Below are 115,343 nucleotides of genomic sequence, written 5' to 3'. Positions count from 1 at the left end.
ACTTGGCGGTTGGTCACCTTTAATTTTAATGGTTCTGGTGGTTTTAGTTTTACCTGAGTCTTACCGCTTCTTAATTGTTAAAGGTAAAAACCCAGAAAAAGTACGCAAAATTTTAAATCATATAGCACCAACTCAGGTTCAAGACGCAACTGCATTTCATGTACCTGAAGAGAAAACTGAAACAGCTCAAAAGAAAAATGTCTTTGGGATTATGTTTTCTAAACCTTATGCGAAAGGAACACTTTTACTTTGGTTGACCTATTTCATGGGCTTAGTAGTTGTTTACTTGCTTACAAGCTGGTTACCAACATTGATGCGTGAAACGGGTGCTTCAATGGAGCGTGCTGCATTTATCGGTGGATTGTTCCAGTTCGGCGGTGTGGTAAGTGCATTGTTCATCGGTTGGGCGATGGACAAATTCAACCCGAACCGAGTCATTGCCATTTTCTACTTTGCTGCGGGTCTATTTGCGATTGCTGTTGGTCAAAGCTTAGGAAACTCAACATTACTTGCTGTATTGGTGCTTTGTGCTGGTATCGCAATTAACGGTGCACAATCTTCAATGCCAGCTTTGAGTGCTCGTTTCTATCCAACACAATGCCGTGCTACGGGCGTGTCTTGGATGACAGGTATTGGTCGTTTCGGTGCGGTATTTGGTGCTTGGATTGGGGCTGTATTACTTGGTAATGATTGGTCATTTACTGCCATTCTTAGCTTATTACTAATTCCTGCGTCTGCTGCGGCTGTTGCTGTATTTGTTAAATCACTTGTTGCGCATACCGATGCAACTTAATAGAGGTCTATCACGATGAATGATGAACAACGCTATAAACAAGGCATTGAGGTGCGGACGGAAGTTTTGGGTGAAAAGCATGTTGGTCGGTCTTTGCAAAACTTAAATGACTTTAACCAAGATTTTCAAAACTTTATTAGCCGTTACGCATGGGGTGAGGTGTGGTCTCGTCCGGGCCTACCGCGTCATACACGTAGTTTAGTGACGATCGCAATTTTATTGTCGCTTGGCCGTGAAGATGAGCTACGCATGCATTTACGCGCTTGTTTCAACAATGGTGTAACTAAAGAAGATTTAAAAGAGTTGATCTTACATAGTTCACTCTATGCAGGTTTACCTGCGGCAAACGCTGCAATGCATATGGCTGAAGAAGTCTTTAAAGAGTTGGGAATAGAAGTCAACTCAGTTGCAGCGAAAGAACAGGATTAAGGAGATAAAGATGTCACAACATAGCTGGGGTGCTTACGCCCAACGTAATACAGATGATCATCCACCAGCGTATACGCCAGGTTATAAAACAAGTGTATTGCGTTCGCCAAAAAATGCATTGATCTCTATTAACGAGACTCTAACCGAAGTTACTGCGCCGCATTTTTCTTCAAACTTGTTCGGTCCAAAAGATAACGACTTGATTTTGAACTATGCCAAAGATGGTTTACCAATTGGTGAACGTGTCATTGTCCATGGCTATGTTCGTGACCAATTTGGTCGTCCTGTAAAAAATGCACTTCTAGAAGTATGGCAAGCCAATGCTTCTGGTCGTTATCGCCATCCAAACGACAAGTTTATTGGTGCAATGGATCCTAATTTTGGTGGTTGTGGTCGTACCTTAACTGATGAAAACGGTTTTTATATTTTCCGTACCATTAAACCAGGTCCATATCCATGGCGTAACCGTATTAATGAATGGCGTCCTGCCCATATCCATTTTTCTTTAATTGCTGATGGTTGGGCTCAGCGTTTAATTTCGCAATTTTATTTTGAAGGCGATACGCTCATTGATACTTGTCCGATTTTAAAAACAATTCCTTCTGAAGATCAACGTCGTGCCTTGATTGCGCTAGAAGATAAAAACAACTTTATCGAAGCCGATAGCCGTTGTTACCGTTTTGACATCACTTTGCGTGGTCGTCGAGCGACCTACTTCGAAAATGAATTGACTTAATCAGGAGCACGAGCATGAATAACTGGAATTTTCAGGAATTAAAAGAAACTCCATCTCAAACAGGTGGTCCTTACGTTCATATTGGGTTATTGCCACAACAAGCAAATATTGAAGTCTTTGAAAACAACTTTAATAACCAGTTGGTGCAAGAACAGACTAAAGGTGAGCGCATTCGTCTTGAAGGTCAAGTATTTGACGGTTTAGGTCTACCGTTACGAGATGTACTCATTGAGATTTGGCAGGCTGATGCAAATGGTATTTATCCAAGTCATGCCGATACACGTGAGCAAAAAGCTGATCCAGCATTTCAAGGTTGGGGCCGTACAGGCGCTGACTTTGAAACAGGCATTTGGAGCTTCAATACGATTAAACCAGGTGCGACAGTTGGCCGTAAAGGTTCAACTCAGGCACCACATATTGCATTAGTCATTTTCGCTCGCGGTATTAACTTAGGTCTTCATACACGTGTTTATTTTGACGATGAAGCTGAGGCAAATGCTAATGATCCGATCTTAAATAGCATTGAGTGGGCACCGCGTCGCCAAACTCTTGTTGCTAAACGTTCTGAAGAGAATGGTGAAGTTGTTTACCGTTTTGATATTCGTATTCAAGGCGATGACGAAACTGTATTTTTTGATATTTAAGGAACACCTAAGGCTACACCTGATTATTCATGGATATGTGTAGCCTTTTTAAGGATGAATGATATGAAAATGAAAACATTATTAAGCTTAAGTTTGCTTACACTCCCATTTTTTGTAGCACAGGTGAATGCTGAACCTGTTGCTTTGGCTGCCCAGACACAACCTGCTATGACAACAGTTAAAACGATTGTTCCGATCACTGCAAAAACTAAAGAGCAAGCTTTAGCTCAAGCTCAAGTCATTGCAAATACAGCAGATGCTGATTTAGCTGAGTTTCGTATCGATTTACTCAGTTTTGCAAGTGATACAAAACAAGTGATTGCATTAGGACATGAATTGAAAAAGATTTTAGGTCATAAGCCAATGATCGCCACCATTCGTACTAAAAATGAAGGTGGTCAGCTTGAAATTAGCGATGCTGATTATGGGAAGACTTATCAAGCTTATTTAAAAAATCCGTTCATGGACTGGTTAGATGTTGAAATGTTCCGTGATCAAAAAGTAGTTTCAGAAATTGTTCAAAAAGCACATCAAAAGAAAGTGCTGATTGTTATGTCTAATCATGACTTCCAAAAAACACCAAGCCAAGATGAAATTGAAAAACGCTTGTTAAAACAAGATCAGATGGGTGCAGATATTCTCAAAATTGCGGTAATGCCGAAATCTAAACAAGACGTCTTCACTTTAATGAATGCCACTTTAAAAGTAAGTCAGCAAACCACTAAACCATTATTGACAATGTCGATGGGGCAATTAGGTACGATTTCTCGTATTGCAACTGCCAATATGGGCGGAAGTTATAGCTTTGGCATGATTGGTCAGGCTTCTGCGCCGGGTCAAATCGATGTGACTAAGCTCAAACAAATTTTACAAACTGTTCAACCAACAAACCCATAAATCATAAGGATATGATGAAATGAATACATTACGTTTAACTACTCTTGCATTAGGTTTAATGGTTTCAGGAATAACCGCAGCACAAACTTATGTTGTTGACCGTTATCAAGATGATAGCAACAAAGGTTCTTTACGCTGGGCAATTGAGCAAGCTAATGCTACTCCAAGTGAAGCAAGTGATATTTTGATTCAGGCTGTAGGCAAAGCACCTTATGCGATTAAATTAAATAGCGCACTTCCTGAAATTAAAGCACCAGTCAAAATTATTGGTACAGAGTGGGATAAAACTGGTGAATACATCGCAATTGATGGATCAAATTATATTAAAGGCGAAGGAGCAAAAGCTTGTCCGGGTGCAAACCCTGAGCAGTACGGCACCAATGTTCGTACTATGACTTTACCAGGTTTTGTGCTGCGTGACGTCAATAACGTGACTTTAAAAGGATTAGATATCCATCGCTTCTGTATTGGGGTGTTGGTTAACCGTTCAAGCAATAACCTTATTCAGCATAACCGTATTAGTAATAACTATGGTGGTGCTGGTGTCATGATTACGGGCGATGATGGTAAAGGTAATCCGACAGCAACCACTACAAATAACAACAAAGTTTTAGATAACATTTTCCAAGACAATGGTGATGGTTTAGAGCTAACACGTGGCGCTGCATTTAACCTGATTGCAAATAACCATTTTATTTCTACTAAAGTAAACCCTGAGCCATCACAAGGTATTGAAATCTTGTGGGGGAACGACAATGCTGTAGTTGGTAATAAGTTTGAAAATTATTCGGATGGCTTACAGATTAATTGGGGCAAGCGTAACTATATTGCCTACAACGAAATGACCAATAACTCGATTGGTCTAAATATGACTGGTGATGGCAACATTCTTGATAGCAATAAAGTTCATGGTAACCGTATTGGTGTTGCCATTCGCTCAGAAAAAGATGCAAATGCAAGAATTACATTGACTAAAAACTTAATTTGGGACAATTCTAAAGATATTAAACGCTGTGAAGCTGGTGGATCATGTGTGCCAAATCAGCGTTTAGGTGCAATAGTATTTGGTGTACCTGCACTTGAACATGAAGGTTTTGTTGGTTCACGTGGTGGCGGTGTAGTGATTGAGCCATCTAAACTACAAAAAACTTGTACTCAACCAAATGAACAAGGCTGTAACCCTCAACCTAATCAGGGTATTAAAGCACCTAAGTTAACAGCAAATAATGGTTCAGTTAATATCGAAGTTAATGGTTTACCAAACCAGCGCTATCAAGTTGAGTTTTTTGGCAACCAAAAAGCGACTTCAAAAGAAGCTGAGCAATATTTAGGAACAATAACAGTTGCTACAGATACACATGGCAACGCAAAAGCCAATTGGAAACCAAGTGTCAAAGTTGCATCAATTACAGCGAATGTAACAGATCACTTTGGCGCCACTTCTGAGCTTGGCTTTACGCAAATTAAATAACAACAAATAAAGCGCCTCAAACAGGGGGCGCATTTAGAAAAGATAAAAGGATTTAAAATGCCAAATTTAATGAAACTGAGTGTGTTAACGATTGCTGTGATGGGCAGTCAATTTGCTCTTGCAAATGAACCGTGGTCGCAAGACCGTCAATGGTTACTTGGTGATTGGAATGGCGAGCGCCAACAGCTAGAGCAACAAGGCTATAAATTCACAGCTTCTATCATGAGCCAAGCTGCTACAAACTTAGATGGTGGCTACAACGACAATAATACTTTTGAAAACGCTGCACAGCTTTCTTTAGGTGCAAACTTTGATTTAGAAAAAATCGCTGGATGGAAAGATACAACAGCGAGTCTTGTTGTGACTAAACGTGATGGTAATGCGCTTACTTTAGAGCGTATTAAAGACCCACGCTCTAGCCAACTAGGCAACGCGCAAGAAATTTATGGTCGTGGAAAAATCTGGCGCTTATCTCAAGCATGGATCAAAAAGGGTTTTGCTGATAATACCGTACAAGTCAAAGTTGGCCGTATGGGTATGTCAGAGGATTTTAATAGTTCTCAATGTGAGTTTCAGAACTTATTGCTTTGTGGTGGACAGTTAGGAAAATCAATTGGTTCAATTTGGTATAACTCACCAGTTGGTATTTGGGGTGCAAACGTTAAATATCAGTTTGCACCCGAGTGGACTTTTGGAATTGGTGCGTATGAGGTCAATCCAGACAATATTAAAACAGCATCAAATAGTGATGGTTTTAATCTGGATATGAATAATGTGAAAGGTGCAACCATACCAGTTGAGCTTGCATGGAAACCAAAACTTGCTCTATTTAATGGTTTACCGGGTGAATATAAAGTTGGTGCGCTGTACTCAACCGCAGAGGCGAATGATGTTAAAACTGCGGGTAAGGTTCATGACGGGAAACAAAGTTTCTGGATTAATGCTCAGCAACAACTTAGCCATGCTGGCCAAGATCCAAAACGTGGTTTATACGTAACTTTTAATGGCGTTGTAAATGATAAAGCAACGACTTTTGTTCAAAGTACTCAACAACTTGCACTTTGGTATAAAGGGCCATTTGACAGCCGTCCAAATGATTCGATTGGATTTGGTATTGCCAATTATGTAGTCAATGATCGTGCTAAAGATAAGCAAATCGCAACAAACGAAAGCCGTGGATATTATAGCTATGATCCGATCGCATTGAACTATATTCCAATTCAAGACGACGAATTAAATATTGAGCTGAACTATACCTATCAATGGTCTCCAGCTGTCATGTTACGTCCAAATATTCAATATATCCATCAACCTGCTGGTGTAAAAGAGGTTGACGATACTTGGGTGGCGGGCCTGAGTGTGAAAGTCAATTTTTAACAATGATGATGGCTGGTTAGACATGGTTTAACTGGCCCAAATGCTTGAACTATTTGTGTTCAGTATATGTGGAGTAGGATCTATGTCTGAGTCAGATTCTAAGTTTCATATCTTATTCAAAATATGGTGTTTTATATTAGGTCTAGTTTTATTAGCTACCGGTGTTTTTTACATTGTAGGTGGTGGAAAACTAGTATCACTCGGCGGTTCTTGGTATTTCCTTATCTCAGGACTGTTTATAACGGTTTCAGCAATTAGCATTTTCCGTAAAAAAGCACTCGGTGTTTGGATTTTTGCTGCTGTTTTTGTTGGTACGGTAATCTGGTCATTTGTTGATGCTGGCTGGGAGTTTTGGCCGTTATTCTCACGCTTAATGTTTCCTGCTGGTCTTTTTGCTGCGTTACTGTTTACCTTGCCTTCAATTCGACGTTATCAATTCCAAAATGGATCGGCAGCTCCAGCGTATGGTGTTGCTAGTCTAGTTGTTGTAGGTATGTTGATTGCACTCTATCAAATGTTCCAACCGCATCCAACAGTAGCAAGTTCAGGTGAAAAGCTACCCTTGGTACCAGTTGACCCAGCTAAAAAGCAGGTGAATTGGGAAAATTATGGAAATGATACGGGTGGTAGCCGTTTTGTTGCTCTCGATCAAATTAACCGAGATAACGTTCATAAACTAAAAGAAGCATGGCGTTTTAGAACGGGTGATTTTACAACGGGTAGTGGTAATGGTGCTGAAGACCAAATGACCCCACTACAAGTTGGAAATAAAGTCTTTTTATGTACGCCACATAACAACATTTTTGCAATCGATGCTGATTCGGGCAAGCAACTCTGGAAAGCTGAAGTAAACTCTAAAGCCGATGCATGGGAACGTTGCCGTGGTGTTGCATACTTTGATTCGACTAAACCACTTGTTCAACCAACTTTGGCTGGTGCGAATGCAGTAACTACGGTTGCGACCAATACAGCATGTCCACGCCGTATATATACCAATACTCCAGATGCTCGTTTAATTGCAGTGAATGCAGATACTGGTGAGCGCTGTGCAGACTTTGGTGTGAATGGAACAGTTAATCTACTCGAAGGCTTAGGCGATGGAACAAAAGCTCCACGTTTTGAAGTCACTTCTGCACCAACGATTGCAGGTACCACCATTGTGGTGGGTAGCCGTATTGCTGATAACGTAGCAGCGGATATGCCGGGTGGTGTTATTCGTGGTTATGATGTGATTACAGGTAAACTCCGCTGGGCATTTGACCCACGTAATCCTGATCCTAATCATGTTCTAAAACCGGGTGAAACGTATAAACGTAGCTCGGCAAACTCTTGGGCTGCTATGTCTTATGACCCGCAAATGAATACAGTCTTCTTACCTATGGGTAGTTCATCTGTTGATATTTGGGGTGGTAACCGTAATCCATTAGACCATAAATACAACACTTCAGTTTTAGCACTTGATGCGACAACAGGTAAAGAGAAGTGGGTATATCAAACTGTTCACAACGACTTATGGGACTTTGACTTACCAATGCAACCGAGTCTAGTCGACTTCCCATTAAAAGATGGTACGACGAAACCAGCTGTTGTGATTGGAACCAAATCTGGACAATTCTTTGTTCTTGACCGAGTTACAGGCAAACCACTGACTAAAGTGATTGAGCAGCCTGTTAAAGCTGCAAATATTCCGGGTGAACAATATAGTTTGACTCAACCTCGTTCTGTTGAAATGCCTCAAATTGGTAATCAGACTTTAACTGAGTCAGATATGTGGGGCGCAACGCCGTTTGACCAACTTATGTGTCGTATTAACTTTAAGTCAATGCGTTACGAAGGTCTATTCACTGCACCGGGTACTGATATTTCATTAAGTTTCCCAGGTTCTTTAGGTGGTATGAACTGGGGTAGTATTGCTTTCGATCCAACACATCGTTACATGTTTGTAAACGATATGCGTCTTGGTTTGTGGGTTCAATTGATTAAACAAACACCTGAAGACATCAAGATTCAGGCGAGTGGCGGTGAAAAAGTAAATACAGGTATGGGCGCGGTACCAATGAAAGGTACACCTTATAAAGTGAATAAAAACCGCTTTATGTCTGCTTTAAGTATTCCTTGTCAAAAACCACCATTTGGTACCATGACTGCAATTGACATGAAAACTCGTCAAGTTGCATGGCAAGTACCATTGGGTACAGTTGAAGACACGGGACCTATGGGTATTAAGATGGGCTTGAAAGCACCAATTGGAATGCCGACTATTGGTGGCCCAATGGCAACTCAGGGTGGTTTAGTATTCTTTGCTGCAACTCAAGATTACTATTTACGTGCTTTTGATTCTTCTACAGGTAAAGAACTTTGGAAGTCACGTATGCCTGTTGGTAGCCAAGGAACACCTATCAGCTATGTTTCGCCTAAAACAGGTAAACAGTATGTGGTTGTTTCTGCGGGAGGAGCACGTCAGTCTCCTGACCACGGTGATTATGTAATCGCATATAGCTTAGAGAAGTGATTGAAGAGGGCAAAAGGATAAATTTTCTTTTGCCCTTATTTTTTATATCTTTTTTATATTAAGGTATTTGTGGAAATTCTATATTTTTAGTTAGATAGCTTTACCAAATAGTAAAAAAGTGCTTGAAGTTATTACTAAACTTAGAAAATTCTTATAAACGATTCGACATGAAAACTAGTCATAGCCTAACTATTAAGCAATTTTTTATAATGTTTTAACTATAAATAAACTTTAAAAATTTATTAAGTTTTGTTTAACTTAAGATCGTGAATTTTAATTAAAAATAAACATTATTCAGTTTTTAATCATCAAAAACCAGTTTTTTTTGTTGGAAAAACGAGCGTAAATATATATTTATATTATATTTATATAATTTATTGCATTACGCTAGAATGGTCGGCGCAGGTTATTACTACCCAGTAATAATTTGTATTTCAGGAATTTAAGCTTTAATTGGCTTAAGGCTCATCGAAAGATGGGCCTTTTTTTATGTGCATTCTATCCTAATTTTATAAAAATCTGAAAATAGCCTAAGCATTACTAAATAAAGAGACGAAAAATGAGTCTTTAATGACAATTTAGATATGATTTGTTAGATTAAAGCCACTTGATAATAATAGGTGATGTAATGAGATTTTTAGTTCTTGCAACTTTATCTGGTTTAGCTTTAATGGGTTGTGCTTCTGTTCAGCAAGCACCTAATACACAAGAAACAATTCGTTATGCTTCTAGTCCATGTTTTGGTGCATGTCCAATATACTCTGTAGAAGTAACACCTACTGGTTTAATTCGATTTGAAGGTAAACAATATACAAAAACACTTGGTGTTAAAGAAATCCAAGGTAGCGTAAAAGATTATCAAAAACTTGCCAGTGAATTAAAAACTTATCGTCCTCAAACAGGAACGCAATCAAAAACTGCGGGTTGCCAGCAAACTGCAACTGACATGTCTAGCTATTACATTACTTGGATTAAACCTAATGGCACGGAAACAAAATTAAGCCATTACACAGGTTGTATTTCTCCAGCAAACAACAGACTAAATAAAGTTATGGAAAAGTTACCTGAACAATTAGGCATCAAAGATTTAATCTAACGATAAAAGCCCCATAATTTGGGGCTTTTTCTTGTTAAGAATATTTATTGACTTAAGAGTTTTATTTTAAGTATTTCTAAATAAATAAGCGTATAATACATATTATAAAAACATATATTGTTTGGGTGAGTACATGTCAAATATTGTTTATGCCTTCTTAGGTGGTTTGCTACTGGGCATTGCAACAGTCGGTTATTTATATGTAAACGGTCGCATCGCTGGAATTAGTGGTTTGCTTGCTCAAGTCATTAATCCGTCTAAAGATATTTTTAAAGGCTCCGCATTCTGGTTTATTGCTGGATTAATTATTACCCCCTTTATTTATGGCTATTTTTTTCAACCTGAAATTGAAATTAAAGCGAATATGTTTGCTCTTATTTTAGCAGGTTTATTGGTTGGTTTTGGTACTCGGCTTGGATCAGGTTGTACAAGTGGTCATGGTATTTGTGGGATGAGCAGATTGTCAAAACGCTCCATGATAGCAACAGCAGTTTTTATGTTCGCTGGCATGTTAACCGTTTATATTGTTCGTCATGTTTTGGGGTAATGTCATGAAAAACATTTTGGCTTTTATATTTGGTAGTTTGTTCTCTTTAGGTTTAATGATTTCGGGCATGTCTAATCCTGAAAAAGTATTAGGTTTTTTAGATATCTTTGGGCAGTGGGATATTAGCTTAATGTTTGTGATGTTAGGTGCGATTGCCGTGGCATTTATTCCATTTCAAAAGGCTATAAAAAGTCCTAAAACAATCTTTAATGAACAAATTCAATTACCAATGAATACACAGATTGACCAAAGGCTAATTGCTGGTGCTTTTATTTTCGGGATAGGCTGGGGAATAGCTGGAATATGTCCAGCGCCAGCTTTAACACTTATCGGATTAGGACATTTTGAAGCGCTTTATTTTATTGTCGCAATGTTATTAGGAATGTTTATTTACCGAGTTTTAAATAAAGGAAATTAAACTTATGCAACAACCTCTAGTAAAAGATTTTTTTGATGAAAACACCAATACTTTTAGCTATGTTGTTGCAGATTTAGCGACTCGTCAATGCGCGATTATTGATAGTGTGCTTGACTACGACGCAGCTTCAGCAACTACAAAAACAACCAATGCTGATTTAATTATCGATTATGTCTTGGCGCAAAACTTCAAAGTACAATGGATTTTAGAAACCCATGTACACGCCGACCATATGACCGCGGCTCAATATTTAAAGTCTCAATTGGGTGGTACAATTGCGATTAGTCAAAAAATCTTGGTAGTACAAAAAACATTTTCTGCTATTTATAATTTTGATTTTAAGAAATTCAATGAAAATCAGCCTTTTGATTATTTATTTGAAGATCATGAATATTTCAAAATAGGGGATATAGAAGCCTATAACATTCCTACACCTGGGCATACACCCGCTTGCTTAAGCTATGTGATTGGTGATGCTGTTTTTGTTGGCGATACTTTATTTATGCCTGATTATGGTTCTGCTAGATGCGACTTTCCTAAAGGAAGTGCCGCTGCACTTTATGATTCGGTACAAAAGCTTTATACACTTCCTGACGACATGCGCATGTTTTTATGCCATGACTATAAGCCCGAAGGCCGTGATGAATATGTCTGTCAAACAGATATTAGAACTCAAAAGCAAAGCAATATTCATTTAAACCAAAGAGTTTCCAAAGACTCATTTATAAGAATGCGACAAGAAAGAGATGCTACGTTGGCAATGCCAAAATTAATTCTGCCTTCAATTCAAATTAATATGAACGGTGGAAACTTTCCAGAACCAGAATCGAATGGCATCCGTTATTTGAAAATACCTTTCAACTACTTCTAAAAATAACCTAAGCAGTTATTCTGGATCTTTTTTATCTATCCGAATAGCCTAAGCTAATTATAAAATTGACACCTTGTGAAATAGCCTAAGCAAGATTTAAAGAACTTGTCTTAAATCCCGCGAAGTCTCTTGTAATAAAGGCAAAATGTGTTGGATTAAATATTCTTCAGTGGTTTTCATAGTTGGAGAAACAATATTTAAAGCTGCAACCACTTTAAAGTCTTGTCCATAAATGGGTACGGCGAGCGCATGAACACCTAATTCGTGTTCTTCACGTGAATAACACCAATCTTGCTCTCGAATTTCTTTTAGTAACTCTAAAAATTTATCATTTTCGACATGCGTATATTTGGTTAGACGCTGAAGAGGATATTTTTGAAGCCAGTCCAATTGTTCTTCTTGGCTTAAATGTGCCAGTAAAATTTTACCCGCCGATGTCGCATGAGCAGGTAAGCGGTTACCCAAATGTAAACCATATGGATTTACACGGTCGGTTTGTTGGTGGGCAGCACTACGGGCAATGGTAATGGCCTCATAACCATCAAGCACCATCACTGAATAAATGAGAGACGTTTGGTTAGTTAGAAGATTTAATAAAGGCTGAGACACTTTTGGAAGTTGAGCTGCACCTAAATAAGCTCCTGAAAATTTAAGAACTTTCGGAGTTAAATAGTAATAGTGGCCATCTGACTCAAGATAACCTAAATATTCTAATGTTAATAAGTGTCGTCTTGCTGCCGCTCGGGTGAGTCCGGTTTTTTCAGCCGCCATAGAAATGTTTAAACGATGTTGATTGCTGCTAAAGCTATCTAAAATCGCCATGCCTTTACCGATGCCAGCAATGTAATCTTCATGACGAATCGTTTTTTTGTTGTCCTGATTCTGGATTATTCGTTCATCTTTACTCATTACTGGTCCTTGTACGATAGAAGCTTGGTAGATCAATTTGCTTTACTGAAAAAGTTTAATAATTTCATTTCGCAAAAATTGATGTCTTAAATTATCCCTTAAATCTTCGTGCCAAAACATACCCATTTTAATATTGGTTATCTCAAAAGGCAGAGAATGTAAGCAAATTTCAGGACTATAAGATAAATGCTGCAAAATCATACGAGGCATGGTCAATATTGCGTTGGCTTGAGCTGCCAGAACTTGTAATGCCGTTGAGTAGTTTTGACAGCGCATAAATACATTTCTTGATATTTTTTGATGTTGGTTTAAATAAATATCTTCAAGTAAGGCACCTGTACGGCGTGATGAAACACCAATGTGTCGTCCATTAATATAACGAGATAAATCGACTTCTTTAAGTTGGCTGCAAATGACGAACTCATCTGTTACCAAATGATCAAAGGTAATTTTTGGAGATAAATATTGTTCTAGGTCAATCACGAAATCGAGCTGCTGCGTCGCCAAGTCCGCCATAATATGTTTTCGATCTAGCTTCATACTGACAAACTGCAAATCTAAATTAAGATTTTGAAAATGTTGAGCAAGCCTTGGAAGAATAATCGGTTCAATTTCATCATGCACGGCGATTTTTAAGCTTTTTAAACTTGTTGGGTCGAACGCATGTTTCTGTTGGCTAATGTTTTGAATGGTTAAAAGTGCTTGCTTCACAGTTGGGTAAATCTGCTCGGCAAAAGGAGTGGCAGACATTTTATTGCCTACTCGTATAAACACATCATCTTCAAGTTGCTGGCGTAATCGTTGCAAAGCATGACTTGCTGCCGACTGCGTAATATTGAGACTACTTGCCGCATTTGAAATACTTTTTTGCTCATAAATTGCGATAAATAGCGGATATAAATTGATATCAATTCGGTGAAAAAAACTTAGGTCTAGACCATGTAGGTTATGAATATTATTCATGAGGTGTTATTTAATAAAATCATTTCATTCATATTAAGTTTCAAGTTATGTTGATGTAAAGACCAGATAATGATGTAAAGGAAAAAGAATGTTTGAACTCTCAAAAAAAGCTCAGGATTTTACCGAGCGAACAAGAAAATTTATTTTAGAAGAAATAGAACCTGTCGAAGCAAAATTTTGGGAAGAAGTTCACGAGTTAAATCCAGATGGAAACTGGAAAAAGTGGCAGTGGCCCGAGCTTTTAGAAACTCTGAAATCTAAAGCTAAACAAGCTGGTCTTTGGAATATGTTTTTACCAGATGAAAAGCTGGGTGCAGGGTTAACTGTTCAAGAATATGCGCATATTGCTGAATTAACTGGCCGCAGCTTATTGGCACCTACCGTTTTTAACTGTAATGCACCAGATACAGGAAATATGGAATTGTTATGGCGCTATGGCAGTGAGCAGCAAAAAAAGCAATGGTTAGAACCTTTATTGGACGGAAAAATCCGTTCAGTTTTTTGTATGACTGAACCAGATGTCGCGTCAAGCGATGCAACCAATATGCAAGCCACTGCACTCATCGACGGTAATGAAATTGTTTTAAATGGCAAGAAATGGTGGTCGTCTGGCTTAGGTGACCCAAATGCTAAAGTCATTATTTTTATGGCACATACCCCAGATGAAACCAAAGACCGACATCATCAACACTCTATGGTTTTAGTACCGATTGACAAGGCGGGCGTTGAAATTCAACGGATGTTACCTGTGTTTGGTGACTATGATGCCCCGCATGGACACGGTGAAGTCCATTTTAATAATGTTCGAGTGCCTCTTGAAAACTTTATTGGTGGAGCTGGCCAAGGTTTTGAGATTGCACAAGGTCGTTTAGGGCCAGGGCGTATTCACCATTGCATGCGTTGTATTGGAGCTGCTGAAAAAGCTTTAGAGCTTATGATTGATCGAGGCATGTCTAGAACGGCGTTTGGCAAAGAAATTTTAAAACTTGGTGGGAACCTCGAACGCGTAGCTGATGCAAGGATAGCCATAGATCAAGCCAGACTTTTAACCTTGTATGCTGCTTATAAAATGGATACTTTAGGAAATATGGCTGCTTTAACAGAAATATCTGCAATTAAAGTAGTCGCTCCAAGCGTATTAGAAAAAGTAGTCGATATGGCGATTCAGCTACATGGTGGTGCGGGCGTTTCAAGAGATACGCCATTAACGGGTTTCTTTGCCCAAGCACGCAGTTTACGTTTAGCTGATGGACCAGATGAAGTACATAAAGGCATGATTGCCAAATTAGAGTTGGCCAAACGTGGTTATTTCGGTCGTCATAAGAAAGTATAAGTTTAAAGGAAATGAAGATGTCGGTAATTGATATAGGCGGTGAAGTACGTGAAGGTGAAGAACTTGATATTGGGGCAGTTGAAAACTGGTTAAAAAACCAAGGTGTTGAGTTGGTTGGCCCAGCGGTCGTTACTCAATATACAGGTGGGGCGTCGAATTGGACTTATCGTTTAATGTATGAAAATACCGATTTAATTTTACGACGTCCGCCAAAAGGAACAAAAGCGAAGTCTGCCCACGATATGGCCCGTGAATATATGGTGCAGAAAAACCTTGCGCCTTATTATCCGGTGCTTCCTAAAATGGTGGCACTTTGTCAGGATGAATCGGTCATTGGCTGTGATTTTTATGTCATGGAACGCATTGAAGGCATTATTCCTCGTGCAAAATTGCCGCCTGAGCTTGGCTTTAATGAAGAAAATGTTCATGAGCTTTGCGTAAATGTTATTGATAAGCTCATTGAGCTGCATCAAGTTCCTTATGAGAACACGCCTTTAGCTGAACTTGGCAAAGGTGCGGGATATTGCCGTAGACAAGTTGAAGGTTGGGATAAGCGCTATGAAAAAGTCCGCACAATCAACGTACCATCATTTAAATATGTTCGAAAATGGCTAAACGATAATATTCCTCAAGACTCTACAACTTGCATTATTCACAATGATTGGCGTTTTGATAATGTGATTTTAGATCCACAGCATCCAACAGAAGTGATTGGTGTGTTGGATTGGGAAATGGCGACTTTGGGTGATCCATTAATGGACTTGGGCAGTGCTTTGGCCTATTGGGTTGAGCCAACGGATAATATGATTTTTAGATCAACACGCCGGCAGCCAACTCACTTAAAGGGAATGTTCTCTCGTAAGGAAGTCGTTGAGTATTATTTGCAAAAAACAGGATTGGAGCCTCAAAACTGGGCTTTTTATGAAGTGTTTGGTGTATTCCGTTTAGCAGTGATTGCCCAGCAAATCTATTACCGTTATTACCATAAACAAACTCGAAACCCTGCTTTTAAAGATTTCTGGATTGTCATTCATGCGCTACATATCAGAGCTTTAAAACTTATCGCACAGCAAAAATTGCAAGAATCTGAATTTGCTCAGCAATCTCTACAGAAAATACAGGGTATTTTAAGAAAATGACCACAATTTATCTGGTAAGACACGGACAGGCATCGTTTGGTAAAAGTAACTATGATGAGCTGTCTGAAAATGGTGAGGCTCAGGCGACTTTATTAGGTCGTTATTTTAAGCAAATATTGAAAGAACAACCTTATGTTGTTGCTGGAACTATGCAGCGTCATGAGCAGACTGCAAAGCTCGCACTTAATGAATGCTTTCCAGATGCGCTGATTCATCATAATAATTTATGGAATGAGTTTAACCATCAACAGGTTTTTGCCCGTTATGAGCCGCGTTTTGAACAGCCTGAACTGCTAAAAGCTGACGTAGCACAAGAACAAAACCCACGCGCGTATCTTGCCAAAATATTTGAAGGTGCCATTGGACGATGGACCGATGGCGATTTTCATCATGAATATGATGAGTCTTGGCCACATTTTAAAGAAAGAGTCGAAACGGCGTTGCAGCAACTTTGTGATGAGTTAGCAAAAACCAAACCTCGCTATGCAGTCGTTTTTACCTCTGGTGGAGTGATTTCTGTTGCCATTGGAAAACTGCTTGAACTCAGTCCCAATCGGACTTTTGCTTTGAATTGGGCAATTGCTAATACAAGCCTCACGACTTTGCGTTTGGTTGGAAATGAAGCTCAGGTGTTAAGTTTAAATGAACATCATTTTATAAAAGCTGAGCGTCCAGATTTACTGACATGGATTTAAAATAAGGATAAAAGCATGGCAAAGACGATTTTAATTACAGGTGCAAGTTCTGGATTGGGCGCGGGTATGTCGCATGAATTTGCAGCCAAAGGCTATAACTTAGCGATTTGTGCACGCCGTTTAGACAGATTGGAAACTTTAAAAACTGAACTTGAAAATGAGTACGGTATAAAAGTAATTGCAAAAAGTCTGGACGTCACCAATTACGATCAGGTTTTTGAAGTATTTCGCGCCTTTAAAAAAGAGTTTGGCTATTTAGACCGAATTATTGTAAATGCGGGAGTTGGAAATGGCCGTCGTATTGGTAAAGGTAATTTTGAAATTAATAAGGCAACCGCAGAAACAAACTTTATTTCTGCTTTAGCACAGTGTGAAGCAGCAGTTGAAATCTTTAGAGAGCAAAACGCCGGTCATTTGGTGGTAATGTCATCTATGAGTGCTATGCGCGGATTACCAAAACATTTATCGACTTATGCGGCGAGTAAAGCTGCAGTTGCTCACTTGGCCGAGGGTATTCGTGCTGAATTATTAGATACTCCAATTAAAGTCTCAACGATTTTCCCGGGTTACATCCGAACTGAAATCAATGAAGGGGCTAAACATTTACCATTTGAAGTCGACGCCAAAACTGGATGTAAAGCTTTAGTCAAAGCTATCGAAAAACAACCTATAAAAGCTTATGTGCCACAGTGGCCATGGTTACCCATGAGTATTGCTATGAGGGTTTTGCCTTTAAGATTAGTTAATAAATTAGGATAAAAAATACCCCCTAAATTTAGGGGGTATTTTTTAATTAAAACTTTTTGGTGTAATTAACAAAAAAACGGTCTTCGCCAAAGTCATTGCCGTGCTTAACATTGTAATCAATACGAATATATTGTAGGGCCACGCCTTTTAAGAAGGGTTGCTGAAACGCATAGTTTAAAATCACATTCGATTCTGTTTCATGATTTTTCTCACCATTCGCTGCTTTAAAATCATTTCCGTAAACATATTTCACCATCGCATTTAAGCCCGGCACGTAATCTTTAAAGTCGTAGCCATACATGACATGGTAAGACTTTTCATCTTTTTTAAAGAATCCCGTGGCATTCCAGTTAATGAAGTAGGTCTCTGGCAAAAAGCCGTCTGGTAAGGGGTATGCCGATTCACCCATAATTTGTTGGTAACCCAAGCCAAAGGTATGATTTTTTACTTTAACTGTTTCTAGTACCCCAATATTCTGCGCATCGATATCAAAAGTATTGCCGTCATTTTTGGCATTGAAGTACTTAAACTTAGAAGTAAGCGCAAAGTTAGGTTGTTTCCAATTATGCTCAAGTCCTACATAGTGCTTGTTGTAGAGGTCTTCTAAATTGCCAAAATAATATTCGCCCTTTAAAGACGGCGTAAATTGATAGCGCAGGTCAATGTAGTTAAGGCCATCAGATTCTTTGGTAATTCCATTTGCCGTGAACGAAAACTTTTTAAAGTCTTCTTCGTTTCGTGGCGAGACTTTTTCCACTCGGCCAATTTCGGCATAAAGCTGATCTGAAAGTTGTGACTTTAAGTTGGTTCCCCAATATGAAGTGAGTAACTGACGACTAGCGTCTACGGCAGTTACTGGTAAATCTAACCAAAGTTCACCCACACTTAATAAAGTTTTGTCATAACCTAATTTTAATGTCGCGCCGTATTTTAAATAGTCTGAAGCCTGAGATTGCGTTTCTTTATTAAAAGGCAAAACTGTGTCAGCGACGTGTTTGTCAGAACTTAAACGCACGGCGTATTGAACAGAAGCATCGGCCCCAATTGTGATTGGCTTGTCAGCTATGACTAACGGGGTGTCATGCATTTTTGATTTATAAAATAATGATGTTCCCTGAGACCAACTGCCAGTATCTTTGAGTGCATCATTATCAAAATCGCGGTTGATATAGGCATTTTTTAAAGTGAATTTCCATTCATCTTCAGTTTGTTGATTTGGATTTGCGGCCCATGAGTTACTGCACATCAGTAATAAAGTGGCAACGGCTAAAGTGTGTGGTTTAAAACGGTGAAATAATTCCATAATCCATTTCCCAGATGTATGCCAGTCCTCGGCACTACGTAATTTTGAATATTTCGGTACTCTCTAAGCATTTAATTAGAGAGTACATTTTTGCAATTGGTGAGACCTATTAATTTAATTTTTCAAGCTTCATACTTTCACTAAAGAATTTGCAGCCTTTAAAAAGCAGAATTAGAGCCAGTACACACGACAGACCACCCACAATAGATAAAGAAGAACCCACCATTAACGGACTACCAAAAACTTTATCTGTAATAATTGCCACCAATGTTGTACCAATACCGAGTCCAATTAAGTTGCTCACTAAAAGGAATAGCGCAGAAAGACGTGCTCTAAATTGGTTTGGGGCTAACATTTGCAGAGCAGTTGCCGAAATCACTAGAGGGAAAGATGCAAAGAACATTGCAGGAATCAGTAAGCTTACTGAAAGCCATAGCTGATCTGTTTGGGTAAAAAATGCAATTGGAATAATAAGGCCAACAATCCCAATCACACCAGTGAACATCGGTGCATCTTGGCGACCTTTTTTAATAAACCAATCATTTAACCAGCCTGCACAAAATACACCTAAGGTATTTGCGACTAACAGAATCGTACCGAGCATATAGCCTGTTTCAGTCGGCGCGAGTTGAAACTTTCGAATATAAAATGCTGGTGTCCAACTGGTAAGGCTGTAGAGTGCCATTGCATAAAAGGTAAAACCTAAATAATGACAAGCAAATGTTTTCGCATGTTTTTTAATAAACTGAAGACATTGTGAGAATTTGACTTGGTCAACTTGTCCATTTTGGTTGAGCTGTTGACCTTTACGTGCAGGGTCTTTAACGGTCAAAATAAAAAGCAAACCAATAATGATGCCAGGTAAACCGACTACAAAAAAGGCAATTTGCCATGCTTTAAGTGCGCCTAATAGTGGAACTTCAATGAGCGTTACGCCTTTAAGCAAATTAATGACATAACCGCCCACTAAAAAGGCGATACCACCACCTAAAAAAGCACCAATTGAATAAATTCCGACAGCACGACCTAGTTTGTCCTTACTAAACATGTCGCTGAACATTGAATAAGCGGCTGGAGATAACGCAGCTTCACCCACACCGACCGCCATACGGCTCAGGAACAGTTGAATAAAGTTTTTACTTAAACCACAAGTTGCCGTTGCTAGGCTCCAAACAATAATCCCGATTGAAATCAGTTTTGGTCGTGAAAAACGATCGGCAATATAGGCTAAGGGTAACCCCATAACCGCGTAAAACAGTGAGAAGGCAAGGCCATGTAACAGGCTAAATTGTGTATCTGAAAGTTGGAGATCTGCTTTGATGGGTTCAATCATCAGCGCCAGAATTTGGCGATCAATAAATGAAAATATATATGCCAACATACAAAGTGTGACGACATACCATGCATAAGCATTGCTTTTCTTTTGTGTCCTTTCAACAGCGATATTACTTTGGTTCATACACTTAATCCTTATGTATAAAACGCTTAAAGAAATTGATATCTAACTTTTATTATTCCTCTGAAGTTTTCGATATTTCCCCCTTTTAGATAAGAATAATAAATAGGCTAGAAATGAGTAATTTGGTCTCGTACAGACCGGAAGAGTGCGTCTAAACCCAATTAGGAGTTAATGGGCTTCAAAGATCATGGAATTATTATTTTCTTTTTATATGTAAAATTCCATTACTTATTGAGTATGTTAGAATACCTAAAAAGTATGTTAAGTAAACAGATAGTAATAATTTATTGAATTAAGAAACTGATTTTTATTTATTTTTTAATATTAAAACTTATTTTTAATAAAGAGCAGCGAGAAAAGAAGAACTATTTCATGCTGCTCTTGAGTGTATGGGACCCGTTAACAAGGCAAATAATTAACTTGATGGCATAAGATCAAATAATTTCTTTAACTGGTGATTTAAATTGTGAAGCTCATCTTCTGAAAAAGCATTTAGAATACCCGCTAAGGTGACCACACTAATTTGATTAATCTGTTCAACCAGCTCGACACCTTTGGGTGTTAATTTCACCATCGAGATGCGTTCATCGGTGGTAGAAGAGTAGACCTCGACAATTCCATCTTCTACTAAGCGATATACAGCTTTTGTGGCCGTAGTTAACTTTAAGGTAGAAAGATTAGCGATATCGGTAATACTGGCTTCTCCCAAAGCATTAGTACTTAAAATGATTTTACGGCGTGTATTATCAATACCTAGTTTTTTTATTGATTTTTCAATGAGTTGTGAATATTTTCCGTTAACTTGAGAAACCCAAAAAAAAGGGAAATTTTGAATACTCGACGGTTCTTTATTAGGAAGAAATTGTTCTAAATGATCAAGCATAGCTAAGCAATAACTTAGTGAAAAAAGGGTAATCCTATTATAAACAAAATTTTGGATATTTCCTTGAGAACAAATTATAAAAAATACTTGACAATTCCATTAAATTTTCCGATATTTTAATTAATGAATAAAAATACATGGAAAAGTGAATGAATATTATTAGCCAAAGCGTGCACAAAGGAAGTGGCAAGCTCAAGGTGATGGTCAAGGACACAATTGATATTCAAGGTCTAAAAACCATTGCTGGTAGTCGAGCTTTATTAAATGTTGAACCTGCTCAAGATGATGCTGAGGTGGTTAAAAACATTTTAAAAGCAGACTGTGAAATTATTGCCAAAACAAATTTGCACGAATTGGCTTTTGGTATTACAGGCATTAACCACGCTTTTGGTACTCCCATCAATCCAAAATATCCTGAACTTATTCCTGGTGGGTCTTCAAGTGGTTCGGCTGCGGCTATTGCAGCAAAACAAGCTGATTTTACTTTAGGTACCGACACGGGCGGCTCTATCCGTATGCCCGCTGCGTGCTGCGGAGTTTTTGGATTAAAGCCAACTTTTGGCCGTGTGAGCAGAAAAGGTGTATATCCGCCGTCGAGTTCTTTAGATTGCGTTGGTCCTTTTGCAAATTCAGTCGAGATGATTGAAAAGGCCATGCAAATTATTGATCCAACTTTTAAACCGACTCAATGTACTAGTGCACCAAAACTTGCGGTTTTAGATGTAAGCGCAGATGAGGTTGTTTGGAACTGTATTTATCAAGCACTTCAAAAAGCTAATTTACAGATCACTTTAGAAAAAGTTGAACATTTTGAAGCAGCTTATGACGCAGGCATGCAAATTATTAATTATGAAAACTGGCAAGCGTACGGTGAGTTAACTCAAACAGGCTTAATTGGTTCTGATGTAAATGGTCGTTTATTAAAAGCGGCACACACTACTTTAGAACAAGTAAAACAATCAGAAGTTGTGAGAGCGCAGCTGAACCAAGAACTCGATGCTTTATTAGAAAAATATGATGCATTGGTTCTACCGACACTTCCGCAAATTCCACCAAAAGTTTCTGAAGCTGAAAACACGGTCGCTTTTTTGAATCTTACAGCTTTAGTTCGACCATTTAATTTATCAGGACATCCCGCCATTTCAGTGCCACTTGAAACCAGTGAAGGTTTACCAGTGGGCTTACAGATCGTATCGAAGCATCAAAAAGATGAGCAATTATGCGCAATAGCTAAATTTTGTGTTGATGCAATGCAATAAATTACAAGGAGTTAGATGATGAATAAGTTATCTAAAATGGAGTTTGCTTCTCAAGACAAAGCAGTTGACTTAGACGCTTTGTGCCAAGAAATTCGTGAGCGCGCCTGTACAGGTGAATTTGATAATCAGGCTTATGTGAGCCAAGACGTTATCGAAAAGCTTAAGCAAATCGGTGTTTACCGTGCATTGGTTCCGAAACGTTTTGGCGGTGACGAATGTTCACCACGACAGTTTTGCGAGTTAATCGAAACGTTATCTAAAGCTGATGGTTCAGTCGGTTGGGTGGCAAGTTTCGGTATGAGTCCTGCGTATTTAGGAAGTTTGCCAGAAGAAACACTTAAAGAATTGTACCAAAACGGGCCAGATGTAGTGTTTGCCGGAGGTATTTTCCCGCCACAACCTGCTGAAATTACAGATGAAGGTGTCGTAGTCCGTGGACGTTGGAAATTCTCAAGTGGCTGTATGGGAGCAGACATTGTTGGCGTGGGAATTTCACCGCTTAAAAATAATGAAATGCAGGGCTTACCTCGCATGGCAGTGATGCCTGCCAAAAAAGCCAAAATTGAAATGACTTGGGACACCGTTGGCCTAAAAGGCACGGGAAGCCATGACTTAGTCGTCGAAGATGTATTGGTCGAAAAGAAATGGACCTTTGTCCGTGGTGAACCTTCAAAACTCAGCGAGCCATTTTTTAAATATCCGTCACTTTCTTTAGCGACTCAAGTATTAACCGTGGTGGGTATTGGGGTTGCAGCTGCCGCATTAGAAGAATTTGAAAAATTGGCGCCGGGTAAAGCATCTATTACGGGTGGGTCAGAAATTGCCAACCGCCCAGTGACTCAATATGAGTTTGCTCAAGCTGATGCAGAGTTTCAGGCTGCAAAGTCTTGGTTTTATCAAACCATGGACATTGTTTGGAATGAAATTATTGCTGGACGTGAAGCAACTGCTGAACAAATTAGCGATATGCGTTTGGCATGTACACATGCAGCTCGAGTTTGCGCCAAAGTCACCCGAAAAATGCAAATGCTCGCGGGCATGACAGCAATCTATACCAACAATCCATTTAGCCGTTTTGTGAATGACACCAACGTGGTGACTCAGCATGCCTTTATGGGCGATGCGACTTTACAAAATGCAGGCTCAATCAGTTTCGGGTTAAAGCCAACCCCAGGTTATTTATAAGTTTTAATTTTTTTAAAAGGATATTGAGATGGAAGCTAAAAAATCATTACGTGTTTTGTTCTGCATGGGTATTAACCAAAACTTTTTTGATGCAGAACCTGCTGAAGCAAAAGCAGTTTGGGCAGCGTTTGGTGAAATGTGGAATGGCATTCATGACTTACCGGGCGTACATGTTTTTGGAAATCTTGATGATGACCAAAGCATGGTTGGCCCAAGTGCGGGCTGGCCTTGGACAACTTACTTGCTTGCAGATGTTCCAGATATTGAAACAGTACATGCGGCTTGTAATTTGTTTAGAACGACAGTGGTGGGTGAAGGTCCATACAAGCTTTGGAAATATTGCAAAGTTGAAGCTCGTGTTGGACGCGAATTAATTATCCAACGTTAGGGCGATGGCAATGAATGACAAAGTGAATATTGCAGAAATCTTAGAGCGACTAGAACAGTTAGAAGCGCACAACGCCATTCGCAACTGCCTGAACCGTTATATGGAAATCTGCGACGAGCTCAATGCAAATACAGACCTTGAAGAGCTGATGAATCTTTTTGATCAAGACTGTATTTGGGAAGGTATTGGCGAGAAATATGCCAAATCCTTTGGCCGTTATGATTCTTGGCAGTCGATTTACGACATGTTTAAAAGCTATACCCAAAAAGAATCTCACTTTGTTATGAATGCACACTTTGTAAATTCAGAACAAATTTATGTAAATCAAAATGATGCAAATGCTTCATGGCTGATGTTGCAGACTTCAACATTTAAAGATGGCCGTAGTCATCTGAATACAGCAAAGCTCAACGTGAAGTTCCAAAAGCAAGTAGATGGAACATGGAAAATTAAACATTTCCAAACACAGAATATTTTCAGTCGTCCCGTATCGCATTGGCACAGTGAAGCCGAATTACCGGTACCTTCCCAGGAATGACCCAGGACATATTTAAAAGGACTATTGATATGAACAGTATTATCCCGACGCATAACATTGGCACTGATTACGATACTTTGGTTCAAAGTGACCGTGCCCATACTTCTCTTTATAAAGATGAACGTATTTTTGATGAAGAAATGGAAAAAATCTTTTATAGCACTTGGGTGTGGGTTGCACATGCCAGCGAAATTCCAGAAGGTGGAAGCTATAAAACCATTAACATTGGTAAACAGCCTGTGGTTGTTGTGCGTGACCGTAAAAAGAAAGTCCATGTACTTTTAAACCGTTGCCGTCACCGTGCAGCAACCGTATGCGAACATAAAAAAGGAAAAACCAACAGTTTTGTATGTCCGTACCACGGTTGGAGCTATGCACTAGATGGTAGCTTACGTGGTGTGCCATCTCCGGAAAGCTACGGTGATTGTTTAGATAAATCTGAGTTACCGCTAGTTAGTCTACGTGTAGAAGAATATAACGGCATGATCTTCGCTTCATTTAAAGAAGACATTCAACCGCTTGAAGAATTTCTTGGGCCAGCAAAAAAATGGATTGACCTGTTTATGAAACAAGGTGCGGGTTATCCAATTAAAGTTTTGGGTGAACACCGTTTCCGTTTCCCGGGGAACTGGAAAATCCAGCTTGAAAATACCACGGATGCATATCACTTCCCGTTGGTACACAAGTCATTCTTAAGTTCTGTTGATGAAAAAACTGAAGAACTCTTTAACTTCGAAAATCAACCGGGGTTTGTTGAAGACTTAGGAAACGGTCACAGTGTGATGGTGATGATTCCTGAACTGGTTGATTTAGACGAAGAGCTCATGGAGCGACCAATTCAAGAACGTTTTGAAGACTTGGCTCAAGCTTTGCGTGACGAAGGGCATGAAGAGTTAGAAGTACGCCGTATTGTCCGTGCCGTCGGTGGTTCTGGTTTTAACTTAAATTTATTCCCGAATATTGCATGTTCGATGGCGTTCTTCCGTGTTTTACAGCCAATTTCAGTGGCTGAAACAGAAATTCATCACTCGGTAATTACGATGGACGGTGGTCCACAAATTGCCAACCAATATCGCTTACGTTTGCATGAACATTTCCAAGGTCCATTTGGTTTTGGTACACCAGATGACTCGGAAGCTTGGGAACGCGTACAACACGGTGCCAATGCGGGTAATGATTTATGGATCATGCTCAACCGTGGTTTACCGGGCGAAGTCAAAACTGAAGATGGCTTAAAAAGTGATGTCAGTGCTGAAACAGGTATGCGTGCAGCATATCAGCAGTGGAAAAAGATGATGAAGGCTTAAGGAGAGAGCAATGAATATGAATCTGCAATTATTAAATGAAGTCACTGCTTTCATCTGGGCTGAAGCAGATATGTTAGACCACAGTGAATACCGTGAATGGCTCAATTTATGGAATGAAAAAGGTGTTTATATCATTCCAATTGACCAGAACCTCACTGACTACGAAAACAACTTAAATTATGCCTATGACGATAATCATATGCGTACTTTACGTGTACAGCGTCTTGAAAATGGTGAAGCGATTTCTACAGCGCCTAAAGCAAATACTGTGCGTAGCATTTCTCGTGTACGAGTTATTCAAGACCAAGATAATGAAATCGTTTTACGTTGTGCTCAAAACTTACGTGAATTCCGTAAAGAAAACCTCAAGCATTACACAGCTGATATTACCTACCATCTAACTCGTGATGCGGCTACAGGTTTTAAGATTAACCGTAAAATTATTAACTTGGTTAACTCAACCGATACCTTAGCTGGTATTAGCTACATTCTTTAGGAGCGGTAACATGAAACAAGTTGTTTTAGTGACAGGTGCTGCTTCTTGACTCGGTAATGTGATTGCTGAATATTTTGCGAGCCAAGGCCATCAAGTGATTTTGTCAGCAAGTACGCTTGAAAAAGCCGAAAATGCCAAGGTACAAAGTCAATATGCACAAAATATGTTTCCCTTGAAATTAGATATTTCAGTTGAGGCAGATTTTCATGCTGCTGTGCAATGGATTGAAGATAAATTTTCTAAACTTGATGTGTTAATTAACAATGCTACCGTCACCAAAGCAACGCCAGTATTAGAAATTACTGCAGCCGATTTTGATTGGATCACGCAAGTTAACCAACGTGGCACCTTTCAAGCTTGCCAAATTATTGGTCAATATATGGCTAAAAAAGGCTATGGACGCATCATTAATATGGCGTCTTTAGCGGGACAAAATGGCGGTACGGCAACGGGTGCACACTATGCGGCAACCAAAGGTGCGATTGTGACGTTAACCAAAATTTTTGCCAAAGAGTTTGCAGCAAAAGGCGTTACGGTTAATGCGGTTGCACCGGGACCGATGGAGTCTCCAATCGTTCATAGTGTGGTGTCTGACGAAAAAATGGAACAGTTCATCCAAAATATTCCGGTTAAAGCCTTAGGAAGTATGCATTTCATTGCTGAAACTTGTGGGTTGCTTGCGAGTCCAAATGCGGGGTTTGTGACTGGTGCAACATGGGATATTAACGGTGGTTTATTCATGCGTTAAGCCAATCGCTTAAGCATGAAAAGGGAGTTAAATCATGACTACACTTTATGATGTTGTCGTTAAAAATCGCCATGTGGAAGGTGGAAATATTGCAGTCATGGAATTTGAGTCTGCCACTTCTACAACATTGCCAAAAGTTGAAGCGGGTGCACATATTGATGTGCACTTACCAAATGGCATGGTGCGCCAGTATTCACTTTGCCAAAATCCAAATGACGAAGGTAAGTTCCGCCTTGGAATTTTACGTGACCCTGAATCACGTGGTGGCTCAGTCTCGGCTTTTGATGAAATTAAAGATGGCATGCAAATTCAGGTCAGTGAACCAAAAAATTTATTTCCACTTTTAAAAGCCAAACACAGTGTATTAATTGGCGGTGGAATTGGAATTACGCCGTTAATCACGATGGCCTATCAACTTGCACACGAAGGTGCATCATTTGAGCTTCACTACTGTGGTGCTAGCCCTGAACATTGTGCTTTTGTTGATGAAATTAAAAATGGTGAGTTAGCAAAATACACGACTTTCCATTTTAAATCCGAAGGTGCAAGCCACCGAGCATTTTTTGAATCTGCCATTAAAGATATTGACTCGGAAAGCCATATTTACACGTGTGGTCCAGTCGGTTTCATGGACTGGGTGATTAACCTTGCCACGACTCACAATTTTCCTGAGCAGCAAATCCACAAAGAATATTTCCAAGTTGAAACTGATACTTCTGGAGATTCATTTGAGGTGGTGGCTGAGCGTAGCGGAAAAATCATTATGGTTGAAGCTGGCGAAACCATTTTGCAGGCTTTAGCTAAAGAAGGGATCGAGATTGAAATGTCTTGCGAGCAAGGCGTATGCGGAACCTGTATGTGCGATGTAATTGAAGGCGAACCTGATCATCGAGATGTTTATTTTACTGACGAAGAAAAAGCCAGCAATGAACAAATATTGGTGTGCTGTTCGCGCTCTAAAACACCGAGACTAGTTTTAGATATCTAATGCTCTCGCGATTTATATGGATGTAAGAGAAGGTTTAGGAGAAAGATGATGAATGTATTACAACAAATAGATGAGTTTACGGTCGATCCACTACAGTTCCGACGAGCATTAGGAAATTTTGCAACAGGCGTTACCATTGTTACTGCACAAAATGCACACGGTGAAAAAGTAGGTGTAACCGCAAATAGTTTTAACTCGGTATCACTCGACCCACCACTTATTTTGTGGAGCATTGATAAAAAATCTTCAAGTTTTTCAGTATTTGAAGAAGCAACACATTTTGCAGTCAATATTTTATCAGGCACGCAAATTGAGCTGTCTAATAAGTTTTCAAGACGCAATATTGATAAATTTGCCGACACCAATTTTCAACTTGGCGCAGGACGCGTACCCATTTTAGAAAATTGTTCTGCGGTGTTTGAGTGCGAACGTTATCAAGTGATTGAAGGTGGTGACCACTGGATTATTGTTGGCAAAGTGGTTCGTTTCCATGACCAAGGCAGAAGCCCACTGGTTTACCATCAAGGTGCATATTCTTGTGTCATGCCGCATCCGAGCCTTCAAGTTAAGCAAACTGAACAGAACGGTGTAGACCAGACTCATTATGGGCACTTATATAATAATGTCTGCTACTTGATGAGTCGTGCTTTTAAAGCTTATCAAACCGACTATATTCCTAAGCAAATGGCTTCAGGGTTCCGTACCAGTGAATCACGGCTGCTGCTGGTTTTGGCAAGTGGTACTGCTTCAAGTAAGGAAGATTTACCGCGCGATATTGCTATGCCAATGCAAGAAGTAGAAAGATCGGCTGAAATTTTAAAATTTGAAGGGTTATTGGTTGATCACGATAATTTGTATGCATTGACCGAGAAAGGTAAACAAACAGCACAGTATTTGTTTGATATTGCCGACAGCCACCAAAATGAAGTGTTTAAAAAGTATTCTGAGGAACAAAAGGATATTTTTATTACCATGCTAAGAGATTTTGCAGGAGTAGCATAAGTCCCCTTAAGCTGATAAATTGAATTGATTTATCAGCTTCTTTACATCTAGCTGACTATCATCAAAACAATTCCAAGGATAAGGAATTTTTGGCACACAATTTGTTTATCAATAAAACAAGATTGTAAAAAGCCAAGACAGTGCACCACCACAAACGCAAAATTTTGAGCGGTGACACATGTATAGAGAGGTAAGGGATGAACCAATATGTAAGCGATGCATTACTCACATGGACGCACCATATTAAAAGTGTGTGCGGCAATTTTGAAACCGATTTTGACGGAACCCGTAATTTATTTATTGGTGAAGTTCAGTGCTTTTTATTGGGTGATACCGAAATTGCTTTTATTAAAAACAATGCCAATAAAATTGTCCGAAAAGCCGATGAAATCGATCGAGTGAATAATCGTTTTTGTTTTTTGATTTTGCAGTATTCGGGAAAAATGCTGCTCGAATATAAAAATGAGACTTTAAGCCTAAATGAAGGCGATATTGTGTTGGTCGACCCGGTCGAAACCATTTCGATGTATCCGCAAGGCTTGGTAAGCCAGATTTCAGTTCATCTGTCGCGTGAAAAATTACTGAAAGAAAATATTAGTACTGAATATTTTGGAAAACTGATTACTCAAAATATGAGTGGTTTTTTACTCAAGAATATTTTGAAAAACATGTCTGCTGAAAACATCAAACTTTGGTACGCAACCGAAGACGGTAATGCTTTTGAAGATGCATTGATTGCCTTAATCAAACCGACAATTAATTATAAAAATATTAATAGCTCCAATAATCTGATGGAAAAAGCTGAGCGTTATATTATAGAAAACTTAGCAAAACCTGACTTAACACCTAAATTAATTGCAGAACATATTGGGGTATCGCTGCGTCATCTCTACCGTTTGTTCCTTCAAGAAAATTTATCGATTAACAAATATATACAGCTCAAACGCCTAGAAAAAGTGAAAGCAGATTTGCTTGATAAAAAGAACAAACAAAGCTCGATTACTCAAATTGCCTTGAAGTGGGGTTTTTGGGATGGCGCTCATTTCTCAAAAATCTTTAAAAAGACTTATGGTATTTCTCCTAAAGAATTTAGAGAGGGTATGTCGGTTTAATTCTTTCATCTCTCAATGTCATTTTTAGACAAGTTCGACGTCATTCTTGAACAAATTATCCCTATGTAACTGTGTTGAAATTAAATTCATTAGAGCAGGTTAGATAAGCTTAATAACCATAAAACTATTAAGTTGGTCTAATGAATTTCACACACAGGAAAGTGCATTTTAACTGTCTGATTCAGATAGTTCAGGGATAGATGAAAAGGATGAAACCAATGCGTAAACAACGATTATTGAATGACATACAAAAAATACTGGCACTTAACTTATCAATCGCTGCAAGCTTTTGGGGACTCAATACTCAAGCGTTTGCTCATGGTGGCCATGCCGAAATGGTCTCACTTTATCAAAACATGAGTGAGCAAGGTGCTAAAGTTGTTAAAGATGATTTTACCAATACTTATATGATCACCAAAGGCTCTATGGTAGTTCGAGCTAAACCCAATTCAGATCAGGTTTTGGTGAATGGCAAACCTTTCAAACTCAGCGTGCCTTTATTAATTAAGGATGGTAAGCCTGTTATTGGAAAAGATTTTTTTAATGAAGTATTCCAGTCTGGGTTAGATCAAACTTTCAAAATTGAAAATACGTTTCACCCGCTCAATAGCTTAAATTCTGACGAAATCAAAAAGACCTTTGATGTGATTAACCGCTCGAAATACGCCTATAAAAATATGCGTTTTGCCGAGTTAAAGCTTAAAGAACCTGAAAAAGCCAAAGTCTGGGATTACTTTATTAATCACAAAGAATTTAAAGAAGATCGTATTGCCTCATTTATTTTATTAAAGGGGAGTCAAGCGATTGAAGGTGAAGTTAACCTTAACACTCAACAAGTCACCAAATGGAATGTACTTAAAGACACTCATGGAATGGTGCTGCTCGATAATTTTGAAGCTGTACAGCGTGTAATTGAAACGAGTAAAGAATATCAGGAAGCTTTACGGAAACGCGGCATTACCGATGTGAAGAAAGTGATTGCTACACCGCTGACGGTTGGATATTTTGGCGGTAAAGATGGACTTGATAAACAACTCAATATATTAAAAGTTGTCGCTTACCTCGATGTAGGAGATGGTAACTACTGGGCACATCCTATTGAGAACCTAGTTGCTGTAGTCGATTTAGATAAAGAAAAAATTATCAAGATTGAAGAAGGTGCGATCATTCCTGTGCCAATGGCAAATCGACCTTATATGTCGAATAAGCCCGTAGCAAGTAAGCTAAAACCACTCAATATTATTGAACCTGAGGGTAAGAACTTTAGCATTACTGGCCAAACCATACATTGGGGGAACTGGTGTTTGCATGTGGCGTTAGACTCGCGTGTTGGCTTGCAGCTTTCAACAGTGACCTATAAAGATAAAGGCGTTAAGCGTAAAGTCATGTATGAAGGGAACTTGGGTGGAATGGTGGTTCCATATGGCGATCCTGATATTGGTTGGTACTTCAAATCTTATTTGGACTCTGGCGAATACGGTATGGGTACACTCACATCATCTATTCTTCCGGGAACAGATGCACCTGACAATGCAGTTTTACTTGATGCGGTGATTGCAGACTATAAAGGCCAACCACAAGTAATTCCAAATGCCATTGCTGTATTTGAACGTTATGCAGGACCTGAATATAAACATCACGAAATTTTTGGCAATCAAGATGCCAGTGAAGCCCGCCGTGAACTTGTTGTGCGCTGGATTAGTACAGTGGGGAACTATGATTACATGTTTGACTGGGTATTTTCCCAAAATGGTGTAATTGGGATTAATGCGGGTGCAACAGGTATTGAAGCTGTTAAAGGCGTTAAATCACGCACCATGCATGACAGTACCGCAAAAGAAGACACCAAATATGGAACTTTAATTGACCATAATATTGTCGGTACAACGCACCAACATATTTATAACTTCCGCTTAGACATGGATGTAGATGGGGAAAACAACAGCTTTATGCATATGGACCCTGTGGTGAAAGCCAATGACAAAGGTGGTGTTCGTACAAGCACGATGCAAATCGATAGTAAAGTCATTACGAATGAGCAAAATGCGGCTGAAAAATTTGATCCGTCTACCATTCGCTTACTCACGAATTTCAATAAGGAAAATAAATTAGGCAATCCTGTTTCTTACCAACTCATTCCGTTTGCAGGTGGAACACACCCTGTTGCGAAGGGTGCCAATTTTGCTAAAGATGAGTGGTTATTTAAACGTTTGAACTTTATGGATAAGCAAATTTGGGTGACCCAGTACAATCCAGATGAACGCTATCCTGAAGGGAAATATTCAAACCGCTCAACTCATGATACAGGATTAGGACAGTTCATTGGCAACAATGAAAATATTGAAAATAAAGACCTTGTGGTGTGGATGACAACAGGTACAACCCATGTGGCACGTGCTGAAGAATGGCCAATTATGCCGACAGAATGGGTTTATACCCTAATCAAACCTTGGAACTTCTTTGACAACACCCCGACTTTAAACTTGGGTGAAGACGAGCAAAACACGCAGCACGACCATCACTAAAAACGCACATGAATGGTGTGGGTAACGAATCGGTTACCCACACTTGAGCACGGTTAGGCCGTTCGCAAAAAAGGAATTTCTAAATGAAAAATTTATTTTCTCAGGTTGTGAGAGGGACTCTCTTTGTCTCATTTTTTTCAAATGTGCATGCTGGTGAGCTTGAAATTAAACCGACTTTTGAAGCAACTTTTGGGGCTTTTAGTAGCGGTAAAAGCTATAACGGTGAAAACCTAGAGGATGAAAGAGTCAATTGGCAAGAAGGGCACCTTAAATATGGTGCTAAAGGACAATACACCTTTAAAAACAATCAGCTCTATGCAAGCTTGAGCGGTATTAGCTCGGCAACATTTGGTGATGGTGACGCAGGCCAAAATAGTAATGGCAAAGAACGTAAAACAGATGTGAATGAATGGATCATTGGTTTTAAAGACGGCATCAATAAAGATGAGTTAATGACCTATGATTTAAGTATCGGTCGACAAAATATTATGATTGGTGATGGGTTCTTCATTGCCGGTGATGCGTTAAACCTCGGTAAAGCGCCTGCGGACGGCATATTAGATCGGGGCGGGGCATATTATCTAGCAGCTCGTCGAAGCTTTGATTTTACAAGTTTGCTTCAATACAAACCGCAAGAAAATACAACGCTAAAGCTGGCTTATTTAAAGTCAGACAATAAAGCACAATTTTCACCTGAACTGTTTGTAACTGATTTGATGTATCAACTTAAAGATAAGGGCGTTGGGTTCACTTATTTAAACGTATTGGATCTTGAAGATGCTGAACACGTTTCAGGACGACAAGACCTTAAAAATTATGCTTTACGTTTGAATTATCAACCCTTACCAGAGCTGCAAGTTAAAACTGAGTTTGTGGTTCAAGATAAAAAAGATAGCCACGAAAATGCTGGCTACTTAGCGCTGAACTATAACTTTTTATCTTCAAAATATACGCCCTCATTAGGTTACCGCTTTAGTCATTTTTCAGACCAATACGACCCTATGTTTTATGGAAATACAGTCGGCTTTGGCACATGGTTTCAGGGCGAAGTTGCTGGAAACTATGCTGGTCCATTTAATAAAAATGCAGATATTCATCAAGTTTCTTACATGATGAATTTGAAAGAAAACTTTATGTTGGGTGCTTTGGCCTATAAGTTCAAAACAGTAAATAAATCTTTAACTAATGTAGATGGACATGAGTTAGATGTCTTTTCAGTCTGGTCGGTCAATAAAAAATTCAACGTTATTCCTTTAGTGGGACTCTATAAACCAAAAAACGATATCCATAGTGGCGGTACTCAAAACTACGATGACAAGACCAATGTCTATGCGCAGTTGATTCTGCAATACATCTATTAATAGATCCTTCTAAATAAATTGAGAGAAATAAAAATGAGTGAAGTTCAGATTTTAGAAAGCGTAAAACAATTTATGGCACGTCAACATGGACATTTTATTGATGGAAAGTTAGTTGCTGCCGAGCTTTTAGATAAAGTGGATATTGTGAATCCATCGACTGAACAAGTTGTTGCTCAAATTAGTATTGGTAGTCAACACGATGTTGAAAGCGCGGTGAAAAGTGCTGAACATGCTTTTCAAAATGCTTGGGCTGAAACAACGCCGTATGAACGTGGCGTTAAACTGAACAAGCTAGCCGATTTAATTGAGCAATATGGTGAAGAACTTGCACAGCTCGAGACGTTGTCTACAGGAAAACTTATCAATATTTCCCGTCATCTTGAAGTCGCACAATCCGTTATTTTCTTAAGGTATTTTGCGGGTTGGGCAACTAAAATTAATGGTCAAACCATGCAACCCTCTATTCCTTCTATGCAAGGTGAAAAATATACGGCATTTACTTTAAGACAACCGATTGGTGTGGTTGCAGGGATTGTGCCGTGGAATTTCTCACTGATGATTGGCGTTTGGAAAATCGGTTCAGCTTTAACAACTGGCTGTACCATTGTGCTTAAACCAAGTGAGTTTGCCAGCTTATCTTTATTACGTTTAGCTGAACTTGCCATTGAGGCCGGTATTCCAGCTGGTGTGATTAATGTGGTTACAGGTAAAGGCGATACAGGACAATATTTAATTGAGTCGCCACTCGTTAAGAAAGTCTCATTTACAGGTTCAGTACCAACAGGTATTGCCATTGGTAAACTCGCGATGAGCAGTGATTTAACCCGTGTAAGTCTAGAGTTAGGCGGTAAAAATGCCATAGCTGTTTTGGCCGATGCAAATATTGATGAGATTTTACCGACTTTGTTGCAAGCAACTTTTGTACATCAAGGTCAGGTTTGTGCATCGCCAGAGCGTTTTTTTGTACACCATACAAAACATGATGAACTTGTCGAGAAACTCTCGAAAGCACTCTCGCAGTTCAAAATTGGATCGGCTATGGATGAGAGAAGTATGTTTGGTCCACTCTCGAATCAGCCACATTTTAATAAAGTGAAACATTATTTAGATATGGCTAAAGCCAACAATCAGATTATTGCAGGGGGTGAGGCATTAGATCAGACAGGATATTTTGTACAGCCAACTTTAATTTCCTTTAAAAATACAGATGATCCTTTATTTTCAGAGGAAACTTTTGGTCCAGTGGTCGGGATAATGCCATTCGACACTGAAGAAGAACTCGTTCAACTGATGAATCAGTCGCGCTTTGGTTTAACCGCAAGTATTTGGACAAATGATTTGTCTAAAGCTTTCTGTTTAATTCCTAAGATTGAAGCGGGGACTCTATGGGTGAATATGCATACGTTCTTAGATCCATCAGTTCCATTTGGTGGGGTAAAAGCTTCAGGAATTGGCAGAGAGTTTTCTGATGCATTTATTGAAGATTACACCGAATTAAAATCGGTTATGATTCGGTATTAAGTTTAAAAGCTACAAGATATAAAAAATGGCCTTTATAGGCCATTTTTAACATTAAAACTAACCTAATAAAAAGTTCTTTAGGATCTTATTAAAAGCTTCTGGCTGCTCGACATTGGAAATATGAGAGGCATCTATTTCTGCAAGCTTTGATTGTGGAATGCGTTGCTGCATAAATTCACCATCTGTAACGGTCGTTACAAGGTCTTGAGTTCCAGCAATCACCAGTACAGGAATTTTGATTTCTTTTAACTGCTCACGGACATCCGCTTTAGCCAAAGCCTCGCAACAATTGGCATAACCCATTGCGCTGCCAGCACTTAAGTCGTTACACAGGTTGTTGACAATTGAAGGATGACTTTGGATAAAGGGATCTGTAAACCATCGCGAAGCTGCTGTGGCTGCGATTGGTTGTAAACCTTGCTCACGTACTAATCTCGCACGGTCAAACCATGCTTGTTCTTGCCCAATTTTAGCGGCAGTATTTGCCACAACCACATGACTAAAACGGTCAGGATAGTGAATCGCAAGCCATTGACCTGTTAAACCACCCATGGAAATACCACAAAAAGCAGCTTTGCTAATATTTAGATGATCCAGTAAACGGATAACATCTTCACCTAGTTGCTCTACAGTGTATGGGCCGTCAGGTGTAGATGATGAACCGTGACCACGAGTGTCATAGCAGATCACAAAAAATTGATCTTTTAACTCATTAAACTGTTTTTGCCACATGCCATAATTTGTGCCCAAAGAATTGGAAAACACCAGAGCAGGGGACGACGGTTCGCCAAAGGTTTGATAGTTGATTTGTGCATCGGCAGATTGAAAAGATGGCATTTGTTTCTCCTTAAAGTGCTTCAACACGTTCAATAATCAATGCGATGCCTTGGCCTACACCAATACACATTGAACACAAACCATAACGACCACCTTTTTGTTCAAGCTGGTTTAGGGCTGTGGTCACGAGGCGTGCACCTGATGCACCCAGTGGATGGCCCAATGCAATGGCACCACCATTTGGATTTACTTTGTTGCTATCGTCTGACAAGCCTAAATCACGAGTGACTGCTAAAGCTTGTGCAGCAAAAGCTTCGTTAAGCTCAATCACATCCATCTGATCTAAAGTCAGGTTGGATTGTTTAAGTAATTTTTTAATCGCTGGTGCCGGAGCAAAACCCATAATGCGTGGTTCTACACCGACTGCTGTTGAAGCAATGATCTTGGCACGCGGTTTTAAGTTATAGGCCTTAACTGCCTCATCAGAAGCAATCAGTAGTGCTGCTGCACCATCGTTAATGCCTGAAGCATTGCCTGCAGTCACAGAACCCTCTGCTTTAACAACCGGTTTAAGTTTGCTTAAAGCTTCAAGGGTCGTTGATGCACGTGGATGCTCATCGGTATCAATCACAACAGCATCCCCCTTACGCTGAGGGATTTCAACTGCCACGATTTCTTTAGAAAAAAAGCCTTTGGCTTGCGCGCTTGCGGTGCGTTGTTGGCTCACCAAGGCAAACTGGTCCTGATCTGCACGATTCACGTTGAACTGTTCAGCCACGTTTTCGGCAGTCTGTGGCATGGTGTCTACACCATACAATTCTTTAAGTTTAGGGTTAATGAAACGCCATCCCATAGTGGTGTCTTCAATCTTCTGGCTACGGCCAAAAGCACTGTCAGACTTACCCATCACATAAGGTGCACGGCTCATGCTTTCCACACCACCTGCAATCACCAAGTTCGCTTCACCTGCTTTAATGGCACGGGCAGCAATAGCAATCGCATCGAGCGATGAACCACACAAACGATTAATGGTGGTTGCTGGTACTTGATACGGCAAACCAGCAAGCAGTGCTGACATACGGCCAACATTACGGTTATCTTCACCGGCTTGGTTGGCACAGCCATAGATCACATCATCGATCTGTTCCCAATCTACATTTGGGTTACGCTGCATGAGGGCTTTAATCGGCACAGCGCCAAGGTCATCGGCACGGACAGGTGCAAGGGCACCGGCATAACGGCCGAATGGGGTACGGATGGCATCGATGATATAAGCGTTTTTCATTCTAACTTTTGTCCTTTACTTCAGGCCTTTTTAGCCATTCTCCGTAAGTATTTCGTGGTGGCGACATGGATGTCGCCTCGTTGCTCAGCACAACAGGGAGGTTGTGTCTGAGTAACAAAGATTTTTGGTTACTTTTTTAAAAAAGTGACACGAATTAGCTGTCGGCATCTGGTTTAAACAGATAAGACTCCGTTGAGATGCTTTATAAATTTTCATATCAACGAATAACATCACGGCTGCAATTTACTGTGATATCCATAGGTCTGTTGTATAAGCGATACCTTACTTTTGAAAGGTCAAAAGTAACAAAAACCTTTGTTGAACAGAGGAGGCTTCCTTGCCTCCCTGTCCAACGGGCGACATCCATGTCGCCTGTCACGATAGTGAATGCTGTGTAATAAGAGTTTGTTATATAAACCTTATCCTTGGGTCGCATCAATCAAAGTTGCACCCGTTAAAGCCTGTAACTCATCAAAGCTAAGACCTTCAACTTTCTCAATCACTTTTAAACCGTCTTTGGTCACATCAATCACACACAGGTCGGTGTAAATACGATCCACACATTTTTTACCTGTTACTGGATAAGTTAGCTCAGCCACAATCTTCGGCTCACCTTGCTTAGTCACATGGTCTGTGGTGATAAATACTTTCTTGGCACCTACCGCCAAATCCATCGCACCACCCACCGCAGGAATCGCATCTGGTGCCCCCGTGTGCCAGTTCGCCAAGTCACCATTCGCAGCAACCTGAAACGCGCCGAGTACAGCAATATCAAGGTGTCCACCACGCATCATCGCAAATGAGTCACCATGGTGGAAAAAGCTGCCGCCTTCAAGCATGGTCACAAACTCTTTACCCGCATTAATCAGTTCAGGGTCTTCTTCACCTGCCGCTGGAGGAGGACCAAAAGCCAATAAACCATTTTCAGAATGAAGAAAAATATCTTTGTCGTTAGGTAAGTAGCTTGCAATCTTAGTCGGTAAACCAATACCCAAGTTCACATAGGCACCATCTGGAATGTCTTGTGCCACACGTTGTGCAATCTGGTCACGGCTGAGTTTCTGGTAGCTCATGTTATTTCTCCTTATTGCTTATTGTGTGGGTTGTACTTGTACAACATGCTGTACAAAAATACCTGGGGTGATGATGTGCTCCGGATCTAATCCACCGAGTTCAACCACTTCAGAAACCTGAGCAATGGTGACATCAGCAGCCATAGCCATAATTGGGCCAAAGTTACGTGCAGATTTACGGTAAACCAGATTGCCCCAGCGGTCGCCCTTGTAAGCTTTAATCAAGGCAAAGTCAGCTTTGATTGGATATTCAAGTACGTAATCTTTCCCATCAATCTCGCGGGTTTCTTTCCCTTCAGCTAAAAGAGTTCCAAAGCCTGTTGGGGTAAACACAGCGCCTAAACCCATGCCGGCTGCCTGAATACGACACGCCAGATTACCTTGTGGTACTACTTCAAGCTCAACCTTTCCGGCACGGTACAATTCATCAAATACATAAGAGTCTGACTGACGAGGGAAAGAACAGATCACTTTTTTAACCGAACCAGCCTTAAGCAGTTTCGCCAGACCATAGTCGCCATTACCGGCATTATTGCTAACAATGGTTAAATCTTTAATACCCAGTTCAATAAGACCGTCAATGAGTTCAGCGGGTTGTCCTGCGGTACCAAAACCACCAATCAGAATGGTCGCGCCATCTTTAATCTGCGATAGTACCTCGCTTAGTGAGGACTTACTTTTGTCAATCATGTGAGAAACCTTAGAGCATGAGGTAACGTGATGTTATTACTACCGCTAAAAATTTATTTAAATTCTTAATGGTAGTAATAAATGGAATAAATTTTGTGAGTCAAAAGCGAACTTTTAACTCACATATACTTTCAATTAAGCACTAGCGCGACGACGTTCAACTTCAGTTGAAGGAGCGGCAGCGGCATCTTTAACAAGTTCGATGTTAAATGTGATGTGTTTGAAAGCGTGATCTAAACCACGGCGTTGAATTTCAGCAGGGTCAGTTACATCAACTGCTGTTGCCACTAAACCGTCACGAGTTGCGAAGGCAAAGTCGTCCCATAAGTACTCATCACCCTCAATGTTGAATTGAGTAGTCAGCTTGCGGAAACCTGGCGCAGAAACGAAATAGTGAACGTGAGATGGACGGTTACCATGACGGCCTAATTTGTTAAGAAGGGCTTGAGTTGTACCTTCTGGCGGGCAACCATAACCTACTGGCATTGTGGTTAATGCAACATATTTACCATCTGCATCAGTCAAAATACTACGACGTAAGTTGAAGTCAGATTGAGACTTATCAAAGAATGAATAGTTACCCAAACTGTTGGCATGCCATACTTCAACTTTGGCATTTTCAATGATATTGCCATCAGTATCGGTCACAGTACCTTCAATAATTAAGGTATCGATTTTGCCAGACTCAGTACCATCATCCATACGCGCAAAACCAACAGATTCAGGCGCGCCAGCGACATAAAGTGGACCTTCGATGGTACGTGGTGTGCCACCCGTAACGCCAGCTTTTGCATCAGCTTCATCAGCACGTAAATCAAGATAGTGCTCTAAACCTAAGCCAGCTGCTAAAAGTCCAAGTTCGTTTGCTTGGCCTGCATCGGTAAAATATTCCAAACCTTTCCAAACTTCAGAAGGCTGGATGTCTAAATCTTCGATGGCTTGAAATAAATCCCCGAGAAGGCGCACAACAATTTGTTGAACACGTGCATCGACTTCACCTTTAGCAGTGTCGACATTCATTTGTTTTACAAGCGCATCAATTTGTTGACGGTTCATACTAAAACTCCTTAAGTATGCAATACGGTTTTGGGTGGCAGCGCTGCGGGCATTTTGTTTTGCTAGCGAATAAGTGCCGCCACGTTCCTTGTTACCTTCTGAATAATCTGCTTGGTTTTTAAATGGACTTCAGAGATCACATTTAAAAAATTCTTTTGGTTTACGAATCATCATCACGAACAGAAGAAGGGTGGCGATTAAGTGCCATCACTTCAATGTCCATATATGGATAGAGAGGTAAGCCCTGTAAAATGTTGTGCAACTCTTCATTGCTCTCGACATCAAAAATACTGATGTTTGAGTACTGGCCTGTAACTCGCCAGATGTGACGCCATTTACCTTGGCGTTGTAAATCTTGCGAATAAGCCTTTTCAACGGCCTTAATTTCATTTGCTTTGTCGGCTGGCATATCAAGTGGGATATGCACATCCATACGTACATGAAATAACATGGGAAACTCCTTATCCTGTTGCCTTAACGACGTAATTTCTCAATCTTATCTTCATCAATTTCAATGCCTAAGCCCGGAGCTGTTGGCAAATGCAATTCAAAGTTTTCATAACGTAGTGGCTCTTTTAAAATTTCTTCGGTCAGTAATAACGGACCAAATAATTCAGTACCGAACGCTAACGTTTCAAAAGTTGCAAATGCATGAGCAGAAGCAATACTTCCTACAGGGCCTTCAAGCATGGTACCGCCATATAGGTCGATTCCAGCTAAACCAGCAATTTTGCCAACTTCACATGCTTCAATCAGGCCACCTGATTGTTCAATCTTCACGGCAAATACATCTGCACCATGATTTTTTGCAATACGGTATGCACTGTCAGGTCCAGTTAAAGCTTCATCCGCCATAATGGCTACATCAAAACGATGGGTGAGGCGAGCAAGTGCTTCGGTATTTTGAATTGCACATGGCTGTTCAATTAAATCGATTCCACCATCTTGGAGCTGTTGAATACCATGAATACATTCAAGTTCTGACCATGCACGGTTTACATCTACACGTACACTAACATCAGCACCTAATGCTTTTTTAATTGCAATCACATGGTCAACATCTTGCTGTAAAGGACGTGCACCAATTTTAAGCTTGAACGTGTTATGGCGCTTTAGCTCAATCATTTTGCGAGCTTCAGCAATATCTTTTTCCGTGTCACCAGACGCAAGCGTCCAAAGCACAGGTAAACTATTACGCAGACGTCCACCTAAAACTTCGCTTAATGGCACGCCTAAACGTTTGGCCTGAATATCAAGTAGGGCAGTCTGAATGGCACACTTGGCAAAGCGGTTACCATTAATATTTTTACGAATCAGTTTGAGGGTTTGTGCAACATTTAAATCTTTAACTGATGTCAGTAATGGTGCAAAGTAAGTATCAATATTGGCTTTGACACTCTCAGGACTTTCTTCACCATAGTTCAGCCCACCAATGGTGGTGGCTTCACCCCAACCGACAATACCATCCGTGGTCGTAATTTTAACGAGTACCAAAGTCTGGGTACGCATAGTAGTCACAGACAACTGGTGAGGACGGATAGTTGGAATATCCACAAGTATGGTTTCTATGGTTCTATACATGAAGTTTCAACTATTACGAACTTGTTTGTATACCATAGAAGAATGTAATAGCCTAAAATAGATATAGAACGGTATTTTAAGATACTAAAAAGGTATATTAATGGAATTAAGACATCTACGTTATTTTGTTACCGTGGTTGAAGAACAGAGTCTGACGAAAGCAGCAGAAAAGCTTTTTATTGCTCAGCCGCCTTTAACACGCCAAATCAAAAAACTAGAAGAAGAATTAGGGATCGATTTATTCGAAAAAGGCTCTCGTCCATTAAAAGTAACGGAAGCAGGGCTGTTTTTTTACCAGCATGCGGTGCAAATTTTGACGCACACCGCTCAAGCTGCTTCGATGGCTAAAAAAATGAAGCTAGTCGAGAACGTTGTTAAAGTAGGGTATGTGAGCTCGCTTCTTTATGGGCGATTACCGCAAGTCATTTATCTATTTAGACAAAAAAATCCTGACATTCATGTTGAGCTTATTGAGTGTGGTACACGAGATCAGGTTGAAGCATTAAAACTCGGTAAAATCGATTTAGGTTTTGGTCGCTTGCCAATTAGTGACCCAGCAATTAAGCGGCTTCTGCTCAGAAAAGAAAAGTTAAAACTCGCGATTCATAAAAAACACCCATTAAGTGAATTTCAAGATTCAGGAATTTATTTATCTCAAATTATTAATGAGACAATTTTCTCTTATCCAACTACACCTAAACCGAATTTCTCGACCACTATTCAAGCTTTATTTACCAAATTAGGTCTAGTTCCAGCCAAACTGACAGAAGTCCGAGAAATTCATATGGCACTTGGACTAGTGGCATCTGGCGAAGGTATTTGTATTATTCCGGAAAGTGCCTGTGATATTGGTATGAAGAATTTAACTTACTTAAATATCTTAGACTTAGAAGCCTATAGTCCAATCTCTCTATCCATGCGCAACATGGATCAAAGTTCCTATATTCCTAAAATTTTAGATTGCATTGAAGAGATTTATAGCGAAGAAGATGTGTCTAGAAACTTGAATTTATAAACCTTTAAGGTTCTTAAAGTGGATATTTCATGTTATTTTAAAACTTTAAACCTATAGGTAATATGTAAAAGGAATTATTGAATGAGAAAAATTTTAGGTTTAGTTTCACTTATTATGTCTACTAGCGTTGTACATGCAGAACAATTAAAAGAACAAGAAAAAACCTCTCCATATAGCGCAAATGTTACTTTTGCTAGTCAATATATTTCACGTGGTTTCCAACAAACATGGGGTAAACCAGCCTTACAAGGTGGATTGGATTATGCCAATCCTAATGGTTTTTTTGTAGGGACTTGGGCATCAAGTGTCAGCTCTAACTATCTGCGAGATGCCTCGGTTGAATGGGATTTTTATACAGGTTATTTAAAAACAATCGATAAATTTTCAATTGGGATGTCGGTTTTTTACTACTACTACCCAGGTGCGAAAAGTACACCAGAAACGGGGAGTAGCAGTTATAACTATGGTGAGATCGTACCTCAAATTGGCTATGGTCCTTTAAGCCTTAAATACTTTGTGACTTACACACCAGATTATGCTGGTTATAACTCTAAAACCATGGGGGGACCTGCTGGTAAAAAGTCGAGAGGATCAAGTTATTTAGATCTTAACTTTACCCAGCCAATTAATGACACTTGGACTTTTGGCGCTCACTATGGCTATGAAAGAATCAAAAACTTTTCAGAGTCGAATTTTCAGGATGTTAAAGCCGAACTTATTAAAGATTTAGGTGAGGGTTGGACTACAGGAATCGCTTATACCAAGGCATGGGATAAAAATGCTTATTATAAAAAGTATAGCAATGGTGAGGTAGGCGCACCTATTTCAAGTCCGATCGATTCGACTTTTACAGTGTCTGTAAAAAAGGTCTTTTAATTTAAATTTATTAATAATGGTCTCATTAACTACGTTTGAAAGTTAGGTGTAAATTTAAACTTCCAAACGCAGTTAAAATTAATTTTTATTAAATTAAGGTCGGTAAATTAAGGACGACTTGCGCATCTTCTATAACATCTAAGCGTAAAATTTTTGAAGCGCCAAGTTCATTTAGCAACTTTACATTAAGTGACCGAGTAGCTACCGTTGTCTTTATTAAGACATGTTAATTAATAGCCAATGTGGGTACTATAAGTTTAAAGTTAACTTTAAAGTCAAGATTTTAATTTTGATGATGAAAGTCTTTGACATTTAAATGAAATAAAAAAGGGGAAAGATGAGAAGAATTTAAGGCGGTACTTTCATATAAATTTGATTTTAAAAATACAATTAAGGTGATTGACCTTAAAGTTAACTTTAAGCTTAGTATAACTATCTAAACCCTTATAACGAATCAACAAGCAGTTTTTCACTAGGAGAACAAAGATGGGATATGTAACCACAAAAGACGGCATAGAAATTTTCTATAAAGATTGGGGTCCACGCGATGCCCAAGTATTATTTTTTCATCATGGTTGGCCTTTAAGTTCAGATGATTGGGATACTCAATTACTTTTTTTCCTTAAAGAAGGTTTTCGTGTAGTTGCTCATGACCGCCGTGGGCACGGGCGTTCAAGTCAGGTGTGGGATGGTCACGATATGGACCACTACGCAGATGACGTTGCAGAAGTGGTGAAGCATCTGAATATTAAAAATGCAATTCATATTGGCCACTCAACAGGTGGTGGTGAAGTAGCTCACTATATTGCTCGCCATGGTCAAGAAAACGTTAAAAAGGCTGTGCTTGTCAGCGCAGTACCGCCGCTTATGGTTAAAACTGAAAATAATCCAGAAGGTTTACCAAAAGAAGTTTTTGATGACCTTCAAAATCAGGTTCTCACAAACCGTGCACAATTTTTCCGAGACCTTCCATCTGGCCCGTTCTATGGTTTTAACCGACCAGATGCGAAACCATCAGAAGGTATTATTGCTAACTGGTGGCGTCAGGGTATGACAGGCAGTGCAAAAGCACATTACGATGGTATTGTGGCATTCTCACAAACTGACTTTACCGAAGATTTAAAGAAAATCACCATTCCTGTTTTGGTATTACATGGTGACGACGACCAGATCGTGCCTTATAAGACGTCTGGTGTGAAATCTGCTGAGTTACTTCAAAATAGCCAACTCAAAATCTACCCAGGTTTTTCTCACGGTATGTTAACTGTAAACCATGAGGTGATTAATGCTGACTTATTGGCATTTATTCGCGAATAATTAAAAGTTTCAAAACTTAAAAAAAAGGGGCACATTAAGTGCCTCTTTTTTTATATAAAAAGAATAAATTCAATTAATTAAATATAGAAGTGCGAAAAGGTGTTGACATTAAAGTTAGCTTTAACCTTAAAGTAAAGCCATACTGAATGAGGTCATTCCAATGAAAGTGTTCGAAAAATTAGTATTCCCAAATGGCACATATGTTCCGAACCGTATTGCTAAAGCGGCAATGGAAGAAAACATGGCTGATTTAAACCACGCACCATCAGAAGAATTAATGCGTTTATATCAAGCTTGGGCAAATGGTGGCGTAGGTCTAATTATTACTGGAAATGTGATGGTAGACCGCCGAGCGATGACTGGACCGGGCGGTGTAGTGCTTGAAGATGAAAAGCATCTAGATACTTTCAAAAAATGGGCACAAATTAGCCGTTCCAAAGGTGCTCAGGTTTGGCTTCAAATTAACCATCCGGGTCGACAAATGCAGTCAAATTTAGGGCAACAAACATGGGCGCCTTCTGCTGTTGCTTTAGATTTAGGAAAAATGTCAAATCGCTTTAATACGCCAATCGAAATGACTGAATCCATGATTGCAGAAGTGATTCAGCGTTTTGCAAACACGGCACGTTTAGGTGAAAAAGCAGGATTTACTGGTGTGGAAATTCATGCAGCGCATGGATATTTACTAAGCCAGTTTCTTTCTCCACTCAGCAATAAACGCCAAGATCGTTGGGGTGGTTCTTTAGAAAACCGCGCTCGTATTTTAATTGAGATTGTGGAAGCAGTTCGGAAAGTAGTTTCGCCACAGTTTACGGTTGCAGTGAAACTAAATTCAGCCGATTTCCAGCGTGGCGGTTTTAGCGCTGAAGATGCTCAGCAAGTGGTCAAAATGTTAAATGAGCATGCAGTCGATTTGGTTGAACTTTCAGGTGGTAGCTATGAAGCGCCAGCCATGCAAGGCCAAGCACGTGATGGTCGTACACTTGCCCGTGAAGCTTACTTTTTAGAATTTGCACAAGAAATTCGTAAAGTTGCCAAAATGCCTGTTATGGTGACAGGTGGTATACGCCGTAAACAAGTGGCAGAAAAAGTAATTGAAAGTGGTGTAGATATGGTCGGTATTGCCACAGCTTTAGCGATTGAACCCAATTTGCCAAATGCTTGGAAACAAGGCCAAAATATTTCACCTGAACTCAAGCCAATTACTTGGGAAAATAAAACATTGGCTTCACTTGCCAATATGGCTGTGGTCAAATTCCAATTACGTAATGTAAGCGCTGGTAAAAAAACAAAACCAAATGTTTCACCAGCTTGGGCTTTAATTTTGCAACAATCAGCGATGTCATGCCGTACTCGCCAGTATAAAAAAGGCATGCGTGACTATTTATTTGCTTCTTAAAAAGTGAGTTGTGTTATGACAAATCTTAACGATTCAAACTGGTTAATTTATGGAGCAAATGGCTACACGGGCGAATTAATCGCTCGTGAAGCTGTACGCCAAGGTCTAAAACCGACTTTGGCTGGCCGTAACAAAGCTAAGGTTGAAGCACTTGCTCAAGAGTTGGGACTTGACTATAAAGCTTTTGGACTTGATAACGTAAATGCGGTCAGTGAGCAACTCCAAGGTTTTAAACTGGTCATGCACTGTGCAGGGCCATTTTCTGCAACATCAAAACCCATGATGGAAGCTTGTATAAATGTCGGCGCTCACTATTTAGATATTACCGGTGAAATTGCTGTATTTGAATTAGCACAGTCACTTAACAGCCAAGCTGAAAAAGCCGATATTGTGCTTTGTCCGGGTGTTGGTTTCGATGTAATCCCGACAGACTGTGTTGCTGCCGCGCTCAAAGAAGCATTGCCAGATGCGACCCATTTAGCACTTGGTTTTGACTCTAGAACAGGGTTTTCACCGGGTACTGCTAAAACAAGTACAGAAGGCATGGCCGAAGGCGGAAAAATTCGTAAAAATGGAAAAATTACCACCGTTCCATTAGCACATTATGTTCGGACCATTGATTTTGGTGACGGTAAAAAAAGTGCCATGAGTGTTCCATGGGGAGACGTATCTACAGCGTTCTATACAACAGGTATTCCAAACATTGAAGTATTTGTACCCGCATTTCCCAAAATGATTTTTGGTGCGAAAATGATGAACTATGTACGTCCAATATTAAAAATCAATGCTGTGCAGAAGTTTATTAAGTCGCGTATTGAAAAAACAGTCGTGGGACCAAATGAAGAGCTTCGCGCGAAAGTACCTACCTATGTTTGGGGTGAAGCAAGAAATGCACGTGGGGAAATTAAAACTGCCCGTATCCAAACGGAAAACGCGTATAGCCTTACCGTAAATGGCTCAGTGACTGTGGTGAATTATTTACTCAAAAATACCGTTAATGGTGGTACATATACACCCGCAAAACTGATGGGTTATAAACTAGTGACCGAGTTGCCGGGTTCTGGTCCGTTAGTTATTAATTAAGCCTTCATTAAAACAGCACGTTTATAGATAGTCCCGAATAAGGAGTCGTTCTTGTTCGGGTTATTTTAAATATTTCAAGTAAATATAGCTTTCTATAGATAAAAAGAAAAACAGAAAACAAAACACTCCATAAGAAATAATTCAAATTGAATATACTAAAAAGCGATAAATATTTTTCATAACAAAGGAATGAGAATAATGAGAAAACTCATACTGTTTCTACATGCATCGCTTGACAGTTTTGTGGAAGGTCCAAATGGGGCAATGGACATAGGCTGGATTGCTTACGATGCCGATTTGGCAAATCATGCCAAAGAAATTTTGAGCACTGCCGATACGGTGATTTGGGGACGTGCGACTTACCAGATGATGCATAATTACTGGCCAACCATGCTTTCAAATCCAGAAGCTTCAGAGCATGAACGCAATCATGCTGAGTGGATTGAAAAGACCGAAAAAATCGTTTTTTCAACCACATTAGATACAGTTGAATGGAATAATTCCAGATTGGTAAAAGACCATGTCGAAGAAGAAATTAATAAGCTGAAACAAAAAGCGGGTAAGGATATGGTGATTCTGGGGAGTCCAAGGTTCGCGCACTATTTGATGCAACTTGGTTTAATTGATGAATATAAAATTACGGTTTCACCTGTACTAATTGGTAGTGGCTTGCCGCTATTCCAAGGTATTCAAGAAAAGACCAATCTTAAACTTATTGAAAATAAAAATTTTGCTTCTGGTGCGATAGCTCTTCATTATCAAAAGATTGGTTAGTTTTTTCTATAATATTTATATGAAAAAGACGAATTACAGGGCTGGTCTGTAATTCGTCTTTTTAGATTTATTGAATTGTACTTAAACGCTTAATCACTGCTTCAGCAATTTCTTTACTCGACTGTGGGTTTTGTCCAGTAATAATTCTGTCGTCTGAAACCACATACGAGGTAAAAGGAATAAATGCTTCTTTGTATTTTGCTCCACGTTCAATGAGACCATTTTGTAAAGAAAAAGGAACTTGAGACTTAATACCTGAAAGTGTTTCTTCTATATTTGCAAAACCCGTAACAGTTCTATCTGCAATTAAGGGTTTGCCATTTTCATCCTTTAAAGGTAATAAACCACCTACGCCGTGACAGACTGCTGAAACGACTCCACCTTGGCGATAGATCTGTTCGCTAATGTTTTGCAAAGCTTTATTATTTGGGAAATCCCACATGGTGCCGTGACCACCCGTATAGTAAATGGCTTTGTACTGGGTAGGATTAATCGCGCTTGGAGCTAATGTTGTCTTTAACCGATACATAAATGCTGGGTCGGCTAAATGCTGACGAGCAGATTTGTCTAGGTAAATAGACTTTAGGCTACGTTCATCTAGAGGCACTTCACCACCTAAAGGGCTTACAAAGTCCATTTCATAGCCAGCAGCCAAGGCCACATCATAAAAATGAGCGAGTTCGGTTAGCCAAAGTCCTGTTTTATCTGAACGAGAAGGATAAGCTGAGTGGTTGGTCATTACGACTAAAATTTTTCCATTTGCTTTGGCAAGGCTTTGAGCTTTATCTGACTCTGCGGCATGTACTACATGTGTAGTCAAAAAAATGGCAAAAATAATGGTTAACCAACGCTGAAAATTCCAAACTTTAAACATGACAGGTCCTCATTCATTACCTGTAGCCAATCGTATGTTTAAAGTACACTTTAAGGTCAATAGGTCTCGAAGAAATTACGGTGTTTTTGTTTTGTCGAAATAGAGATTCATGAGTCGTTCTGAATTTTGCTCGCAGGTAATTTCATCGGGTTTGTTGTTGATTGCATCAATCATAGTACGTAAGTTTTGCTTACTCACCTTTAGCTTTTGTTCTAAAAGTTCTATTTCCTGAATTTTTAATTCAATGGTTTGGATGAGTGAGTCATGGTTCCAAGTGGCAACTTTTGAAGGCAAAAAAGCTTTAATTTCTGCTAAAGAAAAACCAACTTGCTGGGCTTGCTGAATCAAAGAAAGCTGCTTCAAATCGTTATCGGTATATTCACGATAACCATTTGATTTTCTTTTTGCTTTAGGTAAGAGTTTGATCTGTTCGTAATAACGAATTGTAGGGGTGCTTAAGCCGCTTAATTTCGATAACTCGCTAATATTCATAGCTATAGACTCTATTGACATTTAAGTTAACTTTAGACTTATAGTCACTTAAAAGCAAGGTTCATAACTTTACCAAGCACACACTTTCATTAACAGCTTTCTATGCTTTGATAGATATAAGAATAGAATTATAAATATGGAAATGAGGTGAAAAAATGTCTAAACGCATATTACATGTCGTGACTAATATTTCACGCTATAAGGATGTTGATGAACCAACAGGGTTATGGTTAGGCGAACTTACCCATGCCTATGATGAGTTTGAAAAGCAAGGTTATATACAAGATATTGTTAGCCCAAATGGTGGTAAAACACCGATTGAACCTAAGTCACTTTTGCCTTTAGTTGCAGATAAATCTGTTAAAGATCGAGAAAAAGATCAATCTTTTATAATGCTACTGGCAAATACATTTAAGCCTTCAGATATCCATTGGCAAGACTATGACGTGATCTACTATACGGGTGGTCATGGTGTGATGTGGGATTTTTTAGATAACCCTGAACTGCAAGAAATCACCAAAAACATTTATGAAAAAGGCGGCATCGTTTCTAGTGTTTGTCATGGCTATTGTGGCTTGCTTAACGTCAGACTTTCAAATGGCAAACGACTCATAGAAGGCAAAAAGTTAACAGGCTTTGCTTGGAGTGAAGAGGTTCTGGCAGGGGTTGCGAAAAAAGTGCCGTACAATGCCGAAGAGTTAGCGAAAGAATATGGCGCTCGTTATGAAAAGGCTTTTATTCCATTCGCGCCTTATGTCGTTCAAGATGGCAACTTGATTACTGGTCAAAACCCGTTTTCAGCTAAGAAGACGGCTTTAGCAATTATAGAAACGCTTGAAAAGAGTGCTTCGTGAAAATTATTCAAAGTTATAAATAAGATAAGCCGAATACTGCAAATGGAGTGTTCGGCTTATTTATATCAAACTATGAACGCCACCAATAATTTTCAACATTCGGCTCGTTTAAGTTCAAAAGTTGTCCCATTTGCGGTGTGCTAATCGCTAACGCATTTTCTTTAGCTAAATCGACAATACGTTCAAACGGGTCATCCCAAGCATGAAGTGCCAAATCAAAAGTACCGTTATGCACAGGCAACAAATGACGTCCTTTTAAGTCAATATGTGCTTGTAAAGTTTGCTCTGGTTGCATGTGAACATCGGGCCATTCAGGGTCATAAGCACCAGTTTCTAACATGGTCAAATCAAATGGACCATAACGATGTCCAACCTCTTTAAACCCATCGAAATATCCCGTGTCACCACTAAAAAATACACGCAAGTCATTATCAATAATTACCCACGAAGCCCAAAGGGTCGCATTACTATCGCCCATACCACGGCCTGAAAAATGATGAGCAGGGGTGGCAACCAATTTTAGTCCATCCACATGGGTAGTATCCCACCAATCAAGTTGTTGAACTTTTTCTGCTGGAATTCCCCATTTAATGAGCGTGTCACCCACACCAAGTGGTGTTAAGAAATGCTCAACTTTATCGTTAAGTTGCATAACCGCATGGTAGTCGAGATGGTCGTAATGGTTATGCGACAAAATCACGCCTTTAATGGGTGGTAAGTCCGCAATGCTAATCGGTGGCTGGTGGAAACGTTTTGGACCAATCCACTGAAAAGGTGAAGCACGATCCGAGAAAACAGGGTCGGTTAACCAAAACTCATTTTGCAGTTTTAACAAAATGGTTGAGTGGCCTAAACGAAATAGAGAGCGGTCAGGCGCAGTTAAAAGCTGTTCTTTGGTTAAGCTTAAAACAGGAATTTCTTTGTTGGGTACTGTATCTTTTGGCTTGTTAAATAGAAACTTCCACATGAGTTGGAGCGTTTTGCCAAAAGAAGGCTTGTGTTGGTTTGGACGCGTATTTCTAAATTTGCCATTGTGCTGCTGAGATGGCATTAAGGGAGAAGGCAAGTCTGTTGTGTTTGAAATCGTCATCTTGTTTTTCCTTATTGGAACAAACCTATATATGCAAATAAGAACTTGGGCTAAGTACTTATTTTGATTTAATTAAATGAGTATTTACTCACTCATTAATTGGTTTAAAAATAAGGACGCCGTGCATCCTTACTCTTTTATCTATATTGAAACTGCATGCCAAAACGCTTCAAAACCAGATTTACGATAACGCTCGGCTTGAGAAGGGTCTTGGGCAATAAAATTAAGTGTAACTTCGGCAAGCGCACCTAAAATCGAAGCAATAAATAACGGTGGATAATCTCTTAATTTGCCATCGTTAATACGTTCTTGAATGTTTTGGGTGAGGTCACAAAAGGTTTGCATGCCAATTTGTTTGCTTTGTTCGGTAATTTGTTCCGAAGTTGAAAGCTGTGCCATGACTTTACGCTTAAGCGGAGCTTCTAAACTCCAGTCCAAATAGCTTTGCCAGATATGTGACATTTGTGTTTGCAGGTCAGCGTTAATCGGGTAACTAAGCATCATGACCTGACGTAGCTCAGCCTTGAGCGAAAGATATAACTGGTTAAGCAATTCTTCTTTATTACTAAAATAGGTAAATAAAGTACCTTCTGCCACGCCAGCGACTTTTGCAATTTTTGAGGTAGACGCGCGTTCGCCAAGCTCTGCTAATGTTTCAATAGCAGCGCTTAAAATTGCATTACGTTTATCTTCACTACGAGGACGAGCCATATACAAACATTTTAATTGAGTGATTACTCAATCATATATGAAAATAATGAGAAAGAGCAAGTTATCTTTTGTGTATAAGTAAAAAAATTATTCAAAATTTTTAAAAAAATGAAGATGAGAGTCGAAGATTACTGAATATATTAAAAAAAAATATGCTATTTTTCACAGCACTTTGATGAGACTAATTTTTCATGTATCGGTTTGGGCTCTTAATCGGCTTACTAGCAATATTGCTACAGAACCTCGTGTTCTGGCAAAGCCTATTGCCCAGCGAAATGCATCAGCAAATGGTATGTGAACAAATTAGTGAAATGATGAATCATTCAAGTATGCAACCTGAACAACATCTATCTCACCATATAAAAAATGATTCTCATGAAAAGCTCTTAAACAAAAACGTTCAGCACGACTCAAGCTTAAGCTGTCATTTTTGTTATCTCTATAGCCACATTGCAAATATTGATGGCTTCAAGTTCACCTTGTTTGCAATTGGTGTCGTTGTTCGCTTTATTATGCTGGCAACGTTAAGTTATATATTATTTTATTTAAGACGCTTATTTCTTTCACCGCAAGGGCGAGCCCCACCTAAACAACTTTGTTTTGCTTAATTCATTACTAGGTACGTGTCTGTTCCTATTTAATTACTAAACAGAGTTTGTCATGTCTAAATTTTTACTTCATCCACTTGCGTGGAGCATTTTATTTGCTCAATTTTCTATGTCAGCCATGGCACAAAGCAAACCTGAGAGCCAGATTACCGAACTAGAAAAAATTACGGTTAAAGCCGAAGAGAGCGGCGAAAACTCTAATTCTTCAACAGCATTAACCCAATTTGACCATAGTTTATTAGATGTTCCATTTACTAAGTCTCATGTATCTGCTCAAGATATTAAAAATAATAATATTCAACGTTTGAGTGATGCATTAGCTTTAGTTAATGGTGTGGTGTATCAAGACAGTTATGGTGGTGGTTTTTGGGATAACTATTCATTTCGTGGTTTTAGTACCGACCCCAACATGGGAACAAACTATTTACGTAATGGTTTGAGTTCTTTAAGCGGTATTCATACTGCAAGAGATATGGTGAATGTTCAGGCAATCGATTTTTTAAAAGGACCTATGGCAGCCATGTATGGGCAAGGAGCTATAGGTGGCATTATGAACATTACCACCAAACAACCAGAATGGACGCCAAAAAATGAAGTAAGTTTAAGTGGCAGTACATTAGAAGAATATCGAGCTTCACTAGATAGCACAGGTGCATTAAATGATGCTGTTGCCTATAGGCTTGGACTGGCTTATGAAAATAATCAGAGTTTCAGAGACCATGTCGACAGTCAGCATTATTTTATTGCCCCACAATTTGCATGGAAAATTTCAGATCAGACACAGCTTAATTTAGATACGGAATTTTCTGAACATCAAGGCGTGTTTGATCGCGGTGTTCCAATGGTAAACGGGGCATTTGTTGTCAACAAAAAGACCTTTTTAGGTGAGCCTTCAGATGGGGATATTAAGGTTAAAGACCAACTGTACCAGTTACGGTTAAATCATCAATTTAATGAAAACTGGAATAACACGACAGCTTTGAGCTACGGTCATGGCGAACGGGAAGGAACCTCTACTGAAATTTCGAGTATTTCAGCAGATGGTCAAACTGCAAACCGATTTAGACGTTACCGTCAATTTGAAACAGATACATTTCAGTTCCAGTCGATTTTACGCGGGAAACTAAATACAGGAACAATCAGGCACGAAGTAGTCGCAAACATTGAAGCTGGGCACTATACTATTGACCAAATTCAGCTTCGTAATGCAGTCGGTACATCTAGCCCGATTAATATTTATAATCCAGTTTACGGGCAAAATATTTTAGCTCTGACCAGAACAACCAAAAATACCAAAGAAATTCAAAATATGCTGGGACTGAACTTACAAGACCAGATATTTTTGAACGATCAATGGAATTTGTTGCTTGGAGGGCGTTTTAATCGCCTTGAGCAACAAATTGATGACTACAGAACAGGAATATCGGCTCAGCAAAAATTTACGCCATTGAGTCCACGTGTTGGATTGAACTATCAACCTACAACAAAGCTTTCTTTCTATAGTAATTGGGGGAAATCTTTTGAGTTAAATACAGGTCTTAATAAAGATAATCGACTGTATGACCCAGAGAAAACCAAGAGCTGGGAAATTGGGACAAAATACCAATTTTTACCGCAAAGCTGGTTTGGTCTAACTTATTTTGATTTAGATAAACAACACTTACTGACTGAAGGTATAACCGACAGTTATGTAGATAGTGGTCGAGTCCAAAGTCATGGCGTTGAAATTGAGTTAAAGCACAAGTTTAGCGATCATCTTAATGTGGGCGCGAATTATACTTTAACGAAAGCTTCTGTTTTAGAAAGTGAAGTCGATGCGAAAGGCGCTCGCCTTAAAAATATTCCTAAGCACACTGCAAACTTAAATGCAGATTATCAGTTTGAGTTATTTGGAAGGGCAGCTGGCTTAGTAGGCAACATCAATTACTTTGGTAAACGTAGTGCCAACTATATTGATAATGGAACAAGTTTGCCTGAGTTTACAGTGGTTAATGTTGGTGGGTATATGCAAGTGCGCCCAGATTTAAGGGTACAGTTGAATGTTGATAATATCTTTGATAAAGATTATTACGTTTCAAGTTATACAGATGAATGGGTACAACCCGGTGAACCTTTAAAGGCAACCTTATCTATGACTTGGAGTTTTTAAATAAAAAATCAGTAAATAGAAAGGTTTAACCAAAATGGGGCGTATTCACAGCCCCATTTTATTAAGTTTATAATTCAACTAACTAGAGTGCCTTTCTGAAAATTATATCGAATTTTTTCTAAATACAACTGGTGTTTGACCTGTCCATTTCTTAAAAGCTCGTGTGAAATTTGTAGGTTGTATATAGCCCAGATAAAGCGCAATTTCTTGTATATCCATATCACTATGAAGTAACAAATGCTCAGCTTCTTTTTGTTGAGCTTCTTCAAGCAGTTGAATATATGAAGAACCGACTTGGCTCAAATGGCGCCGTAATGTTCGACTAGACATGTTTAAGCGAGTTGCAATTTCATCAAATGAAGGATAACCAATCTGTGGTTTTAAGTTTAGTTCGGCCTTTACAGTCAGGCATATATCTTTAATTTGCTCTGAAAAACGAATTTGTTCAGCTTCACACTGTGTCAGAGCTTGTTTAAAAGCAATCGGATCTGCCATTTTAATGGGTAAATCTAGAAGCTTTTGGGTATATCGAATTTGATTAGTCGCTTGATTAAAGCGAATAGGTGGCAATACGTGTTGATAGGCTTTGTGATAGGTAGGTTCAGGCCAATCTACCCATAACTCGATTTCAGCAAAATCATGTTTTATTAGAAATTGGCCAGTTTGAATCACACCAATCATTAGACATTCATAAAAAAATCGTCTAAGCGTTTCAGCTTGTTCGGGTTGATTGCTGACAATTGGGTGAGTTTCATTTATTTCAATAATAGAAAACTCATTATTTTCAAGCAAAGTAATACGATAATCTTTTAATCGCATGTTAAAGAATTGCGTTGAAACCTCAATGGCTTGACGAAGGTTTGGACTACTCATAAGGGCATATCCCATCGGACCATGAGCAGTTAAACGCAGTTTTAGTCCATATTCATATCCTAAGCCAGAATCTTTCGACAATAACAAGCTTTCCCACGCCAGTTTAGACCACTGAACAGGAGTAATTCGGGCATCTAGCTGATCTAAAAGATTTAAGGGAATTTTACTTTTCTTCAAAATCTCAAGTGCAGAAAATCCTTTGTCGACCATGATTTCTAATAACAAATGCGCATAAGAAATAGGAATACTGGCTTTGGAAAGCCCATACGGATCTTTCATATTACTTTTTGTTTTGGCCGAAAATGATTATCAGTATGTCTGATCCACATCTCACGCTCAAGTTAAAAGTTCGGAATAATCAATTTATTGTATTTTGAGCATCAATTATGAGCTTACCTATTCCACAAGCTTCCTCTCGAGTTGTGATTACTGGCGCTTCATCGGGCATTGGTGAACAGCTAGCAAAACAGTTTGCTATGCGCGGTTATTCGTTAGTATTAGTGGCTCGCCGTGTAGAAAAATTAGAGGCACTCGCAGAAAAACTAAATGCCGAATATCAAATATCCGTAGATTTATATCCATGTGATTTGGGTGATCGGGCAGCTCGAGCTAAATTTCGTGATTATTTAGAAAATATTGAAGTAGCCATTCTTTGTAATAACGCTGGATTTGCAACTTTTGGTTGCTTACAAGACTTAAATGCAGATCGAGAGCGCGAAGAAGTTGAAGTTAATTCCGTGGCAATTCATGACCTGACTTTAACTGTGTTGCCACAAATGATTAAAAGAAAAGCTGGAGCGATACTCATTGTAGGGTCAACTTCTGGGCATCAGCCAACGCCAGCAAACGCAACTTATGCAGCAACCAAGGCATTTGCCAATTCTTTTGCCGAGTCATTACATAGTGAACTTAAAGGGACTGGTGTTAGCTGTACGCTACTGGCTCCGGGGCCAACCAAAACAGGTTTTAATGAAGTTGCTGGAATTACCAAAATTGATGGAGTCGGTGGCAATTTTGTTTGGGTAACCGCAGAACGCGTTGCCAAAGAAGCCATTCAGGGAATGGAGCGTAATTGTCGAATTGTGATTCCGGGTTTCGTGGCGCAGGCTCAAACCTTTGGAGGGCGTTACACACCACGCATTATTTTGCTGCCCATTCTTAAACAAGTATTTTCGAGATTAAGCTCATGAAACAGTTGATTAATGACTTACGTGTGCCTGTGGGTTTAGCCAATATTGGCAATAAGCTTTATCACAATGCCCACTATTTAACAGCTGTCGTTGAAGTGGATGAAAAAGCGATGGCACGTTGGTTACCATCTGGAATGACACTGGTTAAACCTGCCAGAGCTGATTTGTTCTGTGCTTATTTTCCCGAAAATGTCTATACGGGTGCTTACCATGAAGCGGGTCTATTTGTTCACATTAAAGTTGGTAATAAAACAGGAATCTTTTGTCCTTGGATGATCTTGGACGATGACCGCGCCATGATTATTGGCCGTGAATTACTTGGCTACCCTAAAAAGATGGGTGAAATTAGCTGGGAAAATGATGGCAAACGCATTTTAAGCAAAGCTTCACGCCGAGGTACAACACTCATTGAAATGGAAGCCAAGCTGGGTGAAGTCATTCATGATGCACCTCCAATTTTAGGATTGCCGCATCGGAATATTACGGGTGGATTAGGAATTGGTTTACCACGTGAAGTTCGATTTACCCCGAAAGAGCACCCAGTTGAAGTGCGTCAGGTTGAAATGAACTTACGTTTTACAGGCACTGCAAACGATCCTTTACATGATATGGGGTTAGGTGAAGTTATTGAGGCCAGATTACATCGCGTTGATTTGTCGGGAGGATTAATTCCACCGATTCAAATACCTCGTTTACGCACGCCCTTATTTTTATTACGCCAGTTTAATCCACGCGTTTTATAACTGGAGAATAAATATGAATGCATTCTTTCAGTCAAAGCCAGCTCAAGATTTTTCTAAAATTTCTGCATCAATTGACATTACAGTGCGCCAATTAGATTTGTCTTTTCCAGATGAAATACCAGAGTTTTGGTTTAAAAATAATCCTTTGCTGACCATGTTATTTACGGCCTTGTCGAGTGCTTTCCCAGATGGTGAACGGCAGTTTATTTATAGTGTGCGTAATTATCAGGACAAAATTAGCGATCCTATTTTGCTTAAACAAGTCCGATCTTTTATTGGTCAAGAAGCTCATCACGGCAAAGAGCACGATGCGCTTAATGCTGTCATGCTTAAAAAAGGTTATCCAGTTCAACGTATTTATAAGCGTTTTAAAAAGATGAACCGTATGTTGCAACTTAAGTTTTCTTTAGAGCATCAGTTGGCTTGCACGGTATGTATGGAGCATTTAACAGCCATTTTAGCGGACTATTTTATTAGTATCGCGCCCGAAGACTTAGAGTTGTTTGATGTTCATTTGCGAAAAATTTGGGCTTGGCATGCCATTGAAGAAACAGAGCATAAAGCTGTGGTGTTTGATGTCTATCAATCTTTAGTGAATAGACCTTATTTCTTACGGTTGGTGATGCTAGAAACCACGCTTTCTTTTCTCATTATTACTACCAGAGGAACAAAAGAGCTTTTAAAGGCTTCTGGCAAAAATAGAGATTTTAAAAATCTATATGTGGGTTTGAAATATTTGCTTGGCAGTCAAGGTGTGATCCGAAAAATTAGCCGTAGTTACTTAGATTTTTATTCTAAAGATTTTCACCCTTGGCAACACGATAACCGTGAACAAATGCAGAAATTAAAAGACATATATCTCAATGAATGATTTTTAAATTTAGGAAGAAAGAAAATGACAAAACCTAATACAAAGCCCACATTAGCAAGTTCTTTAACGTTAGCCTGTGGCATTAGCATTCCAAACCGAATTGCCAAATCTGCAATGAGTGAACAACTTGCTGATCGGCATGGTTCACCGACCGTTGACTTACAAAAGTTGTATGCAGCTTGGGCCAGAGGTGGAGCAGGGTTGTTAATCACGGGCAACGTGATGATTGACCACTGTGCTTTTGTTGAACCACGAAATGTGGTTTTAGAGTCAGCAGAATTTCTGCAAGCAAATAAGCTATGGGCTCAGGCTGCTCAGGCCAATGGCAGCAAAATTATTATGCAGATTAACCATCCCGGCCGTGTTGCAGTTTTACCACTTTTGAAAAAGCCAATAGCCCCTTCAGCAGTTGGGCTTGATTTACCTGCCATGAATATTATTCGTATTCCTCGTGCGATGACCGAAGCGGAAATATATGAACAGATTAATCGATTTGCTCACACCGCTCGACTTGCTATTGAAGCTGGTTTTAATGGGGTACAAGTGCATGCAGCACATGGCTATTTACTCTCACAATTTTTATCACCTTTGGCTAATGTTCGGACAGATAAGTGGGGCGGTAGCCCTGAAAACCGACGTCGTATGCTCATTGAAACAGTTCAGGCTGTGCGAGCTGCAATAGGAAAAAACAAAATATTAAGCGTAAAACTCAACTCTGCCGATTTCCAAAAGGGCGGCTTAAGTCAGGAAGAATCGATAGACATTGCTTTAGCGCTGGAAAAAGAAGGAATCGATTTACTCGAAATTTCGGGTGGAAATTATGAGTCTCCAGCTCAACTTGGATATACGCCAGAACGACAAGTAGAGCGTGATGCTTATTTTATAAATTATGCAGAAAGTTTAAGACAAAAAAGCAAACTACCAATCATGTTAACTGGGGGGATACGCAAAGCGAGTTTTATGAAACAGATTTTGTCTGATGGAGTAGTTGACCTTGTTGGAATGGCTCGTCCATTTGCAACACAACCGGATTTGGCAAAGCAACTTTTGGCAGGGAAGTCGATAATAGAACCCGCTCATGTACCTTCAATTGGCTATAAACCTGTAGATGCTTATTTACAACTGGCATGGCACGCTGCCCAATTCCGCCGTATTAGCCGTGGGCAACAACCTAAAGCAATTAAGGGATTACTTAAGACATTTGTTGCTTTTGGTCCACGTATGGGATGTAACATTCTGACTCAGAAATAATGAATAAGACCTTTTAATTCATTTTATTCATGGTCTATAGCCGACATATGAGCGGCTATATACTCATTCGAACCCTTGCGTAATCTAGATAATATTTGAGCTATGTACCTTATTCATCAAATTGCAAAACCACTTTACCTTTTGACCGGCCAGTATTTACATATTGAAGCGCTTCTTTGATTTGAACAAAGCCATAGGTTTGGTCAACCACAGGTTTAATTTTTCCTGTTTCTACCAGTTCGGTAATTTTTGAGAGCTGTTGACCATTTGGCTGCATAAATAGAAATGAATAGGTAATGCCGCGTTTTTTTGCTTTATGTCGAATTGACCAGCTTAACATCGGAATAACACATTTTAGGAACCAGTTCGGATTAATTACCTCTGCAAAAGCATGGTCAGGCGGCCCTGAAATACTAATAAGACGTCCACCACGTTTAAGAACGGTTAGTGATTTTTCTAAGGTTTTTCCGCCTTGTGTATCTAAAACTACGTCGTAGTCTTTAAGCTCTTGCTCAAAGTCCATTGTTTTATAGTCAATGATAATGTCAGCACCTAGCTCTTTTACCCAACCACTGTTTTTAGCACTGGTTGTGGTTGCAACCTTAGCGCCAAGAGACTTGGCAAGTTGAATTGCAATTGAACCCACACCGCCAGAACCTGCATGAATAAGTACTTTTTGACCAGCTTTAACTTTTGCAATTTCAACCAGTGCTTGCCATGAAGTTAAGGCAACTAAAGGTAGGGCAGCTGCCTGTTCCATCGAAATATTTTGCGGTTTAAGCGCAAGTGAAGACTGTTGAACGACCGTATATTCAGCAAATGCGCCGTTTAAATCGGTCTTGGCATAAACTTCATCACCCACTTTAAACTGGCTTACATTCGATCCAACTTCTACGACTGTACCTGCAAAATCGTTCCCTAATATGAAAGGAAACTTCACTGGAAGAATTGCTTTAAATTCACCCTCTAAAACTCTTAAGTCGAGAGGATTAATGCTTGCTGCATGAACTTTAACAAGCACTGTATCTTCGGTTACAGAAGGCTTGGGTTGTTCATCGAATTGTACATCATCAATATTGCCATAACGGCTAATGTAGGCTGCTTTCATTTGAAACCTCTATTTCTCAAAATTATTTTAAAGTTTTATAGGCTTGGGTTTGTTCTAAACCTTCAAGCTGCGGTGAATTAATTTGTCAAAGATCTTTGTAGGGAAAAATCGTCTTAACGCTTTTAAGCTTTTTGCAGTTTTTCCTGCTGTGTAGCGTGGCACAACATGTTGACTTTGAATGACCGCTAAAATTGTATTGGCAACCACACTCGGGTCATCTGACTTATTAATTGAATTAATCATTTGTTTATGTAGCTTTTCACGAGTTTGATCGTAAAAAGAAATTTTATTGTCTGCTTCGAGTAAGTTTAATCCCAAAGACGTATTGGTATAAGCAGGTTCAATCAAAGACACACGAATGCCTTGTGATCTTAACTCGTGGTCTAAAGATTCAGAATAACCTTCAAGTGCATGTTTAGACGCAGAGTAAAGCGCGCCAAAAGGCATAGGCACAAGTCCAAGAATTGAACTGATATTTAAAATAAGTCCTGAGTTTTTCTGGCGCATGTGCGGAATAACTGCGCGAGTCATTCGAACGGCACCGAAAAAGTTGGTATCAAAAATAGCCTGTGCTTGCTGCATTGAACTTTCTTCGGCGCCAGCAGGTGCTATTGCAAACCCAGCATTATTAATTAAGACATCAATTTTTCCTTCGCTTGAGATGACTTTCTCAACGGCTTGGGCAACTGAATTATCTTGATTTACGTCTAACTCAATAAGATGGAATTTGTATTTTGATGAATCTTTTGCTCGTCGGCTTGTGCCATAAACCGTAAATCCTGCTTCATGTAAAAGCTCTGCTGTTGCCAAACCAATATCCGATGATGCACCTGTAATGAGAACTACTTTGCCAGCCATATCATGTTCCTCACTTAAATTTTGTAGTCAATTCACGAATGAATTTCGACTTGATTTTTTAATCATAATCTAAAAATAAAATAGTTACTACTAAAAAGATAGTGACAATACATTTTTGTCTATGTATAGTTAGTACTAAATCGATATTAACTCTGTTTTTTATCTTTTCTCCATTTGAAAGATCACTCATAAAAAACAGATAAATCAGATCAATGAAGTAAATTTGAGGATCAGAGAAATGAATTTTTTATTAAATACAGTTGCAATGAGTTTGACGGCGATATCTATTTTTAGTGTTCCCTTAACTCAGGCAGAGGTTGTGCCATCAGTTTCTTTTAATGAACCATCAATTCAGGCATATAAAGTGTCATCAAGTGCTGTTAGTAATCCGCAAGCAGGGCAACACGCTAAGCAAGATACAAACTGGACAAATGTCCCAACTCAATTTATTAGTGCAGGGGGCGTTAACTTCGCTTACCGAGAATATGGTCAACAAAACGGTGGAACACCTGTCATTTTCTTAAATCATTTAGCTGCTGTACTAGATAACTGGGACCCACGAATTATTGATGGAATTGCAGCTAAACATCATGTTGTGGTGTTTGATAATCGTGGTGTTGGTGCTTCTACAGGTAAACCAGCTCAGTCAATTGAGCAAATGGCAGATGACGCGATTACTTTCATTCAAGCAAAAGGGTTTGAACAGGTTGATTTATTCGGCTTCTCGATGGGTGGCATGATTTCACAAGAGATTGTTTTGAAGCAGCCAAATTTAGTTCGAAAAATGATTTTATCGGGAACTGGCCCTGCGGGCGGTACTGGAATTAGTACAGTCGGGCGAGTTTCTAATTGGGATTTAGTTCGTGGAATGGTGACTGGTCAAGACCCAAAGGTTTATCTATTTTTCACTCGTACAGAAAATGGTAAAGCTTCTGCAAAAGCCTTTATTCAACGTATTAATGAACGTACTGAAAACCGAGATAAAGAAATTACCATTTCTGCCTATCGTGCCCAGCTCAAAGCATTAAAAAAATGGGGAAGTAAAAAACCAGCTGAGCTTTCTGTGATTCAACAACCTGTTCTTGTTGCCAATGGCGATCATGACCGAATGGTGCCAACAGTAAATACTTATGATTTAGCAAAGCGATTACCGAATAGCTCACTTGTTATCTATCCAGATGCAGGTCATGGGGGAATATTTCAGTTTCATGATGATTTCGTAAAACAGTCACTTACATTCTTAGCGAAATAAGAACTTAAATTTAGGACTATGAGACCATGACAACAATTACTCACCAAACGGCCGAGACCCAATTCATTGAAGTAGATGGGGCAAATTTTGCCTATCGTCGATGGGGTAACTCAAATGCAGGGCAACCACCGCTATTTTTTCTTCAGCATTTCCGAGGAGGTTTAGACAATTGGGATCCACTGATTACTGATGGTTTAGCGCAAGGACGTGAGGTCATTTTGTTTAACGGTCGCGGCATTGCTTCATCTACAGGCCAGCCCCGTACTCGCATTGAAGATATGGCAGACGACGCGGCAGCAGTCATTCGTGCATTAGGCTTAAAACAGGTTGACCTATTAGGCTTTTCACTTGGAGGGTTTCAGGCGCAAGATTTAGTACGTCGTCATCCTGAACTCGTCAGAAAACTGATGCTTTTAGGTACGGGACCAAGAGGTGGCAAACCACGTGGAGATGATCCAGAAGTCGCCGCTTTGGTATTAAAGCATGCAACAACTGCTGTGCCTTCTGAAGAAAACTTCCTCTTTTTATTTTTTGGCCGATCTGAAGTTGCTATTCAGGCGGGTCATGAATTTTGGCAACGTCGCCATGAGCGTAAAAACCAAGATCCAGCAAGTTCAGTTGAAGTCATGCAGGCACAGATAGAAGCCAATATGCATTTTTTACCTAAACTTGATGAACAAGACCCATTTGCACATTTACGTGAGATTAAACAACCTACTTTCATTTTAAATGGTGTCGATGATGTGATGATTCCAACCATCAATGCCTATCACATGGCACTTAACATTCCAAACGCTCAGCTATTTATTTATCCCGATGCAGGACATGGTGCCCAATTTCAGTACCCTGAACGCTTCGTAAAACATGCAATACAGTTTTTAGATGAATAATACCCATGAGTTCGGTCCATTCAATTTGATGAATCAAGAAGATAAAAATGATGAAATTTAAATTATTGCTGTGGATGCTGACCAAGCTCATGCAGCGTGCTGTAAAAAAGAACCCGAAATGTGCAGCTTATGTGAAAGATAAAAATGTCATCTTTCAGATTCAAACAGCAAGTGGTGAAGGTCGTTATTTCGAAGTGAAAAAAGGCAAGATTAACTCTTACTCAGGGCTAACCAAGTCACCAAGTTTTACCTTTACGTTTAAAACGGGTAGCAAAGGGTTTGCCGTATTGTCAGCGAAAGATAGTGTAAACACTTTTTTAACCGCACTTAAAACACAAGACCTTGTTATTACGGGAAATTATGTAGATGTGATGTGGTTTCAAAGTTTAGTGGACTTTATTCAACCTCATTCAAAACCTTCTTTAACCGTGTGAGATAAGGCCATGACTCATTTGCAATTAAAAACGAATCTTTTGAATCAGCCTTTAACTTTACCGAATGGTGTCATCATTCCAAACCGTTTAGCAAAGGCTGCAACCAGTGAAACCTTAGCTAGTTATTCAAATAATCCAAACGAAAAACATGTTCGGCTATATCAGCGTTGGGCCGCATCAGGGATTGGGATGATCATAACTGGCAACATTATGATTGACCGCAAAGCCTTAGGTGAGGCTGGCAATGTGGTGGTTGAGGATGAGCGTGATTTTGCAATTTTACAGAAATGGGCAAAAACCGTGACCGAACAAGGTTCTCAATTGTGGGCACAGTTGAATCATCCAGGGAAACAATCACCGAAAGGATTAAATGTACGTAATATTTCTGCGTCTGCAGTACCATTTGGTGCAGAAATGCAGTCTTTATTTGCAACACCTGATGAAGCAACCCACGAAGAGATTTTAGAAATTATTCAGCGTTTTGGTCGTAGTGCTGCGATATGTAAAAAGGCTGGATTTAGTGGAGTCGAGATTCATGCTGCACATGGTTATCTGATTAATCAGTTCTTGTCGCCTTTACATAATTTAAGAAATGATGAATGGGGCGGGACACCTGAAAAACGTCGTCGCTTTTTAATGGAAGTTTATGCAGAAATCCGTAAACAAGTCGGTAAAGAGTTTCCGATTGCCATTAAGCTTAACTCGGCAGACTTTCAAAAAGGTGGCTTTACTGAACAAGATTCTTTAGAAACAATTCAGGTTTTAGCAAATGCAGGCATTGACTTGATTGAAATATCAGGCGGTACCTATGAGTCTGGCGTAGCCAAAGCACCACAAAAAGCATCGACAATTGCACGCGAAGCTTTCTTTATTGATTTTGCGGAAAAAGTAAGAAAACTCGTAAAAACACCTTTAATGGTTACAGGAGGTTTTCGTACTGTAGAAGGTATGAATCAAGCTTTGCAGTCCCATGCATGTGATGTTATTGGAATTGCAAGAATTATGGCCATTGAACCTGATGTGCCTAAATCTTTACTGGCAGGCAAAAATGGTCTTCAGTCGGTGAAACCCATCAAAACTGGTATTAAGAAGGTTGATAGTCTAGGTATTATGGAAGTAGTTTGGTACACCCAACAACTAAAACGCATTGGAAAAGGTAAAGAACCGAAACCTAAAGAAAGTGGCTTATGGGCATTGATTAAATCAGTTTTACGCAGTGGTTGGGGAACGTATGCCACTCAACGCGCACGAGCAAAATAACCCATTTACTTTACTTCAGGCCAATAAAAGCACTCTAATTGAGTGCTTTTATACATTTAAATTATTTACTATTTTTGACTAATAGGGCGGGTGCCAATTTCGGCGCCAGTCATTTGGTCAATCACAATAGGCTTAATTTCTGTGCCTTGTTCTGCATCAATAAAAGTCACCATTTTTTCAGGTTGCTCAAAGGGCTTATATTTTCGACCCCATGCGCCAATCACAAATAAAGCAGGTAAAAAATCTTTACCCGCTTGAGTTAACATATATTCTTCACGAGGTGGATGTTCAGAATATTGTCTTTTTTCGAGTAAGCCTTCCTCTACTAAAACAGACAAACGTTTAGTTAACATGGTTGGTGCAATACCTAAACTTTTACGGAACTGATCAAAACGTGTAAAACCTGCATGAGCATCTCGTAATATCAACATGCTCCACGCATCACCTAAAACTGAAAGTGTTCTGGCTATGGGGCAGACTTCAAGATTGCTATTTTTACTCATATCAAATTAATAAACTTAATAGTAACTACTAAAAAAATACTAACATAATTCTGTCTAATAAGCTATTACGGGCTTGTATTAGTCTAAGAAAATGATTGTATTTATAAGATATTATTAAGTTGATATTTATAGTTTTAGTTAATTATGTAATCTAATGAAAAACAATAATTAATTAAATAATTTCTAGCCAATTTCACATTGACACCTTAATTGTTCAAGATTACCATTTGCGGGCTGGCCTACATTGCCAGTCGGTTTTGACGGACCGATGATTCGACCGCATCAGATTATTCCTTTCTGAGGGATAGTTTTATGTGTGCACCTCGTTCCCTCCCGTAGCGGTAGGACGGGAGTGGGACACCTTCGGGTGTGCTGGAAGTCGAACCCAGTCCGTCAACCTGCTTCCGTTCTGCCACCATAATTTATAATGCTTTGGCAGAACTCCCAAAAGAAGGAGTTGGCTATGCACATTCATAAATTATTGGCAGTCACTGTCAAAATCTATATCGACACCACTTAAATCACTTTAAAGCAGCTCGATCGCCGTAAGGTTTTCAGGCTTTAAATTATTACGTCTAAAAAACTTGCTTCAACAATAAAACCTGAGATGTGCCAAGCACAGTCTTTATGGCTTTGCTGTGCCTTTTTTTCTCCCAGAAAAGGCACAGGCTTTTTAATCTCTTTTAGAAACAACAAGAACTTAAAACGGTAAAACTATGTCAAATTTAGAAATATCTTCGAAAAAACTACATGTTGTTCAAACTGCTATACGACTATTTACAACTTATGGGTTTCATACAGCAGGCGTAGACCTCATTTCCAAAGAAGCCAAAATACCGAAAGGCTCCCTTTATAATTACTTTCGTTCGAAAGAGCACCTTGTTGAAATGTGCATTGTTTTTCAAAAGAGCAAACTTAAAGAAGAAGTGCTCGCCATTATTTACTCAAGCCGTTACCGCACTTCAAAAGATAAACTCAAAGAGATTGTCGTTTTACATGCCAACTTTAATAGCCTGTACTACCTTTTACTTAAAGCCTATTTTGAAATTAAAATCGCCTACCCACAGGCTTACCGTATGGCAATGGAGTATAGAAAATGGTTGCATCATGAGATTTTTGACCTTATTTTTAGTTTAGAAACTCATGATTTAAAACCAAATGCTGACTTGGTTTTAAACCTTATAGATGGTTTGATGTTCCAGATTTTAAGCTCAAACAGTTTGGATGAAAGGGATGTGGTGGTGGAGAGGTTTTTTGGGGGGGATTTTAAAGTTTTTTAATATAATTATTCAAATATGAATACATTCAAAACTTACTTAGAACAAATAGTTTTATAAGTAATCTTAGATAGTTAACTGCTTGCCTATAGGATTATATAAAGTGTAAAATTTTAATTGTTATTTATACTCTATATAAAATTAATGATAATCCCAAATCATATTTCCTTCTTAAAAAAAATTTCAACAACTCTCCAGACTTCAGATAATCATAATATTGAGGTTTGGGAGTTAGTGATAGATGACGAGAGTGACCTTTGCAGTTGGGCTAAACATTTTAGAGAATGCTATTGTTTAGATGATGAAATTGATATTTTACGCGAGGGAACAGGTTTAAGTAGAGCAGGTTATCTGGAACAATTAGTTTTTCCTGATAGAAGCATTGCTCCAGGTCCAAGTATACGTTCTGGAGATTTTGCAGAGTTATTAATTGCAGATTACTTAGAATATTTGATGCAATATTGGGTGCCAAAAGGAAAGTTCGCGGAAAAAGAAAGTCGGAACGAATCAGCTAAAGGTGTAGATATTTTAGGTATAAAGGTTAATGATATTAATAAGGAGTCTATAGATGATGTGCTTTTAACATTTGAAGTAAAAGCTCAATTAACAGGTAAAACTTATAATAATAGATTACAAACAGCAATTGACGACTCGTCCAAAGACTACTTTAGACAAGCAACTACTTTAAATGCGACTAAACGAAGATTGGTTCATTCACAGCAATTTGATAAAGTTATTTTAGTTCAAAGATTTCAGAATCCGGTTGACCGTCCTTATAAATATTTATCTGGAGCTGCTGCAGTATTATCGGATTCCGCATATGATGAATTAGCAATTACAAAGCAAACTGCTACTAGTAAACATCAAAATGTTAGCAATTTACAGTTAATTGTCATTCGTGGAACTAATTTAATGCAATTTGTTCACGCACTTTATGAAAGAGCTGCGCATGAAGCCTGAATTCAATAGTAAAAGATTATTTGGTATAACTCGCTCAAAGGGAAAAATGTATGAATTAGAAATACCAGAAAATTTACATATTTCTATTCCTGAAGATAGTGATCCAGAGAAACTTTTGGTATTTACTATTGGAGTTTTAGGAGATGCAGCAGCTTATCTATGTGATTATGAAGCAAAAAAACTACCTAAAGAAATGCTTGATAATTTATTATTTAGTGCTAGCTTTTTCGATGCATTTGTTGAATCCAGATTAAATTTAAATATTAGTTTTGAATTAATGCTTATTGCATCATCAACATATTATTTAGCAGGCAGGCCAGGTAGTAGTTTAGTTATTGCAAGAAGATTGTCGCAGTATTCATTAGAGGATCAAGAATCCTCATTACAAAAATTTTTAAGATGGTTGCTTTTATCAAACTGGGGAAATTACCATTCTTATAATAAGGAATTTTATGATTTTAGATTAAGTAATATCTCAGAACTATTAGCTTTTCATTTCTTTAATGGTGAAAATGTTTATGAGTTAAAGTCTGAATTAGAATTATTTCGACAGGAATTATATAAGAATGGCTCAGCAATAGAGCTTCTATACTCAGAATTAATTATTGCTATTATTAAGTTGAGATTAAAATTTTCTAGTTGGAATACATTACCAGTATATAGTAATCTTGAAAAAGATAAGTGGAAAAATATTATCCAAAAAAAGGATTTTCCAAAAGAACTTTGGCCTTCCCAGATTAAAATTGGTGAAATGGGTCTGTTTAACGGAATTTCTGGTGTCATCCAAATGCCAACTAGTGCTGGAAAGACAAAATCTGTTGAGATAATTCTTCGTAGTACCTTTCTAAGTAATAAAACAAAATTAGCAGTAGTGGTTGCCCCTTTTCGTGCATTATGCCATGAAATTGCCCAAACACTGAAAGAAGCATTTAAAGAAGACTCTATTCGTATTAATGAGTTATCAGATGTTCTGCAATTAGACTTTATGATTGAAATGGCAGAATTATTTGGTAATCCGGAATCATTCATAACTGGTTCAATATTAGTAGTAACACCTGAGAAATTTTTATATTTATTAAGACAGAAAAATAATTTAATCAATCATATTGGTGCAATTATTTATGACGAAGGCCATCAGTTTGATACTGGAAGTCGAGGTGTTACTTATGAATTATTATTAACTGAAATTAAAAAAATTTTACCGATTGAAGCTCAAACAATATTAATATCGGCCGTGATTAACAATGCCAAGGATATTGCAAGTTGGTTAATTGGAGAATATGGAGTGGTAGTCGATGGTCAAAATCTACTATCTACCTCTAGGTCTATAACATTTGCAAGCTGGATCGAAAATTTAGGCCAGCTAATGTTTTATGAGAACCAAGATTATAGTAAGTATGATTACTTTTTACCTAGAATACTAGTCCAGCAAAACTTACAATTATTGGGTAAAGAACGAAAGGAACGAATATTTCCATCTAAAAATGATGCCACTGAGATTGCAATTTATTTAGGATGTAGACTTGTATCCAACGGAGCAGTTGTAATATTTAATGGTAGAAAAGATTCAGCATATAGCTTAATAAAAAAAATGGTGGATGCGTATAATCGTGGATTTCTTCTGCCTTCTCCCTCCACCTATTCAGATATTGAAGAAATTAGAAAATTATATAATTTGATTAGTGCAAACTATGGGAAAAATTCAATTTTAAGCCAAGCTGCATTATTAGGTGCTTTTTTGCATCATGGAGCTACACCAACTGGACTAAGATTATCTATAGAATTTGCTATGCAACAAAATCTTATTAATTTTGTTTCCTGTACTTCGACCTTGGCACAAGGAGTTAATTTACCAATACGATATCTTATTATTCCGAGTATTTATCAAGGAGGAACAAAATTAAGAGTTAGGGATTTTCAGAACTTAATAGGTCGGGCTGGCCGTTCAGGAATGCATACAGAAGGTCTAATAATTTTTTCAGATCCTGAACTATACGATAAAAAGAATATTGAATATTTTAGATTTAATGAAGCAATAAACTTACTAAATCCAGATAATACTGAGAATATTACAAGTTCTTTATTAAGTATTTTTATGCCAATTTCAATAAAAATTACTAAATATCAAACTATAGATTTAGATTTTCCTATAAATTTACTTATATGTGATGGAAAAGAAATTAATAGTTGGGTAGATAAACAAACAGTAAATTTTCCTAATTTAGGTAAAGAATATTTTTTGAATGAAATAAAATGGAGAAAAAAACTCACTGCTGCCATAGAAAGTTATTTAATGGCTAATCGAGGAGAAGAGGATTTTGTAAGCTTCTTAGAATCTGTAGCTATTTTAGCAGAGACCACTTTGGCATACGATTTAGCAAGTGAAGTTTTAAAAGAAAAAATCGTTGCTTTTTTTAAAGCATTAGCAAAATATATTGAAGAAAAAGAACCTTTAAAAGAGACACAATATATTTTTTCCAAAACTTTACTAGGAATTGATAGCTCTAAAGAAATTTTTAATTGGGTTGAGTTTAATAGAGACTATTTATTAAATATTTATGATAATAATGAGTGGCTAGTAGCTATTTGGGATCTTTTAATTAAACAAATCGATGACTCCTCTCTTAACTCAATTATTCCAAATGATTTTTTAATAAATTTAGCAAAAAAATGGATTAATGGGGAATCATATGAAAAGTTAAATAGTTTTGCATATGAAAGTGGTGCAAAAAAGCCATTTGGTACTAAAATGAGAAAATTATCTGAAGATGATATTTATAATTTTTGTGAAAATACATTAGGATTTCACGCTTCTTTAATTGTTGCTGCAATTGGGTTATTCTTATTTGGTGATAATTTCGTTTCTGAAAATGAACATGCTTTAAGTTTATTGTTATTTCAAAAATCTTTAAAGTATGGCCTGTCTAATAATCAATATATTTCATGTTATGAATTTGGCTTTTCAGATAGATTTTTAGCCCAAAATATATGTGATGTATTAATGTTTGAGGGCTTTGTCGAAGACGAATTTTATAAAGCCACAAAAAGTCATTTACATGTTATACAAAGAGTATTAGCATCATACCCTTCTTACTATTCTACTATTTTGAGTGAGTAAAATTTTATTATTAATTTTTGATATATATTTAACTTGGAAATATTCTAATTTCTTAAAAAAGACAGCTATAGTTTATTTTTTAAATTTCTCCTCATATAGAGTTATCTTTCTTTAATTCTGTTTACAGTAGGAAGTTACGTTAGAGTGGTCGGAGTCTACATAAATTACACTTTTGGTCCTAGAGCAAGTTACAAAGGTATGTGCCTTCTTTATTACACATTGCTTAAAATGTATACAGAAACCTCTCTAAAACGAGTTGGAACGCTACAAACGCGGATGATACTTTAAATTTCACTCTTCCCAATAAGTGAGGTGAGCAATGAAATTGTTAGCTTTGATTAGCATGGGAGTTGCAGCAAGTTATTGGTATAAAACTATAAAAGATAGCAAGCCAACTCTTCTGAAACCAAATTTTGATGAAATCGTAAAAAACTTTGTATTAGCAGAATTTAAAGTCTAATGCATATTGTTAAATTTAGTTAAATAAAAAGCTCATCGGAAGATGAGCTTTTTATTACGTCACATCCTCAAATTTACTTTTTAGTCGTATCCACAGAAACTACAACAGATAGACCTGGGCGCAACAACTTAATATCTTTTTGGTTTTCAATTAGCTTGATTCGTAAAGGTAGACGCTGAACGATCTTGGTAAAGTTACCTGTCGCATTGGTCGCCGAGATTGGAGAGAAAAATGCGCCAGTAGATGGAGAGAAGCTGTCTACTATACCTTTTAACTCAATATTGTAAGCGTCAACATAGACAGTGACAGGCTGACCGATTTTAATTTGTTTTAGCTCAATTTCACGGAAGTTTGCTTCTACATAGACTTGATCTAAAGGCACAACGACCATGAGTGGATTACCAGCGCTTACAAAGTTACCTACGTTAGCTGACTTTTGCCCGATCATGCCATCAATAGGTGCTCGAACTTCTGTATAACTCAAATTCAGCTTTGCTTTATCAAGTGCCGCTTGAGCTTGTTTTAAAACAGCTTGTTTGGCTTGAACCTGAATTTTATATTGGTTGAGCTGATACTGTGCATCGGTAACTTTTTCTTTACTGCTGTCTAAGTCAGCATATTGCTCAGTCAATGTAGTTTTTGACTGTTGTGTAATTAATCTAGACTCAGCACCAAGTGCCTGTAGTTGCTCATAACGCGCTGTATTATCTTTGGTGAGTTTAATTCCAGCTTCTACTTTTCTAAGCTGAGCCTCTGTTTCTCTAATAACAGTCGGTTGTCTTTCTACTGCCAGCTTTGCTTCATTTAAATCAGCTTCAGCTTTAGCATAATTAGACTCTGCTTCAGCTAAAGCAGCTTCATAATCTCTTGCATCAATCCGTGCCAAAAGCTGGCCTTTTTTTACGGTCTGATGATCTTTAATATAAATTTCTTCGATATTTCCAGAGACTTTAGGGGCAATGGTTGAGTATTCTACATCTACACGTGCATCGTCTGTTTCAATAGTCGAAGATGGTAAAAATATAAGTTTTAAAACCCATAAAATAGAGGCTAAAACAATAATGAACGCAATAACCATAACCCAATGCTTTTTGAGATATTGCACCTTTGTTAATTTGGCTGACTCGGTCGCAGAGTGATCTTGGGCTTCTAGAGTACTCATAAAGATTTTCCTGAGTTATGACTATTCATTAACTTAATGAGAGCAATGCGTGGTGGATAAGTTCTAACGGGTAATATCAGCATCACAATGAATAAAATTGCAGTAAGGCCAGCTAAGATGAGATATTGATCGCTAATCACTAAAACAGATTGTTGCGCCTGAATCGCAGAATTTAGGGCAGATAAACCGCCTGAAACACGATCTACACCATTTGCGGTAAGCACAGGGGGAGTAAGTGGATTAATGACAGGGCCTTGAATATTTTGGAAAACATGTTGTGCAGTATTTTCAATTAGCCGTGTTGAGTGGTATTCACCGCGGACACGATTGACCCAATCCAATATACACACACCCAATACACCGCTAATCGCACGCGGGGTATTAATCATAGGCGAAGCATAAATTGCCATGGTTGGATGAACACTATTTGTACCCATCATTAAGAGTGAGAGCACTACACAGGTTTGGCCCAAACATGAGATGGCATGCCAAAAGTAAAATTGGTCTTGATTCCAAGTGGTATCGAGTTGACTTGCACCTAAACAACCGGCCATTACCAGAAGTAAACCAAAGCCATGTACATAACGGCTGTCGACCCAAGCTTGATTTAAAAGCTTAATAACAATTGGGATATAAATAAATTGTAAGGCCGCAATTTGTAAACCAATCCACATGGTTTGAGTTGGTTTATAACCATGTACAGCGCTTAAGTAATTGAGTGGTAAAGTGCTTGTTGACATGCCAATAACCACAAAACAAAACAGGGCAATAACGGCATAGGCAAAATTTCGTATTTCGAGCATTTGCGGTTTAATTAATGGCGTTGGATAGCGCCATTCATGTATTAAAAATAAAGGTAGGGTAATGGCACTGATTAAAGCCAAAACACAAATCAATTTAGAATGGAACCAGTCCAAGTGATTGCCATGTAAAAGCATGGTACTTAAGCTTGCTAAGCTAATAATCGCTAAAATGGCACCTGTCCAATCATAAGTTTTTATTTTTGAATAATTTAATGGATCTTGGGGAATACCAAAATACACCAGTGCAGCACTTAGCGCACAAAACGGAATGGTTTGGAAAAATATCATTTTCCAACCAATCACATCTAAATAAAACGCAGAGAGTGCAGCACTTAAGTTGGGAAAGAAAGTTGCTGTTAGCGCATAGCAAGCCAACCCCCATAAACGGATTTCTGGCCCTAGAAATCTAAGTGCACAGGCCATGAGTAAAGGAATGGTCAAACCATTGGCAAGCCCTTGCAAGCCACGCAATAAATAAAATATTTCAATGTTGGGACTAAAAGGAATTAAAACGCTAGAGACGAGACAAAGACCTATGGCAAAAAGAAGGACTCTACGCATGGAAAAAATAACGGCCCAACTGGTAGAGAGAATCATGCCAATAATCATGGCACTGGCATAAATACTGCTGACCCAATAACCAGAGTCGACACTAATACCCATTGCACCGCGAATATCGACCAAAGTAATACTGGTAATTCGGTTATTAAATTCGACAGTCATTGCTGCAAAAATTGCACCTGCCAAACCGATGAGTGGTCGTATATTCATCTTTTACCTTAAATTTTAAAAATGAACTCGTTGCATAGTGCAGTTATTGAACTCAACTGTACCGATCGGTACTGTACTATCTTATTAAAATTACGTCAATTCTCGATTTTGAACTTTTCGATGAGTTACACTAATCATGAAATTTCTAAATATATTTGTAGGTTCGTATGTCTGATTGCATTAAAGCCAATGAGAAAGATCAAAAAATTCTAGATGCAGCAACAAAGTTTTTTCTGATCCACGGTTTTAGTGGCACAACGACAGACATGATTCAAAAAGAAGCTGGTGTTTCAAAAGCCACCATGTATGCTTGTTTTAAAAATAAAGAAGCAATGTTCGCTGCGGTCATTGAACGCCAATGCACCAACATGCAAAAACAAATAATTTTAGTTGAGACGCAAGCTAAAAATTTACGTTCAGCTTTAACAGAGATGGGTAAAACTTATCTCTGCTTTATATTGTCACATTCAGGTTTGGCATTTTTTAGGGTTTGTATTGCTGAGGCAGTTAGATTCCCGGAATTATCTGAAAAATTCTTTCAAGTTGGCCCCCATCGCCTTGCAAATATTATTGCGGGTTATCTTGAAAAATCAGTCAAACAAGGAGAAATTGAGTTAAGTTCTTCCTCTGAAGCTGCGGCAAATATCTTTTTATCGCTTTTACGAAGTGATGCTCATTTAAAATGTCTGACCCATCCTGATTATTTAATATCTGAGAGTGAAATTAGTATTTGGGTTGAATATGTAGTCGATTTATTTTTAAAGAATATGAATTATCAAGAAAATAAAAGTTCTACATAAAAGTGATAAAACGAAGGCCGCGAGAAGCGGCCTTTTTAATTCTGTCTGAAAAAGATTTATGGTTAATGATGTCCCTGTGAAACACCACCATTACCATCTGGAAGGCTAATGCGAATGTTTTGCATCATGCCTTGATCTTCATGATCTAGAATATGGCAGTGCAATACAAAGTCACCAATGTAGCGTTGGTACTTGGTTCTAACAATGACTTTATAACTGGCTCCTTTTACATTTTTAACCCAAATGGTGTCTTTCCATGTACCTTTGAGACCACGATATTGTGGGTCGGGTGGAGCGGATTTGTCGTAGTCATCAACGGCGTTGATATCACTGACATCTTTATTATTAGGGGCTATGATCGCTACGATCTGAAACGGGTTTACATGAATGTGGAACGGGTGACTGGCCAATTTAGAGGTGAGTATCCATTCATCGGTTTTACCTAACTCAAGTGTGCGGTCAATTCGATCTGGTTTATATGGTTTTCCATCGACCTGAAATTGAGTTGGATTAGCCTTAGTATCAATATTAAATTCTAAAAATTGTTTATTTGGTGTTGCCGGTAAATCCTGATGAGGAACAAAATGACTGAGCTTTAAATTTTGTTGTAAATCTTGAAGCACAGCGGGACGCATTTCTGGTGCAATATTGCGTGTTGCATTATTGCTTAACACTGTCGTTAAAGACTGAGGTGCTGAAGTGGGTTTAGTAACTTGAATAATCCCAAGTAAGCGTCTCTCAGAAGATGTGCGGTCCACGTTAGCAGAAGCTGAAGCAGCTTCATCAATCAGACAATAGCGGCCTTCTTGCGGGAATTGCATTAAGGCATCGAAACGGTAACCCGGTTGAAAAACAGTGACTGTTTTATCCATGACTTGTTTGAGGGTTAAGCCATCGGCTGCAATAAGGTGTTGACTTACAATCGGGCCTGTACAGCTTTCTCTTAATAATTGCTTTTCACCCGTTGGTGTTAAATCGAGTTTAGAAGGGATGTTTTGCATTTGGCGAACGCTCAGGTTAATACTGTCGCGGACACCAGCATGAATCATTCGCCAACGTTCGACTTGTCCTTCTACAGCTTGAGTAATGAAAGGTTGAACTTCACCATTAATGCTTGTGTATCGTCCTGATTTCCCCCAACCGCCGACACCAAAGCCCTGATAATCCCTAATTTCACCAATTTGATTATTTGGGCAAATATAATTACCTTTTGAGTCAGTTTGAATTTTGCCGTTAGCATCATAGCAAGCATATTGAATTTGCTGAAAAACGAGCGTTCGTTCTTTAAAACCATAGGTGAGTAAATCTAAATCACCTGTTTTATTTGGTGTGGGCTGTCGATATCCACGAATAATTAGCGCACCCGCCATACCACTTGCGACTTGAATCGCGGTTGAACCATGTCGATGCGGATGATACCAAAACGTTCCGGCCGGATGATCAGGCGGTATGTTGTATTCATACTGGAAGTTAACACCCGGATTAATCGAAACTAAAACGTTATCACTATTTCCTGCTGGGTTAATCCATAACCCATGTGTATGCATATTGGTACCATCAAAACAATGTGGTTTATTCACATCAAAATGATCACCAGTACAACTAGGGTCTTTAGGAAGTTTTCTGTGAGTTATTGGATCTATATCAAGCTGATTATCTAAAGTTGCTCGTACAGTTTCACCAGGAAACACCTCAATGGTTGGAGCAATATAAGGCGTATTGGGCTGTGTATTTGTACCTTGATAGCTGCGTAACATGACTTTGTCATAACTGTTTGTTGCTGGGTTCCAGAGTCTATTTATTGTTTTTTTAACCTCCCAAGTAAACAGTGCTTCATTTGAAGACTGCATTTGCGGAACGGTTGTTGTGGCAGTAGTAGGGCTTGGTACCGCAAGTAAAGCTTGATGATTACGTGCAACAGACATTTCAGGAGGGTCTTCTAATATACGGTCAGAAGACTCCTCTGCTAAGGCATACCCACTCACTAACGTTAGAGGGGTATATAATATTAAATGAGCTATTTTCATAATAAATATAGGCCTGAAAAATCAGGCCTCTCCCTTAATTATTATTTTGAAGTTTCTAAGCGAACTTGAGAAATGCTCAGTCCTTGAGAACTTACCTTTTGCTTCACTGGGTTAAGGGTTAAATCGGTAGCAACAAACTGAACCTCTAAGTCTTCAGCAGGTACGCCTAATTGATTAACTTGATCGCTGACTTGATAGACCAATTGACCCATAGCACCATTGCTCGCATGCCCGCCGTGGCTATGATCTAACACACCGAAATAGTTAATTGTGGCAACATAAATTTTTTGGTCAGGTTTATTTTTAGGAGATAAATAAATCTTATAAGTTAGATTTGGATTACCCACCATTTGTACATTATCTAAGATTAAATAAGTTTGTCCTGATGAAAGTGTAGTTTGAGAAAGTTGACTAGCACTTTTTAAGAACGTTGTGGTTTGAGGCGCTAAAGCTACTTTTTGACTTACACCCATCAGTTGAATGGTTTTATTACTGCTGACTGGTTTATGCGCCTTTTTGAATAGATTTACTTTTCCTGCTTGACTACTCATAACTGGTGCTTGAACTTTACATGCATTTTCATTGGTATAACGCACCGGAATTTTACCAGGGGTAAATACATCAGCAATGGTCATGGTGACTTTATTGCCGTTTTCGTCTGCAAAGGTGTATCGAGTGTTATACCAGCTATCTGGCATACCTAAGTTTTTCTTTGCCCACTCAAGTGTAATGGGTTGTCCATTGGCTTTTTTATTTAGCCAACATTGCCACAAGCGGTCGATATTGGCATGGTGCATATAAAATACAGGGTCTAAACCTGCAATTGGTACAAATCCCATATCTGGCAGCACACAGTTTTTACCTACCGCGCAGTGCATTACACCATGAGGCTGAGACTGTAACTGGTTGGAAAATGATGTGAAGTCATTCCATTTAAATGCTTGGGCAGCGCTGGCATCGTCTGGATCTATAGCGCTGATATTCTCATTTAAACCAGGTGTACGGAACTGGTCATATAAGCTACCTGCTTGTTTACCTCGAACCAATTGAGGCAGCGCTAGTCCTTTCCCATTAGCCGCTTTTTCTTGGTAATAGTCCCAATAAGGAAGAGAGTAATCTTGTCCAACATACTTACGCACTGTTCGCTCATAAAAATAAAGCATCATACGGTGCCAAGGTAAGAAGTTTAGATTGCCATGTTGGCATGTACCCCAAACTTCATCGGTAAAGCCATCTTTTGGAACTGTAGAATTTTGAATATGTTTATAGTAACTATCACACAAGGCTTGACTATTATCTTGTAAGCAACCTGCCATACGGTTTTTAAGATATGTAGTTTTATCAGTGCCATGTGTACCCGTACCAAAATAGCCGTGAGTATTTGCCCAATAATTAAAACTTGTACGAAACTCCGGAGATAATGGATTTGCATTATTATTTGCTCGCATTTTTTCCAGACCTTTTTGCAGTGCGCTTACTTTGGCTGGGTCTTTTGCAAACTCCGTGGCACTCATTCGTAGTGAGTCGGCATGTGTTGCTAAGCTCATGCCACATAAAAGAGTACCTAATATATAATAATTTCTTTTCATGGTTTAAAATCCTTGTCGTGTTTAATATTCTTATAGTTAGTAAGTTATTTGTAGTATGAGAAATTTCCAAATAATTGGATAATTCTTGTACATTAATCTAGCACATAAAGTAATCATTATTAAAGATTTATCTTTAATATTAACTTTAGATTAATTTACTTTTTAAAGCTGTAATTTTTTAGAAAAACTTAATTTTATTATTTTAACTAAGATTTTGTTTATTATTAATTATTTATTTAATTGATAAAATTAAAAATGAGAAAATAACTATATTTTTGAGTATTGTGTTTCGTTTTTTTAATTTTTATGTTTTTAGATCTCATTATTTTAATCAATTAGATTTTAAAATAACTGGTATTAGTTAACTCATTATTAGAGAAGTGTGAAAGCCCATAAATATTTTTTCTGACTTGAAAAAAGTATGACAACCGGTTGATGGGTAAATTTATTTTTTAATTCTGGCATTTTTATTGCTTAATTATTCATATCTTCAATTAAACATTTAATTTGCACCTCATATAAATGATGATCCAAACCGTTTTGCACTCTTATGGTGTTTTTTTCACATGAAAATTGCACCAAATAAGCACATCTTTTTATTTTGCACTATATTTGTGCATGGAGAGGTGTAATGAGGTTTTGGGCTTCAATACTCACTTTACTCATTCTATGTGGATGTTCTTCATCTGAAGAAAGTAGAAAAACTAAAGAAAACTTAGCAGGTCATTCGATATGCGTTTTTGATAGTACAAATACAAAAGTGTGTGTAGCCAAGCCAGCGCAAAGAATTGTTTCTCTATTTGAGTCAGGTTTAGATGGCTTATATATGCTAGGGCAAGGTCATAAAGTGATTGGCATACCAGCCGAAGTATACATTCAACCTTTATTATTTAACGCCTATTCAAAAATAGATCAACGTATTGCCAATAAACAGCTTGTAACGCCTTCACAAGGTGCCAATGCAACCAATATTGAAAGTCTTGTGTTGTTGAAACCCGATTTAGTAATTTTGGGGAGCGGGCAGACCCAAACGATCGAATTATTACGACAGTTTGGTATCGCTGTATATGTAATGGAGTCTGGCACTTACCAGCAAGTGAAAGAAGAATTATCTGAAATTGCTGTTCTAAGTGGAGCCCAAAAGCGAGCTCAAGAAATTTTGAGTTTTTCTGATGAAATTATGTCAGAAGTTGCAGCCAAAACAGCACGTCAGCCAAATAAGCAATCGATTTACTATGCGTGGTCAGGTGGGCGAATTTTTTCCACTTCGGGACGGGAGTCAATTACCAATGACTTTATTGAGCTGGCAGGTGCTTACAACATTGTTCAGACCAATGCTAACCAACCCAACGTAAATCCCGAGACTCTCATTGAATGGAATCCTGACAATATTGTGCTTTGGAATACCAACCCAAAACTGATTTATGAACGCAAAGAATTACAAGGCTTAAGTGCCGTACAAAACCGTAAGGTATTTAATTTGAGCCCTGCATTTATTTATAACCCACATACCATCAAAATCATTATTACGGCGATTTATTTGAACCACAGCATTTACCCTGAACAGTCCGATTTACCAGTAAGTGCCTTACAAAAGCGTATTTTAACCAAGTTGTATGGTGAGCACCTTGCCAAAGCGTTGGTGTCATGAATATGGAAAAGCTCAAATATTATTGGTTTTACCCTTTACCTTTCTTCATGATTTTTATCTCGTTGCTCATTGGGCCTACGCAAACCTTGAGTGCATGGGACTATTTGCGGTGGGGTGTGCAAGCAGTCTTTGGTACGCCATATTTTGATGCTGAACAATTTAGGTTGATGCAAAACATACTAGTCAATGTCAGATTACCCAGAATTTTACTGACATTTATGGTGGGAGCTGCGTTAGCAACAGCGGGTAACGGTTTACAGGCATTGTTTCGTAACCCTTTGGTTGACTCGTATGTACTCGGTATTTCTTCTGGTGCAGCGTTTGGTGCAGCTTTGGCACTTTCTCTAAGTTGGCTTTCACCAAATTTATCCGCCTTTATTTTTGGCGTTTGTGCTGTTGCCTTAACGTATTTATTTGCACATCAAAAACATGAAAGCCAGACGTCTTTAGTGATGGTAATTTTATCCGGCATGATTGTGTCGGGGCTGTTTTTGGCGGGGCTTACAGTTATTCAATACTTAAGTGATCCATTTAAATTACAAGCCATTGTGCAATGGACGATGGGCAACTTACATCAGGCGTCTTGGCAAAAGGTTCAATACGCCGTGCTTCCTATTTGTATTGGCCTTGTCGGATTATTTGCAATGCGTTGGCGCTTAAACTTAATGGCACTCGGTGCTGAAGAAGCGCAGGCGGTGGGTGTTAATCCGCGTTGGGAGCAGCTTCTTTTAATTGTACTAGTGACTGTATGTACATCAACTTCTGTGGCTGCTGCTGGCATTATTAGTTTATATGGACTCTTTATGCCGCATATTGTGAGAATGTTGGTGGGGCCAGATCACCGCTACAGTATTCCAGCCAATATGGTGTTGGGCGGTAGTTTCCTACTCATGATTGATAACTTTTCACGTGTTTTACTAACCTTTGAAATACCGATTGGTATTTTTACCATGCTACTTGGCGCGCCATTCTTCTTATTATTAATGAAAACACAGAGGACTCATTGGGCATGATTCAAATTGATCAGTTAAATTATGCCTATGGGCATAAACAGGTTCTTAAAAACATTCATCTGGAGTTTCCTGAAAATCAGTTTTCCGTCATTTTAGGGCGCAATGGCTGTGGAAAATCGACACTTTTTAAATTGATGGCTGGCTTAGAACCTGTAAAAGATGGGTTGATCCGTTACTCTGGAAAACCATTATCGGACTTTAAAGGTAAAGATCGGGCTGCACTACTCGGCTTTTTACCGCAGTTTCATAAAACTGTATTTCCATTTCTGGTTAAAGATGTGGTGATTACGGGACGTGCCGCTTTCAGCAGATATAGACCTTCAAAATCAGACTGGGAGCGTGTGGATCAAGCTTTGCTTGATTTAGATATTGAGCATTTACGTGACCGTCCTTATACCGAACTATCGGGTGGTGAAAGGCAATTGGTTATGATTGCGCGCATTTTAGTACAAGCACCCAAAGTGATTTTGCTTGATGAGCCAACCAATCATCTCGATGTTTATTACCAGTCTTATTTAATGAAAAAATTGCGTCAGTTGTCGCGGCAAAATTTTACGGTGATTGCAATTATGCATGATCCTAATTTGGCTTTTTTATTTGCAGATCATTTGTTTTTTATGCGCCAACACGAAGTAGTTAAGCCTGAGTCTAAAACACGAATCACCGATCCGAAGTTTTTAAAAAGTGTCTATGATGTTGAGTTCCATGAAGCCATGATTCAAGACAAAACCATTGTTATCCCTGACCATTCTTGGCTATAAATATGACTTTTCACTATCATCTAGCAGACAAATCAGACTATGCATCTGCTGTAGAGTTTGCACTTTATACAAGACATTTATTATTCCCAGAAATCTATCATGGGCAAGTTCCCAAAGATTTAAAAAATTTTGGGCAATATTATGTTAATGATCCATTAGGTTGCTTTATTACGGTAAAAGATAAAAACCGTATTATTGGCACTATTGCATATCGGGCGTATGACCATCGTTTTGATTTAAATTTGCCATCTAATACAGTGGAAGTGGTTAAGTTGTTTGTATTACCTGAATACCGTCGTAAGGGCATCGCAACTCAGCTATGTGACATGTTGTTTAGCCATGCAAAAAACAATGAAATTACGACTTTGTATTTGCACACTCATCCATTTTTGCCAGCGGCTGAAAAGTTTTGGCGTCTACAAGGCTTTGATGTCATTAACCGTGAGTGGATTGAGACCTATGACACCATTCACATGAGTAAATCTTTATAGCACTTTATTATGCGTATGAAATCTTTTTTGAAAATGGGTAGGTGGATAACCCATAATTTTACTGAACATTGCAGTAAATGCTGCCGAGTGCTCATAGCCCAAACTAAAGGCAATTTCAGTAATCGAGATATCTGCTTTTAATGCATTTAAAGCATAGATGATGCAGACTCGATTACGCCAAGCCTGAAATGACATGCCCGTTTCTGACTTAAACCAGCGGTGAAATGTTCGCTCACTTTTATTATGGACATGTGCCCAATCTTTAGGGCTGCTATGAATATCGGGATGCTCCATAAACTCAGCACACTGATTAGATAGTAATGTGCTGTGAGGCAATGGAATAAACAGAGGCAGGGCTGGTGCAGCTTCTAACTCATATAACAATAAATCGATAACAGCGCCGTCACGGCCTGAACGTTGGTAGTCAACAGGCAGTTGATTTGCTTGAATCAGTAACTGATGCACTAACGGTGAAACTTGCACAACCTCGCAATAGTTTGCCTGTCTTGGGGCATTACTTACTTCTATATACAAACTATAAGTATTGATTTTAGATAGCCATACGCGATGTGGTTTGCTTGCGGGTATCCATACACCACTGTACGGTAACACGAGCCATTGTCCATCTTCAGTTTCAACTTTCATAAGCCCTTCGGGTGCATATAAGAACTGAGCACGGCGATGGCTATGCGTATCTAACAAAGTATCAGCAGGATAATCTGATCCTAATGCTAAAACCGCTTGCGGTAGATGGTCTACATCGTTAATTGGAATATTACGCATATATTTTTGTCTGAAATAAATAAAAAGATGACTTTTCTACGTTAGTTTGCCATAGGGCTATTTTATATCATGCCTCTATAAACGTGAGGAAGATAACGATGCTATATGAGCTATTTTTATTTGGACTACTTTCCGGTGTTACTACTTGGTTATTTGGTTTTGGAGGCGGTTTTGTTGCTGTACCTTTGCTTTATACAGTCATTATTCAAAAGTACAGTAACGAAAGTATGGTTGGGATACATGCCATGCAAATCGCCGTAGCTACATCAGCTTTTGTGATGCTGTGTTCGGCAAGTTTTGCAACTTTTCGACACTATCGGTCTGGATATATAGATTGGCAAAAAATCCGCTTTTTATGGAGTGGTATCGCATTGGGTGGAGTTGTTGGTGCGGTCATGGCCTCATTGTTTAATGGAAATTGGCTTCGCTGGATATTTATGGGTTATGTATTCATAACCATTCTTGATTGTTATTACCGACCAGGCTTTATGGTGGCATCAAGACAAACGCAAAACTATAGTGAAAACAGCGAACTCATTAAAGGCGGAATTATTGGTTGGGTTGCAGCACTTTTAGGTGTGGGTGGCAGTGTAATGACGGTTCCTTTGTTGCGGCGGCGGGGGAGTTCTATGGCAGAGGCTGCGGCTATTGCAAACATTCTCACGTTGCCTTTGTCTTTAACTGCAACGCTAACTTATTGTGTGTTGTCACTTTGGCAATCTATATGGGCACCTAGTGGATTTATCGGTCTAATCTGGTTTGAGGCTGCTTTATTCTTGGTTGCTGGAACATGGATTGGGCTATATTTTTCCGAAAAATTTATCTCAAAACTACCTGATTTATGGCGGGCAAAGTTGTATCCATTACTTTTGATAGGGGTTTTGTTTGTCATGCTAATCATAAATTAATTTTTAATTTCAAAATCTTAAATAATAATTTTTATTAAAAAACGAATATCAAGTTGCTCTAAAACTGCAAATTTTATGCCTTAAATGGTTTTGAAAAAAGTTTGAAAAATAGACTTGAAATATATAGTGGCTTTGTGCCACTATATATTCATCGAAGGTCATCAGACAAAAAGAGGATGATATGGCTATCCAGCTTTTAGATACGGCAAGAAATGAAATTCCAGTGAAATTCACGCAGTTTTCTGGTGGAGAGCGTCATGTTCAGATTGATGAGACAACGTTAGGTTCACTATCTGGCAACGTATTGGTCCGCGCGCAAATGACCTCAAGTCACGATGTGATGGACTATTTGTTACTTGAAAATATATTGCTGAATCAGGGGCTAACAGTTGACTTAGAAATTCCGTATTTTCCATATGCGCGTCAGGACCGTATTTGTGCAGTAGGCCAAGCATTTTCACTCGATGTGATGACGAAGCTACTTAATATCAACGCAGACAAAAAAGCGGGTAAACAAGGCAAGGTGACTGTTTGGGATTGCCATAGTGAAGTAACAACAGCATTACTCGCTGCCAATACTTCTTTTAACGAAGTTGTAAATGTGAGTTCAGTCGACATTATCGCAAAGAGTGAAGCGCTAAGCACATTATTAAAAGATGAAAAAACAGTACTGATTTGCCCAGACAAAGGCGCAAAAGCACGCACACAAATGGTTGCAGACGCTTTTAATGTTGAGCGAAAACAACCAATCACTGTTGTTCAGTGCGATAAAAAACGTGACCCAGTGACTGGCAAAATTTTAGGTACACATGTACATGCGACTGATTTATCAGGCCTAACAGCGGTCATTACCGATGACATTTGCGACGGCGGTGCAACCTTTATTGGTATTGCCAAAGAACTGCGTCGCCTCAATTGCCATAAGGTCGTTCTATATGTGACCCACGGTATTTTCAGTAAAGGAATAGAGGTTTTTGATGGGTTGCTTGACCAACTGTTTACCTCGGACAGCTTTCCACAACAACCATCAGACAAAATTTCAGTAATTGCTTTTGCAGCAAAATAAAGAGAATAAAGATGACTATTAAATTGAATCCATTAAACGCTATCGATTTTTATAAAGCGGATCACAGACGTCAGTATCCAGCAGGCACAGAGTACGTGTACGCAAACTTTACGCCGCGTTCATCTCGACTCGCAAAAATGCTACCTGACTTTGACGCTAAAGTTGTGTTCTTTGGTCTTCAGGGTTTTATCAAACACTTTTTAATAGATACATGGAATGAAGGCTTTTTCAAACAGCCTAAAGACAAAGTGGTGGCTGCTTATAAACGCCGTATGGATAGTTCACTAGGTGAAGGCGCAGTACCGGTTGATCACATTGAAGCGTTACACGACTTGGGATATTTACCATTACGCATTAAAGCCTTGCCAGAAGGCAGCCGCGTCAATATGCGTGTACCTGTGCTCACCGTGATTAACACTGACCCACGTTTCTTTTGGTTAACGAACTATATCGAAACCGTGTTAAGTGCTGAGCTTTGGAAAAGCTGTACTACGGCCACAATTGCCTATGAGTACAAACGCTTATTAACGCAATATGCTGTAAAAACTGGCGCGCCACTTGATTTTGTACCTGTGCAAGGACACGATTTTAGTAGTCGTGGTATGAGCGGAATTTATGATGCTGCACAATCAGGAGTAGGCCATTTAACTAGTTTTATTGGAACAGATTCGGTTGCTTCAATTGACTATGCGGAAGAATATTACAATGCAACAGGTGTGATTGGGGTATCTGTACCAGCGACCGAACACAGTGTAATGTGTATGGGCACAGAAGACAGTGAGCTAGACACATTTAAGCGTTTAATCTGTGAGCTTTATCCGTCTGGTGTTGTCAGTATTGTGTCTGATACATGGGATTTTTGGCGAGTCATTACAGAATTTACGGTGGCTTTAAAACCTGAAATTTTGGCAAGACAACTTAATGCTTTAGGCTTGGCTAAATTGGTTTTTCGTCCTGACTCTGGTGACCCTGTCAAAATTATTTGCGGCGACCCAGACGCCGAAGTCGGTAGCCCAGCCTACAAAGGTGCAGTTGAATGTTTATGGGAAGTGTTTGGCGGTACAACCACAGACCAAGGCTATAAAGTACTGAATGAACGTGTTGGTTTAATTTATGGCGACTCAATTACCCTAGACCGCGCACAGCGCATTTTAGAAGGGCTTGAAGTCAAAGGCTTTGCTTCAAACAACTTGGTTTTTGGTATAGGCAGCTTTACCTATAACTATTTAACACGGGATACCTTTGGATTTGCTGTGAAAGCGACTTGGGGACAAGTGAATGGCGTAGGTCGAGAGTTGTTTAAAGACCCAATTACTGACTCAGGTGTTAAAAAATCTGCTAAAGGTCTGTTACGCATTGAAGAAGGTGAAAATGGTTTTACTTTGTTTGATCAGCAAACAGCCAAACAAGAACAAGGCGGAGCACTTAAAACGGTCTTTGAAAATGGTAAACTTCAATATGAGTGTACTTTGGATCAAATACGTGAGCGTTTATCCATTGCATAACTGAGTTTAGATGAGCCGTTCCATGTGTATCGGCTCATCATTTTTATTGAGAGGCTGAACGTGACTATTCAAACTGAACAAGAATTCCTTGCCAGTTATGATCACCGAGATTATGACGCACCTTTACTTACGGTCGATATGGCTATTTTCTCGGTATTTAATGGTCAGTTACAGGTATTACTCATTAAGCGCCCCAACTTTCCAGCTAAAGACCAATGGGCTTTACCGGGTGGTTTTGCCGATTTAAAGCACGATCAAGATTTGATGGCCACCGCATATCGTAAGCTGGTTGAAAAAACAGGAATTGCTTCACCTTACTTGGAACAAGTTGCTTCTGTGGGTAATGCCAAACGTGACCCGCGTGGCTGGGCCGTAACCATTTTGTATTTTGCTTTAATTGATTTTAATGCTTACGAACACCAAGCTTTGGCTGAGTACAGCGAATGGGTGTCTGTAGCAAAAGCACAAGATTTAGCATTGGCTTTTGATCATAATGAATTGCTCAGATTAGCTTTAGAGCGTTTAACCAATAAAACTCGCTATACCGCATTGCCAGCTAGTCTCATGCCCGAGTTATTTACGCTGACCGAGCTACAGACTATTTATGAAATTATTCTTGGGCAATCCTTAGATAAAAAAGCGTTTAGACGCCGTGTGATAGAAGCAGGTGCAGTTGAAGAAACCAATCACAGTAAAATTGTGGGCAAACGACCAGCTCAGCTTTACCGTTATGCACTCGATTCTTTCGATTTTATATTTCCTCGCTCACTCGAATTACCTAGAAATAAAGAAGGTGAAGATAAGCAAAACAATGAGCTTTCTGACTAGCGCATCTTGATGCACTTTGATTTATAATGCCGCGCTTATGATTGATGTCATGTTTTGATCAGCACTTTGCCTATGTCACACGTTTCTCCCTGCTTCCAGCAAAACCAGTTTTTTGTGTTGGTGGAATATCTCACTTCACTGCATGAAATTTATCCTGTGAAACATGAGTTTGCAGGATATCCGGCTGCAATGACATTGGCAGATCGTGTACATTCAGATCATGATATCGCGCCACTTGAAGCCAGCAAAAGCTACCCTGACTCAATCGATAAAGTCTTGCACTTTTCAGGTAAGGCCCGAGACATACAAGACTTCGAGCAATTTTTAGAACAAGCTCAAACAGCCAATATTCAAAACTTGTTATTGCTTACAGGTGATAAACTCAAAGAACACCATAATGGTCGAGATGGGCAGCCTCGTAGTCGTTACTTAGAGTCGGTAAACGCCGTAATGGCTGCCAAGCAACATGGCGGGTTTCGTATTGGGGTTGCTTTTAACCCATTTAAATATGTCGAAGCTGAGCGTGATGCCCAGTATTTAAAACTACATAAGAAAATTAAAGCAGGTGCTGACTTTATCATTACTCAATTGGGCTATGACATTGAAGCCTTAAAACAAGCCAAATCATTTTTAACAAAACATCATTATTCACAGCAAATATTGGCTTGCGTCATGCCACTGACTTTAGGTCGTGCCAATTTTATGGTGAAGCATAAAGTCGCGGGTATTGTAATTACTCCCCACATGCTAAAAGTCTTGGCAGATGAAAAACAGGCAGGGCATACCGACCGAGTTTATTTACGCTGCGCTTTGCAAATTTTGATATGTAAACACTTAGGATTTGCAGGAATTCACTTATCTGCCTGCCATAAGCCAGAGGAGCAAATGTTGCTTGAAAGCTACGTTGAGCAATATCGCCATTTGGAGCTTAAAGCCTTAGAAGAGCTTTGGAATTCACTTTGGCAAGTCACCTCAGGCAAAGAGTTCTCACCTGAAGTTGCTCGTTTTTCACGTCAGCCAACGTCTAAACAATTAATTAAATATCGCCAATTACATGTTATGCATGAAGCAATGTTTGGATCAAAAATTGCTAAAGGTGTTGGACGGTTTATTTTTAAAGCATCTTTTTGGGAAAATGCTTTGATCGCTAAAGTACTACTTAAAACAGAAGTACTGAGTAAACATAGCTTAGTGGGCTGTGAAAGCTGTGGTCAGTGTCGCCTAAGCGATACTTTATATATTTGTCCTGAAACGTGTCCAAAAGGTTTAGCCAATGGACCTTGTGGTGGAACAACTTTAGACCGCTGCGAATTTGGTGACCGTGAATGTATTCATTCCGCTAAAGCAAGGCTTGCTAAAGCTGTTGAACAAACTGAAATATTAAAAGAAAAACTGATTCCAACTGTGCCTCTTGAAACTAGGGGAACCAGTTCTTGGAAAAATTGGTATTTAGGAGTGGAAGCTTAAGATCTGCATTCCATCTTAAGCACAACGATAGTTCAAATTAAAAAGCGGTGTATAAGCTAATAGAAGTCAAAAATTATAGTAAATATTTTAACTTAAACATCAATAGACTAGTTTAAATTATAGTTTTTAACATGTAACGCCAAATTTTTTCCAGTTTCACAAGATTGAAGATAAAGGTCAAATGAAGGTGTTATGCTAGAATCAATTAATGAATGAATTGCAAAAAGTTTTTTTAATTGTTCGATGTAATAGTTAATAAAATCAATTTCGTTATCAAAATTTAATAAGCTTTTCAAATTACATTGAAAATTCTGAAAATCACTTAAATCAGATGGAAGTTTAAAACAACAAATATCTATTGTCCACTCTTTAACTTCATATATTCTAGAGCGAATAATTGGTATGCCTTCTATATCAATTTTCTTAAAAAACTGCTCAATTGGTATAGTATATAAAGAAGTTTCACAGCCATTATATATTGAAAAAATTATTGTAGTATTAATTAGTACCTCTTTTGGTATGCCTTCTATTAATCTTCTTTCAACTTCTTTATGAATTATACTTAATTGGTAAAGATTTAGATCAGTTGGATTTAAACTCTTAAAGTAATTCATAATTCTATTTATTAAGACGGTATCACCAGTTCCTGCGATAGCGCCTCTACACCATAATTCTATTTTTGATTCATCATTATTTGATACGCGCATTGCCCCTGTTTCTAAGTCAAAGATCATTGTGAAGATACGGAATATTTAATTTTAGATCAAAATAATCAAGCACATATAGGTAAAACAAATAAAGAGGGCTTAACTAAACGAGTTTTTTATGCTGAAAATACTGAATTGAGAGTTTTTTATGGTGCTGATGCTATTGAAAAAATGGAGCAGTTAGGGTTGAAATAATTATGGCCGAAAATGAATTTAAATATAAGAAATTCCAGAAAGTTAGAACAGCAAATGATAAACCTACAACTTCTGTCGTCTTAAATAAATATATTGTGACCATTGGTTTTGAGGTTAACTATCCTGATGCTTTTGTTGAACGTGATAATGGTTGGGTTTCAAAAAGTAATGAGCGAACACAATTGTTAGATATTGATTATGGTCATGCTTTTTTTTACGTTACCAAAAATGATATTGTTGAAGTCTTTTTTAGTTTTGGGCCATCTGGTGCAGGAAAAAGTGGATGGTTTAATAAAGGAAATAGCCAAGCACCAAATAAATGGAATACAGGTGCCCCTATCAAAGATGGATATGCTAGTAGTCGGCCAGGAACACCTGATTATGGAATTGGGGAAACTGCAACGCTTTATAGAATAGTGGTTAACGAAGATTCAGCTAAAAAAATAATTGCTGAAGCTAATCAAGTACGTCAACAAATCATTTCTGGCGACCAAAAGTATACAGCTTGGATAAATGATACTTGTGCTGAAACAGCTAGGGATATTTTAAGTAAATATATTAGTAATTTACCGGATGGGACTGGAGCTATAAAGCAAGCTGGTATCCCTACTTTAAATGTTATAAATCCCTATATGTGGCATTATAATTTTAAGAAATCAAAATTTGCTAAACCTGAAATTATTTATCCTCTTGCAGGGAAGGCTTCAGGAAAAGGTGTTATTTCGGAAGGATTTCATTTAATCAAAGGTTGGAGTTTAAAACCTAAAGATAAAGATCCATTAGTTGATGAAGGATATATTATTAAAAAATGAAGAATTTAAGTATAGGATTAGTTCTTATGATTTCATTATTTGGTTGTGCCAATTCCACCGCTAAGCATCAAGACAAATTCTTAGCGCATATTCATGAAAATACACCAAATCCTTACAAGGAATGTATGGTCAAATATATTAAAGATCATTGGGATGAAGTTTGGAAAACTTACAATACTGAAAAAACTAGGGAGGCTCGTGGTGAAACAGATATAGTCAATTTCATGATTGAAAAGTATCTATCTGAATGTAAAAAATAATACATTTGAGCTAAATTTATTTTTATGTATTTAAGGCTTTCAAAGCCCTGAGTTTTCAGGGTTTTACTAATAGCCGCTTTTAAGAAAGAAATATTTTTAAGTAGGCAGTATGCTTTAAAATTATTTTAATATTTGCATATAAATGTTATAGAAAAGGATGGGATTAGTAATAAGAATAAGCTCAAAAGAAGCGCTTAACCGATCTTCTCAAAATTTGATGGATTTCATTAAATAGGTAAACGATGACCGCACTTTTAGAAAAAGATTTCAGCCCATCTGAGTTTGCATTATTTTCTGAAATATTATGGAAACTTGGCTCAGGGAAAGGGCAATACAATTTACGTGAAAATATCCTTGCAGATATTGCCATCTTATTACGGGCTGATTTCGCGGCATCTTATATTTGGGACTCAACCCATAACTTATCGAGAGAAGGCGTGATATGGAAAATCGACCCAAAAGCGATGGAGGACTATGAGAGCATTTGGCAATTTGATGATCCGATTACGGCACAGCTTCGCAAACGTCAAAAACCAACCTTTGTAAATGAGGTTATGCCTCTCGCAGACCTGAAAAAAACACCCTATTACAATGAGTTTTTGAGAGCCTATGGTTTATATCATGGCATCAATATTTATTTTGTCCGAAATGGTATGGATATTGGTGATTTACGTATTTGGCGTGAGAAAGATGCCGACATGTTTGGTGAGCGTGAAAAAAGAATATTAAATCTGCTTGAACCTTACTTTACTCAAGCCTTACCCACTGATTTATCAACCCAATACGGTTTGACTTCGCGTGAACAAGAAGTGGTTCGCTTGGTATCTAAAGGTTTAAGTGATAAAGAGGTGGCCAATTTACTGGATATTAGCTTTACTACATTAAGAACTCATTTGAACAATTCTATGAGAAAAATCGGCTGTAATAATCGCACTGAAATGGCCTTGCTCATTCGGCATTAAAGTTTAAGCAATCCTCAATTTTGAGGATGCGAATCAATGAGCAATTTGTACTAAGTTCCTAAAATTACAACTTAAAGGGATTAAAAGTTACTATGTTAAATACAAATGAAAAAAATAATGGGGTCGAATCACTCGATTTATCAAATGCTTCAGTAGATATCATTACTAAACTCATTCATGAAAGAAAAGTATCTTGTGAAGAGCTTGTGCATCATTACTTCGATAATATTGAAAAACAGCAATCTTTAAATGCATTTATTAGCACAGATAAAGCTTCAGCAATTCAACAAGCTCAATATTGGGATAAATACCTACTGAGTGGAAAACCGTGTCCAGCTTTGATGGGTATTTTAATTGCGGTTAAAGACAATATTCATGTTGCTGGTTTTCCAAATAGTGCAGGTACGCCAGCTTTAGCTCAATTTAGGCCGCAAACTTCTGCCCCAGTTATTCAAAAGCTTATTGATCAAGGTGCAATCATTGTTGGTAAAGCCAATATGCACGAATTAGCCTTTGGGGTCACAGGTTATAATACTGCCATGCATATAGAAGGCGTTGTGGGTACACGAAATGCCGTAAACCCGTTACATATTGCTGGTGGGTCTTCTTCGGGTAGTGCGGTGGCTGTTGCAGCGGGCATGGTTCCGATTGCTATGGGGACAGACACAGGTGCTTCTATTCGACTGCCAAGTGCTTTAAATGGTTGTGTCGGTTTTCGTCCAACGGTAGGACGATATTCACAAGAAGGTATTACCCCAATTTCACATACTCGCGATACCGCTGGCCCAATAGCTCATACTGTATCTGATGTTATTTTAATTGATGAGCTTATTACTCAAGAGCCAAGAAAAGAACCATTAGAGCCTCATCAAATTCGACTCGGTATCAATTCATATTTTTGGAATAATTTAGACGAAGATGTTTATGAGCAGGCGCATATTGCACTTGAGCTTTTAAAAAGTACAGGAGTTGAAATTATTCCTGTCGATATGCCGAATTTAGAACAGCTCAATCAAGCAGTTTCATTTCCCGTGGTTATCTATGAAGGTAAATATGACCTGATTCAATATTTGAAAGATCATCATGTAAATTTGACCATAGAGACTGTAGTCGATCAGATCTCAAGCCCAGATGTACAGGCAATTTTTAAACTGAATATTCTTCCTGAGTTAACTTTAGATCCGAATGGTCAACTTGTTCCCGTTTTACCCTTGTATGAAAAAGCGATTAGCGAAGCTCGACCTCAATTGCTTGAACTCTACCAAAACACATTTAAAGCGCATAACTTAGATGCTTTATTATTCCCAACATCACCAATTGTGGCACCACTAGCAAATGAAGAAGTCTATTCAATTGAAACTTTCCAGACCCTCATGCGAAATACAGACCCCGGCAGTAATATAGGAATACCAGGGTTGAGTTTACCTATTGGAATGGGTACGAAATCAAAACTGCCAGTGGGTTTAGAAATAGATGGCTTAGCTCATCAAGACAGTGAAATACTTGCTATTGGAATAACTTTAGAAAAAATTTTCAAAGGTTTAAATCAATAAAAAATCACTTAAACTACTATTTTTAAAGATTTGTTTTTGCTTTTAAATAGTGGCTTTGAGATTGTTTTCTGCTTTTATTTTATCTGGAAAAATATAAGTCACTTTACTCGGTAGAGTGACTTAATTATTAAAAATTACCGTTTATCATCTTTAATGATTTTGTTAGATTTCTTATTGTTGTTTTTAAAAAAAATAATATTTATAAATTATATATATTCTATATGTATAAGTATAAAAATTTTGATTGTTAACTCATTTTTAAACTACATGTTATTTTAATTAATAATACTTAAATATTACACAATAAAACTTTTTGTTAACATTTCTGCAATAAATTAACCGATTTGGAGTTTTGAATAAAATATAAATAATTTTAGTAATTTGTTAATTAACAAATGTTTGTGTTTGATTTTTAAATCGATTTATTAAGAGAAATCTATCGTAATTAGAATTAAATATTTTTTAAATATAGTTTATATAACATGATTTATTGACATAAATAGAAAAAATATATGGCAAAGAGGTCAATGATATTTAATTCACTTCAGAACCATAATTTGCACCAAATTTTACGCTGTCACGATTCATTGAATAAAACCAAGTGAAAAGTTACGTAAAAAAGAAACCAATAATTTTATTGGCTTAAATAAAAAATCGAATATTACAAATAAGCGGAATGAATATGGATAACGTAGCTCAGCTAGAAACTGATACTAATTTCCAAAGTCGAAAGAAAATAACATGGGGTGTTTTTAGTGTCCTGTTGTTATTTTTAGTTGCTGGTATCGTATATTATTTTTTTGTATACCGATTTTATCAATCTACTGATAATGCTTATGTGCAAGCCGATGTAACTTGGGTTATGCCAAAGATTTCAGGCGAAGTGATGGAGTTATTAATTAATGATAATCAGGTGGTAAAAAAAGGGGAAACTTTAGCGGTATTAGATCACCGCGATTATCAAGCTCGTTATGATCAAGCCCGTTCTGTGGTCAGCTTAAAAGAAGCCGCACTCGGTGTACAACAACAAAACGAAAAGTCTGCTAAGTCGTCAATTACGGAAGCAAATAGTGGTGTAGTGGCAGCACAAGCCGATTTAACTCGCTTAAGAAAAGAGTTTGAGCGTTATCAAGACTTATTAAAAGATGGCGTAATTACCCGTCAAAACTTTGAGGGTGTTCAGTCTCAATATTTAACCGCTCAAGCACAGCTCAGTAAAGCACAAGCCGCTGTTAATGCGGCAGAAGCTCAGTTGGGGAGTTTACAAGCGAGTCGAGCGCAGCTTTTAGCAGATATTCAAAGTGCCAATGCAAATTTGAATCTCTATCAGGTCGATCTGGCTTCCTCAAAAGTGGTGAGTCCTGTTTCGGGCAAGATCGGTAGCCTTGCAATTCAAAAAGGCTCACGTGTTTCTCCGCAAACTCGTTTAATGGCGATCATTCCTGAAAATAGTTTGTATGTACAAGCCAACTTCAAAGAAACCCAAATTGAAAAAATGCATGTTGGTCAGAAGGTAAAGTTAAAACTTGATGCTTATCCGAACCTCACCTATACCGGAAAAATTGAGAGTTTTTCACCAGCTTCAGGCGCAACTTTCTCACTGATGCCTCCAGACAATGCCACTGGCAACTTTAACAAAGTTGTACAGCGTATTCCTGTACGTATTGCCATAGATTCAAGCCCACATATTGATTTGATAAAACCTGGAATGTCGGTGAGTGCCACCGTTGACCTAAGAACTTAATAAAAAATTTTAGGTAATAAGAAAATGAATAAGCATGTTGAAGCCGAGTGGAGGTTTCCTGCAAAAACTGCATGGGCAATTTTTGCTGCCATGATTTTTGGCAACTTCATGGCGATTCTTGATATTCAGATTGTGGCGAGTTCTCTAAACGAAGTTCAAGCTGGCATGAGTGCAAGTCGTTATGAAGTCACTTGGGTACAAACGGTTTATTTAATAGCCGAAATTATTGCAATTCCAATGTCGAGTATTGTCTCGCGGGTGCTTTCGACACGGGTGTATTACACCATGTGTGCAATCGGCTTTACGGTGAGTTCATTACTTTGTGCTTTGTCGTGGAACTTGGAAAGTTTACTGGTGTTCCGTGGCATTCAAGGCTTTATGGGCGGCGGGATGATTCCGACTTCAATGACCGCGTTGTACTTACTGTTCCCCGAACCAAAACGGTCATTGCCTTTGGTTATGTTTGGCATGATCAGTACTTTAGGGCCTGCGATTGGCCCCACCATTGGAGGTTGGCTCACCAATAACTTCTCATGGCACTGGATGTTCCTGATCAATATTATTCCGGGCATTATCATTGCCACGGTCATTTACTCAGGCCCAAATATCGACCGAGCGAACTATTCACTCATCAAAAGCATGGACTGGTTTAGCCTCATTGGTATGGCGATGTTTTTGGGTGGGCTTGAATATTTCCTCGATGAAGGCGCGCGCCATGACTGGCTTGCAGACACAGGCGTTCGTATTGCTTTTATGGTCTGCCTAATAGGCGGCATGATTTTCTTCTCTCGAAGTTTTACTCAGCCTAAGCCTTTGCTCGATTTATCGGTATTTAAAAACAAAAACTTTACCTTAAGTGCCATTACAACGTTTGTGATTGGTATGGCCCTGTATGGCTTGGGTTACATGATTCCCGTGTTTCTTGGGCAAGTCCGTGAAATGAACAGTAGCCAAATTGGTCACGTCATGATGGTGACAGGCATTGTCATGTTCTGTTTTGCGCCGTTCCTTGCATGGCTTATTCCTAATTTTGATACCCGCAAAACCGTATTTGTCGGAATGGTTCTGGCGGGCTTTGGTGTATGGCTCAACTCGCATCTTAGCATTCACAGCGATTATGACTTTATGTTCTGGCCGCAAATTTACCGTGGTATTGGTCTTATGATTTGCCTGATTGTGGTGTCGCATTTGGCGATGAGCACTTTGCCACTCAGTAAAGTGGCCGATGCCAGCGGTATTTATAACCTGATGCGTAACATTGGCGGCGCGGTTGGACTGGCGCTGATTAACTCATCCTTAGACTGGTTGACCGCCATGCATGTCACCCAAATTAATCAGGCGATGACACCGCAGAACTGGATTTTTACAGAAAGACTCGACCAACTCACGGCGCAATATCAAGAAGTTGGCGCAAATGCTCAGCAAATCGCGCTCAGTGTGATTTACCGCGACATTCATTTTCAGGCACTGACATCTAGCTTCAATGATTTATTACGCATGCTCGCAATCATCATGTTTGTGACCGCCTTTTTAACCATCTTTATGGACAGGGGGAAGAAAATGAATATGTAAATTTTTAGCAGTAAAAGACAGCTTTTTAAAGAATGAAAACAATAGGGCATATCAAAACGTATCCCTTCTTAGAAAAAGAACATTTATACGAGTTTCTAACATCGCCGTACGAGCGAGCGGAACTCACAGATCTGGATGTGGGAGATTAAAGTATTATGATTAATACAACATATAAACTGATTTCAAAATTGAACCTGAAAAACACAACTTATGGGCAATATTTTGAAAGAGAGCAAATTGATACTGATCGACTAAAAGTGATGTATTCCATTTACGAACAGTATTATGAAAATACCAGATTTTCTATTTTTGTAGACGATTTTAAAAATAAAAGCGGTGCAATCTTAATTTTTGACTCTGAGACAGATGAGATTGTCGGTTTCTCGACTGTGGTGGTTCAGCACTTCTACTTAAACGGTAAAGACTACACCGTGTTGTTTAGCGGTGATACGGTTATTTTGAAGAAGTTCTGGGGCACGCGTAGCTTACAAAGTACCATGCTCAAGCTCATGATTAAGCTTCGCATCAAATATCCTTTTAACGAACTCTATTGGTTACTCATTTCTAAGGGCTATAAGACCTATCTATTACTTGCCAATAACTACTATGTGTATTACCCAAACATTAAAGATGAAAACCAACACCTTTCGGAAGTGGTTGAGCACTACTGTGAAAAATTCTTTGGTGAATATTACGACCGTGAAGCAGGCTTACTTAACTTCGGTGATGACTATCAGCCGTTAAAAGGCGAAGTTGCACCGATTACCGCCGAAATGCGAGAAAAGAATCCAAATATTCATTTCTTTGAACAAAAAAATCCAACTTGGAAAGCTGGAACAGAACTGCCGTGTATAGGTCGTCTGGGCTGGAAAGATATTGCTCGTTTCCCAGTTAAGCTCATGACGAAGCCGACCAGTAAAGGAAAGTTTGAAGCTTGTGTAACCCATAAAACAAAACGTAGAGAGGCTATCCAATGAAATCTAATGAATGGCTGACTCTAGGCTCGCATCTTATTTTAAAAAAATGGTGTGATGCATCTGACCGTAATTTCCAAAAACAGTTTAATGCATTAGAGACCACACAACGTCAAATTTTGCATTCGATATTACAGACTTCTACCTTTGCCAAAGATAAAAATGTTCAAAACTATGAGCAGTTTGTAAAAGCCTTTCCTGCGACTCGCTATAGCGCATGGCGAGAAGACATTCAGCGTTACCGTGAACAACAGCTTTCACTGTCTAGCAGTAAACTGGTTCGTTTCCAGCCAACCAGTGGTTCGAGTGAACAAATCAAGTTTATTCCATATACCAAGCTGTTTTTAGATGAGCTTGACCATGCGATTGCGCCGTGGATGGCAAGTTTATACCGTAAGTGTCCAGAGCTGAGTTCGGGTACACACTACTGGTCGGTGTCATGGTTACCTGAAAGTCAGCGTGAAGTTTTAAAAGATAAAAACTTAAATGATGACAGTGCGCTACTTGGCGTAGGTAAGCGCATTTTATCTAAGTTTACCCAAGCCGTTCCAAGTAACGTTGCCTTTGCAGCCAATGCGGACGATGCACTGTTTGCCACCATTTGTTATTTGGTCGCAAACCGTAACTTAGCCATGATTTCGGTATGGAGTCCGACTTTTGCGCTGCAATTACTTGAGCGTTTGGAATCATTGCAAAAAGATGTGGTTGAAGTGCTTAACAGCGGTAAATGGGGAAATCGTGAGGCTTCCTTAAAAGAAGTGACCGCACCGCATAGCCCTGAAAGCGCTCAAGCCCTAATTGCAAGTTCAAACGGCACACAGATCGACTTTAAAAAACTTTGGCCAAAGTTAAGTCTGGTTTCGAGTTGGGACACGGCAGGTTCAAAAGCTTGGGCCGAAAAATTAAAAGAGAAACTGCCCAGTGTTCAGTTTGAAGGCAAAGGGTTATGGGCAACCGAAGGTGTAGTGACTATTCCCTATAACAACCAATACCCATTGGCCTACCAAAGTCATTTCTATGAGTTTGAATATTTAGAAGGTGAGAAACAGGGTCAAATCGTTCCTTCATGGCAGCTTAAACAAGGTGATGTTGTGAGCCCACTCATTACTTCGGGTAATGGCTTACTGCGTTACTGTCTAGATGACTGCTTAAAAGTGACTGGCTTTATAGAGCAAATTCCATGTTTTGAGTTCCAAGGCCGACGTTTCGGTGTAGATTTGGTTGGTGAGAAACTTGCACCTGAAACTGCTCAACAGTTGTTGTCTCAGTTAAATGAAACGGAATCGAAAGCGATTTCTTTACTCGCGATTGATACTCAACAACAAGTTAAACCATTTTATTGCGTGCTTTTTGAAGGTGAAATTCATCACAGCATTAGCAATGAATATATCGACAGTATCTTACGCCAAAACTTCCATTATGAACTTGCACGAAACTTGGGGCAGCTCGACCAGCCTCAAATTCGTCAAGCCAATAACGGCTGGAATGCGTATAAGCAACTGGTCATGTTTGATGGCATTATCGAAGGCAATATCAAACCTGAGCCACTTAAAAAAGTCACCCTCAATAGTTTGGAACGACTATGAAAGGGATGAAGTCATTTAATACTCGATTTTTAACACTTCGACACGCCTTGTATTTAGGCGTGTTGGTTGTGTCGAATACACATGCCATGACTTTAGACGAGGCGTTGTCTGCCAGTTTAAGACATGAAAGTCAGCTTGAAGTCAGCCGTTTAAGCGTAAACCAGTCTACCGCTATGCTTGAACAGGCTAAACAGCGCGATGGACTCAAAGTCAATTTAGTCGGTCAACTCGACTATGAAAGAATAGATACGCCGCCAAAAGTCATGTTTCCAACCGAAGGAAACCGTAAAGGGCGAAGTTTGCAGTTACAAGCAGATTATCCGATTTATACCTCTGGGCGGCATCGTTTGGGGGTAGATATTGCCCAGAGTCAGCTTTCCGCCCAACACCAAGGCTTGTCAGATCAACGGTCGGAAACGATTTTAAATACAGTCATGGTCTATGCCGACGTATTAAAAAAGAAAGCCATTTTAGAACTTAGACAAAAGGCCATGGCAAACCTGCAGCGGTCTTTATATGAGTCAAAGCGCCGTTTTGATGTCGGTATGATTACCCGTGCAGACTTGGCTCAAGTTTTGGCACAAGTTGCACAAGGTCAAGCCGATATTACACAGGCGCAGTCTAACTTGACTGTAAGTGAAGCACAGTTTTACCAAGTGACAGGTACAACACCAGACAACCTTGTTGCCATTAAACAATTGCCTGCTATACCGAATGGGCTAGATGAGATTTTGGCGCAAACCAAGAACCATCCGGCTTTAATGCGCGCTAAATATGAAATGCAAGCCGCAGAGAAACAATACGCTTTAACTAAACGGGAACTCTGGCCAACGGTTATGCTGACCAGTCGTGCAGGAAAGCAGGATGAAGCAAGTTATATTGGTTCTGAAAGTAACAACTATATGGTCGGGTTACAGCTCAATGTACCGCTCTATGACGATGGTTTAAATCGCGCCAATGTCAAAAAAGCGCAGGCCGATATCGATTTGGCTCATCAGAAAATACGAAGTCTTGAACTGGACTTAAATAAGCGTACCCGTACCACCTATGCGCAGCTTCAAACCATCCGACAAAATAAAGATGCATTGGCAAATGCCATAGAGGCAGCGTCTATTGCCTTTGTCTATACACGTAAAGAGTTTGATGTAGGCACCAAAACGACCTTTGACTTGCTTAATACCGAGCAGAAGCTACTCGATGCACAAACCCAGAAAACCGTAAATGACCAAGACGAAGTGGTGTTTGTCTATCAACTACTCGACCAAATGGGACGTTTAAATAGTTTGGTTCCTATGCAGACAGCACAACAGGTGAATAATGAATAAAACAAATCCACCACTGCCAGAAAATAACCTCATTACCCGTGAAGCAACTTTGGCAGATGACGAGGCTTTAAGAGAGTTAATCGCCGTACCGATGACCACCAAAGGTATACAAATTAGCTTTCAGCGTGAACCGAGTTATTTTAGAGCGTCCGATATTGTCTATCGGCATAAACTGCATGTTGTGATTGAAGACCTAGAGAGTCAAAAGAAGCTCGCTTGTTATAGCAATGGCTATCGTCCTTGTTATGTCGATCGGAGCGTTCAAAACTTGCGATACGCTGGCGACTTACGGGTAGATCATAGCTATCGGGGTAAATCACTGGTGAAGGTATTAGCCAAGCATGTAAAACAGACCATGCATGCACCCAACTTTAGCCAAATGATTATTTTTGATGATAACCATGCCGCACGCGCCGCTATACAAACAGGTAAAACGGGAATGCCCGATTATTATGATGAAGGGCTTATAGAGACACTGAGCCTGACGAGTACTGGCGCAAAACGAAAAATCACGGCTTTTTTAAAGCAAGCTAATAAACAGAGTGACATTCAAGTGATTCGTAGTTGTGTTGCCGAAGCCGAACATGTACCAGCTATGAATCAGTTTATTGCCGACATGGCAGAACACTACAACTTTATACCTGCCTATGACTTTGAAGAACTTGCTCAAGGTCATCAGTATTTTTCAGGCATAAAACTCTCAGACTTTTCACTTTACTTTAAGGGCAAAAAACTGGTGGGTATGTTTGGTTTGTGGGATCAGCATAGTATTAAGCAAACCAAGATTTTAAATTATAGTTCGGCTATAGGTGTGCTTAGACCCGTTTATAACTTGCTAACTCCAATTACCAAAGGTATGCGTTTGCCTAAACTGGGTGACTCTATCCAGTACCATGTATTGCATACGCTTATGTGTCATCCCGAAGATTTAGCTTTGCATCATAAAATGCTCGAAGATGCTTATAACAAGTCAAAGCAGCAGGGCGTTGGTGTGGTGAGTTTTACACTTTCCCATAAAGACCCGCGTTATCAGTTAAATAAGTTCTATAAAGGTGAGCGGTTAACGGGTATGCATGGCTTTATTAGTTATGAGGGCGACCCAAGACCAAATTTTGATAAAAACCTGATTCCATACTTAGAAGTTGGGCGTATTTAATGCTTAGATAGTTTCACCGCAGGTCATTAATGCGCAAAAATTTGCTCATTTTTAGCCAAATTAAATAGATTTGAGCAAATATATGCGCAAAATGGTAAATGCTCGCTAGAGCAAGAGACTTTTCTCATGTTGATTTTGATTTCGTTACAAAATCAAGATAAAACGTTTTTGATTTAATAAACCTAGCGAATTTGACCCTTTAGCCCAACCTATCTTGCGCCGTTGAAACAGCTAACATGGTTTGAAGGTAATAATCGACACGTGAGTGATTATTGTCCTTATGTGAGTTATGCGCATTAAAGGCTGCATCATGGAGTTTCACCACTCGCGCAATTGGATTTAAACCACAACGGAGTAAGTATTCTTCGCGTGTTTCATCTTCTCGTTTAGTTAATGCATCGACGGCATCGCGGATTTCTTTTCCAAATAAGCTTTCGATTTTGTCTAGCGTAAGAGGCGTGTCTTCAACACTATCGTGTAGAAGGGCGGTAATAATGTAGATTTCTGAAAATTGATGTTCAATTAGTGAATTGACCACACCTTTAATATGGTACTCAAAGTAATCATGAGGGCCATACTTTTGACCTTGATGAGATTCTTTTGACAATGTCTCTGCGAGTTCAACTTGATTTTGAGTCATTTTTTGCTCTTATCACTTTAAGTATATGGCGCACCCTAATGGGTGAGATTGGTCGCTTAGGTCATAATTTTATACTGAATAGCTACTTTGTTGTGAATACTCTGGTTTGTTTGGAGAGCCTCCGCAACGTGATATTCAACGTATGCCAAAGAATAAATAAGTTATTGCTATTTAAAAATTTTAATGCGCAAAAATTTGCTCAAACTTATCTAAAATAAATCAAATTGCGCAAATATATTCACAAAAAATCATTTTTATAGTATTTTTGAGAAAATAATTGCTCATTTACACGAATGAAAAAATTAACAATACAAGCTTTACTAAATAAAAACTGGATAGATATAGCAGAGTTAAAACTGTTAAAGCCTAAGCTGGGTTCGGCGAGTGCCAGTGAACTAGAGTATGAATTGAATTATGCCATTCAATATTCAGACAGACGAGATGAGCACGCCTGTAGTTTATCGCTTCCTGTACAAATTCTTATAAAACATGAATCGAACACATGGTTTGGCTTTTTAGATGACATTGTGCCATCTGGAGCCGCACGCCGTTATTGGGTGAACTATCTAGATTTACAACGTTTAACCCATGCAGAGCAAGAAAGTATTCTGTTAGAAAAAGGGGGCATGGCACCCGTTGGTAATTTACGAATTAAGGAAGCATTGCCTCCTCTAAACCCAGAATCAACCTTACATTTACGTTATTTTTCTAAGGAGGATGTGGCTGAGCGTAATATTGATTTTCTGGAATATGCTCAACAAATGGGAGCTATTAGTGGTGGTGCAACTGGTGCAGGAGGTGAAGCTCCCAAGTTACTTATTCGTGTTTCACCAGAACAACAAGTCTGGATTGATACCTACCAACAACAATTTAATCAGCCAGATCAGCATTATTTAGTTAAATTTCCGCGAAATAAACGTAGTGAGATTGATTGTGACATTCTCAGAGCTGAATATTACTATTATCAAATACTCAATGAGTTAGGTTTCAATACGATAGAAACAACCCAAATGCAGCTCATTGAAGGTACAAAATATCCATCTTTATGGCTACCAAGGTTTGACACAGAGTGGCGTGATCAAAGTTGGCATCGTCATGGTCTAGAATCTGTGTATTCGGTACTCAATAAATCTTCAGGCAGTCATCTTAATCATTTTGAAGTCATTGAAGAGCTATGTAGATTACTCACAAGCATTGATTCAGATTTTGATGCTTCACAATTTGTTTGTGAGTGGTTACAACGAGATTTACTCAATATCATTTTTGGTAACTCAGATAACCACGGTCGTAATACCTCATTCCTAAAAAAATCTGGAAAAATTTATCTTTCGCCTATTTATGACTTTGCACCTATGAAAGCCGATCCGGAAGTTGTGACCAGATCAACGACTTGGGGAAGTCCATACGAAGAAGGTGGTGAATACCGTTGGGCGCAAATTACTCAAAAACTTGCTACTTGGTGTGATCCTGCCGTATCGCTAGCAACATTAAAGACTCTGGCAAATAATCTACTTGGCTTAAGACAACGACTAGTTGACAAAGGTGTACCAAAACAAATTATTGAAATGCCTGCACTATCATTTGATTACATAGAAGCTAAATTAAAAAGATGGGAACTGCTATGAATATAAAAAATCAAACCCAAGACCGCCAGCAAGTTCTTATCGATTTATATAAACAATATTTGTTGAGTGAGATTACGCTAGGACAACTGCTCTCGTATTTACGCAAAAATGTGTTGGGTTTGTCGCAAGAGCAATATGCAACTTTGGTGGGTATAAGTCGTCGAACTTTAACAGATATTGAACAGGATAAAGGTAAACTGACTCAGTCTGTGTTAGATAAAGTATTTAAGCCACTTGGTTTAAAAGCAGGGCTTGTGCCTACACATGAGCATATTGTGAGTAAAATTATAAAGCCAAGCGATTAGGTACCTAATGAATATGCGTTAGGGTAAGCTCATGAACGTTATAAAAACAGTTTTGAGCTTATTTGGCCTATAACTTTTTAAAATTTTAAACTTTAACTTAATGATATAAAAGATGATTGTAAATATTACTTAAGAGTTTCCTTAATTATCTAATTAAATGAAAAATAATAACTATTTAAATAATTTCTAACCAATTTCACATTGACACCTCAAATATTGAAGATTACCATTTGCGGGCTGGCCTACATTGCCAGACGGTCGTCGCAGACCGTATTAAGACCGCATCAGGATTATTTCTTCTGAGGAATAGTTTTGTGCGAAAACTCCCAGTCTCCTCCCGTAGCGGTAGGACGGGAGAGGGACACCCTCGGGTGTGCTGGATGTCTTAACCAGTCTGCGAACCCTCTTCCGTTCTGCCACCATAAATTTTATGCTTTGGCAGAACTCCATATAATAAGGAGTTGGCTTTGCGCATCCATAATTTCTTGGCACCCATTGCCAAAAGCTATAACAACACAGCTTAAAACATTTAACGCAGCTTGATCGCCGTAAGGCTTTTTAAGGCTTTAGCTCGTTATTACTTAAAACTTTCATCAACAACTAAAACTTGAGATGTGCTCGGCACAGTCTTTACGGCTTTGCCACGCCTTTTTTTCACCTTTAGAAAAGTGGAAGGCATTTATATCTCATTTATATACAACAATAATTTTTTATAACGGTAAAAATATGCAAAATTTAACTCTCCCAACACGTGCTTTTAACGTCGTAAATAAAGCAATTGAGCTGTTCCATTACCACGGTTTTCATTTGGTCGGTATAGACAGACTTGCGAGCGAGTCCGAAATAACCAAAATGACGTTTTATCGCTACTTTCACTCTAAAGAACGCTTTATTGATATTTGCCTAGTCGTACAAAAAGAACGTCTCCAAGAAAAAGTAGTTTCTATGGTCGAATACGACCACAACACCAGCGCAGCCGATAAAATCAAAAAGCTCTATGACTTACACGCAGACCCAGACGGGATGTATTACCTGTTATTTAAAGCCATATTTGAAACGAAAAATAACTACCCAAATGCGTACATAACCGCCGTGAGATATAGAACATGGCTCACCAATGAAATATATAGCCAGCTTAGAACACTTAACTCCGATGTTTCCTTTACCGATGCCAAACTCTTTTTATATATGATTGATGGTGCAATCATTCAGCGTTTAAGTTCGGATGAAATTGATGAAAGGGTGTTGGAGGTGTTTTTGAGGGGGATGGGGTGGGGTGGAGTTTTCTGATAACTTTCTGAGTAAAAAAAAATCAGATAAGATTTTTCCAGTAATAATTAAGTCTCAATCATTGGCAACTTCGATATTTAGACTATAATTCAATTCGCAACTATATCATTCCATGAAAGTTAAGCTATTTACAAAGGCTCATGTAACAAGATGATGAAATTCAGTTCTTCTCGTGTCCAACAAGAAAGACGTATCCTCAGTACAGTTCACATTCTTGAGATGGTTGAAATCGGTCGTCTTGAAGTTACCCCTTTTTACGGTTCATTGCCAGCTTTAACTACTGTAAAAAAATCACAGATAATTGAATCATTAATCTTAGGTTTACCTATAGATGTTATATGGTCTGAACAAAATAGGCTGGGCAAAACTCAATTATTATCAGGTTTCGATTTAGTAATAAGTATCGTTGATTTTGTAAGGGAAAAATTTGTATTAACACAATTAAATGTATTAACTCATTTAAATGGGTTGGGATTTTCATTTTTGGGGTACGCAGAGCGAAGACATTTTTTAGAAATGGATTTATCATTCAATGTTATTGCATTTGACTCAAACCCATTATTAAAATGTTTATTTGTTGAAAATATTAATAAAGATAAATATAGATCTACAGCCTCTCAGATAGCAAGAAATATAGTATTTAAAATTGGTTCTGAAGAAATTTTTAGACTTTCAGATTATGTTTATGAAAAAATCGTAATAAATAATTCAGAATATAAACGAATAAGTAAATATCAAAAATTAAAATTACAAACAGATGTAACTTATTGTTTACTTATTATTTATTTAACTAATAATATAATTGAAAATCAAACAATTTCAATGGAAAGTTACTCATATTCAAGAAGTCATATTTCAGATTATAGTAGCTTTGAAAATATCGAAATACAATCTATTGATAACTTAAATAGTGCAATTAATAAATTGACATTTATGCTCGAAGTTGATTCTGAACGTTTAAATGTTGAAATAAGTTTTTTAAAAAAATATGTAAATTCTATGTTTGATGTTAGAAGATTAAACATTGAAAGTATTGGTAGAAGTTTTTCAAATAATGATACTGAGGATAGTGTGAGCATTATTGATTATATATTTAGACAAATAACACATAGTAATAGAAGTCTTAATTTTAAAAAGATAAAAACTGTGTATGATTTAATTTCAGAGATTCAAAAATGATAGAATACATTTTTTTAAAAAACTTTAAATGTTTTTCTCAACAAGATTTTGAATTAGCACCATTAACTGCATTTTGTGGGTCTAATTCCGCTGGGAAATCAACAGCTATACAAGCTATTTTAAGTGTCAAACAAAATTTAAATAACATTAAAAATATGTTTTTTAATGTTGACGGTGAATTATTTAGCTTTGGGAAGTTAAAGGATTTACTTTCACACAACCCAATTGATAATGAAATAATAATTGATATTAATAATTTTCAATTAAAATTAATAGCCGATAAATTAGATGTGAAAACATGTGTTGTTAATGAGATAAGTTCTAATTTTGATAATTTATATAACTTATTTTCAAATGATTTTATTTATTTATGTGCTGAAAGGTTTGGTCCTCGATCTAGCTTTGAAATCATGAATAATAATGAAAAACTTAATATAGGTATATTTGGTCAATATGCGCTTTCCGCTTTTTTTACATATCAAGATAAGCCAGCTAATAATCAAATTTTTGCAAAAAAAATATGTGAACATTTATTTACATCGGATAATAATGACGAGGTAATATTTACAGATGCCTTAGTTCGAGAGGCAATGAGAAAAGTTTGTCCAAGTTTTTCAATGAATGTAATCGAAGCTGGAGAGATTGATAGAGTCTATAATATGTATTTGTCTGGTTCTGAAAATATTAGGCCAATTAATGTAGGTTTTGGAGTAAGCTATGTTCTTCCAATTATTATAAGTGCATCTCTTATTAAACCAGGTGGAATATTAATAGTTGAAAATCCTGAAGTCCACTTGCATCCTAGCGCTCAATCAAACTTAATTAAAATATTATGTGAACTATCTAAAACTGGTGTTCAAGTTATCATTGAAACACATAGTGATCATATTATTAATGGTATAAGAGTTTTTGCAAAAGAGTCTAAATTTAACGAAAATGGAATTATAATAAATTCAGTTACGGTTGATAATCATGATAAAAGAAATGTAAAAGAAATTACGATAGATAATGATGGTAATTTGTCTGCCTTAGATACAGGTTTTTTTGATCAAATAAATAAAGATTTGATGAGGTTGTTCTAATGGAAATCTATATTAATGATCTTTCTTTTAAAGGACAATTTAAAGATGAAAGTGAAATAATAGAATGTATTACTAATATTTCTAAAGTTATTTCAAAATCAAAAAGATTAAATGGTAATTCACCTATTCAACGTACAAGAACACTTAAAGATAGACCGATAAGTGGGAATATGACTATAAGTGATTTTTTTGCAAAAACTATTGCTAGTTCAGATCCACAGAAAACGAGCTTGGTAACATTATTTTTAACATTAATGCAAGGCCCATTCATTGATACTACTTTATTTAATGAGGATTATGAAAATATTAAAAGTATTTGTGGGGAGGTGGTTAAATTCACATCTTTACATGCTGATTTATCTAAAAGAAATAAATCTATAAATGCTGTAATTTCAGCGCCTAAATTAGAATATGATAATATTCCATATTTTTCCTTAGAAATTGAAAATGATAAAAAAATGGCGATACTAAATCTTTCATCTGAAAGCTGCTGTGACACAATTTTTAGAATTTATGAATCTAATCCCAAACATGAGATTAAAAGAGATAAGATAGTAGGTGGGGAACAGATTACTAAGATGGATTTAGATAATAGCACAGCACAACAATGTCTTGAAAATGGAATTCAAGTTTTAGGTGATCGCTTTGTTTATGCATTTTACAATGATAAATGGTACGAATTCCCCTCTCATCAATGTGGCCTTTATCATGGATATCCTATAAGTGATAGTGCTAACAATCCTATCCTAAATAAGATAAAAAGAGTATTTGGTATGCCTCCTTATAATAATGTTGGTTATCAATTTTTATTATGAAAAGGGTTTATCATTAAATTTTTATATTGCGCTACTGATTTAATGTTGTAACAAATTTTACTCATTGCATCATGTAGTTCAATATTCTAATAAGTGGAATATCTTAATGGTTCAATTTTATTTAATTGCTATTCCAGAAAGATTAAAGTACTACACAGTATGGGGTTAACTATAATATTTTGAACATATTTGCTTACTAGCATACAGGGGGCTGTTATGTCAGAAATTAATTCTAAATTAATTAAAATTTTTTCTGACAAACGTATGGTCTATTTAAAATATGTATGATTGAAACCTACAAAATCCATTACATTTCTAAACAATGCTAGTGTTTTAGAAATAAAAGAAATTCGCAATTATGAATAAGGCTTATCGCTATTGTTAGAAGATTCTATCAATAACGGAGCTTCTATAGGTTTTCTACCTCCGATAGAAATGAACGAGGTCTTAAATTATTGGCGTGAGGTCAACCATAAATTAGCACAAGGTAATAGCTGTCTATGGATTGCCATTCAACAAGGAAAAATTGTAGGTAGTGTTCAATTATCCTTAGTGGGTAAAAGGAACGGCGTTCATAGAGCCGAGGTTGAAAAACTTATGGTGCTTACATCTGCAAGAAAACAAGGAATAGCAACATTACTAATGGATGAACTAGAAAATTTTTCACGAGAAAAGGATTTACGTTTACTCGTCTTAGATACACGTGAAGGCGATGTCTCCGAGCTGTTATATAGCAAAATTGGATTTGCTCGTGTGGGTGTTATTCCAAGTTTTGCATTAAGTTCAAATGGGAACTACGACGGAACAGCGATTTATTATAAAAAGCTTGTTTAAAACTAGACATAACTATTCAAACGTCTATTCAACTGCCGTGAGATATAGAACATAACTTACTAACGAAATATATAGCCAACTTAGAGTGCTTAAGTCAGATGCTTCGATTTTTGTTAAAGCACTAAAAAGTCCTAAAAATTTAGGGCTTTTTTAATAATGATCTATTCACATACTTCTACAAAGTTTCGGGCAGTTTTATCTTTACTGTCGCGTAACTTAATGATTTTCTTTCTTTCATCATAAAGATTGTGAACATCATTCACTGTTTCATTTTTAAGCTGGCTTTTGTATGTTCCTTCAACTTTGTTCACGTAATTTTCCATGAATACAGTCATCCAACATATTGTGTTGAGGTCACCATAGTCATAACCGTTTTTATCTAAGCCTTGAACCCAATCTGGATACTCATCATTTAAAAGGCTCCGTGCTGTTTCTAACTTAACATAGGAATTGTTGAACAAAGAGTTTTTCAAAGCAGGCTCATTGTTCACATTCTTATTTGCTTCAATGATCAATCTATAATTGTCAGTAGCATAATTTTTAAGGTCTACTTTCACATAGTTATCAATGTCTTCTTTATCTGTTGAAGCTTTACAAGAAGTCAGGAATAAGCAGGAAAGTAAAAGTGTTGGTATTAATGTAATTTTCATATTGAGAAGCGGTTATTAGGTGGAGAGTAGTGGTAATTCTGAATATATAACGAAACAGTTGCTTGATCGTAAGGACGACCAAATACATTTTTGTACATATATTCGTTAATACCATATGGTCCATTGTTGGTAAACGTTGCTAAAGCATTAGCTGCAAGAACAGGCTTACTTGCATTAGATAATGCCAAATCTATTATTTCACCAAAGTTTTGTTTAGCAATTGCCATACGAGCCTTAAAGGTATCTACAGACAAACTCATTTATCACTTAATTTCCCAAAGTATTTTCTAAAAATATATCGGCTTTGGTTTTCCATACATTAGTAGGTACTGGATGGGTGGCATCTTGAATAAGTTCCAAAGTGTTTGGAATGCCTTTATTATCAAGAACTTGATGTAGTTAAATGCTTTGCATTGGGTCAACAATTGGGTCTTTGCTGTCAACTAATATAAGAGTAGGTGGATAATGAGACGAAATTGGTAGCGATGATCTAGCAGCAGATGCCATTTCTATATTTTTATCTGTAGCAATAGATTCATTTATCTCATTCATTACATTTGACGGTAGTGTTCTAGCGTTAGAATTCCACTGGGCATACATACCTTTAAAATCATAAAACCCAGAGACCAGAATTAAAGCATTTATCTTTCCAGAATTTGCCACAACATTCGCTATGGAAGCACCACAACTAATTCCAACGACTGCAACTTTGTTTGGATCAACATGAGGTTGCGATCGAGCAAAATTAATAGCTTGTACAAGATTATTTTGTGAGGCTTTACCACAAAAGTCTGATTTCCCAGTTGACTCACCATATCCATTCATAGATACAGCAAAACTGAAAAAGTTCTTTTTAGCATATTCACTTAACAAGCCTGAGCGTACAAAGGCTTTAGCACCTTGTTTGTCTTTCTGAATGCCATGTAAAAAGATAATTGCTGGATACTTTTTATCGGCTAAGAGGGCTGGTTCTTTCCAATAAATCTCAGTTGTTTGATTATCTGCTGTTAAAAGTTGATGCTGTGCTTGCTTGGTATAAATATAAGGAAGAATAGATACACGGAAAAAGGCATAGAAGCCAACAACTAAAATCAAAGGAAGAATGTAGCAAAGGGCTATATTCTTTTTCTTATTAGGAAGCATGAGAACTCTTATAGTTATTTATGATTGTGAGTGATTCTCTAACTATTGAAATTTAAAATCAATATATAAATTTCTTAATTAAATAAACACGGATATTCCAATAACATCCGTGTTCGAAAAGACTTAAAAAATTAATTATAGTTTTCTCTGCCAATTTAATAAGTGGTTGTTTCAAAACAACCTAGCTCCTTATTTTTTTATTTTCATTAGCTTTTCTCCTAGCTGCTGTATTTCTTCAGCCGTTTTACCATTACCATTTCCACTATTTAAAAAATAGTATATTTTGAGGTTATTGTTATTAATACCCACGTACTTTGTAACTATTTTCTTTTTATCGTAGGAACTATATTTTTTTGTATGCACTGGAATTTCAAGTCGCTTTGCAAGAGCAAGTGAAATTTCTAAATTTTTGTCGTTATTCCTGTAATCAGTAAAAATAGCTGCACTTTTCTTGCCATTATCCAAATTTTCGACATAAGCAATGTCACAATTTTTAATTCCTTTGGCTTTCCACGCTGGACTCAATGTGATGTATGGAATTGTTTCGGCATCAGCGTAGCGTTCAGGATTACTTTCAGGTTTATTTTTATAATATGGGGGAGTCTGAGATACAAAGTACCCATTAGGCTGGATATAGCCTTCATATAACCCTTTTTCTTTAGTTTCCTTTTTTGCAATTCCATAACCTCTATTTTTCGTAAATCTATTTTTTGTAGCTTCTTCTTGATTTATACCTCCAACTAGGTTGGGTAATAACCCCTCATTGTTTGGGTGATATGCATGTCTTGAACCATCTAAGTTTAATGCTAATTTATTAGTTTTAAAACTAGGAGTTGTATCAGTGTTAGTTTGAGCTAAAGTAAGATTAGTTGATAAAGCCAAGCTTATTACAAGCAATTTTGGGCTTTTGATTAAATTGAATTCCATATTGTTATGCTCCTGATTAGTAGATTTTTAATTTTTTATTCAAAGTAAAGATAAGCAATCGACTTGTTGTAGTCCTTAGGTTCTTTATAATTGAAAGTTAGATCTGCAATATAAGTTAATAGAGCTGAACAAACTAAAATAGTAAAGAGAGTTGCTATTTTTATTATGGCATCCTTTATTATTTAAATAAATATAATATTAATTATATTTTTAATATTATTAAATTATCTAATTTTAGTTTGTTTCCACAGTATTAAACAACTTAAATTAACACGTATATAAATACTTCAACACTAGATGTGCACATATTTTTTGAGTCTTCATTCATCATTTAACGCACATTCAAAATTACTTGGGTTTTCTTTACATCTTACTTTCTTAAGAAAATTCATCATTTTAGGGTCGTAAATACCTGCTTTGGTTAGCTGTATACGTGCTTCGCGCATCATTTTCATATAGTTTAATTGTTCATTTTTAGGAATATCCATCCAGTATTTTGAAGGAATATCACTTTCATATTTAGCAATAACGCCAAACGTTCTGTTTAGTTGGCTGGCTACCCAAGTTCGAGACTTTTGCCCAAAACCTGCTGGAAAGTGGTCTTTACGAATAATGAAGTTTGCTGAAATTTGCGTTAAAGGAAAACGAACGATAGCTCCTTTTTCACCTAAACCTTTGTATAGCTCAAAAGGTTTAAACGCCACAATAGGAGCGGGCACAATATCAATTTCATGGTTATTAAACTTTGCGCCAGCGTTGGTCACGTCTACCGATACAGCCTGACCGCCAACCTGTTGCACAAGCTTTGGTTGGGCTTCGTCGTATTTAAATACCCCAATTTTCTTGCCGGCAGCTTTAGCAAGTGTATTTATACTTCTATCGTTTACAAATAAATATGCAGGGCCAATAGTCCCTAAACCTGCAATTTCGTAAGGACCCACAACCATGTTTTTTGCGGCCATTGGTGAAGACAACAGCTTATAGGCATTAATTGCTGTTTTCATATTTGTTAATGCGCCAACAGCATCTAAAGACCCTGTATATTTATTAAACTGGCGGCCACGTAAACCGCTAATAATAGCGCCATCACATTTCCCAGCTTTTAAGTCTTCAGCCGCAACACGTTCATCAACATATGCTTTTAAAGATAGATCAGCTCCCCAATTTTTTGCTTCAAGCGCATAATCCTTTGCTAAAGCAAAAGCCTCTCCAGATTTACCAATTGGGTCAAACACACAGACGACTTGTTGTTTGGCATAAAGAGTTGTGGTTAAACAGGTACTTGTAATAAATAAAATAACTTTCAAACGATCCATATTTAATTATCCATTATTCAAATTATAAAAATTATTGTATGAATCTTGGTTAGATTAGATATGACACCTCAATAAAAATTTAAAAAGAAAAGGTCAAAAGACACTTTGAGTTGGATCTTATTTTTTTGTGATTTAGCTATTGTTTAGAGAATTTAAGATCTACAAGTAGGCTGAATTCAAGGAATAGCTGCACACATGTACTATATCAGTTTTTAAGAGCATGTAAATAGGGTTTTAAAAAATATTTATATAAATTTCAATAAGATAGAAAATATTCTGTGTATTGCAATTTAGCCTAAGCAAATTAATAACTTTAGGGACCAAAAGGCGATTTAGCAAAATAATCTGTAGATAGCCAGTAACCACAAATGCAAATCCTAAATTTAGGATGTAGTGAGTCGCTTAGCTCGCTAGGGCAAACATAAAAGTGTAATTACATTTTATAGAAGGCTGCTTTGAGAATTATTCTGGCTAAAACTAGAAGTAGGGTTATGCCAAAGTAATTAAGAGTGTTAATAAAGCCCAGCAGACAGTGATGCAAGCTTAATAATTGACCACAGCAAAGAATAAACGGCGTAGTAGCAACGCATAGTAGCCAGAGTCTTATATAGGTAGATTTCTACATATCTTATTTAACATAATATACATTATACGAAGTGTTT

Annotated in this window: 106 protein-coding genes and 5 pseudogenes (1 of these 111 running past the window's edge); 78 read left to right on the top strand and 33 right to left on the bottom strand. The window is 38.2% G+C overall.

Features of this window, described 5'->3' with window-relative positions; translation table 11 throughout:
- The 12 genes from AC056_RS08065 to AC056_RS08010 form a co-directional block, all read left to right on the top strand.
- Nucleotides 1–793 carry the 3' portion of an MFS transporter gene (locus AC056_RS08065; protein WP_019458798.1) on the top strand. It extends 563 nt beyond the left edge of the window, so 793 of the gene's 1,356 nt are visible here — the last part of the coding sequence; its start codon lies off the left edge, out of view; its stop codon occupies nt 791–793.
- Between the two features lie 15 nt (nt 794–808).
- Nucleotides 809–1,222, top strand: coding sequence for a 4-carboxymuconolactone decarboxylase (gene pcaC / locus AC056_RS08060; RefSeq protein ID WP_019458799.1), 414 nt, complete (start codon nt 809–811; stop codon nt 1,220–1,222).
- A 10-nt stretch (nt 1,223–1,232) separates the two neighbouring features.
- Nucleotides 1,233–1,958, top strand: a complete 726-nt coding sequence (gene pcaH / locus AC056_RS08055; RefSeq protein ID WP_000077913.1) for a protocatechuate 3,4-dioxygenase subunit beta — start codon at nt 1,233–1,235, stop codon at nt 1,956–1,958.
- 14 nt (nt 1,959–1,972) lie between these two features.
- The gene (pcaG, locus tag AC056_RS08050) at nt 1,973–2,602 is read left to right on the top strand and encodes a protocatechuate 3,4-dioxygenase subunit alpha (protein WP_077163294.1); all 630 of its coding nucleotides are present in this window, start codon (nt 1,973–1,975) and stop codon (nt 2,600–2,602) included.
- Nucleotides 2,603–2,671: 69 nt separating this feature from the next.
- On the top strand, nt 2,672–3,499 hold the full coding sequence (aroD, locus tag AC056_RS08045) for a type I 3-dehydroquinate dehydratase (protein WP_077163448.1): 828 nt from the start codon (nt 2,672–2,674) through the stop codon (nt 3,497–3,499).
- Between the two features lie 19 nt (nt 3,500–3,518).
- Entirely contained in the window at nt 3,519–4,970 is a 1,452-nt protein-coding gene (locus AC056_RS08040; protein WP_077163293.1) for a right-handed parallel beta-helix repeat-containing protein, read from the top strand.
- Nucleotides 4,971–5,027: 57 nt separating this feature from the next.
- Nucleotides 5,028–6,347, top strand: coding sequence for a carbohydrate porin (locus AC056_RS08035; protein WP_077163292.1), 1,320 nt, complete (start codon nt 5,028–5,030; stop codon nt 6,345–6,347).
- 82 nt (nt 6,348–6,429) lie between these two features.
- Nucleotides 6,430–8,859 (top strand): glucose/quinate/shikimate family membrane-bound PQQ-dependent dehydrogenase, encoded by a 2,430-nt coding sequence (locus tag AC056_RS08030; protein ID WP_077163291.1) that lies wholly within the window; start codon nt 6,430–6,432, stop codon nt 8,857–8,859.
- A 628-nt stretch (nt 8,860–9,487) separates the two neighbouring features.
- Nucleotides 9,488–9,955 carry a DUF6438 domain-containing protein gene (locus AC056_RS08025; RefSeq protein ID WP_004701369.1) on the top strand — a complete coding sequence of 156 codons (468 nt, stop codon included), beginning with the start codon at nt 9,488–9,490 and terminating at the stop codon, nt 9,953–9,955.
- Nucleotides 9,956–10,088: 133 nt separating this feature from the next.
- Nucleotides 10,089–10,502, top strand: a complete 414-nt coding sequence (locus tag AC056_RS08020; RefSeq protein WP_077163290.1) for a YeeE/YedE family protein — start codon at nt 10,089–10,091, stop codon at nt 10,500–10,502.
- Nucleotides 10,503–10,506: 4 nt separating this feature from the next.
- Entirely contained in the window at nt 10,507–10,920 is a 414-nt protein-coding gene (locus tag AC056_RS08015) for a DUF6691 family protein (protein ID WP_039252260.1), read from the top strand.
- 4 nt (nt 10,921–10,924) lie between these two features.
- A complete protein-coding gene (locus AC056_RS08010) occupies nt 10,925–11,791 on the top strand; it encodes an MBL fold metallo-hydrolase (protein WP_077163289.1) in 867 nt (288 codons plus the stop codon).
- Between the two features lie 96 nt (nt 11,792–11,887).
- On the opposite strand, the gene pcaU is transcribed toward AC056_RS08010, so the two are convergent.
- On the bottom strand, nt 11,888–12,700 hold the full coding sequence (pcaU, locus tag AC056_RS08005; protein ID WP_019458809.1) for an IclR family transcriptional regulator PcaU: 813 nt from the start codon (nt 12,698–12,700) through the stop codon (nt 11,888–11,890).
- A gap of 42 nt (nt 12,701–12,742) precedes the next feature.
- Nucleotides 12,743–13,663 (bottom strand): LysR family transcriptional regulator, encoded by a 921-nt coding sequence (locus AC056_RS08000; protein WP_077163288.1) that lies wholly within the window; start codon nt 13,661–13,663, stop codon nt 12,743–12,745.
- Between the two features lie 88 nt (nt 13,664–13,751).
- On the opposite strand from AC056_RS08000, the gene AC056_RS07995 reads away from it, so the two are divergent.
- The 4 genes from AC056_RS07995 to AC056_RS07980 are packed head-to-tail and all read left to right on the top strand — an operon-like array spanning nt 13,752 to nt 17,589.
- Nucleotides 13,752–14,996, top strand: coding sequence for an acyl-CoA dehydrogenase family protein (locus AC056_RS07995; protein ID WP_077163287.1), 1,245 nt, complete (start codon nt 13,752–13,754; stop codon nt 14,994–14,996).
- A gap of 17 nt (nt 14,997–15,013) precedes the next feature.
- Nucleotides 15,014–16,135 (top strand): phosphotransferase family protein, encoded by a 1,122-nt coding sequence (locus AC056_RS07990; protein ID WP_077163286.1) that lies wholly within the window; start codon nt 15,014–15,016, stop codon nt 16,133–16,135.
- A complete protein-coding gene (locus AC056_RS07985; protein WP_077163285.1) occupies nt 16,132–16,830 on the top strand; it encodes a histidine phosphatase family protein in 699 nt (232 codons plus the stop codon). The genes AC056_RS07990 and AC056_RS07985 overlap by 4 nt, the downstream gene beginning before the upstream one ends.
- Nucleotides 16,831–16,845: 15 nt before the next feature.
- Nucleotides 16,846–17,589 (top strand): SDR family oxidoreductase, encoded by a 744-nt coding sequence (locus AC056_RS07980; protein WP_077163284.1) that lies wholly within the window; start codon nt 16,846–16,848, stop codon nt 17,587–17,589.
- A 34-nt stretch (nt 17,590–17,623) separates the two neighbouring features.
- Here AC056_RS07980 and AC056_RS07975 read toward each other — a convergent pair whose 3' ends face one another.
- The 3 genes from AC056_RS07975 to AC056_RS07965 all read right to left on the bottom strand — a co-directional run bounded on the left by AC056_RS07975 (nt 17,624) and on the right by AC056_RS07965 (nt 21,222).
- Entirely contained in the window at nt 17,624–18,880 is a 1,257-nt protein-coding gene (locus AC056_RS07975; RefSeq protein ID WP_077163283.1) for an OprD family outer membrane porin, read from the bottom strand.
- A gap of 109 nt (nt 18,881–18,989) precedes the next feature.
- Nucleotides 18,990–20,339 carry a spinster family MFS transporter gene (locus tag AC056_RS07970; RefSeq protein ID WP_077163282.1) on the bottom strand — a complete coding sequence of 450 codons (1,350 nt, stop codon included), beginning with the start codon at nt 20,337–20,339 and terminating at the stop codon, nt 18,990–18,992.
- Nucleotides 20,340–20,754: 415 nt separating this feature from the next.
- Nucleotides 20,755–21,222, bottom strand: a complete 468-nt coding sequence (locus AC056_RS07965; RefSeq protein ID WP_004701395.1) for a MarR family winged helix-turn-helix transcriptional regulator — start codon at nt 21,220–21,222, stop codon at nt 20,755–20,757.
- A gap of 149 nt (nt 21,223–21,371) precedes the next feature.
- Here AC056_RS07965 and AC056_RS07960 point away from each other — a divergent pair, with 149 nt between their 5' ends.
- The 13 genes from AC056_RS07960 to AC056_RS07900 all read left to right on the top strand — a co-directional run bounded on the left by AC056_RS07960 (nt 21,372) and on the right by AC056_RS07900 (nt 35,652).
- The gene (locus AC056_RS07960) at nt 21,372–22,481 is read left to right on the top strand and encodes an amidase (protein ID WP_077163281.1); all 1,110 of its coding nucleotides are present in this window, start codon (nt 21,372–21,374) and stop codon (nt 22,479–22,481) included.
- Between the two features lie 36 nt (nt 22,482–22,517).
- Nucleotides 22,518–23,666, top strand: a complete 1,149-nt coding sequence (locus AC056_RS07955) for an acyl-CoA dehydrogenase family protein (RefSeq protein ID WP_077163447.1) — start codon at nt 22,518–22,520, stop codon at nt 23,664–23,666.
- A gap of 28 nt (nt 23,667–23,694) precedes the next feature.
- Nucleotides 23,695–24,054, top strand: coding sequence for a hypothetical protein (locus AC056_RS07950; protein WP_000387554.1), 360 nt, complete (start codon nt 23,695–23,697; stop codon nt 24,052–24,054).
- A 4-nt stretch (nt 24,055–24,058) separates the two neighbouring features.
- Nucleotides 24,059–24,592: a nuclear transport factor 2 family protein gene (locus AC056_RS07945; RefSeq protein ID WP_077163280.1), complete on the top strand. Its 534-nt coding sequence runs from the start codon at nt 24,059–24,061 to the stop codon at nt 24,590–24,592.
- Nucleotides 24,593–24,621: 29 nt separating this feature from the next.
- Nucleotides 24,622–25,899: an aromatic ring-hydroxylating oxygenase subunit alpha gene (locus AC056_RS07940; RefSeq protein ID WP_009392122.1), complete on the top strand. Its 1,278-nt coding sequence runs from the start codon at nt 24,622–24,624 to the stop codon at nt 25,897–25,899.
- 10 nt (nt 25,900–25,909) lie between these two features.
- Nucleotides 25,910–26,395 carry an aromatic-ring-hydroxylating dioxygenase subunit beta gene (locus AC056_RS07935; RefSeq protein WP_077163279.1) on the top strand — a complete coding sequence of 162 codons (486 nt, stop codon included), beginning with the start codon at nt 25,910–25,912 and terminating at the stop codon, nt 26,393–26,395.
- A gap of 58 nt (nt 26,396–26,453) precedes the next feature.
- Complete coding sequence (locus AC056_RS07930) at nt 26,454–27,143, top strand: SDR family NAD(P)-dependent oxidoreductase (protein ID WP_228144358.1); 690 nt, start codon at nt 26,454–26,456, stop codon at nt 27,141–27,143.
- A 34-nt stretch (nt 27,144–27,177) separates the two neighbouring features.
- Complete coding sequence (locus AC056_RS07925) at nt 27,178–28,131, top strand: PDR/VanB family oxidoreductase (RefSeq protein WP_077163278.1); 954 nt, start codon at nt 27,178–27,180, stop codon at nt 28,129–28,131.
- 45 nt (nt 28,132–28,176) lie between these two features.
- Nucleotides 28,177–29,133 (top strand): p-hydroxyphenylacetate 3-hydroxylase reductase component, encoded by a 957-nt coding sequence (locus AC056_RS07920; protein WP_077163277.1) that lies wholly within the window; start codon nt 28,177–28,179, stop codon nt 29,131–29,133.
- Nucleotides 29,134–29,330: 197 nt separating this feature from the next.
- The gene (feaR, locus tag AC056_RS07915) at nt 29,331–30,245 is read left to right on the top strand and encodes a transcriptional regulator FeaR (protein WP_001077876.1); all 915 of its coding nucleotides are present in this window, start codon (nt 29,331–29,333) and stop codon (nt 30,243–30,245) included.
- Between the two features lie 209 nt (nt 30,246–30,454).
- A complete protein-coding gene (gene tynA / locus AC056_RS07910) occupies nt 30,455–32,770 on the top strand; it encodes a primary-amine oxidase (RefSeq protein ID WP_077163276.1) in 2,316 nt (771 codons plus the stop codon).
- A gap of 143 nt (nt 32,771–32,913) precedes the next feature.
- On the top strand, nt 32,914–34,131 hold the full coding sequence (locus AC056_RS07905) for a hypothetical protein (protein WP_077163446.1): 1,218 nt from the start codon (nt 32,914–32,916) through the stop codon (nt 34,129–34,131).
- Between the two features lie 33 nt (nt 34,132–34,164).
- Nucleotides 34,165–35,652 (top strand): NAD-dependent phenylacetaldehyde dehydrogenase, encoded by a 1,488-nt coding sequence (locus tag AC056_RS07900; protein ID WP_077163275.1) that lies wholly within the window; start codon nt 34,165–34,167, stop codon nt 35,650–35,652.
- Nucleotides 35,653–35,709: 57 nt separating this feature from the next.
- Here the strand turns inward: AC056_RS07900 and pcaD are convergent, their stop codons facing one another.
- The 7 genes from pcaD to AC056_RS07865 form a co-directional block, all read right to left on the bottom strand.
- Entirely contained in the window at nt 35,710–36,489 is a 780-nt protein-coding gene (pcaD, locus tag AC056_RS07895) for a 3-oxoadipate enol-lactonase (RefSeq protein WP_077163274.1), read from the bottom strand.
- A gap of 10 nt (nt 36,490–36,499) precedes the next feature.
- Complete coding sequence (pcaF, locus tag AC056_RS07890; RefSeq protein WP_077163273.1) at nt 36,500–37,714, bottom strand: 3-oxoadipyl-CoA thiolase; 1,215 nt, start codon at nt 37,712–37,714, stop codon at nt 36,500–36,502.
- Between the two features lie 419 nt (nt 37,715–38,133).
- Nucleotides 38,134–38,787, bottom strand: a complete 654-nt coding sequence (locus tag AC056_RS07885) for a 3-oxoacid CoA-transferase subunit B (protein ID WP_000121798.1) — start codon at nt 38,785–38,787, stop codon at nt 38,134–38,136.
- Between the two features lie 18 nt (nt 38,788–38,805).
- Entirely contained in the window at nt 38,806–39,477 is a 672-nt protein-coding gene (locus tag AC056_RS07880) for a 3-oxoacid CoA-transferase subunit A (protein ID WP_077163272.1), read from the bottom strand.
- Nucleotides 39,478–39,612: 135 nt separating this feature from the next.
- Nucleotides 39,613–40,533, bottom strand: a complete 921-nt coding sequence (gene catA, locus AC056_RS07875) for a catechol 1,2-dioxygenase (protein ID WP_019458831.1) — start codon at nt 40,531–40,533, stop codon at nt 39,613–39,615.
- Nucleotides 40,534–40,693: 160 nt separating this feature from the next.
- Entirely contained in the window at nt 40,694–40,984 is a 291-nt protein-coding gene (gene catC, locus AC056_RS07870) for a muconolactone Delta-isomerase (protein WP_016145449.1), read from the bottom strand.
- A gap of 23 nt (nt 40,985–41,007) precedes the next feature.
- The gene (locus AC056_RS07865) at nt 41,008–42,114 is read right to left on the bottom strand and encodes a muconate/chloromuconate family cycloisomerase (RefSeq protein WP_039252198.1); all 1,107 of its coding nucleotides are present in this window, start codon (nt 42,112–42,114) and stop codon (nt 41,008–41,010) included.
- 100 nt (nt 42,115–42,214) lie between these two features.
- Here AC056_RS07865 and AC056_RS07860 point away from each other — a divergent pair, with 100 nt between their 5' ends.
- On the top strand, nt 42,215–43,129 hold the full coding sequence (locus tag AC056_RS07860; RefSeq protein WP_077163271.1) for a LysR family transcriptional regulator: 915 nt from the start codon (nt 42,215–42,217) through the stop codon (nt 43,127–43,129).
- A gap of 81 nt (nt 43,130–43,210) precedes the next feature.
- A complete protein-coding gene (locus AC056_RS07855) occupies nt 43,211–44,005 on the top strand; it encodes a TorF family putative porin (RefSeq protein WP_077163270.1) in 795 nt (264 codons plus the stop codon).
- Between the two features lie 88 nt (nt 44,006–44,093).
- On the opposite strand, the pseudogene AC056_RS19850 reads toward AC056_RS07855, so the two are convergent.
- Nucleotides 44,094–44,183: pseudogene (locus tag AC056_RS19850) on the bottom strand (hypothetical protein); the annotation flags it as partial.
- A gap of 308 nt (nt 44,184–44,491) precedes the next feature.
- Between AC056_RS19850 and AC056_RS07850 the strand changes: the two are divergent.
- The 4 genes from AC056_RS07850 to AC056_RS07835 all read left to right on the top strand — a co-directional run bounded on the left by AC056_RS07850 (nt 44,492) and on the right by AC056_RS07835 (nt 48,578).
- Nucleotides 44,492–45,322, top strand: coding sequence for an alpha/beta fold hydrolase (locus tag AC056_RS07850; RefSeq protein ID WP_077163269.1), 831 nt, complete (start codon nt 44,492–44,494; stop codon nt 45,320–45,322).
- Nucleotides 45,323–45,482: 160 nt separating this feature from the next.
- Nucleotides 45,483–46,721: an NADH:flavin oxidoreductase/NADH oxidase family protein gene (locus AC056_RS07845; RefSeq protein WP_077163268.1), complete on the top strand. Its 1,239-nt coding sequence runs from the start codon at nt 45,483–45,485 to the stop codon at nt 46,719–46,721.
- Nucleotides 46,722–46,736: 15 nt separating this feature from the next.
- Nucleotides 46,737–47,804, top strand: coding sequence for a saccharopine dehydrogenase family protein (locus AC056_RS07840; protein WP_077163267.1), 1,068 nt, complete (start codon nt 46,737–46,739; stop codon nt 47,802–47,804).
- A gap of 198 nt (nt 47,805–48,002) precedes the next feature.
- The gene (locus AC056_RS07835) at nt 48,003–48,578 is read left to right on the top strand and encodes a dihydrofolate reductase family protein (RefSeq protein WP_077163266.1); all 576 of its coding nucleotides are present in this window, start codon (nt 48,003–48,005) and stop codon (nt 48,576–48,578) included.
- Between the two features lie 67 nt (nt 48,579–48,645).
- Here the strand turns inward: AC056_RS07835 and AC056_RS07830 are convergent, their stop codons facing one another.
- Complete coding sequence (locus tag AC056_RS07830; protein WP_077163265.1) at nt 48,646–49,452, bottom strand: type 1 glutamine amidotransferase domain-containing protein; 807 nt, start codon at nt 49,450–49,452, stop codon at nt 48,646–48,648.
- A 75-nt stretch (nt 49,453–49,527) separates the two neighbouring features.
- Complete coding sequence (locus AC056_RS07825; protein WP_077163264.1) at nt 49,528–49,944, bottom strand: MerR family transcriptional regulator; 417 nt, start codon at nt 49,942–49,944, stop codon at nt 49,528–49,530.
- 155 nt (nt 49,945–50,099) lie between these two features.
- Here AC056_RS07825 and AC056_RS07820 point away from each other — a divergent pair, with 155 nt between their 5' ends.
- Entirely contained in the window at nt 50,100–50,798 is a 699-nt protein-coding gene (locus AC056_RS07820) for a type 1 glutamine amidotransferase domain-containing protein (RefSeq protein ID WP_077163263.1), read from the top strand.
- 70 nt (nt 50,799–50,868) lie between these two features.
- Here the strand turns inward: AC056_RS07820 and AC056_RS07815 are convergent, their stop codons facing one another.
- Nucleotides 50,869–51,888 carry an MBL fold metallo-hydrolase gene (locus AC056_RS07815; RefSeq protein ID WP_077163262.1) on the bottom strand — a complete coding sequence of 340 codons (1,020 nt, stop codon included), beginning with the start codon at nt 51,886–51,888 and terminating at the stop codon, nt 50,869–50,871.
- A 141-nt stretch (nt 51,889–52,029) separates the two neighbouring features.
- On the bottom strand, nt 52,030–52,599 hold the full coding sequence (locus AC056_RS07810) for a TetR/AcrR family transcriptional regulator (protein ID WP_019458841.1): 570 nt from the start codon (nt 52,597–52,599) through the stop codon (nt 52,030–52,032).
- Nucleotides 52,600–52,790: 191 nt separating this feature from the next.
- On the opposite strand from AC056_RS07810, the gene AC056_RS07805 reads away from it, so the two are divergent.
- Together AC056_RS07805 and AC056_RS07800 are read left to right on the top strand one after the other, a co-directional pair.
- Nucleotides 52,791–53,207: a DUF2946 domain-containing protein gene (locus AC056_RS07805; protein ID WP_019458842.1), complete on the top strand. Its 417-nt coding sequence runs from the start codon at nt 52,791–52,793 to the stop codon at nt 53,205–53,207.
- Between the two features lie 52 nt (nt 53,208–53,259).
- Entirely contained in the window at nt 53,260–55,356 is a 2,097-nt protein-coding gene (locus tag AC056_RS07800; protein ID WP_077163261.1) for a TonB-dependent receptor, read from the top strand.
- A 102-nt stretch (nt 55,357–55,458) separates the two neighbouring features.
- On the opposite strand, the gene AC056_RS07795 is transcribed toward AC056_RS07800, so the two are convergent.
- Nucleotides 55,459–56,508 carry an AraC family transcriptional regulator gene (locus AC056_RS07795; RefSeq protein ID WP_077163260.1) on the bottom strand — a complete coding sequence of 350 codons (1,050 nt, stop codon included), beginning with the start codon at nt 56,506–56,508 and terminating at the stop codon, nt 55,459–55,461.
- 107 nt (nt 56,509–56,615) lie between these two features.
- Between AC056_RS07795 and AC056_RS07790 the strand changes: the two genes are divergently transcribed.
- Genes AC056_RS07790 through AC056_RS07775 form a run of 4 tightly spaced genes read left to right on the top strand, consistent with a single transcriptional unit; the run spans nt 56,616 to nt 60,284 of the window.
- Nucleotides 56,616–57,419, top strand: a complete 804-nt coding sequence (locus AC056_RS07790; RefSeq protein WP_077163259.1) for an SDR family NAD(P)-dependent oxidoreductase — start codon at nt 56,616–56,618, stop codon at nt 57,417–57,419.
- The gene (locus tag AC056_RS07785; protein ID WP_077163258.1) at nt 57,416–58,162 is read left to right on the top strand and encodes an acetoacetate decarboxylase family protein; all 747 of its coding nucleotides are present in this window, start codon (nt 57,416–57,418) and stop codon (nt 58,160–58,162) included. The genes AC056_RS07790 and AC056_RS07785 overlap by 4 nt, the downstream gene beginning before the upstream one ends.
- A gap of 13 nt (nt 58,163–58,175) precedes the next feature.
- Nucleotides 58,176–59,033, top strand: coding sequence for a metal-dependent hydrolase (locus AC056_RS07780; RefSeq protein ID WP_077163257.1), 858 nt, complete (start codon nt 58,176–58,178; stop codon nt 59,031–59,033).
- Nucleotides 59,034–59,057: 24 nt separating this feature from the next.
- Entirely contained in the window at nt 59,058–60,284 is a 1,227-nt protein-coding gene (locus tag AC056_RS07775; protein ID WP_077163256.1) for an NADH:flavin oxidoreductase/NADH oxidase family protein, read from the top strand.
- Nucleotides 60,285–60,393: 109 nt separating this feature from the next.
- Here AC056_RS07775 and AC056_RS07770 read toward each other — a convergent pair whose 3' ends face one another.
- Nucleotides 60,394–61,392, bottom strand: a complete 999-nt coding sequence (locus AC056_RS07770) for an NADP-dependent oxidoreductase (protein WP_077163255.1) — start codon at nt 61,390–61,392, stop codon at nt 60,394–60,396.
- A gap of 54 nt (nt 61,393–61,446) precedes the next feature.
- Nucleotides 61,447–62,250 carry an oxidoreductase gene (locus AC056_RS07765; RefSeq protein ID WP_077163254.1) on the bottom strand — a complete coding sequence of 268 codons (804 nt, stop codon included), beginning with the start codon at nt 62,248–62,250 and terminating at the stop codon, nt 61,447–61,449.
- A 238-nt stretch (nt 62,251–62,488) separates the two neighbouring features.
- Between AC056_RS07765 and AC056_RS07760 the strand changes: the two genes are divergently transcribed.
- The 4 genes from AC056_RS07760 to AC056_RS07745 are packed head-to-tail and all read left to right on the top strand — an operon-like array spanning nt 62,489 to nt 66,086.
- Nucleotides 62,489–63,502 carry an alpha/beta fold hydrolase gene (locus AC056_RS07760; RefSeq protein ID WP_077163253.1) on the top strand — a complete coding sequence of 338 codons (1,014 nt, stop codon included), beginning with the start codon at nt 62,489–62,491 and terminating at the stop codon, nt 63,500–63,502.
- A 26-nt stretch (nt 63,503–63,528) separates the two neighbouring features.
- The gene (locus AC056_RS07755; RefSeq protein ID WP_077163252.1) at nt 63,529–64,392 is read left to right on the top strand and encodes an alpha/beta fold hydrolase; all 864 of its coding nucleotides are present in this window, start codon (nt 63,529–63,531) and stop codon (nt 64,390–64,392) included.
- A 47-nt stretch (nt 64,393–64,439) separates the two neighbouring features.
- Nucleotides 64,440–64,826 (top strand): helicase, encoded by a 387-nt coding sequence (locus tag AC056_RS07750; RefSeq protein WP_077163251.1) that lies wholly within the window; start codon nt 64,440–64,442, stop codon nt 64,824–64,826.
- 9 nt (nt 64,827–64,835) lie between these two features.
- Nucleotides 64,836–66,086: an NADH:flavin oxidoreductase/NADH oxidase family protein gene (locus AC056_RS07745; RefSeq protein ID WP_077163250.1), complete on the top strand. Its 1,251-nt coding sequence runs from the start codon at nt 64,836–64,838 to the stop codon at nt 66,084–66,086.
- A 68-nt stretch (nt 66,087–66,154) separates the two neighbouring features.
- On the opposite strand, the gene AC056_RS07740 is transcribed toward AC056_RS07745, so the two are convergent.
- Nucleotides 66,155–66,589 carry a winged helix-turn-helix transcriptional regulator gene (locus tag AC056_RS07740; RefSeq protein WP_077163249.1) on the bottom strand — a complete coding sequence of 145 codons (435 nt, stop codon included), beginning with the start codon at nt 66,587–66,589 and terminating at the stop codon, nt 66,155–66,157.
- Between the two features lie 716 nt (nt 66,590–67,305).
- Here AC056_RS07740 and AC056_RS07730 point away from each other — a divergent pair.
- The 4 genes from AC056_RS07730 to AC056_RS07715 all read left to right on the top strand — a co-directional run bounded on the left by AC056_RS07730 (nt 67,306) and on the right by AC056_RS07715 (nt 72,404).
- Nucleotides 67,306–67,869, top strand: a complete 564-nt coding sequence (locus AC056_RS07730; RefSeq protein WP_077163445.1) for a TetR/AcrR family transcriptional regulator — start codon at nt 67,306–67,308, stop codon at nt 67,867–67,869.
- 231 nt (nt 67,870–68,100) lie between these two features.
- Nucleotides 68,101–68,826 carry a hypothetical protein gene (locus AC056_RS07725; protein WP_213033477.1) on the top strand — a complete coding sequence of 242 codons (726 nt, stop codon included), beginning with the start codon at nt 68,101–68,103 and terminating at the stop codon, nt 68,824–68,826.
- Nucleotides 68,816–71,944, top strand: coding sequence for a DEAD/DEAH box helicase (locus AC056_RS07720; RefSeq protein ID WP_077163247.1), 3,129 nt, complete (start codon nt 68,816–68,818; stop codon nt 71,942–71,944). Before AC056_RS07725 ends, AC056_RS07720 begins: the two co-directional genes overlap by 11 nt.
- Nucleotides 71,945–72,263: 319 nt before the next feature.
- Nucleotides 72,264–72,404: a hypothetical protein gene (locus AC056_RS07715; RefSeq protein WP_002050829.1), complete on the top strand. Its 141-nt coding sequence runs from the start codon at nt 72,264–72,266 to the stop codon at nt 72,402–72,404.
- Nucleotides 72,405–72,477: 73 nt separating this feature from the next.
- Here the strand turns inward: AC056_RS07715 and AC056_RS07710 are convergent, their stop codons facing one another.
- Nucleotides 72,478–73,566 carry an HlyD family secretion protein gene (locus AC056_RS07710; RefSeq protein WP_077163246.1) on the bottom strand — a complete coding sequence of 363 codons (1,089 nt, stop codon included), beginning with the start codon at nt 73,564–73,566 and terminating at the stop codon, nt 72,478–72,480.
- Complete coding sequence (locus AC056_RS07705) at nt 73,563–75,140, bottom strand: MFS transporter (RefSeq protein WP_077163245.1); 1,578 nt, start codon at nt 75,138–75,140, stop codon at nt 73,563–73,565. The genes AC056_RS07710 and AC056_RS07705 overlap by 4 nt, the downstream gene beginning before the upstream one ends.
- 167 nt (nt 75,141–75,307) lie before the next feature.
- Between AC056_RS07705 and AC056_RS07700 the strand changes: the two genes are divergently transcribed.
- The gene (locus AC056_RS07700) at nt 75,308–75,940 is read left to right on the top strand and encodes a TetR/AcrR family transcriptional regulator (RefSeq protein WP_077163244.1); all 633 of its coding nucleotides are present in this window, start codon (nt 75,308–75,310) and stop codon (nt 75,938–75,940) included.
- A gap of 62 nt (nt 75,941–76,002) precedes the next feature.
- On the opposite strand, the gene AC056_RS07695 is transcribed toward AC056_RS07700, so the two are convergent.
- Both AC056_RS07695 and AC056_RS07690 read right to left on the bottom strand, forming a co-directional pair.
- Nucleotides 76,003–77,967 carry a multicopper oxidase family protein gene (locus AC056_RS07695; RefSeq protein ID WP_077163243.1) on the bottom strand — a complete coding sequence of 655 codons (1,965 nt, stop codon included), beginning with the start codon at nt 77,965–77,967 and terminating at the stop codon, nt 76,003–76,005.
- Nucleotides 77,968–78,008: 41 nt separating this feature from the next.
- Nucleotides 78,009–79,556 (bottom strand): tyrosinase family protein, encoded by a 1,548-nt coding sequence (locus tag AC056_RS07690; protein WP_077163242.1) that lies wholly within the window; start codon nt 79,554–79,556, stop codon nt 78,009–78,011.
- A 631-nt stretch (nt 79,557–80,187) separates the two neighbouring features.
- Between AC056_RS07690 and AC056_RS07685 the strand changes: the two genes are divergently transcribed.
- Genes AC056_RS07685 through AC056_RS07670 form a run of 4 tightly spaced genes read left to right on the top strand, consistent with a single transcriptional unit; the run spans nt 80,188 to nt 83,472 of the window.
- The gene (locus AC056_RS07685; protein WP_077163241.1) at nt 80,188–81,207 is read left to right on the top strand and encodes an ABC transporter substrate-binding protein; all 1,020 of its coding nucleotides are present in this window, start codon (nt 80,188–80,190) and stop codon (nt 81,205–81,207) included.
- A gap of 2 nt (nt 81,208–81,209) precedes the next feature.
- Nucleotides 81,210–82,220, top strand: a complete 1,011-nt coding sequence (locus tag AC056_RS07680) for a FecCD family ABC transporter permease (protein WP_077163240.1) — start codon at nt 81,210–81,212, stop codon at nt 82,218–82,220.
- Nucleotides 82,217–82,981, top strand: a complete 765-nt coding sequence (locus AC056_RS07675; RefSeq protein WP_000614440.1) for an ABC transporter ATP-binding protein — start codon at nt 82,217–82,219, stop codon at nt 82,979–82,981. Before AC056_RS07680 ends, AC056_RS07675 begins: the two co-directional genes overlap by 4 nt.
- Before the next feature lie 2 nt (nt 82,982–82,983).
- Complete coding sequence (locus AC056_RS07670; protein ID WP_039252064.1) at nt 82,984–83,472, top strand: GNAT family N-acetyltransferase; 489 nt, start codon at nt 82,984–82,986, stop codon at nt 83,470–83,472.
- Here the strand turns inward: AC056_RS07670 and AC056_RS07665 are convergent.
- The gene (locus tag AC056_RS07665; protein WP_077163239.1) at nt 83,467–84,255 is read right to left on the bottom strand and encodes an AraC family transcriptional regulator; all 789 of its coding nucleotides are present in this window, start codon (nt 84,253–84,255) and stop codon (nt 83,467–83,469) included. The two genes, AC056_RS07670 and AC056_RS07665, sit on opposite strands and share 6 nt — an antisense overlap.
- 98 nt (nt 84,256–84,353) lie before the next feature.
- On the opposite strand from AC056_RS07665, the gene AC056_RS07660 reads away from it, so the two are divergent.
- From AC056_RS07660 to AC056_RS07640, 5 genes are all read left to right on the top strand, one after another.
- Nucleotides 84,354–85,163: a sulfite exporter TauE/SafE family protein gene (locus AC056_RS07660; protein ID WP_077163238.1), complete on the top strand. Its 810-nt coding sequence runs from the start codon at nt 84,354–84,356 to the stop codon at nt 85,161–85,163.
- A gap of 181 nt (nt 85,164–85,344) precedes the next feature.
- Nucleotides 85,345–86,229 (top strand): phosphoribosyltransferase family protein, encoded by an 885-nt coding sequence (locus tag AC056_RS07655; protein ID WP_077163237.1) that lies wholly within the window; start codon nt 85,345–85,347, stop codon nt 86,227–86,229.
- A gap of 11 nt (nt 86,230–86,240) precedes the next feature.
- Nucleotides 86,241–87,734 (top strand): nicotinate phosphoribosyltransferase, encoded by a 1,494-nt coding sequence (locus AC056_RS07650; RefSeq protein WP_077163236.1) that lies wholly within the window; start codon nt 86,241–86,243, stop codon nt 87,732–87,734.
- A 60-nt stretch (nt 87,735–87,794) separates the two neighbouring features.
- Entirely contained in the window at nt 87,795–88,562 is a 768-nt protein-coding gene (locus AC056_RS07645) for an NUDIX domain-containing protein (RefSeq protein ID WP_077163235.1), read from the top strand.
- 72 nt (nt 88,563–88,634) lie between these two features.
- Nucleotides 88,635–90,029 carry a methylenetetrahydrofolate reductase C-terminal domain-containing protein gene (locus tag AC056_RS07640; RefSeq protein ID WP_139344633.1) on the top strand — a complete coding sequence of 465 codons (1,395 nt, stop codon included), beginning with the start codon at nt 88,635–88,637 and terminating at the stop codon, nt 90,027–90,029.
- Between the two features lie 107 nt (nt 90,030–90,136).
- Here AC056_RS07640 and AC056_RS07635 read toward each other — a convergent pair whose 3' ends face one another.
- A complete protein-coding gene (locus tag AC056_RS07635; RefSeq protein WP_077163234.1) occupies nt 90,137–90,763 on the bottom strand; it encodes a hypothetical protein in 627 nt (208 codons plus the stop codon).
- A gap of 170 nt (nt 90,764–90,933) precedes the next feature.
- Here AC056_RS07635 and AC056_RS07630 point away from each other — a divergent pair, with 170 nt between their 5' ends.
- From AC056_RS07630 to AC056_RS07585, 10 genes are all read left to right on the top strand, one after another.
- Complete coding sequence (locus AC056_RS07630) at nt 90,934–91,743, top strand: hypothetical protein (protein WP_039252038.1); 810 nt, start codon at nt 90,934–90,936, stop codon at nt 91,741–91,743.
- Nucleotides 91,740–92,003, top strand: coding sequence for a hypothetical protein (locus AC056_RS07625; RefSeq protein WP_025469128.1), 264 nt, complete (start codon nt 91,740–91,742; stop codon nt 92,001–92,003). Before AC056_RS07630 ends, AC056_RS07625 begins: the two co-directional genes overlap by 4 nt.
- Nucleotides 92,004–92,245: 242 nt before the next feature.
- Nucleotides 92,246–92,965: a response regulator transcription factor gene (locus AC056_RS07620; protein ID WP_077163233.1), complete on the top strand. Its 720-nt coding sequence runs from the start codon at nt 92,246–92,248 to the stop codon at nt 92,963–92,965.
- Nucleotides 92,966–93,057: 92 nt separating this feature from the next.
- Entirely contained in the window at nt 93,058–94,518 is a 1,461-nt protein-coding gene (iaaH, locus tag AC056_RS07615) for an indoleacetamide hydrolase (protein ID WP_077163232.1), read from the top strand.
- Nucleotides 94,519–95,200: 682 nt separating this feature from the next.
- Entirely contained in the window at nt 95,201–96,262 is a 1,062-nt protein-coding gene (locus tag AC056_RS07610) for an HlyD family secretion protein (RefSeq protein WP_077163231.1), read from the top strand.
- A gap of 24 nt (nt 96,263–96,286) precedes the next feature.
- Nucleotides 96,287–97,834, top strand: a complete 1,548-nt coding sequence (locus AC056_RS07605; protein ID WP_077163230.1) for a DHA2 family efflux MFS transporter permease subunit — start codon at nt 96,287–96,289, stop codon at nt 97,832–97,834.
- 188 nt (nt 97,835–98,022) lie between these two features.
- Nucleotides 98,023–98,811, top strand: coding sequence for a hypothetical protein (locus AC056_RS07600; protein ID WP_171057761.1), 789 nt, complete (start codon nt 98,023–98,025; stop codon nt 98,809–98,811).
- The gene (locus AC056_RS07595) at nt 98,808–100,394 is read left to right on the top strand and encodes a GH3 family domain-containing protein (RefSeq protein ID WP_077163229.1); all 1,587 of its coding nucleotides are present in this window, start codon (nt 98,808–98,810) and stop codon (nt 100,392–100,394) included. Before AC056_RS07600 ends, AC056_RS07595 begins: the two co-directional genes overlap by 4 nt.
- Nucleotides 100,391–101,719: a TolC family protein gene (locus tag AC056_RS07590; RefSeq protein WP_213033476.1), complete on the top strand. Its 1,329-nt coding sequence runs from the start codon at nt 100,391–100,393 to the stop codon at nt 101,717–101,719. The genes AC056_RS07595 and AC056_RS07590 overlap by 4 nt, the downstream gene beginning before the upstream one ends.
- Nucleotides 101,712–102,875 (top strand): hypothetical protein, encoded by a 1,164-nt coding sequence (locus AC056_RS07585; protein WP_077163228.1) that lies wholly within the window; start codon nt 101,712–101,714, stop codon nt 102,873–102,875. Before AC056_RS07590 ends, AC056_RS07585 begins: the two co-directional genes overlap by 8 nt.
- A gap of 199 nt (nt 102,876–103,074) precedes the next feature.
- On the opposite strand, the gene AC056_RS07580 is transcribed toward AC056_RS07585, so the two are convergent.
- On the bottom strand, nt 103,075–103,515 hold the full coding sequence (locus AC056_RS07580; RefSeq protein WP_077163227.1) for an HD domain-containing protein: 441 nt from the start codon (nt 103,513–103,515) through the stop codon (nt 103,075–103,077).
- Between the two features lie 293 nt (nt 103,516–103,808).
- Here AC056_RS07580 and AC056_RS07575 point away from each other — a divergent pair, with 293 nt between their 5' ends.
- The 8 genes and pseudogenes from AC056_RS07575 to AC056_RS20070 form a co-directional block, all read left to right on the top strand.
- Nucleotides 103,809–105,140, top strand: a complete 1,332-nt coding sequence (locus AC056_RS07575; RefSeq protein ID WP_077163226.1) for a type II toxin-antitoxin system HipA family toxin — start codon at nt 103,809–103,811, stop codon at nt 105,138–105,140.
- Nucleotides 105,137–105,445 carry a helix-turn-helix domain-containing protein gene (locus AC056_RS07570; RefSeq protein WP_077163225.1) on the top strand — a complete coding sequence of 103 codons (309 nt, stop codon included), beginning with the start codon at nt 105,137–105,139 and terminating at the stop codon, nt 105,443–105,445. The genes AC056_RS07575 and AC056_RS07570 overlap by 4 nt, the downstream gene beginning before the upstream one ends.
- 726 nt (nt 105,446–106,171) lie before the next feature.
- Nucleotides 106,172–106,735: a TetR/AcrR family transcriptional regulator gene (locus AC056_RS07560; protein ID WP_077163224.1), complete on the top strand. Its 564-nt coding sequence runs from the start codon at nt 106,172–106,174 to the stop codon at nt 106,733–106,735.
- Between the two features lie 150 nt (nt 106,736–106,885).
- Nucleotides 106,886–107,914: a hypothetical protein gene (locus AC056_RS07555; RefSeq protein WP_077163223.1), complete on the top strand. Its 1,029-nt coding sequence runs from the start codon at nt 106,886–106,888 to the stop codon at nt 107,912–107,914.
- Nucleotides 107,911–108,996, top strand: coding sequence for an AAA family ATPase (locus AC056_RS07550; protein WP_077163222.1), 1,086 nt, complete (start codon nt 107,911–107,913; stop codon nt 108,994–108,996). Before AC056_RS07555 ends, AC056_RS07550 begins: the two co-directional genes overlap by 4 nt.
- Entirely contained in the window at nt 108,996–109,811 is an 816-nt protein-coding gene (locus tag AC056_RS07545; protein ID WP_077163221.1) for a hypothetical protein, read from the top strand. Before AC056_RS07550 ends, AC056_RS07545 begins: the two co-directional genes overlap by 1 nt.
- A 306-nt stretch (nt 109,812–110,117) precedes the next feature.
- Nucleotides 110,118–110,645 (top strand): annotated as a pseudogene (locus AC056_RS07540) (GNAT family N-acetyltransferase).
- Nucleotide 110,646: 1 nt separating this feature from the next.
- Nucleotides 110,647–110,751 (top strand): annotated as a pseudogene (locus tag AC056_RS20070) (TetR family transcriptional regulator); the annotation flags it as partial.
- Nucleotides 110,752–110,806: 55 nt separating this feature from the next.
- Here AC056_RS20070 and AC056_RS07535 read toward each other — a convergent pair.
- The 5 genes and pseudogenes from AC056_RS07535 to adeT1 all read right to left on the bottom strand — a co-directional run bounded on the left by AC056_RS07535 (nt 110,807) and on the right by adeT1 (nt 114,681).
- Nucleotides 110,807–111,295, bottom strand: a complete 489-nt coding sequence (locus AC056_RS07535; protein ID WP_077163220.1) for a hypothetical protein — start codon at nt 111,293–111,295, stop codon at nt 110,807–110,809.
- Nucleotides 111,292–111,549, bottom strand: a pseudogene (locus AC056_RS07530) (hypothetical protein); the annotation flags it as partial. The pseudogene AC056_RS07530 and the gene AC056_RS07535, both read right to left, overlap by 4 nt.
- A gap of 13 nt (nt 111,550–111,562) precedes the next feature.
- Nucleotides 111,563–112,438: pseudogene (locus AC056_RS07525) on the bottom strand (alpha/beta hydrolase family protein).
- Between the two features lie 189 nt (nt 112,439–112,627).
- Nucleotides 112,628–113,365: a hypothetical protein gene (locus AC056_RS07520; protein ID WP_077163218.1), complete on the bottom strand. Its 738-nt coding sequence runs from the start codon at nt 113,363–113,365 to the stop codon at nt 112,628–112,630.
- Between the two features lie 320 nt (nt 113,366–113,685).
- Nucleotides 113,686–114,681, bottom strand: a complete 996-nt coding sequence (gene adeT1, locus AC056_RS07515; protein ID WP_077163217.1) for a putative multidrug efflux protein AdeT1 — start codon at nt 114,679–114,681, stop codon at nt 113,686–113,688.
- Nucleotides 114,682–115,343: the final 662 nt, after the last annotated feature.

Source organism: Acinetobacter genomosp. 33YU (assembly GCF_001990725.1).
Taxonomy (GTDB): domain Bacteria; phylum Pseudomonadota; class Gammaproteobacteria; order Pseudomonadales; family Moraxellaceae; genus Acinetobacter; species Acinetobacter seifertii.
This window is presented reverse-complemented; position numbering and strand designations above follow the sequence as displayed.

Bases quoted from the DNA above. Each gene is read 5' to 3' on its own strand.
- AC056_RS07840 (WP_077163267.1), top strand. From the start codon at position 46,737: ATGACAAATCTTAACGATTCAAACTGGTTAATTTATGGAGCAAATGGC.
- AC056_RS07660 (WP_077163238.1), top strand. From the start codon at position 84,354: ATGCTATATGAGCTATTTTTATTTGGACTACTTTCCGGTGTTACTACT.
- AC056_RS07560 (WP_077163224.1), top strand. From the start codon at position 106,172: ATGCAAAATTTAACTCTCCCAACACGTGCTTTTAACGTCGTAAATAAA.
- AC056_RS07835 (WP_077163266.1), top strand. From the start codon at position 48,003: ATGAGAAAACTCATACTGTTTCTACATGCATCGCTTGACAGTTTTGTG.
- AC056_RS07790 (WP_077163259.1), top strand. From the start codon at position 56,616: ATGAGCTTACCTATTCCACAAGCTTCCTCTCGAGTTGTGATTACTGGC.
- AC056_RS07745 (WP_077163250.1), top strand. From the start codon at position 64,836: ATGACTCATTTGCAATTAAAAACGAATCTTTTGAATCAGCCTTTAACT.
- AC056_RS07950 (WP_000387554.1), top strand. From the start codon at position 23,695: ATGGAAGCTAAAAAATCATTACGTGTTTTGTTCTGCATGGGTATTAAC.
- AC056_RS07810 (WP_019458841.1), bottom strand. From the start codon at position 52,599: ATGGCTCGTCCTCGTAGTGAAGATAAACGTAATGCAATTTTAAGCGCT.
- AC056_RS08015 (WP_039252260.1), top strand. From the start codon at position 10,507: ATGAAAAACATTTTGGCTTTTATATTTGGTAGTTTGTTCTCTTTAGGT.
- AC056_RS07795 (WP_077163260.1), bottom strand. From the start codon at position 56,508: ATGAAAGATCCGTATGGGCTTTCCAAAGCCAGTATTCCTATTTCTTAT.
- pcaF (WP_077163273.1), bottom strand. From the start codon at position 37,714: ATGAAAAACGCTTATATCATCGATGCCATCCGTACCCCATTCGGCCGT.
- AC056_RS07980 (WP_077163284.1), top strand. From the start codon at position 16,846: ATGGCAAAGACGATTTTAATTACAGGTGCAAGTTCTGGATTGGGCGCG.
- AC056_RS07595 (WP_077163229.1), top strand. From the start codon at position 98,808: ATGAAATCTAATGAATGGCTGACTCTAGGCTCGCATCTTATTTTAAAA.
- AC056_RS07960 (WP_077163281.1), top strand. From the start codon at position 21,372: ATGAATATTATTAGCCAAAGCGTGCACAAAGGAAGTGGCAAGCTCAAG.
- AC056_RS07635 (WP_077163234.1), bottom strand. From the start codon at position 90,763: ATGATCTTTGACTTAGAAACAGGGGCAATGCGCGTATCAAATAATGAT.
- catA (WP_019458831.1), bottom strand. From the start codon at position 40,533: ATGAACCGTCAACAAATTGATGCGCTTGTAAAACAAATGAATGTCGAC.
- AC056_RS07820 (WP_077163263.1), top strand. From the start codon at position 50,100: ATGTCTAAACGCATATTACATGTCGTGACTAATATTTCACGCTATAAG.
- AC056_RS07975 (WP_077163283.1), bottom strand. From the start codon at position 18,880: ATGGAATTATTTCACCGTTTTAAACCACACACTTTAGCCGTTGCCACT.
- AC056_RS07750 (WP_077163251.1), top strand. From the start codon at position 64,440: ATGATGAAATTTAAATTATTGCTGTGGATGCTGACCAAGCTCATGCAG.
- AC056_RS07590 (WP_213033476.1), top strand. From the start codon at position 100,391: ATGAAAGGGATGAAGTCATTTAATACTCGATTTTTAACACTTCGACAC.
- AC056_RS08025 (WP_004701369.1), top strand. From the start codon at position 9,488: ATGAGATTTTTAGTTCTTGCAACTTTATCTGGTTTAGCTTTAATGGGT.
- AC056_RS07955 (WP_077163447.1), top strand. From the start codon at position 22,518: ATGGAGTTTGCTTCTCAAGACAAAGCAGTTGACTTAGACGCTTTGTGC.
- AC056_RS07550 (WP_077163222.1), top strand. From the start codon at position 107,911: ATGATAGAATACATTTTTTTAAAAAACTTTAAATGTTTTTCTCAACAA.
- AC056_RS07780 (WP_077163257.1), top strand. From the start codon at position 58,176: ATGAATGCATTCTTTCAGTCAAAGCCAGCTCAAGATTTTTCTAAAATT.
- AC056_RS07535 (WP_077163220.1), bottom strand. From the start codon at position 111,295: ATGAAAATTACATTAATACCAACACTTTTACTTTCCTGCTTATTCCTG.
- AC056_RS07925 (WP_077163278.1), top strand. From the start codon at position 27,178: ATGACTACACTTTATGATGTTGTCGTTAAAAATCGCCATGTGGAAGGT.
- AC056_RS07640 (WP_139344633.1), top strand. From the start codon at position 88,635: ATGTCACACGTTTCTCCCTGCTTCCAGCAAAACCAGTTTTTTGTGTTG.
- AC056_RS07730 (WP_077163445.1), top strand. From the start codon at position 67,306: ATGTCAAATTTAGAAATATCTTCGAAAAAACTACATGTTGTTCAAACT.
- AC056_RS07990 (WP_077163286.1), top strand. From the start codon at position 15,014: ATGTCGGTAATTGATATAGGCGGTGAAGTACGTGAAGGTGAAGAACTT.
- AC056_RS07580 (WP_077163227.1), bottom strand. From the start codon at position 103,515: ATGACTCAAAATCAAGTTGAACTCGCAGAGACATTGTCAAAAGAATCT.
- feaR (WP_001077876.1), top strand. From the start codon at position 29,331: ATGAACCAATATGTAAGCGATGCATTACTCACATGGACGCACCATATT.
- AC056_RS07630 (WP_039252038.1), top strand. From the start codon at position 90,934: ATGGCCGAAAATGAATTTAAATATAAGAAATTCCAGAAAGTTAGAACA.
- AC056_RS07825 (WP_077163264.1), bottom strand. From the start codon at position 49,944: ATGAATATTAGCGAGTTATCGAAATTAAGCGGCTTAAGCACCCCTACA.
- AC056_RS08010 (WP_077163289.1), top strand. From the start codon at position 10,925: ATGCAACAACCTCTAGTAAAAGATTTTTTTGATGAAAACACCAATACT.
- AC056_RS07610 (WP_077163231.1), top strand. From the start codon at position 95,201: ATGGATAACGTAGCTCAGCTAGAAACTGATACTAATTTCCAAAGTCGA.
- AC056_RS07815 (WP_077163262.1), bottom strand. From the start codon at position 51,888: ATGACGATTTCAAACACAACAGACTTGCCTTCTCCCTTAATGCCATCT.
- AC056_RS07555 (WP_077163223.1), top strand. From the start codon at position 106,886: ATGATGAAATTCAGTTCTTCTCGTGTCCAACAAGAAAGACGTATCCTC.
- AC056_RS07705 (WP_077163245.1), bottom strand. From the start codon at position 75,140: ATGAATATACGACCACTCATCGGTTTGGCAGGTGCAATTTTTGCAGCA.
- AC056_RS07880 (WP_077163272.1), bottom strand. From the start codon at position 39,477: ATGATTGACAAAAGTAAGTCCTCACTAAGCGAGGTACTATCGCAGATT.
- AC056_RS07625 (WP_025469128.1), top strand. From the start codon at position 91,740: ATGAAGAATTTAAGTATAGGATTAGTTCTTATGATTTCATTATTTGGT.
- AC056_RS07860 (WP_077163271.1), top strand. From the start codon at position 42,215: ATGGAATTAAGACATCTACGTTATTTTGTTACCGTGGTTGAAGAACAG.
- AC056_RS07700 (WP_077163244.1), top strand. From the start codon at position 75,308: ATGTCTGATTGCATTAAAGCCAATGAGAAAGATCAAAAAATTCTAGAT.
- AC056_RS07695 (WP_077163243.1), bottom strand. From the start codon at position 77,967: ATGAAAATAGCTCATTTAATATTATATACCCCTCTAACGTTAGTGAGT.
- AC056_RS07720 (WP_077163247.1), top strand. From the start codon at position 68,816: ATGAAGCCTGAATTCAATAGTAAAAGATTATTTGGTATAACTCGCTCA.
- AC056_RS07605 (WP_077163230.1), top strand. From the start codon at position 96,287: ATGAATAAGCATGTTGAAGCCGAGTGGAGGTTTCCTGCAAAAACTGCA.
- AC056_RS07800 (WP_077163261.1), top strand. From the start codon at position 53,260: ATGTCTAAATTTTTACTTCATCCACTTGCGTGGAGCATTTTATTTGCT.
- AC056_RS07670 (WP_039252064.1), top strand. From the start codon at position 82,984: ATGACTTTTCACTATCATCTAGCAGACAAATCAGACTATGCATCTGCT.
- AC056_RS07755 (WP_077163252.1), top strand. From the start codon at position 63,529: ATGACAACAATTACTCACCAAACGGCCGAGACCCAATTCATTGAAGTA.
- pcaU (WP_019458809.1), bottom strand. From the start codon at position 12,700: ATGAGTAAAGATGAACGAATAATCCAGAATCAGGACAACAAAAAAACG.
- AC056_RS08030 (WP_077163291.1), top strand. From the start codon at position 6,430: ATGTCTGAGTCAGATTCTAAGTTTCATATCTTATTCAAAATATGGTGT.
- AC056_RS07900 (WP_077163275.1), top strand. From the start codon at position 34,165: ATGAGTGAAGTTCAGATTTTAGAAAGCGTAAAACAATTTATGGCACGT.
- AC056_RS07885 (WP_000121798.1), bottom strand. From the start codon at position 38,787: ATGAGCTACCAGAAACTCAGCCGTGACCAGATTGCACAACGTGTGGCA.
- AC056_RS07765 (WP_077163254.1), bottom strand. From the start codon at position 62,250: ATGGCTGGCAAAGTAGTTCTCATTACAGGTGCATCATCGGATATTGGT.
- pcaC (WP_019458799.1), top strand. From the start codon at position 809: ATGAATGATGAACAACGCTATAAACAAGGCATTGAGGTGCGGACGGAA.
- AC056_RS07785 (WP_077163258.1), top strand. From the start codon at position 57,416: ATGAAACAGTTGATTAATGACTTACGTGTGCCTGTGGGTTTAGCCAAT.
- AC056_RS07970 (WP_077163282.1), bottom strand. From the start codon at position 20,339: ATGAACCAAAGTAATATCGCTGTTGAAAGGACACAAAAGAAAAGCAAT.
- AC056_RS07575 (WP_077163226.1), top strand. From the start codon at position 103,809: ATGAAAAAATTAACAATACAAGCTTTACTAAATAAAAACTGGATAGAT.
- AC056_RS07965 (WP_004701395.1), bottom strand. From the start codon at position 21,222: ATGCTTGATCATTTAGAACAATTTCTTCCTAATAAAGAACCGTCGAGT.
- AC056_RS07715 (WP_002050829.1), top strand. From the start codon at position 72,264: ATGAAATTGTTAGCTTTGATTAGCATGGGAGTTGCAGCAAGTTATTGG.
- AC056_RS07690 (WP_077163242.1), bottom strand. From the start codon at position 79,556: ATGAAAAGAAATTATTATATATTAGGTACTCTTTTATGTGGCATGAGC.
- AC056_RS07855 (WP_077163270.1), top strand. From the start codon at position 43,211: ATGAGAAAAATTTTAGGTTTAGTTTCACTTATTATGTCTACTAGCGTT.
- AC056_RS07585 (WP_077163228.1), top strand. From the start codon at position 101,712: ATGAATAAAACAAATCCACCACTGCCAGAAAATAACCTCATTACCCGT.
- AC056_RS07920 (WP_077163277.1), top strand. From the start codon at position 28,177: ATGATGAATGTATTACAACAAATAGATGAGTTTACGGTCGATCCACTA.
- AC056_RS07995 (WP_077163287.1), top strand. From the start codon at position 13,752: ATGTTTGAACTCTCAAAAAAAGCTCAGGATTTTACCGAGCGAACAAGA.
- AC056_RS08040 (WP_077163293.1), top strand. From the start codon at position 3,519: ATGAATACATTACGTTTAACTACTCTTGCATTAGGTTTAATGGTTTCA.
- tynA (WP_077163276.1), top strand. From the start codon at position 30,455: ATGAAACCAATGCGTAAACAACGATTATTGAATGACATACAAAAAATA.
- pcaD (WP_077163274.1), bottom strand. From the start codon at position 36,489: ATGCCATCTTTTCAATCTGCCGATGCACAAATCAACTATCAAACCTTT.
- AC056_RS07545 (WP_077163221.1), top strand. From the start codon at position 108,996: ATGGAAATCTATATTAATGATCTTTCTTTTAAAGGACAATTTAAAGAT.
- AC056_RS07665 (WP_077163239.1), bottom strand. From the start codon at position 84,255: ATGCGTAATATTCCAATTAACGATGTAGACCATCTACCGCAAGCGGTT.
- AC056_RS07830 (WP_077163265.1), bottom strand. From the start codon at position 49,452: ATGTTTAAAGTTTGGAATTTTCAGCGTTGGTTAACCATTATTTTTGCC.
- AC056_RS07675 (WP_000614440.1), top strand. From the start codon at position 82,217: ATGATTCAAATTGATCAGTTAAATTATGCCTATGGGCATAAACAGGTT.
- AC056_RS07740 (WP_077163249.1), bottom strand. From the start codon at position 66,589: ATGAGTAAAAATAGCAATCTTGAAGTCTGCCCCATAGCCAGAACACTT.
- AC056_RS07760 (WP_077163253.1), top strand. From the start codon at position 62,489: ATGAATTTTTTATTAAATACAGTTGCAATGAGTTTGACGGCGATATCT.
- AC056_RS07945 (WP_077163280.1), top strand. From the start codon at position 24,059: ATGGCAATGAATGACAAAGTGAATATTGCAGAAATCTTAGAGCGACTA.
- catC (WP_016145449.1), bottom strand. From the start codon at position 40,984: ATGTTATTTCATGTACGTATGGATGTGCATATCCCACTTGATATGCCA.
- AC056_RS07775 (WP_077163256.1), top strand. From the start codon at position 59,058: ATGACAAAACCTAATACAAAGCCCACATTAGCAAGTTCTTTAACGTTA.
- pcaG (WP_077163294.1), top strand. From the start codon at position 1,973: ATGAATAACTGGAATTTTCAGGAATTAAAAGAAACTCCATCTCAAACA.
- aroD (WP_077163448.1), top strand. From the start codon at position 2,672: ATGAAAACATTATTAAGCTTAAGTTTGCTTACACTCCCATTTTTTGTA.
- AC056_RS07865 (WP_039252198.1), bottom strand. From the start codon at position 42,114: ATGTATAGAACCATAGAAACCATACTTGTGGATATTCCAACTATCCGT.
- AC056_RS07570 (WP_077163225.1), top strand. From the start codon at position 105,137: ATGAATATAAAAAATCAAACCCAAGACCGCCAGCAAGTTCTTATCGAT.
- AC056_RS07710 (WP_077163246.1), bottom strand. From the start codon at position 73,566: ATGAGTACTCTAGAAGCCCAAGATCACTCTGCGACCGAGTCAGCCAAA.
- AC056_RS08020 (WP_077163290.1), top strand. From the start codon at position 10,089: ATGTCAAATATTGTTTATGCCTTCTTAGGTGGTTTGCTACTGGGCATT.
- AC056_RS07770 (WP_077163255.1), bottom strand. From the start codon at position 61,392: ATGAAAGCAGCCTACATTAGCCGTTATGGCAATATTGATGATGTACAA.
- AC056_RS08000 (WP_077163288.1), bottom strand. From the start codon at position 13,663: ATGAATAATATTCATAACCTACATGGTCTAGACCTAAGTTTTTTTCAC.
- AC056_RS07650 (WP_077163236.1), top strand. From the start codon at position 86,241: ATGACTATTAAATTGAATCCATTAAACGCTATCGATTTTTATAAAGCG.
- AC056_RS07850 (WP_077163269.1), top strand. From the start codon at position 44,492: ATGGGATATGTAACCACAAAAGACGGCATAGAAATTTTCTATAAAGAT.
- AC056_RS07940 (WP_009392122.1), top strand. From the start codon at position 24,622: ATGAACAGTATTATCCCGACGCATAACATTGGCACTGATTACGATACT.
- iaaH (WP_077163232.1), top strand. From the start codon at position 93,058: ATGTTAAATACAAATGAAAAAAATAATGGGGTCGAATCACTCGATTTA.
- pcaH (WP_000077913.1), top strand. From the start codon at position 1,233: ATGTCACAACATAGCTGGGGTGCTTACGCCCAACGTAATACAGATGAT.
- AC056_RS07520 (WP_077163218.1), bottom strand. From the start codon at position 113,365: ATGGAATTCAATTTAATCAAAAGCCCAAAATTGCTTGTAATAAGCTTG.
- AC056_RS07620 (WP_077163233.1), top strand. From the start codon at position 92,246: ATGACCGCACTTTTAGAAAAAGATTTCAGCCCATCTGAGTTTGCATTA.
- AC056_RS07655 (WP_077163237.1), top strand. From the start codon at position 85,345: ATGGCTATCCAGCTTTTAGATACGGCAAGAAATGAAATTCCAGTGAAA.
- AC056_RS07805 (WP_019458842.1), top strand. From the start codon at position 52,791: ATGTATCGGTTTGGGCTCTTAATCGGCTTACTAGCAATATTGCTACAG.
- adeT1 (WP_077163217.1), bottom strand. From the start codon at position 114,681: ATGGATCGTTTGAAAGTTATTTTATTTATTACAAGTACCTGTTTAACC.
- AC056_RS07685 (WP_077163241.1), top strand. From the start codon at position 80,188: ATGAGGTTTTGGGCTTCAATACTCACTTTACTCATTCTATGTGGATGT.
- AC056_RS07845 (WP_077163268.1), top strand. From the start codon at position 45,483: ATGAAAGTGTTCGAAAAATTAGTATTCCCAAATGGCACATATGTTCCG.
- AC056_RS07935 (WP_077163279.1), top strand. From the start codon at position 25,910: ATGAATATGAATCTGCAATTATTAAATGAAGTCACTGCTTTCATCTGG.
- AC056_RS07985 (WP_077163285.1), top strand. From the start codon at position 16,132: ATGACCACAATTTATCTGGTAAGACACGGACAGGCATCGTTTGGTAAA.
- AC056_RS07680 (WP_077163240.1), top strand. From the start codon at position 81,210: ATGGAAAAGCTCAAATATTATTGGTTTTACCCTTTACCTTTCTTCATG.
- AC056_RS08035 (WP_077163292.1), top strand. From the start codon at position 5,028: ATGCCAAATTTAATGAAACTGAGTGTGTTAACGATTGCTGTGATGGGC.